This is a genomic window from Mesorhizobium neociceri (assembly GCF_013520985.1).
Taxonomy (GTDB): Bacteria; Pseudomonadota; Alphaproteobacteria; order Rhizobiales; family Rhizobiaceae; genus Mesorhizobium; species Mesorhizobium neociceri.
In genome coordinates this window covers 218405-321732 of the sequence record NZ_JACDTY010000007.1, presented here as the reverse complement: position 1 = coordinate 321732, position 103328 = coordinate 218405, and the positions used below count along the sequence as shown (strand labels likewise).

The following is a 103328-nucleotide window of genomic DNA, read 5'->3' as shown; positions in this document are numbered from 1 at the left end:
GCTCGCGAAGATCATTGGAAAGAGGTCGGGTCATCAGATGCTGGCCTCCACTCCAGCCAGCATCTTGAATCACAAAACCGACAAATCGGGAATCCCCTTCGATTCCATCAAGTCGTGAACCGCTCTAATGCCTAAAATGCCTCACGCCGGTAAACACCATGGCGATGCCATGCGCGTCAGCGGCGGCGATGACGTCGTCGTCGCGCATCGATCCGCCGGGCTGGATGACGGCGGTGGCGCCGGCTTCGATGGCCGATAGAAGCCCGTCGGCGAAGGGGAAGAAGGCGTCGGAGGCAACGACCGAGCCTTTGGTCAGAGGCTCGGCGAGACCGGCAGCCTCGGCGGCGTCGAGCGCCTTGCGGGCGGCGATGCGCGAGGAATCGACGCGGCTCATCTGGCCTGCGCCGATGCCTACCGTGGCGCCGTCCTTGGCGTAGACGATGGCATTCGACTTGACGTGCTTGGCGATGCGGAAGGCGAATTTGAGGTCGGCCATCTCGGTTGCCGTCGGCGCGCGCCTGGTCACCACCTTGAGTTCGAGATCGTCGATCACCGCATTGTCGCGACCCTGGACGAGCATGCCGCCGGCGACAGATTTCACCGTGGTGCCGGTAGAACGCGGATCGGGCAGGCCGCCGGTGACCAGCAGGCGCAGGTTCTTCTTGGCGGCAACGATGCGGACGGCGTCTTCCGAGGCGTTCGGCGCGATGATCACTTCGGTGAAAGTCTTCACGATCTCCTCGGCCGCCTCGGCGTCGAGGATGCGGTTCATGGCGACGATGCCGCCGAAGGCGGAGACCGGATCGCAGGCCAGCGCCCTGGCATAGGCCTCTGTCAGCGAAGCGCCTTCGGCGACGCCGCACGGATTGGCGTGCTTGATGATGGCGACGGCGGCGCAGCGGTTGGGGTCGAACTCGCCGACCAGCTCGAAGGCGGCGTCGGTGTCGTTGATGTTGTTGTAGGACAGCTGCTTGCCCTGCAGCTGCCGCGCCGTTGCGACGCCCGGACGCTTGTCGCCATCGACATAGAAGCCGGCGCGCTGGTGCGGGTTCTCGCCATAGCGCATGACGCTTTCCAGCCGGCCGCCGAAAGCGCGCCAGGTCGGGTGCTCAATCTCCAGCGTCTCGGCGAACCAGCCGGAGATAGCCGCATCATAGCTGGCGGTGCGGGCAAAGGCCTTGGCCGCCAGCTTCTTGCGGAAATCCAGCGACAGCGAGCCGATGTTCATCTCCAGCGCATTCAGCACCGAGGCGTAGTCGCCGGGATCGGTGACGATGGCGACATAGGCATGGTTCTTGGCCGAAGCGCGGATCATCGCCGGGCCGCCAATGTCGATGTTCTCGACGATCGCGGCGTAGTCGGCGCCGGAACGGCGGACCTCCTCGAACGGGTAGAGGTTGGAGACGAGAAGATCGATCGGCTCGATGTGGTGATCATGCATCGCCTTGGCGTGCTCAGGATCATCGCGCACACCGAGCAGCGCGCCGTGCACCGACGGATGCAGCGTCTTGACACGGCCGTCCATGATCTCGGGAAAGCCGGTCAGCTCGGAGACGTCGCGCACCGCGAGGCCCGCCTCGGCGATCGCCTTTGCCGTACCGCCGGTCGAGACCAGCTCGACGCCGGCCGCGGCCAAGCCTTTGGCGAAGTCGATCAGACCGGTCTTGTCGAAAACCGAAAGCAGGGCGCGGCGGACGGGAACGAGGTCGGGTGCCGGAATGTTCTTGGCGGCGACGGCCATGGGCTGGCGGCCTTTCAGGGCTGATTGGCGAGCGTTGCCGGGCCGTAGCACATGAGGTCAGGAAATCAAGCCGGAAGCTCGATCAAGCCGGCGCCGGCAACGACGCTCAGTTGTTGTCGGGGTAGCCGGCGATGCCGGTGCGCGTCAGCTGCCAATGGACCTCGGCAATTTCCGAGGCCTTGAAGGCGAGCACGATCTGGCGGCTGCGGCGTGGGCCGCCAAGGCCGGCGAAATAGATCGATTCCTCGACCTCCGGCACCACCTCTGAGCAGGTGAACACCCAGGTGTCGGCCTGGTCGGCGGCCAGAACCAGGCGGTCATGCTCATCCTGGAGAAGATTGATGTCGGGGTGGATGTGGAAGCGCACCACGACGAAATCGCGGCCATTGTTGCGGATAGCCGTGCCGCCGGGGCGCAGAAAGCGATCCCGGCCGGCAAGCACATTGCCTTCGCTGGACAGTTTCATCTCGCGCTCATGCAGGAAGCCGAAGCGCTGGATATAGCCGTCATGGCGAGCAATGAAGCCTTGCGTGCCCTTCTGGTCGATGCGCTTGCACGGCACCTGCTGCGGGCCGCCGAGCAATGGCGTGCCGAGCAGGTCGTTGACGCGCAGCGAATGGGAAAACCGCGCCGACGAGGTGTCGTTGAGGGTGGCGGTCGAATGCGCTGCCGTGGCGCGGGCCAGCGGCCGAAATTCTGCGGCACCGTAGGTGTCGATGCCGGCATTGACGACATAGTGCTGACGGCCGGAGGAGAGCTCGAAGGCGAGGCACCCGGCATGGGCGGCGTTGGACACGTCGACAGGTGGCGATGCGCCGGTATCGGCAATGACCGTCACGCCGCCCATCGACAGCCGTTCATAGCCGGAATGCGGCGCGTGCAGCAGCGGCGCGCCGGCGGTGTCGTCATGGCGCAATATGGTGGCGATGCGGTCGTGGATGGTCGCGCCCATGCCGTTGAAGCGGGCGAGGCTGCCGTCCTGGTGGCGGAAGAAACGCAGCGCCGGCAGCATGCGATCAATGGCGCCCATCAAAGCGGACGGCGGCGTTTCGGCCTGGTTGGCATAGGTCTGGCGCAGCGGCAGAAGATCTGCAAGCAGTTCGAGCACCGCCATCGGATTGCGCGAAATATGGCCGCCGTCTGGAAGGATCTGGCGGTCGAGTTCCTCGGCGAGGTGGCGGGTGGCGCCGCGCAGTGCCGAGGCCGGCGCCGGCAGCGACAGCGCGGCGAAAGCCAGCGCGATGCGGGCGCGCAGCCTGTCCTTGCCATCCGGCATTTCGCGCGCCATCGAGCGCAGATAGCGGATCTGCACCGCAAGCGATTTCAGGAAGGCGCGATAGAACGGAAATTCGGCCCCTTGTAGGACAACCGAGGAATGTTGCAGCCAGGCGATGACGCGTTTGGCCGTGGTGCCGGGCTCCCAGGCAATGCCGGAAATCTGGTTGCCATGCATGGCGATCCAGTCGGAAACCAGCGCGCGGGCATTGGCGGCGGCAAGCTCGGTGCCGGCGGCGCGCATGTGGCGCAGCCAGCGAAAGCCGTGCAACGTTTTCACCCAGCCGCGATTGGCGACGTCGATCTGGAACGGCGACTTGCCGCCGGTCTCGACCAGATGGCCCGACAGCGGATAGCGGCCATAATAGATTTCGAGCGCGATCTGCGGGTCGGCAAGCCTGAGGTCCGGCGGTGCAATCAGGACGCGCTCCGGCGTGCGTCCGGAATAGCGCCAGCGATAGACTGGCCCTGCCCGCAGGCGCCGGCGCGTCTTGCGCCAAAACTCCTTAGCGACAAGCGTCCACAGACGTGTCGTGCTGCCGGCAGCCAGTGCCAAAACCCCTCCTCGTCACCTAGTGATAGAGCATGATGTTGTCCGAAAACCGCGTCACCCTTTTCGGCATCATGCTCCTGTACCCCAGCACAAGCTTATATGATTCAAGAACTTATGCGAAGTCGAATTCCGCCGACGTGAAGGGCTTCACGCTGCCGGCGGCCGACCCATCCCGAAAAAAGTCAAACGATTTCCGAGGCTAAGCCCGACAATCCGGCACTCACTTGTGGTTGTGACGCGATCGGAACTCGCTCGGCGAGCAGTTTTCGCGATCGCGAAACAGGCGGAAGAAATAGAAGGCGTCGTGGATGCCGACGGCGACGGCGATGGATTCAACCGATGAATCGGAAGCTGCCAGCATCTGCTTGGCGCGGTCGAGCCGAATGCGCAATTGAAAGGCCTTGGGCGACATGCCGGTGGCCAGCGCGAACCTGCGGCGCATGGTTGCCGGCGACATCCCGAATTTCGCGGCAAAGGCGTCGAGGTCGACCGAATCGCAGGCGCAGCGGCGCAACTCGTCGATCATGGGCTGGATGTCGGCGGCAAGGCCCGGATCTCGTTCGCGGTTGATCCGATCCGCCGCTTGGCGGGCGGCCCGCACGACGATGCCATGCATCGTGGCAGCGGCTTCCGCCTGGCTCAGCACCGTGTCGAGCGAAAGTTCGCTGCGCAGTCTGTCAAACAGACGCTGCATATCGCTGAGATCGCTCAGCCGGACGACAGGGGCGGCCTCGGCGATGAGCCGCAGCCGGGCGAAATCGCGCGTCAGGGCGCCGTCGAACAGCGCCCAGCGTTCCAGCCATCCCGATGCGTTCGGTCCATAGGAATGCGTTTTGCCGGGAAACAGCCAGAACAGGGCGGGTGCCGCGACCGCCTGCCTGCCGCCGGCTTTGGTTTCGAGCCAGCCTTGCCCGTCCTCGACCAGCACCACGGCGAAATCCGGCAGTTTGCGCGCTGTGATTGCCTGCGTAACCCGATGTCGGCCAATCCCGGTTACCGACAGGCCGCCGGCGGCGGAAGGCGCGGACCTGTAGAGCGCGAAATGGCGATCGAGCATGAGCGAAAAGTCCAGTTCTTCGTTCTATCCATGGCCGGAGCGATGACAGACATGGCACTGTTTGCTGAGATGACAAATCATGGGTGACTGAAATGTCAAGATCGGCAAGCGGTGCGCAGCTTGAGGACACTGTTCCTGCGATCACTTTGATCGCCAACGGCAAGACATTGTCGACGGCGCGGAACCGGCTGGGCTATCTCTCGCCGACCGACCCCAAGGTCGCCATCGAGACCATCCGCAAGCTCTTTGCCGAGCAGGGCTATGTCTGGCTGAAAGGCGTGCTGCCGCGCAGCGACGTCATCGATTTTCGCGGCTGGGTGTTTTCGCATCTGGCCGATACCGGGATGCTGAAGTCTGGGTCCGATCCTGCGCTTGGGTTGGCGGCGGCCGGCGCGTTCGACCGCCAGCTCGCCGATCGCCGGCTGATGGCGCTGGTTCGCTCCACCGCCTATGAAGGGTTTTGCGCGCAACCACTGCTGTCGCGGCTGATGGATGCGTTTGTCGGCGGGTTGTCCTACTTGCACAAGCGCAAGCTCATGCGCTTCACCATGCCCGGCACATCAATGGCGACGCCGGCGCATTACGATCTCGTCTATCTGCGCGGCGGCACCAGCCGCATCGTCACAGCCTGGATTCCGATCGGCGACGTTTCCGTCGACATGGGCGGCCTGGTCTATCTCCAGGGCTCGCACGCAATCGGCCTCGACATGGAAGCGCGCTTCGCCAGGGACAATGCCGACCTCCGCCCCGAAGAGCGCATCAGCGCCTTCAACAGGAACATGAGTGACGGCGGCTGGGTGTCGAAGGACCTGCCCGACATGGCCGAACGGTTCGACACGCGCTGGCTGATCGCGGATTTCGAGGCGGGCGATGTCGTCCTGCACTCGCCCTACATGATCCATGCCTCGACCACCAACCACAGCGCGGAGGGGCGTATCCGGCTGTCCACCGATATCCGATACCAGAATGTCGACGATGAAATCGACGCCCGCTGGGCCAACCACTGGTCCTTAGACGACATGCTCTAAAGGCAGACTGATATTCAGCTGAGGCCTGCCTGCAAATGGTGGTCTCCTGCGCTTCCGGTGCTCATATGTGGACGGCCCCCCGCTTGCAAGGATGGTTGAGATAGTTTGATCGGGTCTCTTGCGCTCATATGTCCGGCCTTTTGCGCGCGGATCTGAGAGCGCTGGCCAAGATGGGCTACGCGGATAGCGAGTTCCAAACACGTACACGACATTGGCTGCCGGTGAGCACCTCGGAATGCCTCGCTGGTCCCGGTTCGACCGGTCACACCATCTTCTCCTCTGCTTGCAAGTTCCGGCCTTCAGCGTCGAGTGTGGGCTCGGCGCCGAATTCTGAATGCTCTACGGCTGCACAGGTGCCGGACAGGTGGCGTCGACGGGGCGATATTGCTCGCCGCTGATCATCAGTTTCCAGGCGATACGGGCCAGCTTGTTGGCCAGCGCCACCGCAGCAAGCTTGGGAGCTTTGCGCGCTATCAGCGCCGACAGCCATGGCCAGACCCGTTTGCTGCCGCGCCGCATGTGCTGGATGAGAGCGGTGGCGCCCACCACCAGTACGCTTCGCAGCATCTCATCGCCAGCACGGGTAATCACCCCAAGCCTGTTTTTGCCTGCTGTTGAATGGTTCTTCGGCGTCAGTCCGAGCCAGGCGGCAAAGTCCCGTCCCGACTTGAAGCCGTGTGCATCGGTAACCTTGATGGCCAGCAGCGTCGCTCCGACAGGACCGATCGCCGGTATGGCGGCCAGTCGCCGGCTCATTTCGCTCTGTCTGTGAAGCTCAAGCAGCTTCTCATCGAGCGTGGCGACTTCGGTGCCGATGTGCGCATAGTCGCGCGCCAGGGTCTCGAACATGTCCCTGGCCGTGTCCGGGATTGTCGCGTCAGCGCGAATGTCGGCCAGCAGATCGCCGAGCCGGGAAAGTCCCTTGGGCGCGACAAGGCCGAACTCCGCCGCAAAGCCTCGCATCGAATTGGCCAGCTGCGTGCGCCGGCCGATGAACTGCGCGCGCAGTTTCGCCAGCATTTGCGATCCCTGCTGAGCGGCGCTCTTGGTGGGAACGAAACGCATATCTGGCCGGCTCATGGCCTCGCAGATTGCCTGCGCATCGGCTGCATCCGATTTGGAGCGTTTGACATAGGGCTTCACATACTGCGGCGGCAGCAACACCACTTCATGGCCCAGCGCGCGCAATTCCCGCGCCCAGTAATGGGCCGAGCCGCAAGCCTCCATGCCAATCTTCAGCGGTGGAAGCCCGGCAAAGAAGGCGAGCACCTGATTGCGCCGCAGTTTCTTGCGCAACACAGGCTGCTCGGCTTCATTCACGCCATGGAGCTGGAAAACGCTCTTTGACGTATCCATGCCAATGCGAATAATCTTATCCACGGACGGTCTCCTTGATTGAGATTTGCAACGACCTCATTCTGGCACATTGCGATGCCGTCGGGGGCCGTCCACCCCAACACGTACTTAAGTACGCTCCGCTCCGGTTCTCGGAAGCCGACATTTTCGACTCGGCCTGACCTGAATCTCAACACACCTAGACTGCCAAGCTAATAAAATAAAAAAGGGCGCCGAGAGGCGCCCGTTTGCTTTTGTGGAGGCGGGTGTGTCACACGGCCGTCACTGCCGCTGGCGATCCTGTGGTGCCCTCATCAAAGGATCGCACCCATGAAAAGATACGCATCGCTTGCGGCAGGACTGCTGCTGTTCATCGCCGGCTCGGCCGCCCAGGCCGAAGACGCAAAACCCTTCGTCACCAACAAGGACGTCGACCTGACGATGATCCTGCCGCCGCCACCGGCCAATGATTCGGCCGAGACCAAGGCCGAGCTCGGCGCCGTGCTGACGCTGCAGGTGACGCGCACGCCCGAAATGGAGGCCAGCGCCATAGCCGACGCCGAAGAAGACGTCTGGCGCTTCACCAATGTCATGGGGCCGAACTTCAACAAGGAAAAGCTGCCGAAATTCGCAGCCTTCTTCGATCGCGTCGTGGCCACCGAAGGCGCGGTCGTCGACCCGGCCAAGGATGTCTGGAAGCGTCCGCGCCCGCACCAGCTCAGCGACCTCGTCAAGCCGGTGGTCAAACTGTCGAGCTCAGGGTCCTGGCCCTCGGGTCACGCCACGGTCGGCACCATGATGGGCATCATCCTGGCCGACATGGTTCCGGAAAAGCGCGCCGAGATCATGGCGCGTGCGGCCGAATATGCCCACAACCGCGTGGTCGGCGGCATCCACTATCCGTCCGATGTCGAGATGGGCAAGATCTCGGGCAGCGTCATTGCCGTCGTCCTGCTCAACCGCGACGACTTCAAGGCCGAGTACGACGTCGCCAAGGCCGAGTTGCGTTCCGATCTCGGCATGTAAGCTATACCCGACAGTCGGTTTTTCGACGGGAAGGGGCGCCAGAGGCGTCCCTTTTTCGTTCATGGCCGTGATCCAAGAGGCAGTTCGGCAATTCGCCCGTTGGCACGGCGGCATCGGATTGATATTCGACGCAGCGAGCTTCTTTCGCCACGGCATTTGGAAATCGATGATGCGGCTACGCGACTGTCACAACTTTTCCGACTTCCGACGCATGGCGCAGCAGCGGCTGCCGGGACCGATCTTCAATTATATCGACGGCGCCGCCGACGATGAGGTCACCTATCGCCGCAACACCGAGAGTTTCGAGCGCTGCGACCTCGTCCCCAACGTGCTGCGCGGTGTGAGCGAGATCGACATGTCGGTGACGGTGATGGGCCAGAAGCTGGCAATGCCCGTCTATTGCTCGCCGACCGCCTTGCAGCGGCTGTTCCATCATCAGGGCGAGCGTGCGGTGGCCAAGGCTTCGGCCAAATTCGGCACCATGTTCGGCGTTTCCTCCCTCGGCACGGTCAGTCTCGAGGAAGCGCGCAAGATCAGCAGCAGCCCGCAGGTCTACCAGTTCTATTTCCACAAGGACCGCGGCCTCAACCGGGCGATGATGCAGCGGGCAAAGGCGGTTGGCGTCGAGGTGATGATGTTGACCGTCGACAGCATCACCGGCGGAAACCGAGAGCGCGACAAGCGCACCGGCTTTGCCATTCCCTTCAAGCTCAGCCTTGCCGGAATGCTGCAATTCGCGCTGAAGCCGGGCTGGGCGATCAACTATTTCACCCATGAGGGGTTCGAGCTGCCGCAGCTCGACGAGCATGTCGACATGGGCGGCGGCACGATGTCGATCAGCCGCTACTTCACCGAGATGCTCGATCCGTCGATGACATGGGACGACGTCGCCGAGATGGTCAAGCTGTGGGGAGGTCCGTTCTGCCTCAAGGGCGTCATGTCGGTGGAGGATGCCAAACGTGCCGTCGAGATCGGCTGCAGCGGCATTGTGCTGTCGAACCATGGTGGCCGACAGCTGGACGGCTCGAGGGCTGCTTTCGACCAGCTGGCCGAGATCGTCGATGCCGTCGGCGACCGAATAGACGTCATCATGGATGGCGGCGTGCAGCGCGGCACGCATGTGCTCAAGGCGCTGTCGCTGGGCGCCAAGGCTGTTGGCGTCGGGCGCTACTATCTTTTCCCGCTGGCGGCGGCCGGCCAACCAGGCGTCGAGCGGGCGCTCGAGCAGATGCGGGTCGAGATCGAGCGCGGCATGAAGCTGATGGGCTGCAGTTCCATCGAACAATTGTCGCGCACGAATCTCCGATTCAGGTAAGTTCAAGCCATGAAATCGTCACTCGAAGACACGCTGCTCGCCGCGATCCGCACCATTCCGGATTATCCCAAGCCTGGCATTCTGTTTCGCGACATCACCACTCTGCTCGGCAATGCGCGCGCCTTCCGCCGCGCCATCGATGAGCTGGTGCATCCCTATGCCGGGCAGAAGATCGACAAGATCGCCGGCATCGAGGCGCGGGGCTTCATCCTCGGCGGCGCTGTGGCGCATCAGCTTTCAGCCGGCTTCGTGCCGATCCGCAAGAAGGGCAAGCTGCCTTACGAGACGGTGCGCGTCGCCTACAGCCTGGAATACGGGCTGGACGAGATGGAGATGCACAAGGACGGCGTTGCGCCGGGCGAGAAGGTGATCCTGGTCGATGATCTGATCGCCACTGGCGGCACGGCGGAAGCTGCGGTGAAACTGCTCAGGCAGATCGGCGCCGATATCCTTGCCGCCTGCTTTGTCATCGACCTGCCGGATCTCGGCGGGCGCGCCAAGCTTGAGGCGCTGGGGGTTCCGGTGCGGACGTTGATTGGGTTCGAGGGGCATTAGGCGCTTCTTCCTTCTCCCCTTGTGGGAGAAGGTGTCGCCGAAGGCGACGGATGAGGGGTGTTCCAGGGAACGCCAACGTCTCACTCCGCTGGAACACCCCTCATCCGTCTTGCCGCTTCGCGGCAATCCACCTTCTCCCACAGGGGGAGAAGGAAGAAACTACTCAGCCTTCACCAGCACGGCGCTGTCGAACTCCAGCACCTTGTCGCCTGTCGAATCGATCCCCTCCGAGCGCAGCGCCAGCAGCCGCCAGCCGGGGCGGGTGGCGAGCGGGCGGTGGGACAGTGCGGTGCGCATGAAGGTGACGGTCTCTCCGGCATAGACGGGCTTTGGCCATTTCAGATTCTTGAAACCGGGCGAGGGACCGAATTCGGGCACCAGGCCTGGGCCGGTCCACCCGGCATCCATGCGGGCCTCGACACTAAGTTTCATCCAGGTTGCCGCGGTGTGCCAGCCTGAGGCGCAGAGGCTGCCGAACACGCTTTTCTTCGCCGCCTCCTCGTCGACGTGAAAGGGCTGCGGATCGTATTTGCGGGCGAACGCCTTGATCGCCTCGGCGTCGAATGTGTGCGAACCGAGGTTGATGGTTTCGCCAATGCGGAAGAACTCGTCGAGGCTCATGCGCCGGTCTCCCGGGTCAGGAACATGACGGTGTTTTCGAGTTCAAAGACGCTTTCGCCACGGTGGTTGAGCAACTCGCTGCGAAACGTGACCAGGCCAAGCTGAGGGCGTGACTTCGACAGGCGCTTGGCCAGCACACCGGTCCTGCCGGAAAGCGTATCGCCTTCCAGCACCGGCTTCTTCCATTTGACCTGGTCGATGCCGGGCGCACCTTGGGCGGTCGAGTCGAGCAGGAAGGCGTCGCACAACATGCGCATGAAGATCGCACAGGTGTGCCAGCCGGAGGCAGCGAGCCCGCCAAGGATGCTGGCCCTGCCGGCTTCCTCGTCGAGATGCATCGGCTGCGGATCGAATTCGGCGGCGAATTCGACGATCTCCGCCGCACTCACCTTTTTGGCGCCGAGGTCGATCGACGCGCCCTCGGCGAAATCCTCATAGGCCCAGGTCTTTCCGGTCATGGGTCCTGATCCAGTTCAAAATTGTACGATCACCGGGCATCCGGATGCCGTCCGGGCGGCGTTTGGTCAAGCGAATTCTGTTGGGCCTAAAGCGGCTCGCGTTTGAACGGATTCAGGCGACGCGCTTTAGGTTTTTGTTTTTATGCATGTCGTTCTCTCAAAACCGGGGCCACTTTTGAGCGACATGCATTAGAGCCAGCCGCGGCGGCGGAAATACCAGAAGGGCAGGATCGCCGACAGGATCATCAGGCCGATAGCGAAGGGATAGCCGAGCTCCCATTTCAGCTCCGGGATGACGTCGAAATTCATGCCGTAGATCGAGGCCACCAGCGTCGGCGGCAGGAAGATGACGGCAGCAACCGAGAAGATCTTGATGATGGCGTTCTGCTCGATCGAGATCATGCCCAGCGTGGCATCGAGCAGGAACGAGATCTTCTGCGACAGGAAGGTGGCGTGGTCGGCGAGCGACAGCACGTCGCGCGACACGGTCTTGATGCGGGCGCGGATGTCCTTGCTCATCTTGGTCTGCGTCGCGACATGGGCGAGGAAGCCGGTGAGGCGCTGCAGCGAGATCAGGCTGTCGCGGATCGAGGAGGCGATGTCTTCCTTGCGCCCGATGGCCTTGAGCAGCTCCTGGAAATCGCGGTTGCGTTTGTTCACCTTGGTCGAGCGCGCCTCGAAAATGTCACGCGAGATCGTCTCGATGTCGCGGCCGGCGCGTTCGAGAATGTCGGCGAGGCGATCGACGATCGCCTCCAGCAGGCCGATCAGGATGGTGTTGCCCGTGGTGCAGCCGGTCGCCACCTTCTCGGCGCGCAGCGGAAAGGTCTTGAACGCTTTCGGCTCATGATAACGGATGGTGACCAGTCTCGGGCCGGCAAGCACGAAGGTGACCGGCGACATCAGCGGATCGTCGACCTCGGTCTGCGCCGGCAGAGTGGCGGTCATGAAATAGGCGCCGTCCTCGATATAGAGGCGGCTCGAAATCTCGATCTCCTCCATCTCCTCGCGCGTCGGAATGGCAACGCCGAGCCAGGTCTCGATCGTCGTCTCTTCTTCCTTGGTCGGGTTGAGAAGGTCGGCCCAGACGACCTGATCGCCATTGGCCACGAGATCATCGGCGATGCGCAGGCGGTCATTGTCGACGACGAAGGCCTTGATCATCGCCGGGTCTCCGTTTGTTGAGCCCAAGAGGTTTCGTTCGATAGCGATGGGTCTTGCACGCGCAGCCGTTCCCCACGGGGACAGCCAAGTCGCATGCAGACGGGCCTTAGACCCGGTGTCAAGGGCAGTCAAGCGAAGCAGCATGCTGGTCCGCCCACTTGACGAAGCCGTGATCTCGGCCGCCGTCAGCGCGCCAGCCGCGAGATGCCTCGGCGCCTCAAGTATTGAACTTGAACAGCAGCACGTCGCCGTCCTGGACGACATATTCCTTGCCTTCGTCACGCGCCTTGCCGGCTTCCTTGGCCGCCACTTCGCCGCCCAGCGTGATGTAGTCGTTATAGGCGATGGTCTGGGCGCGGATGAAGCCGCGTTCGAAATCGGTGTGGATGACGCCGGCCGCCTGCGGGGCCTTGTCGCCTTTGTGGATGGTCCAGGCGCGGGTTTCCTTCGGCCCGGCGGTGAAATAGGTGATCAGATGCAACAGATCGTAGCCGGCGCGGATAACCTTGTTCAGGCCGGGTTCGTCGAGCCCGAGCGAGGACAGGAACTCCATCTCCTCTTCGTCGGAGAGCTGGGCGACTTCTGCCTCGATCGCGGCTGAGATCACCACGGTGCCGGCGCCCTGTGCGGTGGCCATCTTTTCCACGGCCTTGGTGTGCTCGTTGCCGGTGGCGGCGTCGGCTTCGGCTACGTTGCAGACATAGAGCACGGGGTGCGAGGTCAACAGGTTCAGCCCCTGCAGGATGCGCAGATCCTCCGCTGAAATGCCCTTGAGCAGGATGCGGGTCGGCTTGCCGGCCTGGAGGAGCTCGAGTGCAGCCTCCATCATCGGCAGCACGGTGGTTGCTTCCTTGTCCTTGCTGCCGGCGCGCTTGCGGAACTGCACGATGCGGCGCTCGAGACTGTCGAGGTCGGCGAGCATCAGCTCGGTCTCGACTGTATCGGCGTCGGCGACAGGGTCGATCTTGCCCTCGACATGGGTGATGTCGTCATCCTCGAAGCAGCGCAGCACATGCACGATGGCGTCGACCTCGCGGATGTTGGCGAGGAACTGGTTGCCCAGACCTTCGCCCTTGGAAGCGCCGCGCACCAGGCCGGCAATGTCGACGAAGGAGATGCGGGTCGGGATGATCTCCTTCGACTTTGCGACCGAAGCGATCTTCTGCAGCCGCGGATCCGGCACCGCGACCTCGCCGGTATTCGGTTCGATGGTGCAGAACGGATAGTTGGCGGCCTGCGCCGCCGCAGTCCTGGTCAACGCATTGAAAAGCGTCGACTTGCCGACGTTGGGCAAGCCAACGATGCCGCATTTGAAACCCATTTTGTCCGGTCCTATCGGGAAATCGAAATTTGATGAGGGCTATGGGCGATAGGGGTGAGCAACGTCAAGCCCTGCGGTCCCGATAGCGTCGACGCTCAGTCCTTCTTGCCGAACAGCTTCTTCAGCATGGCGGCCATCGGGCCGCTTTCCGGCAGCTTGGCCGGCGCCTGCTGCGGCCGTGCCTGGCGGATGTGGCTCTGGGCTTTCGGGCTCTGCGTGTTCGGCGCCTTGGGCGGCGGCCGGTCGTCATCGCCGGTCGGCACGAGCTTGTCGCGCAAGGCCAGCGTCACCCGGTTCATGAAGGAACTGTCGTCGCCCTTGGCCAGCAGCCCGGCATCGTCGGCGATGGTGCCGAGCAGCACGTCCAGCCATTCGCGGTCGGCCTTGGCGAAATCGCCGAGCACATGGCCGTGCACCATTTCCCTCACACCGGGGTGGCCGACGCCGATGCGCACGCGGCGAAAATTCTTGCCGACATGCTGGTCGAGCGAGCGGATGCCGTTATGGCCGCCGGCGCCGCCGCCGACCTTGACCCGCAATTTGCCGGCCGGCAGGTCGATCTCGTCATAAAAGACGGTCAGCGCCTCGGGGCCGAGCTTGTAGAAGCGCAAGGCTTCGCCGATCGCCTGTCCCGACAGGTTCATGAAGGTCTGCGGCTTGATCAGGAGAATCTTGTCGCCGGCAATCGTGCCTTCGGCGATCAGGCCCTGGAACTTCTTCGACCAGGGCGAAAAGGAATGGCGGCGGGCGATTGCGTCCGCCGCCATGAAGCCGACATTGTGCCGGTTATCAGCGTATTTCGCGCCCGGATTGCCGAGGCCTGCAAAGACAAGCATCGTCTGCTCCGGGCCCGAAAACTACTTCTCTTCGGCAACAGGGGCCGCCACTTCGGCGGCTGCTGCTTCCGCCGTCTCTTCCGTCTCCGGCTTCATCGCCGAGGAGCCGGCAATGGTCGCGATGGTGAAGTCGCGGTCGGAGATCACCGGCTTGACGCCGGCCGGCAGGGTCACCGCCGAGATGTGGATCGAATCGCCAATGTCGGCGCCGGTGAGATCGACGGTGATGAATTCCGGGATCGCATTGGCCGGGCAGTGGAACTCGACTTCGTGACGCACGATGTTGAGCACGCCGCCGCGCTTGATGCCGGGCGACTTGTCTTCATTGATGAAGTGGACAGGCACGTCGACATTGACCTGGGTGTCCTTGCCGATGCGCAGGAAGTCGACATGGACAGGGAAATCCTTGACCGGGTCGAGCTGGAAATCCTTGGGCAGAACCTGGATCTTGTTGCCGTCGACATCGATCGTGGCGATCGTGGTCAGGAACCCGCCGCCATGGATCTTGTAGTAGACGTCCTTGTAGTTCAGCGCGATAGCCAGGGGAGGCTGTCTGTCGCCGTAGATTACTGCAGGCACTTTACCGTTACGGCGAACTGCACGGGCGGACCCCTTACCGACCTGTTCGCGCGCTTCGGCCTTGAGCTCGTAAGTATCGTGGCTCATGGCATTTCCTTTCGCGTGTTATGGAGCGTTTGCGGCGGGCAATGTGCCTGGACCGTAAACGTCGAAAGCCGCCAGGCCTGGATGTCCGAATGCGAGAAGCCGCATACGCGGACCTTTGTTCGGGATCACAAGGGAAGGCAGCCTTCCGCCGCGTTGCCTCCAAGGGTGTCTACGCGGGTGGCGGCTCTATAGCGGAAGGCGGGAAAGGGTGCAAGTCATGAGCCTGACGGCATTCTGATGGATCCGCTGCGTGAAGATACAGCATTTGACCGGCGAAGTGCATGCGTCTTGCAAAGAGCGGAGGCGACTGGCTAGGTTCCGGTTCCGCGACTGCGAGGAACCAAGATTTCGAAGCCCACATTCCTTGAGATCGCTCGCCGCGCCGGGGTCGGTACCGCGACGGTTGAGCGCGTGCTGAACGGCAGGGGCGGGGTCAGGCCCGCAACCGTCGAAAAGGTCGTCGCCGCGGCGCGTTCGCTCGACTATCCGCGCCGCCTGCCGGACGCGCATCGCGGGGTGATCAGGATCGAGGTCATCCTTGTTCGTCCGGATGCGACCTTCTTTGCCCGGCTGTCGCGCGCCTTCGAGCGCATCGCCGCTATGCTGGACCGGACGATCGCCGTACACCGCACTTTTCTCGACGAAGCGGATCCGGCGGCCATCGCTCGACGGATTCTCGATCCCGAAATGCGCCGCGCAGCCCTGATCCTGGCTGTTCCGGACCATCCGCTGGTCGGCGCGGCACTGAGGCAACTGGAGGCCGACGGCATTCCGACGGTGCAGATCGTCACGCAGATCTCCGCAACGTCCGGATCCTATGTCGGCATCGACAATTACGCGGCGGGGCGCATGGCCGGCCTGCTGATGGTGCGCATGCAAAGGCGGCCGGGCAAGGTGGTGGCGATCTGCCACAGCCAGATCTACCGCGTGCACCGCGAGCGTGTGCGCGGCTTCTTCGACTATCTGACCGAGAACGGCGGCGACTTCGAGCCGGCCGCCACGCTCTTCGGTCACGATGAGGGTGACCGCAATGCTGAACAGCTGCACGAGGCGCTGAAGCGCTGGCCAGACCTGACCGGTCTCTACAATGCCGGCGGCGCCAATGCGGCTCTGAACGAGGTCATGCGCCGACATCCAAGCGGGCGCGACATCTTCTTCGTCGGCCATGAACTGACCGAGCGCAGCACGCGGGCGCTGCGCGACGGCACGATGGATGTCGTGCTCGACCAGGCGCCGGAGGCGCAGGCCAGGCGCGCCATGGATCTGGTGCTTGCCGCGCTCAATTTGCACGACCTTTCGGTCGAGAACCCGCCGATCCGTTTCATCACCTTCACCGCCGAGAACCTTTGATCTGATTTGATCAACGAACAAGCGGTCTTTCGTCGGTCGCGGTGCTACGCCTCTCGCAAATGGGAGGGATCGCTGGTGACGAGGCGGCTGACGGTACACGATCTGCAGAGCGCAAAAGGCAGCCGCAAATGGCTGCAGCTGCATGTAGACACGCCAGCCGAGGCAGCCGCAGCCGTGGCCTGCGACATCACCGTCCTGTCCTGCGAGCCTGACCACAATCTCGAACCGATCCGGCGAGCGGCACCGCTCGCCTTCCTCTCGGCCGGCATGCCGCATGGCGCTGTCGCTTCACCCGAGGAGGCCGTGCGGCTTGGCTTTGCAATGATCAATCGTGGCGCCGATGCGGTTTACTGCTCGCATTCGCCGCGTTTCATCGAGGCGATGGCAGCGGAAGGCATTCCGGTTACCGGTCATGTCGGGCTGGTGCCCAACCGCGCCACCTGGACCAACTTTCGCGCCATCGGCAAGACCGCGGAAGAGGCCATCAAAGTGCTGCGGGCGGTAAGGGATCTGGAGAATGCAGGCGCCGCCTGTATCGAGGTCGAAGTGGTGCCGGTGCGGCTCGCCGACCACATCACCCGCTCGACGCCGCTGATCACCATGGGCATGGGCTGCGGCTCGGCCTGCGACACGCAATATCTGTTTTCCAGCGACGTGCTTGGCACCCATTCGGGCCATTACCCGCGCCATGCGCGCCGCTATGCCGACTTCGTCACGCTGGAATCCGAATTGCAGGAAAAGCGCATCGCCGCTTTCCGCGCCTTCGGCCGCGACGTGACGGAAGGGCTTTATCCAGAGGCGAGGCACCAGGTGGAGATGGACGATGCCGCCTATGACCGCCTCCTCACCCTCTCCCAGTCTTTGTGAGGCCGACATGGACGACCTGAAATACGGCAAGCGCAACAAGCGCGGCGACTGGGCGCCTGACGAGCCCGCCGGGACGGCGCCCCTCTTCACCTTCCCGCCCCGGCCTTTGGCGCTGCTGAAATGGCTGCCGCATTACTTCCTGCCCTACAATCTTTTGTTTGCCGTCTCTGCTGTGGCTTGGTGGCACTTCGTGCTGCCAGACACCGAGGTGATGAAGACGCTTTCCTGGGGCTGGATCGTCAGATTGTTCGTCGTGAATTGCGCAGCGCTGCTTCTGTTTTTCGGCGCCTTCGAGGTCCGGCTTTATCTCTTAAAAACGCAGGGCAACCGTTTCAAATACAACGGCAAATGGCCGTCGGAGCAGAAGAGCAAGGCGTTCTTCTTCGAGAACCAGAACCTCGACAACATGCTGCGCACCTTCGGCACCGGCATGCCAATCTGGACGGCGATCGAGGTGGCGATCCTCTATGCCTACGCCAATGGCTACGTGCCGTGGCTGACAGTCGCCGAGCACCCCGTCCACCTGTTCTGCCTGGCGCTGGTGGTGCCGATCATCCACGAGACGCATTTCTTCCTGCTGCACCGGGCGATCCACTGGCCGCCGCTCTACAAATGGGTGCATTCGGTCCACCACAATTCGGTGAACCCGTCGCCGTGGTCGTCGCTGTCGATGCACCCTGTCGAGCAGTTCGGCTATCTCGGCGTCGCGCTCTGGCACCTGATCATCCCGTCGAACCCGCTGCTCGCGTTATACCAGCTCCACTATGCCGGCTTTGGCGCCATTCCCGGCCATGTCGGCTTCGACAAGGTCGAGCTCGGCGAGGACACCAGCATCGATAGCCATGCCTACATCCACTACCTCCACCACAAATATTTCGAGGTGAACTACGGCGACGGTCTCATCCCGTTCGACCGATGGTTGGGCACTTTCCACGACGGCAGCAAGGAAGGCGAGGCCCGCATGCAGGCCCGCTACGAGAAGAAGAAGGCGCGCGCCAACGCCGACGCGGGGAGGTAGCGGCGCTGCCCATCAGGCATCCCGCAAGGGCCGGTATTCAAGAAAAGGGGTGAACCGGCACCCCTTCAGAGGGAGGAAACCCGTGAAGAAGCTTCTGTTTTCGACAGCGCTGGCAGCCTTGATATCGACGGCGTTTGCCGTGACGATGTCGACCAGCGCCTTTGCCGCCAAAATCGGTGTCAGCATCGTCAATTTCGACAACAATTTCCAGACGTTGCTGAGGGACGGCATGCAGGCCCGCGCCAAGGAAAAGGGCGCCGGCATCCAGGTCGAGGACGCCCAGAATGACGTCGCCAAGCAGCTCGACCAGGTAAAGAACTTCATCGCCAGCGGCGTCGACGCCATTATCGTCACGCTGGTCGACACCAGCGCGTCAAGGACGCTCAGCGAGGAAGCTGCCAAGGCCGGCATCCCACTGGTCTTCGTCAACCTCGAACCGAGCGACATGGCGAACCTGCCGGAGAAACAGGTCTATGTCGGCTCCAACGAGGTCGAGTCAGGCACGCTGGAAGCGTTCGAGGTATGCAAGATGCTGCGCGCCAAAGGCAAGTCGGCAGGCGCCAACGCCTACATTGTCATGGGCAGCCTGGTTCACCAGGCGGCCCTGCAGCGAACCAAGGATGTCGAGCAGATCTTCGGCACCGACATGTGCAATTTCATCAAGGTGATCGACAAGCAGTCGTCCGAATGGTCGCGCGACAATGCGCAGAATCTGATGACCAACTGGCTGACCGCCGGCGGCGCGCCGGACGCTGTCATTGCCAACAATGACGAATCCGCCATCGGCGCCATCCTGGCGCTGAAGGCTAATGGCATCGACATGAAGAACGTCGTCGTCGGCGGCATCGACGCCACGCAGGACGGGTTGCAATCGATGAAGGCGGGCGATCTTTCTGTAACGGTGTTCCAGAACGCCAAGGGGCAGGGCGGCGGCGGTGTCGACGCGGCTCTTGCACTGGCCAAGGGCGAGAAGGTCGACCGTGTCGTCTATGTCCCGTTCGAACTGGTGATGTCGGCCAACGCGGCCGACTACCTCAACAAGAATTAATCCCAGGACGGGGCCTCTGGGCGGCTGTCATTGCCGTTCCGGAGGCCGACCGCAACTCATAGAGGAAAAAATGTCCAGCTGGATCAGGGCCTGCGGTCTCGACGATATCGAACAGGAAGGCGCCCGCCGCTTCGACCATCAGGGGCGAACCTACGCCATCTTCCGCTCGCCCGATGACGAGGTGTTCTGTACCGACGGCCTGTGCACGCACGAGGCGGTCCACCTCGCCGATGGGCTGGTCATGGACTACGAGGTTGAATGCCCCAAGCATGCTGGCGCCTTCGATTATCGGACCGGCGCGGCAAAGCGGCTGCCGCCTTGCGTCAATCTCAGGATCTATCCTGCGAGGGTCGAGGCGGGTTCGGTGTTGGTTGCCATCAGCTAGTAGTGGGGCCGAGTCGGCGCGCAAGGCCCGCTTTACTGATTGCCGCTCAGTGCGTCGCGCAGGGTCTGGATCTGCCGGTTCAGCGCGTCCAGCTGAGGCAGCGTCATGCCCGAGCGCTCGATCAGGGTTTCGTTAAGGCAGTTGCACTGGACGAGCAGGGAGCGACCGGCCGTGGTCAGGTCGACCTGCACCTGGCGCTCGTCGGTCTGGCTGCGCTGGCGGGTGACCAGGCCGGCCTGTTCCATGCGCTTGACCAGCGGCGTAATCGTACTCGATTCTAGCGCAAGCCGGTGCGCAATGCTGCCGACCGACATGCCGTCGGCCTCGGCAAGCGCGTTCAGCACCAGGTACTGCGGATAGGTGATCCCCATCTCGTCCAGCATCGGCTTGTAGGTGCGGTTGATCGCCATGCTGGTGGCGTAGAGCGTGAAACAGAGCTGATTGTCCAACGGGAGAGGCACGACGCATTCCTTTGCCAACTGAGCGTTTCAGATATGTACCACGAAAAATGATATCGCGATACATATTTTCTGTAGACAAGGGTTTCGATCTGCGCTAGTCATATTGTTATCGCGATATTGATTATCGCGAAAGACAATAAATGGAGATTGAGATGACCAAGCCCGGCAGCAGCACGATCACCACCAAGGACGGCACCGAGATTTTCTACAAGGATTGGGGAACCGGCCAGCCCATCGTCTTCCATCATGGCTGGCCGCTGAGCAGCGACGACTGGGACGCCCAGATGCTGTTCTTTCTGTCGAAGGGTTACCGCGTCATTGCCCATGATCGCCGTGGCCACGGCCGCTCGACCCAGACCGATACCGGCAACGAGATGGACACTTATGCCGCTGACGTCGCGGAACTCGTGGCGCATCTCGACCTCAAGAACGCCATCCATGTCGGCCATTCCACCGGCGGCGGCGAGGTGGCGCGCTATGTCGGGCGGTATGGCTCGGGCGGCCGTGTCGCCAAAGCAGTGCTGATCGGCGCCGTGCCGCCGATCATGGTCAAGTCCGCGGCCAATCCTGGCGGCCTGCCGATCGAGGTGTTCGACGGTTTCCGCTCCGCCCAGGCTGCCAACCGCGCGCAGTTCTTCCACGATGTTGCGGCCGGCCCGTTCTACGGCTTCAACCGTCCCGGCGCCGTAGTTTCGCAGGCTGTCGTCGAGAATTGGTGGCGCCAGGGCATGATGGGTGGCACCAAGGCGCACTATGATTGCATCAAGGCGTTCTCGGAAACCGACTTCACCGACGATCTGAAGGCAATCGATGTGCCGGTGCTGGTCATGCATGGCGACGACGACCAGATCGTTCCGATCGCCGACTCGGCGCTGCTGTCGGTCAAGCTGCTCAAGAAGGGCGAGCTCAAGATCTACAAGGGCTTCCCGCATGGCATGGCGACGACCCATGCCGATGTCATCAATGCCGACCTGCTGGCCTTCTTCAAGGCATAGAATCGTCCACTTGGATAGACAAAGGCACCCGCCGTCAGGCGGGTGCTTTTGCTCTCATCGAAATGTCGGACAGTACCTACTTGACGAGAAAACCAGTGATCAGCTTGACGGTTGCGTCGGGGTTCTCCTCCATGATCCAGTGACCGGAGTCAGGCACGATGCCGCCTGTGACATCGGTCGCAACAAGCCGCAATGTATCGGCCTGCGTTGTGCCGGCGGATTTTTCCCCGCCAACAGCCAGCACCGGCATGGTCAGTTTGCCGCCGGCGGCGAGCATCGCCTGGTTGTCGATCGCGTCCTGGTCAAAGGCCTTGAACTGCTCGAAAGCGTCATGCATCGCATGCGGGCGGGCATAGAGTTTGGCGTAGTGCCTGCGCGTTGCCTCGTCGATCTTCTTGGGGTCGGCCGACAGCTCGTTGTAGAAGCGATCGAGATAGATGCGCTCGCGCCCCGCGACCAGCCGCTCCATATCCGGACCGCGGAAGTTGAAGTGCCAAAGCAGCGGGCTTTGTTTGATCTTTTCCCAGTCGCCTATGCCGGGCAGCGGCGCATCGATGATGACCCATTTGGTGATGCGCTTGGGATATTGCGCGGCAAGCGCATAGCCGACCATGTTGCCGATGTCGTGGGTGACCAGATCTGCCTTGTCGATCTTCAGGGCATCCAACACGCCGGCGATGTCGACGGCCTGGTTCTTCTTGGTGTAGCCCGCTTCCGGGTGGGCAGACAGACCCATGCCGCGCAGATCCGGCACGATGACGGTGTGGTCCTTCGCAAGTGCCACCGCCGCTGCGCCCCACATGTCTCCGGTATCGGCAAAGCCGTGCAGCAGCACGACGGCGGGACCTTTGCCGCCGACGCGCACATAGAGTTTGGTGCCGTTGGTTTCGACGGACTGCGTCTTGAAACCCGGTGGAAAAGGAACGATGCGCGCCGTAGCCGGCAAGGCAAAAAGAAGCACACCCAAAACGGCCAGCACGATCTTGCGCATATCTTTCTCCAGAGACGTCGGAGGCCCCAAGCCTTCGTTGATGACTATTTCCTAACAGGCTTTTCATCCGGCATGTGGTGAAAGAATCAAAGAGGGCGCGGCAAATGCCGCGCCCTCGGGTCAAATCCGGAAAATCGAACGGTTTTAGCTGGCTATCGCCTGCGCCTTCCTGGCTTCCTTCATGTTGGGCAGGAACACCGTCAGTAGGCCGAGCAGCGGTAGATACGAGCAGATCTGGAAGACGAAATCGATGCCCTTCATGTCGGCGACGACGCCAAGCACGGCAGCCGCAATGCCGCCCATGCCGAAGGCGAAACCGAAGAAGATGCCGGCGATGGTGCCGACACGTCCCGGCACCAGTTCCTGCGCAAACACCACGATGTTGGAGAAAGCCGAGGACAGGATCAGGCCGATCAGCACCGTCAGCACCATCGTCCATTCGAAATTGGCGTAGGGAAGGGCCAGCGTGAAAGGCAGCACGCCGACGATCGAGAACCAGATCATCGCCTTCTGACCGTAGCGGTCGCCGAACGGGCCGCCGAGCAGGATGCCCAGCGCCGAGGCGCCAAGGAACAGGAACAGCATGACCTGGCTCATCTGCACCGACACGCCGAACTTATGGATGGAGTAGAAGGTGTAGTAGCTGGAGAGCGAGGCGATGTAGGCGTTCTTGGTCAGCACCAGCAGCGTCAGGACGATGAGCGCACCCATGACCTTCTTGCGCGGGAAGGGCGAGACGAAGCTTGCCGCCTTGCGGTTGCCTTGCGCGGCGCGCATCCGGCTGTACCAGCCGCCGACCCGCGACAGAACGATGATGCCGATCAGCGAACCGACGGCGAACCAGGAAATGCTGGTCTGGCCGAAGGGCACGACGATGAAGGCGGCGAGCAGCGGCCCCATCGACTGGCCGAAATTGCCGCCGACCTGGAACAACGATTGCGCCAGGCCAAAGCGGCCGCCCGAGGCAAAGCGGGCAATGCGCGAGGATTCCGGATGGAAGATCGCCGAGCCGATACCTATCAGCGAGGCGCCGACCAGAAGCAGCGCATAGTGCCCGGCATACGCCAGCACGATCAGGCCGATCAGCGAGGACGCCATGCCATAGGGGAGGGAATAGGGCATTGGCCGCTTGTCGGTGATCATGCCGATGACCGGTTGCAGCAGCGATGCCGTGACCTGGAAGGTGAAGGTCAAAAGACCGATCTGCCAGAAATCGAGACCGTAATTCTCTTTCAGCAGCGGATAGATCGCCGGCAGCAGCGATTGCATGATGTCGTTGACACCGTGGCAAAAGCTCACCGCAAGAATGACGGTGAAGGCGGTCGCCTGGACTGAGGGGAGGCTGGCGCTTGGCTGCGGCGCAGTGCTGGTGGCTGTCGTATCGGTCAAGGCAGGCTCCGAGGTCTTTTTGGCGGGTGTTTGCCCGCAGGCAGGCTTGGCGGCCGCTCCTGCGGACCGCCTTAAGGACGCTCGTATGAAGCGCCTTGGGGGACGACTGCCTTATAAGCCGCTTGCGAGGCGACTTCTTTCGTGGTTTGGTCCAATAGTTTCGCAAGTGGGCCATAGCCGATGCCACATGGCAGGGACATCTTCCGCGCCGGCAATGCCGATCTCGGCCGATTGCACGAAAGCCGCTGGCAATGGCTGGAGGAGGTTTCCGGGCCGGCGGTGGCTTTGCCGACCGAATATCCGGACGGTTACCACGTGCCTCAACACCGCCACAGCCGCAGCCAGCTACTGCATGCGCTGGTCGGCGTCGTGCTGGTGACGACCAGGTACGGACGCTGGATGGTGCCGCCCGACCACGCAATGTGGATCCCGGCCGGCACCGAGCATTCCGTCGAAATGCTGGGCGATGTCTCGATGCGCTCGGTCTATGTCATGCCGGGCGCGATTCCCGGCCTGCCGGAAGGATTGCGCGTCGTTGGCGTCACCGAACTGATGCACAGCCTGATCGTCGAATCGGAAAAGCTGCCGCAAGGCGGTGAACTCGAAGGGCGCGGCGGGCTGATCATGAACCTGCTGTTGCACGAAATCCCGACACTGCCGGAACGGCCGCTCGGCCTGCCGTTTCCGTCCGATCCAAGGTTGGCGGCACTGTGCCGGCGTTTTGTCGCGGCACCGTCGCCGCATGCCACGATCGACGAGTGGGCCGATGCCGCGGGGATGAGCCGGCGCTCGTTCACCCGCGCCTTCCATCGCCAGACGGGGCTGTCCTTGTCGACATGGCGCCAGCAGGCCTGCCTGTTTGCAGCACTTCCCAGGCTCGCCGACGGCGAGCCGATCACCAGGGTAGCGCTCGATCTCGGCTATGACAGCGTGCCGGCCTTCATCACCATGTTCAAACGGATGCTGGGCGCCTCGCCGCGCGGCTATATGCGCGGCGCGCGCGACGAAGGCATGCGGCGGGCTCAGCCTCGACTTGAGGGCCCGGCGCCTTAACGGACGCCGGAGCGCGCGCTGACGCTGCCTAGTCCATCTGAACGCCGCTGGCCTTGACGATCGGCTCCCACTTGGCGAGCTCAGCCTTCACATGCGCTCCAAGCTCTTCCGGGGTGGAGGCCACGATCGAGGCGCTGAACTGGGCCATGCGGGCAATCACGTCCGGATCCTTCAGAGACCCAACTGCCGCTTTCTGAAGAACGGCGATCACCTCCGGCGGGGTGCCAGCGGGCGCGAACAGAGCGTTCCAGCTATAGGTTTCATAGCCGGGAATGGTTTCGGCGATAGCCGGTATGTCGGGGAAGGAGGGCACGCGTTCTTTGGTGGTAACGCCAAGCGCCCTCAGCGTCCCGCTCTTGATATGCCCCGACGAGGACGGCAGGTTGTCGAACATCATCGGCACCTGATTGCCGATAACGTCGTTCAGCGCTGGTCCGGCGCCCTTGTAAGGGATGTGCTGCATGCTCACACCGGCCATGGTTTTGAAAAGCTCGCCCGAGAGATGCAGCGGGGTGCCATTGCCTGATGAGGCGTAGGCGTATTTGTCCGGATCCTTCTTCAGCAGTTCGATCAGCTCCTTGACGTCCTTGGCGGGGAATTCAGGGTTCACGACCAGGACGTTCGGCACCAGGACAAGCAGCGATATCGGAGCGAAATCCTTTTCCGCATCGTAAGGCTTTGTCTTCAGGATCAGTGGGTTGAGCGCGTGTGTGGCAACCGTGCCCATGAGGATCGTGTAGCCATCGGGTTCAGCCCGGGCGACCTGGGCAGCACCAATGCTGCCACCGGCGCCGCCGACATTTTCGACGACAATCTGCTGGCCCAGCTTCTCGGACATCTTGTTGGCGACGAGGCGCGCGACGAGATCCGTTGAGCCGCCGGCGGAAAAGGGGACAACCATTGTGATGGTCCGGTCCGGAAAATCGGCGGCCCAGGCCGCCGGCGCCGAAAAGGCGGCCGCGATGGAAACCGCAAGCCCGAGCAAAGTCCTACGCCGCATTGGCATCTGCTACTCCTCCATTGTTTGGAGGGGCAGTATGCCATGCCAAGCGCGTCGGGAGAAATGTCTGCTTGCAACAACAACGCAGATTACGGGCCGCTAATGTAGGCGTCCGCTTTATCTGTTTGTTTGACGCAATTCCCCGAGGGAAAGCGCTACGCGCCTCTCCAGGGAAAACGCTTCACACTTTTCTTGGAATTGCTCTAGTCGAACAGGCTCGACACCGATTCCTCGGTTGCCGTGCGCGAAATCGCCTCGCCCATCAGGTCGGCGATGGAGATGACGCGGATGTTCGGCGCGTCGAGCACGCCCTGCGTCGGCTGGATGGAATCGGTGATCACCAGTTCCTGCAGCTTGGAGCCGCTGATGCGCGCGACAGCGCCGCCTGACAGCACGCCATGGGTGATGTAGGCGGTGACGCTGGTGGCGCCGTTGGCCAGCAGCGCATCGGCGGCGTTGCACAGCGTGCCTCCGGAATCGACGATGTCGTCGATCAGCAGGCAATCCTTGCCGGCGACCGCGCCGATGATGTTCATCACCTCGGATTCACCGGGCCGTTCGCGGCGCTTGTCGACGATGGCCAGCTGTGCGTCAAAGCGCTTGGCCAGCGCACGGGCGCGCACCACGCCACCGATGTCGGGAGAGACGACGACGACATTGCCGAGCTGCTTGTATTTCGCCTTCACGTCGCGGGCCATGACCGGCACCGAGAACAGATTGTCGGTCGGAATGTCGAAAAAGCCCTGGATCTGGCCGGCATGGAGATCGAGGGTCAAAACGCGGTCGACGCCGGCGCGGGTGATCATGTTGGCGACCAGCTTGGCCGAGATCGGGGTGCGGCCCGACGCCCGGCGATCCTGCCTGGCATAGCCGAAATAGGGAATGACCGCGGTGATGCGCTTGGCCGAGGAGCGCATGAAGGCATCGATCATGATGAGCAGTTCCATCAAATGATCGTTGGTCGGAAACGAGGTGGACTGCAGGATGAAGACATCCTCGCCGCGCACGTTTTCCTGGATTTCGACGAAGATTTCCTGATCGGCGAAACGTCTTACGCTGGCTTTACCCAGCGGGACGTTGAGATAGCGGGCGACCGCTTCGGCCAGCACCCGGTTGGAATTGCCCGCGAAAAGCTTCATGCACCGTTCCTGGCGAAGGATGGGGGAGGTCCTCTTAACCGGGCTTTTAGCGAGCCGTGCCGGTATTGCAAGCCTCGTTGGTCGGAATCCGCCGGCTAATCTCAAAAACGTCAACAGTGGCGAAAGCCGGCAACAGGCGGATCAGCCGGCGCTGCCGCCGAGCCAGGCCGCGAACTGGTCGATCGTCTGGTCGGCTATCGCCTGCATGGTGGCGGGCGCGACAGCGGGCCAGCCTTCGGCGGCATTGGCTGAGGGCGCCTTCTGCTGGCCGTTGATGCGGTGCAGCCGGTTGCCGGCGGGGTCATAGACATCCCAGACGTAGATGACGGTGGTGTCCGTGCCTTCCGTCATGGTCGAGAAGTAGCCCTTCAGCACATGCGTGGCGGCCTGGTCGGCGCTGCCGGCAAGCGTGATGCCGCGCTGCCTGGCGCGCGTCTGCAACTCGGCCGTCAGCGGCGTTGCTGCCTCCACCGAGGCGCCGACGATGGGCGCGATCTGCAGCCGCGTCTTCGACAGGGCGGCGGCGCTCTGCGCTGGGTTGGCGGGTGTGGTGGCGCCGACCGTCGGCGCTGGTGTGGTGACCGGCGCGGTGCCTGGGGCTGCCGATAGTGGCTGGGCCGGTTGGGCCGAGGCTGCCGGTGGCGTGATGGCGGACGGTTCGAGGACGTCCTTGGCGTTGGTGCAAGCGGCCAGCACAAGCGCTGCGAGCAATGACACGGTCGTCACATGCGATCGTCTCATCTGCCCGAAAACTCCTTAGCTGTGAACGCCCCCGCGTGGACCAACCATTATGGATTCACTGTACGATCAAGTCGAGATCATGGCGTGAAAGCGGCTTCGGCTGGGATTCGGTGGTCAGGTAGGTGCGGCCAAGCGTCATCGCGGTCTCGGTTTCGGAGTCCATGATGATCATATGCGCGAACAGCGTCATGTTGGGCGCGATCGGCTCGGGATTGCCCTGGTAGAACATCGGTAAGTCCATCCAGGACGGGGCGAAGCGGGCACCGACCGAATAGCCGCAGGCGTTCAGCCGATGCTTGGTCAGATTGTGCGCTTCCAGCGTGCGGGCATGGGCGTCGAAGACGTCGCCGAAGGTGTTGCCGGGCGTCATCGCCTTCTCGACCGCCAGCAGAGCGGCGCGGGCAGCGTCGAACAGCTCCTGATGGCGCTTCGACACCTTGCCGGTCAGCACCGTGCGCATCATCGGAGCATGATAGTGGTGGAAAACACCCGCCCATTCGAGCGTCAACTGGTCGTTCTTGGTCAGCTTGCGGCGTCCGGCCTTGTAGCGGCAGAGCAGCGCATCGATGCCCGAGCCGATGATGAATTCATTGGCCGGATAGTCGCCGCCGCCGGCAAAGACCGCGCCCTGCATCGCGGCAAGGATCAGCGCCTCGTCGCCGCCCTGCTTGATCAGCGGGAGCGCCGCGTCGAGCGCGTCGTCGGACAGGTTGGCGGCCTTTTCGGCCTTGGCGATTTCGGCCGGGCTCTTGAACAGGCGCAACCGGCCGACAATGCCGGAGGCATCGGCGATCTGGCCGAAGGTCTGCAACTGCTCGTCGACGCGGCGGCCGTTGAAGGCGGTCAGGCCATGGGTGTCGTATTCGACGCCAATGCGGGCGCCGAGCAAATTGAGGTCGTTGAGCAGGTTGCGCAGGTCGATCGCCGGGTTGGCGCCGTCGCGGTCGGTCCACAGGACGATCTTGTCGATGATCGAGGTGTGGCGCGCCTGGCGCAAATCGGCCGAGCGGGTGAGCAGCACCATCGAGCCGTCGGCCTTCACCACCAGGCACTGGAAGAAGCAGAAGCCGAACGTGTCGTAACCGGTCAGCCAGTACATGCTTTCCTGGGCGAAAAGGAGCACCGCATCGAGCTTCTTCTCGGTCATCTCGATCATCAGGCGGTCACGCCGAGCGTCAAACTCCGACCGTTCGAAATGCAGCGCCATTATTCATTCTCCAAAACAATTGCCGAAACCTGCCGACCGTAGTCCGGTTCCTTGCGATGCGTCGTGCGCCGGTAGGAAAAGAAGAGATCCTCCTCGGCATAGGTACAGCGGCCAAGCCCCTCGGCGGTCACGCCGGCCTTCTTGAGCCGGTCGATCGTATAGAGGTTGAGGTCGAACATCGCATGCCCCGGATTGGCCGAAGGCATGAAATAGCCGATGTTTTCGGCATCGGCCTCGACAAAGCGGGCGACGAATTCCGGCCCGACTTCGTAGTTTTCAGGGCCGATGGACGGGCCGAGAACCGCAACGATGCGATCGCGGCGGGCGCCGAGGCTTTCCATCGCGGCAATGGTGTTTTCAAGCACGCCGGTGAAAGCGCCCTTCCAGCCGGCATGCGCCGCGCCGATGACGCGCGCCTCTGCATCGGCAAACAGCACCGGGCCGCAATCGGCGGTCGAGGCGCCGATGGCGATGCCTGGCCGGTCGGTGACGACGGCGTCGGCCTTGGGCCGTGGACCGGGGAAGGGCTCGTTCACGATGACGACGTCGGGCGAGTGAACCTGATGTGCAGTCAACAGATGGCTGGCCGGCACACCCATCCAGGCGGCGACGCGGCGCCGGTTCTCGGCGACCAGCATCTGGTCATCATCCGAGCCGGTGCCGATGTTGAGCCCCTGGTAGATGCCGCTGGAGACACCGCCGATACGGGTGAAATAGCCATGGCGGATGCCTTGCGGCTTCGCCGCTTCCAGCAGCGGCGAGCGAACAGGATCCGGTTTGGTCTGATTCAGCATGGATGGGTTTGTTGTCCGCGCCAGCGCTTTCGTCAAGGCGAAGTTCGCCCAAGTATTTGCGGAAGCCGTGCCGCATTGGGCCCGAGTTGGCGAAAAGCAGGCATTCGACTATAGGCAATGCCAGACAATTTCCGGGGCGGGCGAAAGTTCATGGGCTGGAATCCAGTCAAAAGCCTGATCCGACAGATCCATCAGAACCGGCAGATCCGCAAGGCGAAGGATTTTCGCAACAGCCTGGTGAACGGCTATTTCCGCTCGCGCAATGCGGCTTCGGGGGCGGAGTTCGCTGAAGGTCTCAGGCGGACCGGGTCGCGGCGCTTCTGTTTTGCCATCGCCTACAACACGCCCTGGGTCATCGATGCGCTGACCAAGGCGTGGCAGATCTATTCGAGCGGGATGACACTGGTGGTCATCGACAATTCGTCCAAGCCTGCGGCGCGGCAGGCGATCGAGGCCATATGCCGGTCGCGCGGCATTGCTTATTTCGGCCTACCGCGAAATCCCGAATGGAATCCGAACCGGTCGCATGGCATTGCGATGAACTGGGTCTTCCATAACATCGTGCGTCCGCTGCGGCCCGAACTGTTCGGCTTTCTCGACCATGACTGCTTTCCGGTGGTGGCCCTCGATATAACCAGGCGCATGGAGGGCAAGGACGCCTACGGCACCAAATATCCCGCCAAAAGAGGCCATGACGGATGGTATTTCTGGGCGGGCCTCTGCTTCTTTCGCTTTTCCGTCGTCGAGGATCTCGAACTGGATTTCACGCCGCGCTTCGACACCGGGCTCGATACTGGCGGCGGCAATTGGCCAATGCTGCGCGACAGGCTGGATGACGACAACATCGTCGATGCCGCAAAGACCACGGTCAGCCTGAAGCTCGGCGGCATCGAGGCCGACCATCGCATGCTGGATAACTGCTTCTTTCATGTCGGCGGCGCTTCGTATCGCGGCCTGATCAGCACGCGGCACTATCGCCGGTTGATGTGCGATCATGTCTGGGAAACCTATCTTGGCGGCGTGGCGGGGCGGCTTGTAAACGATCTCTGACGGTCAGCCAGGCTGGTGCGGCTGGATTTTCAGGACCTTGAACAGCGTGCCCATGGCGTCGGGTCCGGCCAGGCGCTCTACCGCGTCGGCAATGGTTTGTCGTGCCTCTTCGCTTGCCTGGCTGCCCAGCAAGCCAGCCCGTTCGAGCAACCCCATGGAAAGCAGGAAGTCGCCCTGCGTCGTCAATTCCACATCGAGGCCATGCGCCCGCACGACCGCGGCCAGCGCTGCAAAGTCGACATGTGCGGTGAGATCTGCTTCGCCGGGATTGGCCAGCACATCTTCGGGAGCGTGCTTGCGCACGGCTTGCAATGTGTCGCCGAAACCGGGCTGGAGATGGCCGTAGTCGGGGAATAGGCCGGCGCCGCCATGGCTGGCTATCCGCTCGGCAATGGCTGCCATCAGCGCGGCGCGCGCCGGCGCCACCTCGACCACAGCGCCTTGCGGCGCCACTACGGCGTTGTCCGGCAGCAGAGTTGCCTCGACCGAGCCGGCGCCGGCGAAGAAGCTCAATTCATCTGCGTCGCCGAGGCCGATCATTCGTTCGCGCCATCCGGCGCCGGCGCGGATGAACTGGCGGATCGGCACGGCGTCGAACAATTCGTTGCCAACGATCAGCAGCGGCGCCTGCGGCAGGGTGGCGATGGTTTCGTGCCACCCGACCTCAGCTGAACTCCCGGCAAGCGTCTGCTTCTGGATTTCGGTCAGCCGCGGACTGGTCTCGATCAAGGCGAAGGACGCGCCTTCGGTGAGCGCTGGATCGAGCCGCGCCAGGGTGCGCAGCATGTCCTTCATCAGCGTGCCGCGGCCCGGGCCGATCTCGGCGACGGTGACCGGCAGCGGCCGGCCGATCGCCAGCCAGGCCTGGTACAGCCAGACCGCGACGAGTTCGCCGAACATCTGGCTGATCTCCGGCGCGGTGACGAAGTCGCCCTCGGTGCCGAATGGCTCGCGTGTGGTGTAGTAGCCATCGACCGGATCGAACAGGCAGAGCGCCATGTATTCGTTGACGGGGAGGGGGCCGAGCGCACCGATGAGGTCGACGATGCGGGTCTTAAGCCGTGTCATGCCGGCTGTGGCTGGGCGATCTGCTTGGCGGTAGCCATCGCCCAGATGCCGGCGAGCACCATCGGCAGCGACAGCACCATGCCCATGGTGAGCCAGCCGCCGAGGAGGTAGCCGAGCTGCTGGTCGGGTTCACGGAAGAATTCGACGAAGATGCGCGACAGGCCGTAGCCGCAGATGAAGGCGCCGCCAACAAAACGCGGCGTCTTCAGCTTCAGCCGCGAATGGGTGAGGAAGCGCAGGACCAGGAACAGCACCACGCCCTCCAGCAAGGCTTCGTAGAGCTGGCTCGGATGACGCGGAAGCGTGCCTGCCGGGCATTGCGTCTGTGCCTGCAGGATGCGCTCATTGCAGAAGACGACGCCCCATGACACATCGGTCACGCGGCCCCAGAGTTCGGCGTTGACGAAGTTGGCGACACGGACAAGGCCAAGGCCGACCGGCACGCCTGCTGCCACGACGTCGAACAGCGACCAGGTGCGGATGCCGCGCTTGAGGGAGAACAGCGTCATGGCGAGGATGACGCCGAGCAGGCCGCCATGGAACGACATGCCGCCCTGCCAGATGGCGAGGATGTCTGCGGGATGGTCGATATAGCGCTTCAAATCGTAGAACAGCACATAGCCGGTGCGCCCGCCAAGCACGACGCCGGCGGCGGCCCAGACGATGAAATCGTCAAGATCGATGGGCTTCATCGGTAAGACGCCGTCTGGCCATAGCCTGGTGTTGGTGACCAGCCGCTTGGCGTACCACCAGGCAAAGAGGATGCCGACGATGTAGCCGATGCCGTACCAGTGCACCGCCAGCGGACCGATCTGGACCAGGATCGGGTCGATGTTGGGAAAGGACAGCGAAGCCATCGGCAGCAGGAAATAGTCGTTCAACAGGGTCTCCCGGAAGGGCTCGCGTTCGGGCGCGGACCATGCGGCAGGGTTTTGGCGGGGTCAAGGCAAGGTGGCGGTTGCCTGATCGTCGCAGAGTTCGGCTCAATCCCGCGGCTTGCCGGCGACCATTTGCCTGAGCGCATCGTTGATCCTGTCCTGCCAGCCTGGACCGTCTTCCTGGAAATGGTCGAGCACGGCGCGATCGATCCTGATCGAAACAAGCTCCCGGACGTTCGGTGCGGCCGCAGCTTCGCGAATGGGAGGCGCGGGTTTCTTGATCGGCTTGAAGGCCGCTTCGGCGGCTGCCATCGGATTTGTCGGTCGGCGCGGAGGCGTTGCCATTGGTTGACCCTGAGTGAGAGCGGCTTGACGCAAGCCGACTAGGAAGCAGTACAATAGTCGACGTAGCGGCATGACGTATAGGCTGGCTGGCGAGGTGCGACGCCGCAGCCATCGCAACGTTCTTGCATTCCGCGCGCAGCGCCACTACGTCAATTCAGGCCAAGCGAGGATTTGCCATGTCGACCGGACCGAACCGCATTCTCGATGAATTCGCCAAGCTGATGACCGATGCCGCTGGAGCCGCGCAAGGCGTGCGCCGCGAAGTGGAGACTGCCTTCAAGGGGCAGGCCGAGCGCATCCTCAACACCATGGACGTGGTGCAGCGCGAGGAGTTCGAGGCAGCGCGCGACATGGCCGCTAAGGCCAGGGAAGAAAACACCAGACTGGCCGCCCGCATCGATGCGCTCGAAGCCAGGCTAGCCGAATTGACCGGACAGGCCGCACCTGCGGCTGCGGTAAAGCCCAAAGCAAAAAAATAATCCTTAAACTTTTCCACAAAGCACAATCCGAAAAAGTGCTTTGCCGTGAATCGTTTACCGGCAATGCATGAATCTTTGTGACAGCGCCTTTCCACATGCTGATGACGCAGTGCGAAAAATTAGGCTGTTCACGCGACTCCCGATCAATAGACTGAATTTGTTGCATGATTCGGAGCAGGGTCATGCGGCCGGGCGGTGGGGTCCGGTCCGGGGTCTTTGTGTCGTGAAGTCCTGGCCGTCCGAGTTCTAGACAAGATTGTTCGTCGTGTGTGCCCCGCGGAGCGTGTGGCGCTCCCCTGAACACAGGAAGCATTCCATGGAACTTCTCGAACTCGAATTCTCCCGCGAAATCCATCCGGTGGATGTCATCGAGCAGGTGGCCCATAACAATGACTGGTCCTTCGAACGGGCCGGCGATGACGAAATCTCGATCTCGGTTGCCGGCAGCTGGACCGATTATCACGTCTCCTTCTCCTGGATGGAGGATTTCGAGGCGCTGCATCTGGCCTGCGCGTTCGACATCAAGGTGCCGGAAGCGCGCGCGCTGGAAGTGATGCGGTTGTTGTCGCTGATCAACGAGCAGATGCTGTTTGGGCATTTCGACCTGTGGGAACAGGAAGGCGCGATCATGTTTCGCCAGTCGCTGCTGCTCGCCGGCGGGGTCGAGCCGTCGAGCCAGCAGGTCGAGGTGCTTTTGTCGTCGGCGCTGGAAGCTTGCGAATGCTATTTCCAGGCCTTCCAATTCGTCGTCTGGTCGGGGACCTCGGCCAAGGATGCGCTGGCCGGAGTCCTGTTCGAGACCTATGGCAACGCCTGAGCTTCCATGAGTTCGAGCAGCGCGCGCAAGCCCGAGATCAGTTTTGCCGATTTTGATCGTGTCGACATCCGTGTCGGCACCATCATTGAAGCCGAGCCGTTCCCGGAGGCGCGCAAGCCGGCATTCAAGCTGAAAATCGATTTCGGCCCCGATATTGGCGTGAAGAAATCTTCGGCGCAGATCACCAAATATTATGCGCTGGAGACGCTGATCGGCCGGCAGGTGTTTGCGGTCGTGAATTTCCCGCCGCGCCAGATCGGCCCGTTCATGTCCGAAGTGCTGACACTCGGCTTTCCCGACGAAGAGGGCGCCGTGGTGCTCGGCGCCATTGAGCGCAAAGTGCCGGATGGCGGGCGCTTGTTCTAAAAGCGCGTCGCGTCGAAACGGATTCAAGCGACGCGCTTTAGGCTTTTGTTTTTATGCATGTCGTTGTCCCAAAACCGAGGTCACTTTTGGGCGACATGCATTTAGGGCTGGCGAAGAGGTTGGGGCCGGAACGCGCCGAGAATGGTTCCGACCGTTGCGGCCGAGAGCACAAGATGCAGGACGTCGAACGGCCAGGCGAGGCCGAAATGCATCAGCATGAGGTTCAAGAAGGAAGGCGGCGCGGCATCCGCGGGAATCAGGATCAAGCCTGCGGCCAGGACCAGCCCATATTTGAATATGGCAACTATTGCGAGAACGATGAACATTATGGCGACGAAACGCAGACGATTGCCGTCGAGCGCACGCCAGCAGCCGATTGGATCAAACGATCCCGTCCAGAGAAAATCGCCGACGAAGAGATACGTCCAGGCAAGTACGAAGCCACCCGCGACCACGTTGAAGGCACCCATCGCCGACGCCCAGGGCGCGACGTCCTCAGTGCTGAGCGGCAGGTCACGCGTGGCCAGCAGGCCGGCAACAAGCAGTCTGTGCTCGCCGGCGACCGCGAAGCCGCAAAGAAGCTGAATGGCCGCGAGAAGCAACGCTGCCAGAACAATCCGCCGGCCGAGCTCAAAGCGCATGCCCGGGATAGCGAAGCGTTTAACACCTTCAATGCCGCGCCGAACAACGACACGGCCATGCTCGGGCGCGTTTGCCATGCGGTCCAGAACGAACGCAAGGACCATCGCCGAGAACGGCGCGGCAACAATCGGAGAAAGCCACTTCCTGGGGTCAAAGCCTCGCGATAGAAGCCAGAGAAGCCAGGCGGGCGCCTGCCCTCGGCAAAAAGAACGAGGGCAAGCGCCGTCAGACAAAGCGTCGACAGAAAGCAGGGAAACCAGGCGGCTATGAAGAGTGGCCAGGCATTCGCCCGGCAATAGCCGAACACCCTCGCAACGGTCTTGCCGATGCGCAGGAGGCGACGTTTTGGCGATACGGCAGGCAACCCGTCCAGCGTTGAAATCGGCGTCAATCCCACAGGGAACTACACTCGCAGAATAATGCACCGCAAGGAACCGCCGCACAAGCTCTCGCAAGGAGCGCGCTCGCAGGGATCAAAGCTTGGCCGTCGCATGATCTCCGATGCATCAACAACTTCACGCGGAAGACTTTTCCAAGGCATTGGCAAGGTGTCGAAGTTCCAGATCTCCTGAGGGAAATTCATGGGTGGGCGGCATTGAGGTGGCCACACAACTGCCACCGATCGGCATCGCCGAGGCACCATTCCCGGCTCGGCCTGACCTGGAACTCACTACATCCTGCGCCGGGTCTGTCAGGCGGCCAGCTTCCGCGGCGTCCCAAGCGCCTCTTCGACTGTATCCATGAACATCTCGGCGCAGGCTTTCCAGCTGTAGCGCATGGCGCGCTCGCGGGCTTCGGCACGGTCGACATTGAGGGCGGCGAGCGAGGCCTCGCGCAGATCGGTCGACACCGCGCCCCCGATGCCGTCGCCGACAATATCGATCGGTCCGGTGACGGGATAGGCGGCGACCGGCGTGCCGCTGGCCAGCGCCTCGATGATGACGTTGCCGAAGGTGTCGGTGCGGCTTGGGAAGACGAAGACGTCGGCCGAGGCGTAGATTTCGGCCAGTTCATCGTTCGGGCGGTGGCCGAGAAAATGCGCCTGCGGATATTTCGCCTTGAGCTTGGCCAGTTCCGGGCCCTCGCCGACGATCACCTTGCTGCCGGGCAGGTCGAGATCGAGGAAAGCGGACAAGTTCTTTTCGATGGCGACACGGCCGACGCACAGGAACACCGGGCCGGGAAAGCCGAGGTCCTTCTTCTTGTCCGGGCGGAAATGATCGGTGTCGACGCCGCGCGTCCACGGCCTGAGCTTGTTGAAGCCGCGTGCGGCAAGATCATCGGCCAGCGACTGGGTGGCAACCAGCGTGCCTTGGCCCGAATTGTGGAAATCGCGCAGCCAGCGATAGGCCCAGCTTTCCGGCACCGGCAGGCGGGCGCTGAGATATTCGGGGAAGCGGGTGTGGTAGCTGGTGGTGAAGGGACGGCCGGCATTGCGGCAATAGCGCCGCGCCATGATGCCGAGCGGTCCCTCGGTGACGATATGGACATGGTCGGCCTTGCGAGCCTCGATCAGCCGCGCGACATGGCCGGGCGTGGTCAGCGCCAGCCTGATGTCGGGGTAGGTCGGCAAGGGCAAGGTGCGAAAAATGTTCGGGGTCAGGAAGTCGACCGTAACGTCGAAGGATTTCAGCGTTTCGGTGAGCCGCTCCAGCGTGTGGACGACGCCGTTGACTTGTGGGCGCCAGGCGTCGGTGACCATCAGGATGCGCATGGCGGCCCTTTGCTCGGATCGTCGGTTGCCTTGATGCGATAGCGGAACGGCACCCATGCGGTTGCCCTCGCTTCGCTCCAGCGTACCCGGGCAGGCACGAGGTCGAAGTGAGGCGGCTGAGCCGAATCAACTGAGGTCGCGCGCTTCATGCGCGCTCTTGATCATGATTTCATGACGGGCGGATGAAAGTGGTTTTTGGCCGAGCCCGCCTTCGAGATCATGCTCTGATCAGGCAGGCACCTTGATAACGGCCCGCAAGCCACCGAGCGGGCTGTCGTCCAGCATGATGTCGCCGCCATGACTGCGGGCAATGTCGCGGGCGATGGAGAGACCAAGGCCGGTGCCACTGGCGTCGAGGTTGCGGGCCTCGTCGAGCCGCACGAACGGTTTGAACACGTCCTCGCGTTTTTCCAGCGGAATGCCCGGACCGTCATCATCGATGGTGACGACGAGCGAGCCACGGCCATGATTGGCGCTGATCTCCACCGTCTTGGCATAGCGCAAGGCATTGCCGGCAACGTTGGACAACAGCCGGGCGAAAGCGTGCGGGCGCACATGCACGTCCGGATCGCCGGCGAGCACGGTCGACAGCTTGCGCTTGTGCAGCGACGCCTCCTCGCCGAGCTTCTGGAAATAGGCCTCAAGATCGAAATGGCCGGCATCTTCCGATGCTTCGCCGCGGGCAAAGGCGATATAGCCTTCCAGCATCGACTGCATGTCGTCGATGTCCTGGTTGAGCGCCGCCTTGGTCTCGGGCTTGCCGCCGGCCAGCGCCAGCTGCAGCTTGAAACGGGTGAGGATGGTTCTGAGGTCGTGGCTGACGCCGGTCAGCATGGCGGTGCGCTGTTCGAGCTGGCGTTCGATGCGCTCGCGCATCTGGATGAAGGCAAAGCCGGCGCGCCGAACCTCCTCGGCGCCGCGTGGCCGAAAATCGCGCGGCATCGGCCGGCCCTTGCCGAAGCTTTCGGCGGCCTCGGCCAGCATCAGGATCGGCCGGATCTGGTTGCGCAGGAAGGGAATGGCGATGGTCAGCAGCACCAGCGAGGTGCCGACCATCCAGATCAGGAAGATGTGGGTGTTGGAGGCATAGGCCTGGCTGCGGCGCACGAAGACGCGCAGCACCTTGCCCTCGAGCTGGATGCGCACCTCGACGATGTTGGAATTGCCGACGGTGTCGATCCAGAACGGGCGGTTGATCTGGCGCGTGATCTCGGTGGAAAGGACATCGTCCAGGATCGAGAAGAACGGCTTCGGCCCGGGCGCTGGCAGCGGGTCGGGCGGCAAGAGGTCGACCTTCAGCTGCATGCGGTCTTGCGCGATGCGGATGATGTTGGCGTAGTCGCCGTCGTGCGGATAGGTCTCGATCATGTCGATGATGGCGGCAATGTCGCGCACGGTGGCCTGCGACAGGCGCTGCGTCACGGTTGCCCAGTGCCGTTCCATGAAGTCAAAGGCGACGACCGATTGCAGAAGGATCATCGGCGCGATGACGATGATCAGCGAGCGGGCATAGAGCCGCTTCGGCATATAGAGCGCGACCAGCCGCCAGAACCGGTTCCAGGCGCGCGGCATGGCTTTCAGCGCGCGTGATAGGCGCGCGCCGAAGCCGTCCGTCCGTTCCAGTTGCGTGGTCGCCATGTGTCCTTCCGCTCGTCGCTCGTCGATGGCACTCGTCTGTGGCCAAAGGGCGGCCGTCGGTGGCATTCTATTCCACGCCGAGCCGTTCTGGAACAGCCGTGGCAGGGCGGCCAATGACCAGCACGCACGGAATCGCAACTATCGTGATCAAGTGTTCACCAGTGCGTTAGGTTGGAACCACTTCGCGGATTGGGCGTTTCGAGCGGATGATCAGACGATTTGCTTACGCCCTTATCTTCGTCCAGGTATCCATGGCGACTGCGCTGGCTACACAGGTATTCCTGTCGACCGCCGAGCAAGCCCGTAGCTCAGAACGCTCGCTGGCGCTGGCGCCACGCGAAGACGAGGGATGCGCCAAGGCGATGTGGCCCAATATTCCGGAACGATGTCTGCAACGAGTCGAGCCGAAGGTGGTGACGCTCGTGCTCAGCCAAAACAACTGATGGCTGCGCCATCCACGAATGGCTCTTGCTGACTTGCAGGCTGCCATGTGCCGCTGGCCGCGCCGCCGCAGGACCAGCACCGCTCCGTTAAGCCTCGGTCAATCTCTGCAATCTATCTTGAAGGCCAGATTGTTGAGGGTGACATGAAGCGCAAGTCGACAATGCTCTTTGCCTTCCCAGCTCTGATCCTGCTGATTTTGGCAGGGGAGCGCATGGCGACCTTCCTGCTGGGATCCTATCCGGCCAGTCCCACGATGTGGCGGATCTGGCTTGAACTAAGGCCGCTGTCGACGATGTTCTGGCAACAGATCGATCTCTTTCTGGGGGCGTCGATGGTCCTTGATGCCTCCATCCTCGCCGCCGCGTCGATCGTCTGCTGGATGGCGTTCCGCACAAGAAAGTCGGTTGCCTTCTTCTTCCTTGCAAATCACGTCGCCCTGCTTTTTGCCGGGTTGATGATCGCCGTCACCAGCCATTCCGAAACAGCGAGCACGATCGCTTCATTCACGGTACCCGGGGGCCTTCCATTCTCACTAATGGTCGATTTCACCTTGAAGAACAGCCTTGTGCTGCTTCTGGGTCTGACAGCATGCGCCTACTGTCATGTTGTCTTCCTCAGCGAAACCCGGCAACGGTCCGAAGTGCTTGCCGCGAGGCTTGTTGCCCTGCAGCGAGATCTCTAGAGCTTTTCACCGTTTCACGGAAACGGCGAACCGCTCTATCTCTTTGATTTAATGCAATTCCGGACGGAAAACCGTTCACACTTTTCCTGGAAGTTGCTCTAGGGCAGCCCGCTTTTCCAGCGCTAGTTGATCTTTTTGTAGTAAACCTTGCCGTCGGCCTGTTGTATGCGCTGGTAGTTGGGGCTTGGGGCAGGCGCTGCGGCCGCGACCCTGTTTTTCGGCGGACGCGGCGCATCGACAGCGCTGGGCTCGGTCGCGCCTTCACCATCGAGAACGGCGGGTGCCTCCGCCATGCTGCTGGTCGTGTCGACGGAAGGCTCCGCTGCGCTCGACATGACCTCATCACGGGCAAGAGGCTGGTTCTGCTCCAGTCGGGCTATGCTCCGGTTGATTTCACCAAAGCTGCTTTGCAGTTGACTGTCGAGTTTTTCAAATCGGCTCTGAAAACCGTTGTTGACGGTATCCAGCCGGCCCCCGATTCGTTGTTCGAACGTCCCGAGTTGTTCCAGGCGCCCTTCCAAAAAGCGCATATCGCTGATGCCGCGGTAGAGATAAACTGCGGCTATTATATTCACCAAGGTGATCAGGGACGTGCCGATGATGACCGCGCCGATAATGCTTTTGTCGCTCGGTTTCCCAACGACAGCCTGCTCTCCAATGCGGGTTTCTGTCCCAATCTCGATTGCCGGCATGTCCGGTTCGCTGATCATCGTCATTGAACCACCACCTTTGCGCCGATCGCGACGCGCTTGAAGAGATCGATCACATCGGTGTTGGTGAGGCGAAAACACCCCGATGTTCCGTCGAAGCCAACCCCCGACGGATCGTTGGTTCCGTGTATCCGATAGAGCGTGTCACGCCCGTCCCGAAGCAGATAGAGCGCCCTGGCGCCGAGTGGATTGTAGGGACCGGCGGGCACCATTTGCGGCAGCTCCGGCTGGCGGTCGCGCATTTCGCGGGGTGGGCGCCATTCCGGCCATTCGGTCTTGGCCCCCACCTTGACGACCCCGGTCCAGCCAAATCCGTCGCGGCCGACGCTGATCTGATAGCGAAGCGCCTGGCCTTGTCGGGTCACCAGATAAAGCGCTTTCTCGCCCTTGCGGATAACGATCGTTCCAGGTTGTTCCGCCGTCTCGAAGGCGACAGTCTTGCGCAGGCTGGGTCCCATTGCCGGCAGCGGCGGCCGATCCGAAAGTGCCGATCGCGCGCTGGCGAAGTCCTGGACCGACATCGCCAGCGCCATACCCATGACGCAGGCCAATCCCGGGCCAATCCGATACCTACCTGGCCGATACCTATTTGGCAGCGTCATCAAGCCGCTCTTTGAACATCCGCTTCAGGTCTTTGTTGAAGCGCGCACGCCCATCCACCTCGGCAGGCAGAATAGCACGGTTCAACGCATCGGCCAGAAGCGCATTGTCCAGCGCAACCGATTTGATGTGCGGCGCCTTGAAAATCTTTTCCAGCTCGCTGCGCGAAAAGTGGTTCCCGAACCATTTGCGCTTGTGCTTGTTGGCGACCAGCGTGATGCTGACCGCATTGCCACGCAACTCACGGATCTTCTTGTAGAGCCGCTTGCCTTGCCGCAGCGACGCGACGTTGAGTTCGAAGACGATGAAGATCTCATCGCTCGTCGACAGCACGGAATTGTGCCAGCGGGTTTCGATATTCGGCAAATCGATGACGATGTCGTCGAACCGGTAGGCGACGAGGTCAAGCAGGCGAAACACGAAATCGGCGCCCTGAGGCTCGAAAGGCAATTGCGGCCTCTCGAAGGAATAGAGCGTCAGCCCGGACGGACGCGAGAGCTTGATGACATCCATCAACTCGACGTCGAGCCTCTCCGGCTGGCCGATGATGCCGCCGAGGTCGAACTGGTTGAACTGGTTGAGATAGGCGCCGCAATTGGCGCTCTGGAAATCGAGGTCGACCAGGCAGGTGGAAGCTCCGCGTTCTGTCGATTTCGACGCCAGGTGCTCCGCCGCCGACAAAGCGAGGGTCGTCGCGCCGGCGCCGCCGCTGGCGCTGATGAAGGTGATGATGCGGCTTTTCGTTCCCTGGTTGCCGGTGTCGTGGAAGGTCACCGCGTTCAGCAGTTCCTTGCCGTCGAGCGGCTTGTGCAGCCAGTCCGAAGCGTTCATGCGCACCAGCACGCGCGTCTGCTCCGACGACAGTTCGTCGGAGACCGCGATCAGCGGCACGGTTGCCCAAAGGGCGCGCGCCTCAACGATGCCCGGCCTGCCGAGCAACTCGCCATTGCCGAGGTCGAGGATGACGATGCCAGGGCGCGTGTCCGCGGGCGGACCCTTGAGGAATTCGCCGGTCTCGGAAACCCTGACGTCGTAGATCGCCAGTGCATCGAGGCGCGTTGCTACATCGCGCTTGAAATTCGCATCCGACGAGAACAGCGCCACCTGCTTTCGCTTGGTCGGCGTAACCTTGGTGTTGATGGCATTCATGACGCGGTACTCTTCAAATCTTCGCCCGTAACCGTGCTCAGCATGGAGGGCACTGTGATGTCTCCGAACCCGAGCAGTCCGCCCAGGAAGAAAAACTGGAAATTGATGTTCTGCAGACTGACGGTGATGGTCGGCACCGGGCCGCCCAGCCGTGTTTGATAGCCGAGGCCGGTTGCGGTGTAGGTCACGACGACGTTGCTGCGCTGCAAGCCTGGGAAAAAGTGGCATATGCCAGGCCGCTGGTTGGCTGCCAGAGGCGGACAGGCATCGTCATTGGTGTTTGCGGTGTCGCCGCGAAAGATACGGCTGAAATTGGCTGCGCTGAACGCGCCGCTATTGGTGCACGAGCCACTGCCCGCGGCATAAGTACAAACAAAAGGCCCATAGGCTCCAGCCGCCACCGGCGCGCCTGGATTCGAGATTGGCGCGGCGGTTGGGAGCGCGGTTGCAACCGGGTCCGAGATGGACGCCAGTCGGGCGCCGATCTGCACTGCCTTGGTCGCCGCATTCCATTGATAGAAGGCATATCCGAAATCAACGAAGCCAAGGGTCAGGGTCAGCAGCAGCGTCATGGCGATGGCCATTTCGACCATCGTTGCCCCGTCCTCTGATCTTGCGAACTGCCTCAGCATCATCAAAATCGGATCAACCGCTCCTGATGGCTGGCGGAGAGCGTGACCGTGCTTATGTTGATCAATGACAGCAATCCGACGCTATCGCGGCTTGCATAAGGGTAAGCACCCGAAGCCGTGACGATACAGACCTGCGAGGTCGTCGAGAGATAGAGCACGTTGCCACTGCCGTCGACCGCGTTTTTGCAAGTCGCGGGGTCGGCGATGTTGATCGTCACGTCGGTCGTCTTCCAATCTTTGATACGTGCGGGAGCCGTCCCCGCCACGTTGCCGAAGACGGTGATGTTCTTGGCGAGAGCGGCGCAGTCGATCGCGGCAAGCCCCGCATCGGTGTACAGCTTGCTGTTGCAGCGTGCGGCGAACCGCGCTCCGTCGGAGACGCCGGCTTCCATAAGCAGCTTGTCGTGGATCAGATTGCCGAATTCAAAGACCCCCGCCGATAACAACAGCATCATCGGCACAACCAGACTCATCTCGACAAGCACCGTGCCGTGATGGTCGGAGCGAAAGCGGTTCAGGACGCGGGACAGCCTTCTCAACATCGCGGTCACCGGTAGAGCTGCGCTTCGTCGCGCAGGAAATTGTCCAGCGTTCCTTGTCCGCCACGGCCGGTAATGTCGACAAGCTCGACCATTACGGACGCATCGTCTGACGGCGAGGATACCGGCTCAGTAAGGAAGAAGCTGGCGAAGGATTCGACCGGCAGGTTCGTGCTGTGGCCTGATAGATCGTTGGTTGGCTCGAGCGCGTTGCAATTCAGGATGGCGCCGTAGATCAGGCGACGGTCCACCGACGTGACCGGCGGCTGGCAAGAGTTCGGGGGTGTTCCCACCTCGCCACCTGTCGAAGCCGTTCCCACCAGCCCAGCCGATATCTCGTACTTGTAGACTTCGTAACGGGTCGGCTTTGTCGTGTCCCACGAGGATGGATGGCTGGCGGAACCGAAGTTGGTGCTCCAATAGCCGGAGAGGTTCCAATTTCCATCGCCCATTCGCCCGCCCATGTATGGCGTGGTGGCATCCCTGGGCAGGCCCATGTTACCCGTTCCGTTGAAGGTCAACTGGTTATATTGAGGGCATTGGCCGCCGCCATTTCCATTTCCATTTCCATTTCCGTTTCCGTTTCCGTTTCCATTTCCAGACGAAGCACCCTTTCGGACGTTGGCGGCTGGGCCGTATTCCGGGCTATTGAAGTGGCCGTTGGCAGCAATCCCGAACCGAACGTTGAAGGCGTCTTGCACTGGCCCAGCGTTCTGTCCAGTCTTGGTATCGACCCCCTCCGCGGAGTAGCAACCGATTGGTCTGGATGTGGCAATGGTCTGTGCGAGCGCCTGCGCCCCATTGCCAACGCCTGCCGGCGGCTCAAGAAAACCAAAATTGCCAGGACCAGCGGCCGCACCGTTGCCTACCTTGCGCAGTTCCATAAGTCTCCGGTGTAGGTCAGGATTGGCAGCGGCCTGTTCGAGGGTGTGCCCGTCGGGATCGTCCTCATACGGATTGCAGATGAAGACAGGAGTGAAGTCGCAGACGCCGGAGGTGAAACCGGCCACCGACACGGCGCTCAGATTGTAACTCGTGTCGGTTGCACTTCCCGATGACGAGACCGAGACCGGGAACATCGACGTGAAGCTTTCCGGCAGCGCCTTTACCCGGATGAAACGGGTCACGATCGGCGAGGCTGCATAGTTGGCCGGTATGATCGGGTCGGAGTCGTTTGTCGGGATACTTGCCAGGAAGCACCACGATATCTGTCCTTTCGACCGGCAGGCGGGGTATGTAGAGTCTACCGTCGCAGTTCCGGACCCTGTGGTGAGGGGGACGATCCCCCCAGCGGAAAACATGGTCTCGTTGGAAACCAGATTTGTGAGGGCATTGTCGGCACGCGTCCACGCATCAGATCTGCCGTTCAACTCGGCGGCCGCGGCGAGCGCGAGCGCATCGGTGCCCTTCTGCAGGTCGTTGTCCAGATTGTTCATCCGGCTCATGTCGACCGCCAGCAGCGACAAGCCGATGATCGCCGGCAGCATGATGCTGACGAGGATGAGCGCTATGCCGCGTTGATCGTTCCAGAACGCCCTAATGGTCCCCAACATGACCTTACTCTCTCGCTTCCTTGCACCAGGCCCCTCGCTCACCCGGCGCATCGCGACCGCATCCTTCTGTTCAATTCGCTCCGTTGTTCACTGCCCCGCCTACATTGACCGTAATCGCAGGCGGTGGCGGCGGTGGCGGTGGAAATTTGTAGCTCTGGGCAACAGCGGCTGCCCGCGTGCCGTCGCCTTCGATATGTGTGTTCTTCGAGTTCGGATTGAACGGATCGACCGTTTGCAGCAGCGAATTGTATTTTTGCGTGTCGCCGGCGGCGAGCGTCACCGTGTCGTAGCGGTTCAGATAATCGGCGGCGCAGCCCGATAGTGCACCGGCGCACAGAATGAGGATCAAGGCGCTATTTCTTGACATAGAGCATCTTGTCCTTCGATTTGAAGTCCAGCATGTGGCCGTAGGGGCCAGTCACGCCGTCGCCCGTTTCGTATTTGCGGATCATATCCTTGTTCACCTCAAGCTGACCGAGCACGAAGAATTCCGGATCGTTGGCCGGCCGTGTCTTGTCGAAAGGCGTCGCCAGTTGTTCGCCGGGCTTGACCGGCCGCACGACGTGCGGCGTGACGATGACGACCAGTTCGGTCTCTTCCTTCTGGTTGCTCGAATTGCGGAACAGCGTGCCGATGACCGGCACCTGGCCGAGCCATGGCACCTGATTCTGCAGCTTGGTGGTCTTGCTCGACAGCAGCCCTCCGACCGCGAAGCTCTGGCCATCGCGCAGTTCGACGACGGTATCAAGCTTGCGGTTGGTGAAGATCGGGTCGCCGGCGGTGGTGAAACCGGTGAGGTCACTCACTTCCGGCGCCAGCTTCATGTGGATCTTACCGTCGTCAAGTACGACCGGCGTGAACAGCAGATTGACACCGAATTGCTTGTACGTGACGGTTACCTGGCCATCATTGCCGACGACACGGATAGGGACCTCGCCGCCAGCGTTGAAGCTGGCTGGCTCACCGGAAAGCGTTGTTAGATTGGGATTGGCAAGCGTGCGCACAACCCCCTTGGCCTCGAGCGCTTCAATGATCAGGTCGACCTTGATGTTGCTGTCAATGACTCGGGTGATCAGCGCCGCGAATGGATTGGTGTTCGACAGCAGGCCGGTGAGCAGGTTCCCAGGTCCCAGCACCACATCATCTTCGTCGACGGCCGCAATGCCTGTCCCTGTGCGGGTTGTGCCGCTGCCATTTGTGCTCTTGATCGAAACGCCGAGATCGCGGCCGGCATTGCGCTTGGCCTCCAGCACGCGCACTTCGAGATTGACCTGCTGGCTATCATCCACGATGACTGAGTTGATGATGGCGTCGGGACCGTACTGCTGTGCCACTTCCATGATGGACGCCAGCGTCGCGCCATCCTTGACGTGACCGCCGAGCCTGACCTTGCCGTTGATCGAACCGATTTCGATGCGCGCCCGAGGCGCCACCTGCCGGATCGCCTGCGCCATGTCGCTGACGTCGACGCCGACCTCGATCTGGATCACGCCCAGCGAGCGCTTTTCCGGGGAGAAGAGATTGACCGTGGTGGTGCCGGCGCTCTTGCCGATGACATAGAGCGTCCGGTCGGTCATCGGCTGGGCATCGGCGATCTTCTCGTCGCCGACAACGATGTCACCGAGATTGGCGCTCACCTGGAGGGTCACAGATTGTGACATCGGCAGGAAAACACGATGGACGCTGGGGTTGGACACATCGATGAAGCGGTCGGCAGCTTCGGCGGCAAGACTCCACGTCAGCAGCGCCGCCATACAGGGCAGCGCTGCCGCCGCCATCCGCACCCAAAACCCCCGCATTCTCGTCTCCCCAACTGCTGCCTTGGCAGCCCTCAATTTACCGCGCCTTCTGGTTTTTGTCGCGGCACTTCATAGGATTCGAGCTTCACACCCCGAAAGACGCCCACTGTAACATTCTTCGGCGGTTCCGGCTGCACGTATTTGACCACTTCCTTAACGACTTCCGGGACTTCCGGCGCCACGGCCGGCTTCACTTTGCCCAACTCGTCGAGGCGGCTTCCCACTCTCTCCACCGCCTGGGTCAATCCGGCAAGCTTGTCGTCGGCGCGCTTGCGCTCTGCTGCGGCCTCCGCTTCGGCGGCTGCCTGCTTATCCAGTTCGGCCTGCCTGGCGGCAACGTCGGCTGGCGTTTCGCCGTTAAGGTCCGAGGTTGTGATGCGCTCGGTGGTTTCGCCTTTGCTGGCGGCAGCCTGGCGAAGCGCCAGCGACAATTGGCCAGCACCGGCAGCCAGCGTAAGCTTCTGCGCATCCTTGGTGCTGACTTCGACCGTCACCGCTTTCACCACGGTAGGGCTTTCTTTGCTCTCGTCGGCGACCTGGTCGACGGCGAGCACCTTGATGCTCTGCAGCAGCACGTCGACAAAGCTCTTGTCGGTGCCATCATCGCCGCGCACCGTGCGCGTCAGCAAGACATCGACCCGGTCACCCGGGAAGACGAAGCCGGCGACGCCAAGCACGTCGTTGACGCGAATGGAGACTGCCTTCATCCCTTCGCCAAGCACTGCCGAAAGTGTGGCGCGCTGGCCGGGACCTGTGATCTTGGTGGCGAGGACAGGCTCATTGGTGCCGATTGATTGCAGCGCCTGCTTCGAGCCATCGCCCGCGAGAAGATCTTTGGTTGTCTTGAAAGCGCCCGCCGGGACTGCGCCCGCGGGCCACGCGATTTCCTGTAGCTTGTCGGCGCTCAGCGTGTCGCCGAATTTCAACGGCACTGCCGCCACGACGACCGTATCCCGCGGAACACCTTCGGACGAAGCCATGGCGTTGCGCTGATTGGCAAGCCAGATATTGACAAGCACCACGGCGAGCACACCGAACACGCCGGCTAGCACGATCATGATAAATGTATTTGCGCGCATTTGACCCAAGCCCCCAGGCCATACTGCGGGAACTCGCCCGCCTCGATTTAGGATCAAGCCCGGATTTGCGATCCGGGCTTGATTTCTTGTCGCTTAGCTGCCTGTTCCGGCAGCGGAATCGCACACACCGCCGGCTTTGCCGTTGAGTGTCGTGCAAAGGCCAGTAAACCGACCCGTCACCCAGCCGCCGATCGCCAGAATGGCGAGGATGGCTGCACCGGCGATAATGCCGACCAGGATGGAATACTCGACCATGGCAGCGCCGTTTTCATCATCACGGAACTGTCGGCCCATCGTCATGAGCTTTGTCATTTGCGTCGTCCGATCAGCTGCCGGTGCCAGCAGCAGCGTCGCAAACGCCACCGGCCTTGCCATTGAGCTTGGTGCAGAGACCGGTGAAGCGTCCGGTCACCCAGCCGCCGATGGCGAGGATCGCCAAGATTGCTGCGCCGGCAATGATGCCAACGAGGATGGAATATTCGACCATTGCAGCGCCGTTTTCATCGTCGCGGAACTGCCGGGTCATCGTCATGAGCTTCTTCATGTCAATTTCTCCCTTTGGAGGTTGAACCCGACGAGACAGAGCCAAGGATGAACCCCATACCCAAGCATCCCCCGTCACCTCAATCCTAGGTCGCACGAAAAAGCAGAGTCAAACGGATTAACAGTTCCTTAACCTTCCAATACCTGAACTCGCCCGTTCAAGAGCGATTTGAATTCTCACAAGAGCTTGATTCGGCTGAATTTTCAACCGTCCTTAACCATTCATTCACAATTTGGCCACAGCTAAGGCAAAACGATAATCGTATTAGCAAGATAGCATATTCCTTTATATCTAACGGCTTACGGACATTTTTCACCCGAATTCCGTTTGTTGCGATATGAAAGGTCCCGTGAGGTGGGAAGTTGGGGAGAGGGCAAAGCGCGGCGTCGAAATAAAAACGATATTTTTCGGGTGTCCTTCTTAACTATGTTGAAAGCATTGGCCTCACGTGAGGTCCTTCGGCGCTTGTGCCTCGCTTGGTTAACGTTTAGTTTCCGCTGATAAGGCTAACGGGGTATAGGGGATTATGCTGGGGCGGTTTATCAAGGGACCAAGCGAGCAGCAGGCCGCGATAAGGGCCGAGCAGCCGACTGTGCTGCCTGCCGCTCCGGCCCTTTCGCCGGCCGCTGATATTGAATCGCGCGGCGACGATTTTCTGACACTCAAGGTCGAACTTCATCGGCACCTTATCGATCGGTTCAATCTGACGGCTCTTGAAAATGCCACCAAGGACGAGATTCTGAATGAGATCCGTCCGATCGTTCGCGAGTTCGTTCGAAATCGAAGTGTGCCGCTGAACGCCCGCGAACTCGATCAACTGACCAGTGACACGGCTGACGAAATGCTCGGGCTCGGGCCGATCGAGCCGCTGCTCAAGGACGACTCCATTACCGATATCCTGATCAACACCCACAAGCGTGTCTTCATTGAACGGCGTGGCCTGGTTGAAGAGACGGCCATCCGGTTTCGCGACGAGGCGCACCTGCTGCGCATCATCAACAAGATCGTTGCGGCGATTGGCAGGCGCGTCGACGAATCGTCGCCGATGGTCGATGCGCGGCTGGAGGACGGCTCCCGCGTCAACATCGCGGTTCGGCCGATATCGGTGGACGGCCCTCTGGTCTCGATCCGCAAATTCTCGAAGAATCCCTATTCGCTCGAACGACTGATGGCGCTCAATTCAATCAAGCAGCCGATGATCGATCTGCTGCGGATTGCCGTTCAGGCGCGCAAGTCGATCCTGGTTTCGGGTGGCACCGGCAGCGGCAAGACGACCTTGCTCAATGCGCTGTCGAGCTACATCCCGTCCAGGGAACGCCTGATCACAATCGAGGACGCGGCGGAACTGCAATTGCAGCAGCCGCATGTCGGTCGGCTCGAGACACGCCCGCCCAATGTCGAGGGCAAGGGCGAGGTCCGTCAGCGTGAGTTGGTCAAGAACGCGCTGCGCATGCGGCCCGACCGCATCATCGTCGGTGAGGTGCGTGGCGAGGAAGCCTTCGACATGCTGCAGGCCATGAACACCGGCCATGAAGGCTCGATGACCACCATCCATGCCAACACACCGCGAGACGCCATCTCGCGCCTGGAGCAGATGGTCGGCATGGCCGGCATGCCGATGACACACGAATCCATCAGAGCTCAGATTGCCTCGGCCATCGACATCATTGTGCAGACGCAGCGTCTTTCGGATGGGGGCAGGCGGGTCATTTCGATATCGGAACTGACCGGCATGGAAGGCAATGTCGTTCAGCTTCAGGAAATCTATCACTTCGTCCGACGCGACGTCACCGCGGAAGGTGCGATCATCGGCGATTTTCGAGCAACTGGTGTCCGTCCGCGCTTCTCAGCGGAGGCGGCGACGCTCGGACATCATTTTGGCAAGGACGCCTTCAATCCGCAGGTTCCGCTCTGATGCTGTCCGGCCAGTCCTTGCTCTATTTCATCTATACGGTGGCGGCAGCGTCAGTCATTCTCGCCGCCGAGGCCCTGTATCTTTCTTATGCCAGTCGCCGCTCGCGCGCCGGAGCGGTCAATCGCCGGTTGAAGCGCCTTGCTGACGAAGTTCCGGCCGAGCAGACCCTGCAACGACTGCTGCGCGAGCGTGGGCTGACAAACTCCGGTGACTTCCTTTTTGGTCTGGTGGGTCTGAACAGGCTCTACACGCAATCCGGTATTACAGGGAATCCCGTGACTTTCGCGGCGACATTTCTTGTCGTTGGGCTTGCCCTGGCAATGGTTCTCTCATTCTTCCTGGGTGTCTCGAGCTTGGCATCGTTCATCATTTTCCTGGTGACTGGGCTTCTGCTGCCACTCCTTGTTCTGCGACGCGCCCGCAACAAGCGTATCCGGAAGTTCGCCAAACAACTTCCGGATGCGTTGGACATGATCGTGCGCTCGCTGCGGGCTGGACATCCGGCCACAGTGGCAGTTGGTCTCGTGGCTCGGGAGATGCCCGATCCACTAGGCACCGAGTTCGGCATCGTGTCCGACGAAATCACCTTCGGTCTCAGCATGGAGCAAGCGGTGCGGAAACTGTCACAGCGTGTCGGCTTCGAAGGCCTTCATCTGCTGTCGGTGTCACTGTCGATTCAGGCCAAAACAGGCGGCAATCTGACCAGTATCTTGCACAATCTCTCATCGGTGCTGCGTGAAAGGCATAAGCTTGGGATGAAAATCAGAGCGCTTTCAGCGGAAGGTAGAGTGTCAGCATGGATCATCTCGCTATTTCCAATCGTGATGTTCTTCGTTCTACTGGGGCTCGCGCCGGCGTACTATGGCGCTGTTTGGGACAATCCCCTCATCTTCCCCGTGTTCTTGATTTTCGGAATATGGGCGCTTTTGGGTGATTTCATCATGTACAAAATGGTCAATTTTGATTTCTGATAGGAGAGAACAATAAATCTTCTTTCAAATATCCAGGATTTAGGCTTTCTGGTTTCTATTGCTGTCTTTGTCGCAGCGGTGGCGCTTTTTCTGTTCGGTGGTCTTGTTTTCTTGCCCGCGTTCCAGACACGAAAGCTGGTCGCGCAAAGCCTGATAGCGGAGGGCATTACCGATCGCCGGTCAATGCTCGGCCTTGAGCAACAGGCTAAAGTCTTGGCTCAGCGGCCGATCGAGGCGTATTTCCGGTCGGTAGAGAAAGAGCGGGACGAGCCCAACGCCCTTGAGGCGAAGCTTTTCCGCGCCGGCTTTTATCAAGCAAGCGCTCCCTTCTTATACACCTTGTCACGATTTGGAGCGGTTTGTGCCGGCTTCTCGTTGATGTATGCGCTTCTATCTCAAGTGCTGCCACCTGATTTGCCCGCGTTTGCGACCCTTGCCGGGTCCGCCTTGTTCGGGCTTGCTTGCATCGTCATTCCGAGCATCATGCTCGATCGTTTCGAAAATTCGCAGAAGCGAATCTATCGGCGCGGCTTCCCCGATTTCATGGACATGATGATCACCTGTGCCGATGCCGGCATGAGCCTGGAGGCCGCTGTCGAACGGGTGAGCCAGGAACTGGTCGCGACCCACAAATGGCTGGGGATACAGCTTTCGATCATGACCTTGCAGCTGCGCGCGGGTAAACCGTTGCGAGAGGCTTTGCGTGAACTGGCGGACCGCATCGGCCTGGACGAGGCGCGGGCGTTGGCTGTGTTGTTCCGGCAATCGGAAGAACTCGGCACCAGCCTGACAGATGCGCTGCGCGTCTACAGCGATGAAATGCGGTCCCAGAGAATCCTTCAGGCCGAGGAGCGCGCTAATGCGCTTCCGGTCAAGATGATGATCCCTTTGGGTATCTGTATCTTCCCGGTGGTGCTAATGATCGTCCTTCTGCCGGTTGTTATTCGGATGCAGGCCATTTTCAATCATTAACCAATATGCTTTGGTTCTAATGAACCGAGTCGAAGGAACCTTGGGCACGAAATGACAGGGTCAATACGCCTCACCGCCGCAGCCAGCATGCTGCTTCTCGTGCTTGCCGGTTGCCAGTCGACCGATAGCAGCATGGGTGTCGTTCGCACAAACGAGCCGTCGAACGGCGACGTAACGTCGTTTGGCGATGCTTTCGACGGACTGAAGACGGTCAGCGATGTCGAATATTACGCGTCGGATCAGGCCGTCGCCGAGGCCAAAAATCAGTTCCGCGCGGAAAATTACGGCAATGCCGGCGCCCTGTTCTTCAAGGCGACGCAGCTTGCCCCCAACGATGGTGGCGCCTGGATGGGACTGGCCGCCTCATGCGATCGCATCCACCGCTTCGACCTCGCCGACCGGGCCTATGGCCGAGCCTTCAAGCTGATGGGGGCGTCGCCCGAATATTACAACAATGTCGGCTATTCCTATCTGCTGCGCGGCAAGCTGCAGGACGCACGCGCGAATTTCCTCAAGGCCTACGAACTGGCGCCCAACGATCCGACCGTGGTCAACAATCTGAAGCTCCTGTCATCCAGCGTGCAGAACATCGAGCGGTAGAGCCCAGCATGTTGCTTGCCGCGTCGCTGCTGCTGAAGATCCTTGCCATCCCACTTTTCGCGAGAATTGCATGGCTGGACTTCGTGACACAGAAAATATCCAATCGTGACGTGCTGCTGCTGTTGTGCCTGGGTATCGGATCGATGCAGTTTATGTCGATTCAGGCCGGGTCATGGTGGGACATGGGTCTGAGCGTCATTGTCGGCTTTGCCCTGTTTGTCGTGCTCTTTCCCTTCTGGGTCTTGCGCAAGGTTGGCGCCGGAGACGTCAAGCTTATAGCGGTGGTGCCGTTTCTGGCCGGCGGGACCGATCTCGTGGTGTTTACTTTGCTGTTGCTGGTGTTTGCGCTCATGACGGCAGCGGTCGTGAAGAATCCGTTCATGCTGCCCGCCGGTGCTTTTCGTCTTTACGCCGAGCATCTCGATCGCAAGGGAGTCGTGCCGTTCGGCGTGCCGATCTCAATCGCGGCGATCTGCTCGATCGTATTCCACATCGTCAGCCGACTAACGGGCTATGGCGGTATTGAGAATTTCCTCTGATGCGCAAACGGCTAGAGTGGTTCATCGTTTCACGGAAACGCCGAACCGCTCTATCTCTTTGTTTTGACGCAATTCCCAAGGGAAAGCGCTCCGCGCTTTTCCCGGGAAAACCGTTTCACACTTTTCCTGGAATTGCTCTGGCAGCTATTCCACGCTGAGCCGATAGCCGATGCCGCGCACTGTCTGCAGCCAGACCGGGTTGGACGGGTCGCGCTCGATCTTGCGGCGCAGGCGGTTGATCTGGACGTCGATGGTGCGCTCGCCGACTTCGGAATCGTCTCCGACCAGCTCATGGCGCGGTATGGTTTCGCCGGCGCGTGCGGCGAAGATCGCCAGGATCTCCTGCTCGCGGTCGGTCAGCTTCAGCGCCTCGCCGCCACGCTTCAGCTCGCGCCTGGCGATCTGGAAGGTGTAGGGGCCGAAGACCAGCTGCTCGACCTTGGGGGTGGTCGCCGGGCCGCCGCGGCGCAGGATGTTGTTGATGCGCAGGATCAGCTCGCGCGGGTCGAACGGCTTGGGCAGATAGTCGTCGGCGCCGGCCTCCAGCCCGGTGATGCGGCTGTCGGTTTCCGACAGCGCGGTCAGCATCAGGATCGGCACGTTCTTCTCCGCCCGCAGCGCCTTGGTGAGGTCGACGCCGGTTTCACCCGGCATCATGACGTCGAGGACGAGGAGGTCGAAGTCGAGACCGGCGAGCTTGCGCCTGGCCTCGCCAGCATTTCCCGCGACTGTGACGCGAAAACCGTTTTCGGTCAAATACTGCTTCAGCAAATTGCGGATGCGGGTGTCGTCGTCGACCACAAGCAGATGCGGCGCGTCATCGTCCGGCGCCGTCGGCTGGTCCACCCTCTCAATGGTCTCCATGGCTTTTCCCTGACATGTTTGCAGGCACAATGTCGATCTGCGCCCTTAGTTCCGGATTGACCATCGCTTCCAGGAATCGTTCGATCAAGGGGCGCTCGCTGGCTCCGGAATCTTCCAATGCAGCACGGATGCGGCGTGACTGTGGCCGCGCCAGCGCCAGCGCCAGGGCGCGGCCCTTGGCCGTCGGGTAGAGTTCGCGCTGGCGGCGGTCGCGCGGCCCCTGCAATTGCACGATATGGTCGGTGTCGATCAGCTGCTTGAGCACCCGCGCCAGGCTCTGCTTGGTGATCTTGAGCACGTCGAGCAGTTCGGCGACCGTCAGCCCCGGCCGGCGGTTGACGAAATGCAGCACCCGGTGATGGGCGCGGCCGAAGCCGTAATCGGCCAGGATCTGGTCGGGATCGGAGGTGAAATCGCGATAGGCGAAGAAGAACAGTTCGATGATGGCGAAGTCGATGCCGTCCTCGTCGGTGATCGCCGTCTTGATCGGTTTTCCGGCAGCTGGGCTTCGATCCGTCATCATTTCTCCGTCCATAGAGGGAAATTATGTCAGTACTATTGACGTAATTTCCCCGCAATGGTAATTTTTGACAAGCTTTTGGGCGGATTGCGAACGAAAAGGCAAGGGAGCGCGGTTTTTCCGGAACTTCCTGAGTTTGCCAGAGTTCGATTATCCGCTTACGCTTCAGGGGCCGCCCGATGCGGCTGTCGCGAAACAAACAACAACACCAATGATGTGCGGGCCGCCGCCCGCGGGAGGTTTCCATGGCATCCGTTCCCTTCGACCAGCTGGAAGGCTTCATCTGGATGAACGGCGAGTTCGTCAAATGGGCCGACGCCAAGATCCACGTGCTGACCCACGGCCTGCACTATGCCAGCGCCGTGTTCGAGGGCGAGCGCGCCTATGGCGGCGCCATTTTCAAGCTGAACGAGCATACCGAGCGCCTGCATGAATCGGCGCGCCTGCTCGGCTTCAAGATCCCCTATTCGGTGGCAGAGCTCAACGACGCCTCGACCACGCTGTTGAAGAAGCAGGGTTTCCAGGACGCCTATGTCAGGCCGATCGCCTGGCGCGGCAGCGAACAGATGGGCGTGTCGGCGCAGAACAGCCGCATCAACTGCGCCATCGCCATCTGGCAATGGCCGAGCTATTTCGATCCGGCGCAGAAGCTCAAGGGCATCCGCCTCGATCTGGCGGAATGGCGCCGGCCCGATCCGCGCACCGCGCCGTCGAAGTCGAAGGCCGCCGGCCTCTATATGATCTGCACCATGTCCAAGCACGCCGCCGAGGCCAAGGGCTATGCCGACGCCATGATGCTCGACTGGCGCGGCCAGGTCGCCGAAGCAACCGGCGCCAACATCTTCTTCGTCAAGGACGGCAAGATCCATACGCCAAAGCCCGATTGCTTCCTCGACGGCATCACTCGGCGCACCGTCATCGGCCTCGCCAAGGACCGCGGCCTTGAGGTGATCGAGCGCGCCATCATGCCTGAGGAACTCGAAGGCTTCGAACAGTGCTTCCTCACCGGAACGGCGGCGGAAGTGACGCCGGTTTCCGAGATCGGCCCCTACCGATTCGAGGTCGGCGAGATCGCCAAGACTTTGATGAACGACTATTCTGCCGCAGTGCAGCCTAAGCATGCGATAGCCGCAGAATAACGAAAATCACAGCTTTTTTCGCAAGCAGGGGCGGTTTTAGGGCCGCCCCTTTTATTTCAGCATTTGCGCATTTGACTTTCGTCTAATTCGGCGTCTCATGATGGCGTCGGCCCGGGAGGCTGGCAGCTATGGAGGGACTAGATACATGGATACGAACACGCTCATTGCGCTCGTTGTACAGGTAATTGCGGGTGTTGTCGGTGGTCAGGCGATCGGCGCTGCGCTGAAGCAGGCGGCGATGGGCCAGTTGACCAAAATCCTGGGCGGCGCCATTGGCGGCGTCGGCGGCGCGGCGATCCTCGGCAGCCTGCTCGGCGGCGGCACGGTCGATCCGGCAGCGGCTGCCGCGGCAACCGGCGGGTTGGGCAGCGCTTTGAACCTCGACAACCTCGTCGGCGGCGCCGGCGGCGGCGCCATCCTGACCGGCATCATCGGTGCGGTCATGGGCGCGATGAAGAAATAAGCCTCGAAATCTCAGGCTTCGTCATATGGGCGGCCGTTGGGCCGCCCATTTCTGTTTTGGGGTCTGTCAAGATTGTCGTGGAGCTGTGGACGTTGCCTGCCCGTGCCTCTACATCACGGGAGACACAGCGAAAGGACAATCATGGGTCAGCTCAACGCCGGCATCGTGCCGGTCACGCCCTTCCAGCAGAACTGCACCATCCTGTTCGACATGGATGACAAGCATGGCGTCGTCGTCGATCCGGGTGGCGACATCGACAAGGTGCTGGCGGTGCTGAAGGACAATGCGATCACCGCCGGTGCGATCTGGATTACGCACGGCCATATCGATCATGCCGGTGGCGCCATGGAATTGAAAGATGCGCTCGGCGTCGAGATCATCGGCCCGCATGAGGCCGACAAGCTATTGCTCGACAATCTCGAGAACCAGGGCCAGCGGTATGGCATTGTCGGGGTGCGCAACTGCGTGCCCGACCGGTTCCTCAGCGAAGGCGAAACCGTGTCGTTCGGCACCCATATGTTCGAGGTGCTGCATTGCCCCGGCCATGCGCCGGGCCATGTCGTCTATTACAGCCGGGCGGCGAAGTTTGCCCATGTCGGCGACGTGCTGTTTCGCGGCTCGGTGGGGCGCACCGACCTGCCGGGTGGCGATCATGCGACGCTGATCGCCTCGATCAAGAACAAGCTTTTGCCGCTCGGCGACGACATCGGCTTCATCTGCGGCCATGGCCCCGGCGGCCGTTTTGGCGAGGAGCGGCGGACCAATCCGTTCCTGACTTAGCGATGTCTTTTACCAACAAAAAAGCGCTGACCTTGCGGTCAGCGCTTTTTGTTTGGGGCAGGGAAGCCTCAGTTGGCGGTGCAGAAATGCTGCTCACCGTCATTGCCGGTGAACGTGCCGCTGCGGGCATTGAAGGTCCGGTAGCGGTCCGAGCAATATTCGTACCAGTCGCGGGTCCACGGCTCGGCATAGCGGTCGGCATAGACGACCCTCGGCTCGGCATAGTAGCGGCGAACCGGCCGCACTTCGCGATAGTCGTAGTCGTCGTCATAGCTGCTGTAGCGCGGCTGCGGATTGCTCAGCGCTCCGGCGATCAGGGCGCCGGCCGCAAGGCCGACGACACCGGCGGCAATGGCGTCGCCATTGTGGTGACGGCCATGATGGCGATGGCGCCATTCGTCGGCGTTGGCGGCGGGCAGAGTGGCGAGCGTGGTCGCGGCGAGAGCGGCGCCCAGGATAGCGGTCTTGAAAATGCGATTCATTTTGGTCTCCTTCGTGCCGGCCCGGGTAGTTTTGGGGATGCGGTCCGGCCTTGGGGACGATTAATAGAAGACCATGGCTGAACGGGGGCTGAACGGAATTTGCACCTCGGGTTCAGGTCATGCGGCAAAAACCAAGCGCGTGCGGAAGGCGCTCCGCCTCGTCAGTCTCCGTCCAGACTGTCTTGAGCCGGCTTAGCCGACCGACAGATTGACGGCCTTCGGACCCTTGCCGCGCTTGTCCGGCTCGGTGTCGAATGTCACTTTCTGCCCATCCTCCAGACCGGGAAGACCCGACGCCTGCACGGCGGAAATATGGACGAAGACATCCTTCTGCCCGTCGTCCGGCGTAATGAAGCCGAAGCCTTTGGCATGATTGAAGAATTTGACGGTGCCGGTCTGCGGCATGGGAAGCTCCCTTTGATCCCATAAAGTCCAGTTTTCGGGCCGGCAAATGCCCGAAGGGAAATTTGTCCTTTATTTTAGCGCTATCGGCAAGAGAAAGTTTTGCTGGGGTCGGCAACGGTCAAGGGGGCTCAAATAGATCATTGCAGCGAAGACAATTCGGACCAGACGATCGCACTGGCGATCAGCCCTTCCATGAACGGGTCGAGCGTCCTTTGCCCCCGGCAGCGGCGGACATGAAAAAGGCGCGACGGGAAACGTCGCGCCTTCGAAATCTCTGGGACGGCTGACAAAGCCGGTTCAAGCACGCTTGAAGTGCTTTTTTCGCGCGTCCTGGCGGGCGCGCGGGCACCGCCGGTTCAGGCCGCGCGGAGATTGACCGCCTTCGGACCCTTGCCCATGCGGTCGGGTTCAACGTCGAAGGTGACCTTCTGGCCGTCGACGAGGGTACGCAGGCCCGAAGCCTCGATCGCGGAAATGTGGACGAACACATCCTTGGCGCCGCCGTCGGGCGTGATGAAGCCGAAGCCTTTGGTCGCGTTGAAGAATTTAACGGTGCCGGTCTGGGCCATTGGGGAAACTCCTTCACCCGTGTCAGTCTTGTGGTTTGCCCGCCGCCTGGCATCGTGGGCAAGTCCCGGTGGTTGCTTCGGCAGTCCTGCATTCGCGCATGGTAAAACCCCCCGCCGAAAACGGGGCCGTCAGAGATTCACAGTATCGGGGAAAGGTCGTCCAAAACGTTCCGCTCTCCGGGTCGCAAATGCCCGAACACAAAATTTATCGCACGGAAACGTGATAGTTGCAAGATAGCGCCGCGGGCCGCGACCATCGACGCATCCCAACGCAGGCGCCTCGATAGACCCGGCCCTGTTGGCGGTCATCAGCCAGAGCCCGGCCACGCATGGTCCAGCTGCGATAGTCCAGCACCGAAGGGATGTGTGGCGAGGGTATCGCATGGCTCCGGCGCGCCGCAAACAGGGGTTGCATTTGGCAAGGGAATGACGAGGATCGACAGGCGCGTTTTGCGCCGGGACGAGGGGGCTCGAGGAGGCATATTCATGAGATTTCTTGCGACGATCTTCTCGCGCCAGGGTTTTACCATTCTCTTCCTGTCGGGTCTTCTTGCGGCCTGCACAGTCGTCGTCGATGACGGGCCGGGACCACGCCCGCGGCCGCCACGGCCGGAACCGGAATTCTGCACCAGGGAATATGAGCCGGTCTGCGCGCGGCGCGGCGGCGACCGCCAGACCTTCGCCAATGCCTGCCTCGCGGAGCGCTCGGGCTACCGCATCGTGCGCGACGGCCCTTGCCGTGACGGCGGCGGTGGCGGCAGCGAAGAGCCGACGTTCTGCACCCGCGAATACGCGCCCGTCTGCGCCCGCCGTCAAGGCGAGCTGCGCACCTTCCCCAATGCCTGCGAGGCTCGTGCCGCCGATTATCGGGTGGTCGACAACGGTCCGTGCTGAGAAGGTTACGGTTGCGCGGGATCATATCTGAGTGGCTGCCTACGCCGGGTACGCCCCGTCGGCGGGGCCGGCATAAAGCTCAATGCCGTCCTCGTCGCGGATGCGCAACCGGTCGGGGATCTGCGGCATGGCCAGGCTATGGAACAGCGCGATGGCGCCCTGCAGGGCGGCGCGCAGGTTCGGCGCGTCGAGCGATACTTTGTCGAGCGTGGCTTTGTCGGTGTCGCGTGAGCGGTAGAACTCGATGAAGAACGTCAAGCAAGCCTCCGTTGCAGAGCTTTGCGCGGGATCGTCGGTCCATCGTCTTGTACAGCGGGCGACGACAGGCACACGAGGTGCCCCGGGCTGGTCAGCCCTTCGACTTCGGCTTCAGGCTGCTCTCGGCCTGCTTGACCGCGGAACCGAACGGGGAGGCGGCCTTGGCCACCACCTTGTCTTTCTTGGGCTTGCGCGTTTCGCGGTTGCTGCGCTGCTGACCCTTGGCCATCTTATCTGCTCCTCGTATGTGTTGGGTGGGCGGTGTCAGATGGCCGGCTTGTCGGTGACAACCGGATCGTCGGCCACTTCAAGATTGTCTTCCGTGGTGACCCGCTCATAGGTCTCCTGCTCGCTGCGGATACGGTATTGCGGCGAGCCGTCCTTGACCGGCAATCTGCTCTTGATCTGAAACAGCTCCGCGGTCTTCTGGGCAAGACCGCTGTGGCTTTTCATGCGCACGGTCTGGCCAATGGCGAACAGGTGCGAGGGCGTGTCGGTGCGCGGACGCGCATTCTGCTGGAAGCGGATCATGCTGCGTTCTCCTGGTCGCGCCTCAGCGCTGTTTCGAGTTCAAGGTAGTCGATGGCGACGAGCTGGCTGGTGGTCGGGCTCTTCACCGCCCTTGCCGGCAAATGGATGAAGGTGGCGACGCGACGCCAGGCAAGCCGCGACATGCCCTCGATCAGCTCTTCATCGTGATCAATGTCATAGTCGCCGGCCGGCAGTTGCCCTTCCAACCCGCCGAGCGCGAAGGGTGCCGCGAAACAGGCGATGGAATGGGTGGTGCGCTCCGACATTGGCTTGGCTCTGGTTCCGCCCGGACGCGGGGCAAATGCGCTGTACGCCACTGTGCCGGCAATTCAGATATTGGCGATTTGGAATGAGTTTGGCGGGCCGAGAACCTCTGACGCCGCGATATGCCAAGCTTGGCCCAAAAACGATCATATAACTCATAGCCTTAAGCTGCGGCTTGTTCAAGATAATTTCTGTCTCGATTCGGAAGAATTGAAAATTTGTCGGATACAAATCTTGGATAAAACTGCTATGACGTAATCATATCCACAAATTCTTTATCGATGGCGCGCCGGAATAATTGTCCCGCCGCCTGCTTTTATTTTTCTTGAAAGGGTGAAAACTATGAGATTCATGAAAACGCCGAACGACCCTGTCATAACCATCGCGCCAATCGTCGCGTTCCCGAAAGCCCTCTCTGTGCGCCTGACGATAAGGAGCGATGAAGCGGCGCGGCGCAAGATCGCCGACACTGACGGGACATTGCGGCGGGAGCGCCAGCTTGCCGAAAGCAACCGGCTGATTTGACCGGGCGAGTTTTGTCATGACCTGCAGCGCCGTGCGCTCGCTGGACACCGACGCAGCACTTTGATTTTACGCACGGTTCTTATCCGAGCCGAAGCCGATAGCCGGCCGCGATCTGCCCTTGAATCTGTCTCGTCCATGCCTTAGGTCCGGCAAGCGGACAAACACGGCAGGTTTCCCATCAACAGAGATCAGAGAAGAGCGGCGGGTGCTGGAGCAGGCGGACAGCCGCCGCTGGGCCTCGACCAGTATGTGCAGCAGGCGCTGCAGCTGCACCAGGCTGGGCGCCGGCAGGAGGCCGAGACGCTGTACCGGCAGGTGCTGGCGCGCAAGGCCAATCATGCGGCGGCGGCGCACTTCCTGGGCTTGCTGCTGCACCAGACCGGGCGCAGCGCCGAAGGGCTGGAGCTGGTCGAGCAGTCGGTGCGTCTGCAGCCGAAGAATCCCGATTTCCTCAACAATCTCGGCACGGTGATGCGCGATCTCGGCCGCGTTGCAGCGGCCGCCGATTTTTTCCAGGGTGCGGTCGATCTGAAGCCCGACCAGCTTGCGGCACGCGATAATCTGGGTTCGGCATTGAAACAACTCGGCCAGTTCGAGGCGGCCGAAACGATGTATCGCGGCACGGTCGGACGCAATCCCTTCCATGTTCGCGCGCGCATCGGGCTTGCCGAAACGCTGCAGGAAGCCGGGCGTCTGGACGAGGCGCTGGCGACCTTCCGAGAGGCGCTGACGATCCGGCCCAAGGATGCCGACCTGTTGCACGGGCTCGGCGTCGGACTGATGGAAAAAGGCAAGCTCGATGAGGCGGCCGACCTGTTCCGGCAGGCGCTGGCGATCACTCCCGGCATGGCCAAAGCCTGGCTGATGCTGACGCAGGTCAAGCGCCAGAAGGAGCGCGACGCCGAACTCGCCGGCATGGAGGCACAGCATGCCAAGGCGCCGGCCGACAGCCTGGCGCGCATGCAGCTCTCCTTCGGTCTCGGCAAGGCCAATGACGATTTGAAGGACTATAACAGGGCCTTCGACTATTTCGCCGAAGGCAATGCCATCCGCCGCAAGGGCATCGACTATGATCCCGTCAGGACGCGCGCCGAATTCGACGCGATGAAGACGGTGTTCGACGCCGGCTTTTTCGAAAAGCACAAGCCGAGCCCGATTTCCAATGACACGCCGATCTTCGTTGTCGGCATGCCGCGCTCCGGCACCACGCTGGTCGAGCAGATCATCGCCAGCCACAGCCAAGTCTACGGTGCGGGCGAGCTCAGCATTTTGAAGACCGCAGTCGGCAAGCAGTTCCCGACAAATATGCCCGGCGGCTTCCCCTGGGGACTGGTGGATGCGCCTGACGCGGATTTTGCCGAGGCGGGCCAAGCCTATCTCGACATGCTGCATGCCCGCTATCCCAACTTCAGGCATGTCACCGACAAGATGCCCGGCAACTTCCTGCTCATCGGCTTCATCCACATGATGCTGCCGAAGGCGAAAATCATCCATTGCGCACGCGATGCGGCGGCGACCTGCCTTTCGATCTACAAGGTGCATTTCCGCGGCGACAGCCACCGCTACGGCTATGATCTCGGCGAACTCGCCGACTTCCACAATCTCTACGCCGACATCATGGCGCATTGGCGCAGCGTGCTGCCCGGCGTCGTCCACGATGTGCGCTACGAGGATTTCGTCGCCGACCAGGAGGGACAAACGCGGGCGCTGATCGCCCATCTTGGCCTGCCCTGGGATGACAAGGTGCTATCGTTCCACGAGACCGATCGCCCGGTGCGCACGGCTTCGGCCGCGCAGGTGCGCCAGCCGATGTATCAGGGTTCGGTCGATCTCTGGAAGCGCTATGGAGACAGGCTGAAGCCGCTGTTGGACAAGTTGGCCTGAGGCGGGGGCTACAGCTCCATGAAGGGCTGGAAGCCGCCGAAGATCATGCGCTTCATATCGAAGGGCATGGGGCCCCAATCGGGTGTCAAACGCGGGTCGGCCATCACTTTGGCCATGACGGCATCACGGCTCTCCCGCGATTCATAGACGGCCCAGGAGAAGACCACGATCTCGTCCTCCTTGGCCTGAACGGCACGCGGAAATGACGTCACCTTGCCATAGGGTACGTCGTCGCCGATACATTCGACATAGGCGAGCGCGCCGTGTTCCATCCATATCGGGCCCGCGAGGTTGGCCAGTCTCTTGTAGTCATCGAGATTTGCCTTGGGCACGGCGAGCACGAAACCATCGACATAGGACATGGGGTTCTCCTTGGTTGGCGGCGCTCTTCCTTCTCCCCTTGTGGGGTGAGAAACGGTCCGCGTAGCGGGCGAAAAGCCAATTGCTTGGCTTTTCGAGTTTCGAACGCCCTGAGCCTGCGAAGGGCCGGGGGCCGATCCATCCGGCCGGGTCCCCGCTGCTTCGCAGCGTCCCGGCGTTCGCCGGCCTTTCATCGTGCCACTGGCACGATGAATTCGCCTTCGGCGAACCGGCTGCTCACCCCACAGGGGAGAGGTAAGAAGCGTCAGCCTTTCTTCGCCGGCGCGTTCATCGCCCATTCGACACCGAAGGGGTCGCGCATATTGCCCCACTGATCGCCCCAGAACATCAGCTGGAGCGGCACGGCGACTTCGCAGCCGGCATCGACGGCGCGCTTCCACCAGCCATCGATCTCGTCGGCGCCGAGATGTAGCTGCATGGTGTAGCCCTGCGGCTTGACGGCGGGCATGCCGTTTTCCGGGTAGAAATCGGAAATCATCAAGGTCGAGCCGTTGATGTGGAGATGGATGTGCATGGTGCGGCCCTGGTCATCGGGCGGATAGAAGAACACCTGCTCGGCGCCGAAGGCTTTCTTGTAGAATTCGGCGGCCTTGAAGGCGCCGTCCAGTTGCAGATAGGGGGTCAATCCACCGAGAACTTTCGCGGCCGGCTGAACGGGGGTCTGGTCGGTCATGTCTTGCTCCTCTTTGGGTTTGGTCTGGGCGCTTGATCTGGTCTTGCGAACCCTAGGACGAACGAGGCAGCGGCAATCCTACATGGCCGATGCGATTTTTTTGGCGTGAAATGAAGTTGCGTCGGCGGCCCTCAATCAGAGCGCAATTCTCGCAGCCCGCGGGCTAGAAAAGGGGACTGCCTTTTCAACCCTTCGAGACGACCATGATCCTTTACTACCAGACCCACTCGCCCTTCGCGCGCAAGGCGCTCGTCTTCGCCCATGAGGTCGGCCTTGCCGATCGGCTCGAGGTCATTCATCACGAGACCAGCCCGACCTTGCACAATGCCCGTGTCTACGCCGAAAACCCGCTCGGCAAGGTGCCGGTGCTGCTGCGGCCGGATGCGTCGCCGCTCTTCGATTCCGATGTCATCTGCGCCTATCTCGACACGCTGCATGACGGCCGTAAATTGCTGCCGCAGGATGGCGAGGCGCGCTGGCAGGCGTTGCGGCTGCAAGCAGTCGCTCAAGGGTTGGCGCAGACGGGCATCGCCTTGCGCTGGGAGACGGAAAGACGGCCCGAACAGCTGCGTTACGGTGCTCTTGCCGAAGGCTACCGGGAAAAAATCGAGGCGAGCTACGACTGGATCGAAAGCACGCTGGACGACGAGGCGCCGCTGCATGTCGGCCATATAGCGCTTGCCACCACGCTGTCCTGGATGGCGTTCCGCCAGCTTCCGTCGTTTGGCGCGCGGGCGCGGCTGACGCGCTGGTTCGAGGCGTTTGAAAAGCGCGGATCGATGCAGGCGACGCCGCTGTCGGGCGACACGCACGACTGAGCAAGGGTCGCCCTGCGACGGCCTGCATCGATATTTCCCGACCGCATGGTCAGGGCGCCCTGCAGATCCGCGGACCGTTTTGCGCGTCGATGACGATTTCCGGCCAGCCGATATCCTTGCGCAGTTCGATCGGCAGGGCCAGCAACTCCCGCTCGCTGCGATAGCGGGCGCGGTTCTGTGCGTAACGGGTGGCGACGCGGCCTATGGATGACAAAATGGACATGATGCTTTCTCCTCAGATGAAGCCGGCATCATCGTGTCGGCATCCCAAGGACGCAGCAGATTCAGGCGATCCGACAGAGCGCTGAAATTATTTTAGAGTACCGATGCCGCGAGGGCAGTGTCGTAGTACTCCACCATCTCGACCACCTTGCCGTCGCGTACCGTCCAGAAATCAGCGGTACGCATAACAAGCTCCTGGCCGTTGGTTCTGCGCGTCAGATGGATTTCGACCTGCGCGGCAATTCTGTCGCCGCTATGGATGAAGTCAACCGGACGGAAGCTCCGGTATTCGAAATCATTGTCCAGCGACATCAGGCGAGCAAGGAACTCCTCCTTGCCGCTGCCTGCCCTGATATACGGAGCCCCCGGTTCGGCGACCCAGCGGAAGACGACATCGTCGGCGCAGTGATCCAGCGCACCTTTGATGTCGCGTTTTGCATATGCATCATAAAGGCTCTTGACGACGTCCACCCCACCCATGACCGTTTCCTCCCTCGGTTTGCGGAAGCTTCAGAATGCGCCTTTTCCGACCGATGGGGAAGTATGGTTATCTCACCAATACTTTTGACGGGCCGGCAGTACTTCCAGATGCCGGCCCGGGCTTATGTAATCGCCACTCAATTGGTGTCTCGGCCACCGAGCGGAAGAAATCTTCGGGGTCTTCGACTTCCGTCAGCCGCCGCTTGTCGATCAGCCAGAAGCGGTTGCCTATGGCGCGGATGAAGGAGCGATCGTGCGAGGCGAGCACGCTGCTTGCCTGGTGCTTGAGCAGCTCATCCTCCAGCGCTTCCTGGCCATCGATGTCGAGGTGGTTCGTCGGCTCGTCGAGCAGGTAGAAATTGGGATTGGCGAGCCTCAGCGCCAGCATCATCAGCCGCGCCTTCTGGCCGCCGGACAGCGCGCCGATCTTCTTCCCCTGCATCTCGATGACCACGCCGGCGCCGGCAAGCAGTGAGCGCGCGCGCTGCTCGCCGACATCGTAGCGGCGCGAGACCATGGCCAGCGGCGTGTCGTCGCCGCTGATGCCGGCCAACGCCTGGTCGCTGTAACCGAGCACCGTCGACGGCGTCACCTTCACGTTCGGGACCGTGTCCGGCTCGGCGATGGCGTTGCGGATCAGATTGACGAAAAGTGACTTGCCGACACCGTTGCGGCCGAGCAGCACGATGCGGTCGCCCTGGCAGATGTGGCGCTTGCCGGTCTTGAACAGCAGCGTACCGTCGGGCGTTTCCACCGCCGCATCGTCGAGCGTGATCAGCACCTTGGCGTGCGTGCCGCGGTTGGCCAGCCTGATCGCGCCGGCCGATTTCTCGCGATGCGCTGATACCGCCGCGTCTTCCAGCTTCTCCGCCCGTTCTCTCAACTGCTTGGTCTTCACCGTCAGGAGGTCGCTGCCGGAGTTGATGCCGATGTTGTTGAGCTTGGCGGCCTGTTTGCGCAGCTGCTGAGCCACCTTCATGTCGCGCTCGAACCTGCGCGCCATCGAAGCGTCCAGTTCGTCGAGAGCCCGCCTTGCCCGCGAATAGGGCAGCGCAAACACCGGCGATTCCTCCGGGCGCAGGAACAGCGTGCGGTTGGTGGTGGCGTCGAGGAAGGCGCGGTCATGGCTGGCGATCACCACCGGCACGTCGCGCGGCAGCGCGTTCAGCCAGGTCTCCAGCTGGCTGATCTTGGCGAGATCGAGATGGTTGGTCGGCTCGTCGAGCAGCAGCACGTCGGGGTCGGTAACCCAGACACGGGCGATCAACGCCAGCCTCTGCCAGCCGCCGCTCAGCGCCCGCATTTCCCGCTCGCGCATCGGCTCGGGCACGTCGAGCGAGTCCAGCACCACATCGACCCGCCACATCTCGCTGTCGGCCTGCTCGGCCGGCAAGGCGTCGGCCACCACCTGATGAAAGGTGCGGCCGAGAAGGGCAGGAGGGACGGACTGTTCGACATGGCCGACGCGCAGCCCGCGCGTGCGGGTAATGTCGCCGGAGGTCGGCTCCATCCCGCCGGTCAGGCATTTCAGCAAAGTCGACTTGCCGCGGCCATTGGCGGCAACGATGCCGAGCCGGTCGCCAGTGCCGATGGTGAGGTCGAGGTTGGAAAACAACGGCGCACTCATGATGACGCCGAGGGATTTGAGGCTGATCAGGGCCATTGTGATTTCTCTGGTCTTGCCGGAGACAACTCCGGATGCACTTTGACGGTGTGCGTGCAGGCCATCAGGCTCAGCGTTGCACACCACGAAGGGCAGACCAAAAAATCGAAGCGGGAAAAACCCCGTGATGTCCCTGGTCAGCCCTGCAAGCGAACTCGCAGGGCAGAAATCGGGCCACGCTGACGATGGTGACGATGAAACGTGAACACGTGAGCCCTCCTTTCAAGACAAGACGATTGAGTGTGCGGAGCGATTACACCAAAGGCGGGGTTGGTGGCAAGTGGGCGGCGCAACGGTGGAGCGCTCCCTTCTCCCCTTGTGGGAGAAGGTGGATCGGCGCGCAGCGCCGAGACGGATGAGGGGTGTTCCAGCGGAGTGAGGCGTCTGCGTTCCCTGGAACACCCCTCATCCGACCGAGCTTCGCTCGGCCACCTTCTCCCACAAGGGGAGAAGGAAAGCGCTACTTCCCCGGCCGACCCGTCTTCCCCGGCCGGCGCTTCTCCCGACGTGCATCGCCCGGATCCTCATAAGAGCCGATGCCGGAGCGCTGGCGAACGATGGGCTTAGCGGAATCGTCGCGATCCTTCGCGCCCCCCTCTGTCCTGCCGGACATCTCCCCCACTTGGGGGGAGATTGGCTGGGGCTTTGCCGGCACTTTTCCTTCGACGGGCTTTTCGGTTCGCCGCACCGTCATCTCGTCGAGCGAGTTCTTCTTGAACAGCGGTTTCGTCGGGTCGCCCGGAATGCCGAAGTCGGAACCATGCGCTTCCTGCGCCGACTGCTTCTTGAACAGCGAGCGTGACACCGCACCCGACGGTGTCGTCATGTCGGTGCCTGGCCCCATATCGTCGATCGAAGGCTTGGCGAACAGCGGCTTCTTCACCGGCACCGCGCCGTCGGCGCCCATCTCGTCGAGCGCCGGTTTGCGGAAGAGGTTGGACCGGGCAGCCCTGGCCGCCTCTTCGGCGGCACGGGCCGCGTCGAACTTGCGGAAACGCTCCTGTTCCTCCGCTGTACGATGCTTGGCCACGCCCTTGTTGTGCTTGCCCTTTTCGCGGCCCGAAACCGGGCTTTCCATATCGGCATATTTGGCCAGCGGGTCTTCCGAGATCGACAGTTCCATCTCGCGCAGCCGCTTGATTTCGTCGCGGAGGCGGGCGGCCTTCTCGAAGTCGAGATTGGCGGCGGCGTCGCGCATCTGCTTTTCCATGGCGTCGAGATGGGCCTTGAGATTGTTGCCCATCATCGCGCCGGCGCTGTCGGTGAACTGCGAGATATCGGCGCGGACATGGTCCTTCTCGTAGACCGAATCCAGAATGTCGGAGATGCGCGACTTCACTGATTCCGGCGTGATGCCGTTGGCGGCGTTCCACTCCATCTGCTTTTCGCGACGGCGGTTGGTCTCGGCCATCGCCCGCTCCATCGAGCCGGTGATCTGGTCGGCATAGAGGATGACCTTGCCATCGACGTTTCTGGCGGCGCGGCCGATGGTCTGGATCAGCGATGTCTCGGAGCGCAAGAAACCTTCCTTGTCGGCGTCGAGGATGGCGACGAAGCCGCATTCGGGAATGTCGAGACCTTCACGCAACAGGTTGATGCCGACCAGTACGTCGAAGGCGCCGAGGCGCAAATCCCTAAGGATCTCGATGCGCTCCAGCGTGTCGATGTCGGAGTGCATGTAGCGGACGCGGATGCCTTGCTCGTGCAGATATTCGGTCAGGTCCTCGGCCATGCGCTTGGTCAGCACCGTCACCAGCGTGCGGTAGCCGGCGGCCGTGGTGTCGCGGATTTCGCCGACGACATCGTCGACCTGGCTCTTGGCCGGACGCACTTCGACCGGCGGATCGATCAGGCCGGTCGGGCGGATGACCTGCTCGGCGAAGACGCCGCCGGACTGCTCCATCTCCCAGCCGCCGGGCGTCGCCGAAACCGCGACCGAAAGCGGTCGCATGGCGTCCCATTCCTCGAAGCGCAGCGGACGGTTGTCCATGCAGGACGGCAGGCGGAATCCATACTCGGCCAGCGTCGCCTTGCGGCGAAAGTCGCCGCGGTACATGCCGCCGATCTGCGGCACGGTGACGTGGCTTTCGTCGACGAAGACCAGAGCGTTGTCAGGGATATATTCGAACAGGGTCGGCGGCGGATCGCCCGGCTGGCGGCCGGTGAGATAGCGCGAATAATTCTCGATGCCGGCGCAGGAACCGGTGGCTTCCAGCATCTCGAGGTCGAAGCGGGTGCGCTGCTCAAGCCGCTGCGCCTCCAGAAGACGCCCAGCTTTTTCAAGCTCTTGCAGGCGCTGCTTGAGCTCTTCCTTGATCGACTTGATGGCTTGATTCAAGGTCGGGCGCGGCGTCACATAGTGCGAGTTGGCGTAGATCTTGACGCTTTTCAGCTCGCCGGTCTTCTGGCCGGTGAGCGGATCGAATTCGGTGATCGCCTCGATCTCGTCGCCGAACATCGAGATGCGCCAGGCGCGATCTTCAAGGTGGGCCGGGAAGATCTCGATCGTGTCGCCGCGCACGCGAAACGAGCCGCGGACGAAGTTGATGTCCTGGCGCTTGTATTGCTGCGCGACGAGGTCGGCGAGCAGCGCGCGCTGGTCGAGCCGGTCGCCGATCTGCATCTGGAAGGTCATCGCCGTATAGGTCTCGACCGAGCCGATACCGTAGATGCAGGACACTGAGGCGACGATGATGACGTCGTCGCGCTCGAGCAGAGAACGTGTCGCCGAATGGCGCATGCGGTCGATCTGCTCGTTGATCGAGGATTCCTTCTCGATGAAGGTATCGGTGCGCGGAACGTATGCCTCAGGCTGGTAATAATCGTAGTAGGAGACGAAATACTCGACCGCATTGTCGGGGAAGAATTTCTTGAACTCGGAATAGAGCTGCGCGGCCAGCGTCTTGTTGGGCGCCAGGATCAGAGCAGGGCGCTGCGTCTCCTCGATCACCTTGGCCATGGTGAAGGTTTTGCCGGAGCCGGTGACGCCGAGCAGGACCTGGGTGCGATCGTTGTTGTCGACGCCTTCGACGAGGTCCTTGATTGCTGTCGGCTGGTCGCCGGCCGGCTCGAAATCCGACACCATCTTGATGGCGATGCCACCTTCGGACTTTTCCGGCCGGGCAGGGCGGTGCGGCGTCCACAGCACGCCGTCCTTGTGCAGCGGATTGCCGGATTCGATCAGCGCCGACAGCGCCGCGACCGTGGCGGTGACGCTGCCCGAGGCCATCGTCTCGGCATCTTCCAGCGAGATGTCGAGGCCGGCGACCGGATTGAGGCCGGCGGCGGTGCGTTCGCGGGCCGTTGCCGCGCCGCCCATCGAGGTGCCACGCGAACTGCGGCCGGGCGCGGCGGAACGCTCCGGGATCTTTTTCGCTGCTTTCGGCGATTTGCCGCCGTCGCCCTTGCCGGCGAGACGCCCTTCCTTCTCGGCTTCCTGCTCGATCTGCTCGGCCCAGTCCGCAATCGAGCCGGTCAGCGGCGTGCCGGTGAAATCGGCCTGCGGCGCTTCGGCGAAGCCGCCCTTGTGCAGCGGCTCCGAGGCATCGAGGAAATCGGTCAGCGGACTGCGCCGCTTGGGCGGCGAAGCGCTGTTGTCACCCGCCGTCGAGGGCGTCTTTTTACCGGGGAGTTTGGCCATGCCCCGAATATGGGCAGAGTCCGGCAAAATGGAAAGGGTGCAGTGGCGAGCGGCCGGACGCGCCCCGAGGCTGCTGACATAAGGGTGTCAGGAGCGTTGGCGCGCCGAACAGCCTTCTCCTCAGTTGAACCATAGCGCAAAGGTCAAAAACCCGGCGCCGCCGAACTGGCGCTGGATCTGGTCGAACTCGTCGCTGGTCAGGATCTTGCCGCTCTCGAGATAGGGCGCGATGGAAGGGCCGGTAATCGACAGAACCAGGTCGAAATTTTTCGGCTCCTCGAAGAAGCGCTTCATGTTGATGCCCTTGTCGGCGATGCGGAAATGCGGCAGCAGCACGCGGCCCTCGAGCAGGTCCTCGGCCATGGTCAAGGCAGCGAGCCAGGCTTGCACCTGCTCCTCGCCGACTTCGAGGCCGGTCAGCGGGTTGGCGCCCTTCTGCTGTGGGCCTGGCAGCCATTCGTGGTCATTGTCGGTCTCAGTGCGGATCGCCTTCCAGTCCTCGCGTGACAGCCGGATCATCTCCAGCAGATGGCGGCGCGCCGCCTGCCGGCGCTCGGGCTCGATCACCGGCCAGTTGACGAGGTGGACCAGCGAGATGAAGTCGGCAATACGCCATTCGGAGGCGAGCATGCCGCCGGTGCCGCCGTCCAATGGGACGAGAATATCCTGCAGCGGCAGCTTGGCGTGCGGGAACAGCATGTGGAACGAGCCGTCGAACATGGTCCTGAAATCATGCGCCAGCCAGAAATCGGCTTGCGCCATCAGGAACTCGGCATAGCCCTGCAGCCAGTAACCGTCGGCACGGTCGAAGCGGAAGGCGAGCGCCGGCGCGGTATCGTCGGGGGCGATGCCGCCGCGCGACAGCGAAGCCATGATGGCGGCCATGCTTTCGTCCGGTGCGATGGCGCCGTCCTCGTTGAGATCGATGCCGACATGGGTGAGGTCGATGACCATGCCGATATCGGCGTCGGCCGGCACCGAGCCCAGCGTGGCGGCGGATTTCTCCAGCCGGTCGCGGAAGGCGACCAGAATGGCGCGGAACTGCTCGTAGGTCAGTGGTTCGGGACTGGGATTGTCGGGGACCGGAAGCCGCATCAGCGGCAGCATGAAGGATTGCGGGCTTTCGAAACCGTGGCGATGCAGGCCGCCGGCGAGGATTTCCAGCGCGGTGAAGAATTCACCGGCGCCGGCGGCATAGGCCGATGCCGGATCGCCTGGTGCCGCAGCCTCGAGTGTTGTGAGAGCGGCGTTGCGGTTGGTCACGGTCTTGGCCTCGAACAGCGCGGTTGCCGCTTCGGGCGCGGCGGCCGACGCCGAAGATAGTGGCAGTAACAAAAGCAGGGCGGATGCCAACAGGCTTGCTACGCGTGTCATCTCATTCCTCCACTATGCGACTACGCGGAGATTACACGCATTTGGCGCCGTGTCTGCCTACGGCAGTGTTTCAAGGACGGACGGTCGACACTTCCCAGGCAGACCGTCTACACAAGGCAAACGATTGGGCGTCGCGTGTCGAACTATCCGCTTTCCTACAAACTGTCATGGCTGCCGCGCTTCCTGAAGCCGTCGCTCGGTGGCGATGTCAGGGATTTTGCACCGATTGCCGCCACAACCATCATCGATCCGCCGCCGGCGCGGAAGGTGCGGCTGGCTTTCGTCGGCGACATTTCGGCTGTGGCCAACCGCAGCGCGCCGGAGTGCGATCCAATGATCGCAAAGCTGCTGGGATCGGCCGATCTGGTGATCGGCAATTGCGAAAGCCCGATCGTCGAGCAGCCAAGCGTGGCGCTCGGCACGCGGTTCGGCACGCATCATGCGATGAGCGAACGGTTTCTCGCCGAGGCGCTGACTGCGCTCGGCATTGCGCGTGAAAGGCTGGTGCTGTCGCTGGCCAACAACCATGTGCTCGACCAGGGCGTCGCCGGTTTCAACGAGACCGTTGCGTCGCTAAAGCGGCTCGGCATCCGCACCATCGGCACCGCAAAAAAGGGACCGGTCGAGCAGGTCAAGGTCGGGCCGCTGACGATCGGCTTTGCCGCCTTCACGCTGTGGCGCAATGCCGACGCCGGGCCATTCACTAAGCTTGTGTCGATGCAAAGTGATCCCTCAGCATGGCCAAAAGGCGCGGCCGACAAGAGCATCGATCTCACCTGCGCCATCCCGCACTGGGACTGGGAGTTCCGGCATTTTCCGCAGCCGCAGACGCAGGCGCTGGCCAGGCTGCTTGCCGGATATGGCGTCGGGCTGATCGCCGGACACCATGCCCATGTGGTGCAACCGGTGCAGTGGGTCGGCAAGACGCTTGTCGCCTATGGGCTCGGCGACTTCCTCGGCACGGCGCTGGCGCGCCAGCCATGGCCTGGCCGCATCGGCGGCATTTTCGTCGTCGATGTCAGCGCCGATCTCGGCAGGCGCGGCGCGATCGCCGGCTACCGGATGCATCCCTTCATGCGGTTGCGCGCCGGCGGGCATGAACGGTTGGTGCCGGTGGAGGCGCTGGCAGGCCGGATGAAGAGCAAGGTCGAGGTGCGGCTGAAGGCGATTTTCGGCGACTGACGGCTTTCCGCAAAAACGGTATGATAGGCGAAATGGGCTTGCGAGGGGGCGATGGAAACAGCGGATTTCATGCCTGATGAAGCGGTCATCGCCGGCATCAGGAAGAACATCGAAACCTATGAGGCCGGACGGGCTTCGGCCTACCGTCAGGTGCGCTGGCGGGTGCTGGTGTTTTTGGGGCTGCTGCTGGTTTTTGTGGTGCTGGTGGCCTGGCTGTTCAACAAGGTCGCCGACTTGAACGAGCAGTGGTTCTCGACGCCGCATGTGTTCCTCTATGTCGGCGGTTTCTTCGCGGCGCTGCTGCTCTATTTCCAGGCGATGAGGCCGGCGACGCGGCTGCAGCAATCGTTTCGCGATACGCTGCTGCCGATCATCTTCAGCTTCATCAGGGATGTGCGTTATCAGCACAGCGTGACGCCGAATTCCTTCGACCGGCTGCCGCGCGCGGTGGTCGGCGCCTTCAACCGGCAGAGCTTCGATGACATCGTGTCAGGCCGCTACGAGCAGTTTCCGTTCGAGCTTTACGAGGCGGAGTTACGCCAAGGCTCGGGCAAAGGCTCGTCGACGGTCTTCAAGGGCGTCATCGTCGCCTTCGAGACGATCGCGCCATTCCCCGGCACATTGGTGGCGACGCGCCGCAGCAATGCGGTCGTCGGTTTCTTTCGCGGCATCTTCGCCGGCAAGATGCAGGAATTGTCGAGCGGCGATCCGCTGCTTGATGGCGACTATGAGTTCCGCACCGACAATGTCGCCGCCGCCCAACCGCTGGTGAGCGGCCGGCTGGCGCAGGCGCTGAAATGGCTGAATGAGACATGGCGCGATGATCCGGCGCGGGTGGCGCTCAACGGCAGCGACGGTTTCCTGCTTTTGCCGCAGCCGAAGAACTTCTTCGAACTGCCGGCCATTTCCGTGCCGCTCGATTACACCAGCCACATTGCGCCGATGATCGCCGATATGGGCGCGATCCTGGCGACGGCGGCGCTGGTGCGCAAGATCGGCGCGACGGATGGCGAGGTTCAGCCAGGCTGACGTTAGTCAGCAGTCGAAACCGTAGTTCTGGCGATAATAGTCGGCTTCTTCCTTCGATATCGTCTTGAACAGCACGCAGACGGTGAAGCTGCCGACCTGGCGGCCGTTCCTGGTGTAGCCCCAGTCGGAGATATCGTCTCGGGTGAATTCGAGTTCCTGGCCGGCAGTCACATTGTGCACGGCCTGCGGCTCATTGGCCAATGTTCCGGCAAAGCCGCTTGCGGTCTTGTGGAAGGGGATGATCCAGAAATGCTCCGAAGTGTCCCCGTCCTTGACCTCGACCTTCAATTTGTAGCCGGTAGTTCCGGCAGGCGGTGCATCCGACAAGGACAGGAATTGATCGAGGCTGGCGCGCGCCTGCGCAATGGCGGCCGCCATATCCGGATCGTCCCTGGCGACGTTGACGACCTTGTCGTCGCCCTGGCTGGAGTTTTGCGCTCCGGCGGCTATCGGAGAAGACACCAATATCAGGGACAGCATAACGCGAATTGCATGCTTCATGGGATGGCGATCCTCCACCTTGATGGCAGATACCATCAAGCATCTAGCAAGGATTTTCAACCGCAGTGCGACACGGGCAGCGAGGCCGTTCAGAGCCCGCTCGGCACGAGCCCTGCCAGCCAGTTCGCGGATCGCTTGGCTATGCCGACCGTTGCCGATGCGGCACGGCCGAGGTCGGTCTTGACCACGGCATAGCCGTTCCTGGTGCGGTAGAGCACGCCGGTTCCGCCATCGACCACTTGCTCGTAGGCGACGGGCCGGGCTGCTGCTGCTTCCATGGCCGTCGTCGGCGAGCCGACGGGAACGCTCGGCCGATGGCTCAGTTCCGGCGGCAATGGGCTTTCAGATTGAACACTCCGGCTGGCTGGCTTCAGTTCCGGGCGGGATGCGGTCGCCGCCAGTTGCGAAGAGGGCGCCGAACCCTTGGTGCGGCAGATGCCGGAGACCAGCGGATAGTCGAAGTTCTTCTGGTGCAGCATCTGACTTTTCATCGCCGCTTCGCAGTCGGCGATGGTCGTCCACTTCGCCGGCGTCTCGCCGATATATTCGCAAAGCTTGGCGTCGCAGTCGCAGCCGACGATGGTCATGGCGACAAGGGCGGTCTTGATCACGGTCTTGTCCTTCGGATTGCCCCCCCGGCAGCCACCCCTTCCATCGCGCGCGAACAAGGCGGGATTTTGGCCATGATTGCGAAACGACCACGGCGGCAGGTTTTCGGAAATGGCTCACTATAGGTGGATTCGAAACGCCCGGGATTAGATAGGGCGTCGGCCATGGTGTATTTTCTGTAAGAAGTCTAAAATAATCTTACCGGCTACGGCTACGACAACTGTTTCTTGGCGCGGTTTTCTACTACAATACTGATGGGGTGATACAACAGTATCGGAGGGGGTTATCATGGGAAGAGTTGTCCGATCCGCGGTGGTGTCGAAAGGCAATCTTGAGGGCGTTGCAGACGACGAAGGCGGGCAGAACGGTCAGGGCGAAACAGACTCGAAAGACGGCGATGGTTATCTCGACCGGGTGGCGAAATATGTGCCCGCCGAGGTCGTGGCGTTCTTCATCTTCGTCAATTCGATCCTCGTCAATGCGGTCGAGAAGCCAGCCGCCAAGGCGTTGACCGATGCGGTGGCCGCAGAATCCACGGATATTCCGGGCCAGGTGCAGGCAGCCATCTACAAGATTGAAATGGCCGGCATCAGCGTCTGGACCATTTCATGGGCCGTGCTGTTCATCGCGCTGGCAATGACGCCGGTGTACCTGAAATCGGTGAGCGATGCCGCCGACAATGCGGAGGCTCCCGGCGCCAACATCGTCATGTCGATGCTCGCTTTCCCCTTCTGGGCTTATGCCGTCGACGCGCTGGCCTTCAGGCCTTGGCATGACGGAGCCCTGGCCAGCATCATGCTCGCCACCTTCACGCTCATCAGCGGCGCTGTACGGCCGGAATACATAAACTCCGTCCTTAATTTGATCCCGGGCATCGGGCCAAAGCAGTAGGCCGGCGTGGAGGCCGGCCTCGTCGCAGTGCGGCCGTCGCGGCTTCAGTAGTCGTAGACGTGCTCCAGCCTGGCGCCGGCCTTCAGCAACGCCGGCAGCACAAGGTGCAGCTTGCGCACGGCGACGATCAGCCCGCTGCGGCGGTTGGCCGGATCGACCGGGATCGGCTGGCTGAACAGCGCGCGGGCGCCTTCGGGCGGCGCAAGCTCGGCCGCCGACAGAATGGTGATCATGATTTGGTCATTGCCGCCGATCTCGACAAAGGACACGCCTTTGTCGATCAGCCGGGGGATCATGTCGGTGAACGGCTGACCGCGCCTGGTGATGAAGATGGTACCGTCAGCGGCGAAGTCGCGCTCCAGCAAAGTATCGGCTTCTTCACGCGTCGCTTCGCCGACCGGACCCTTGGCCCAGACATGGATGTCGAGCGAGGCCGGGTCGGAGGGCGTGCCGAGTTCGCCGACCAGCCACGCGGAGCCCTGCTTGACCGTGTCGGCGAAGCCGAAGGCGAGCTTGCGCTCGCCGCTACGCACCGCTCCATCGCCGGGTGAGGGCTGTACGGCAAACAGTTCGGCGCGCTTTTCGGCGTAATGGAATTGGTACCATGATGACTGACCGAGAAAGCCGGCATAGTCGGCCGCCGCTTTGGCCTGGTAGATGTCGGTGGCAGTGCGCTTGCCAGCGGTGGCCTCGGTGATGCGGCCGACCGTGTTCTCATAGGCCCACTGCAGCGCGTAGCCGAGCGTGTAGCCGGTGCCCATAACCATCGGCATCTGCTGGTCGGTATAGTCAAATTTCTTGGCAGAGCTGGCGCGCAGGATCGTGGCATAGTCCTGCCAAAACTGGCCGATGTAGGACCAGTAGGGGAAGCCGCTCGGCTGATCCTTGGCGACAAAGCCGGCATAGTCTCGCGCGGCATGGACGGTCGCCCATTCGGGGTAGGCGAGGAAGGTCGATGTTTCCGGCCGCTGGTAGCCCGCAATCTCGGCGCGGACTTTGTCAGCCAGCGCCTTTGGTGGAGCGCTGTCGCCGGTGCCGGCAAGCGGTTCCGGCGACGATGTGGTCAGGAAGCCGTAGGCGAGGCCGGCGATCGGGACCAGCACGACAATGACGACCAGCCAGAGGATCGTCTTGACGATGCGCTTCAGCCAGCGGAGCAGGGTCATGGCCGGTCAGGCCGTGGCAGGACAGCAGCGTCGGTGCGGAATGCAGGTGGCGGCCGGCTTCCGGATCAGCGTCATGAAGTATCCCCCTTCAAACGACACTGGACGTTAGCCGATTTTACCGAGGGTTGCAGCCCCGGCTGGTGTGTGTGGCGGAGGCCCAAAGACAGTCGGCGCCGGGATTTCTCCCAGCGCCTCCCTGTCAGATCAGGACACGGTCGCGGCAGCAACTTCCGTAAAGTCGTCGCGCCATGCCGGCCTTGATTTTGACGGTCCTGCCAGTCACCACCCGAGGGCAGTGCCCGTTCCAGACCACGCCGTTCTCCACCCTTGCGAGCTTCGCTCAGCGCGCCATCGAAGGTTTTTGCCGTCCTTCATGGCAGCATCGGTCCGCCGTTGGCGTTCGCACGCTTTCCGCGGCCCCGTAGGTCTCGGCATCCGTCCCTCGAACAGGCAAGCCTGCTCTCGCTTCGGGCCGTACGGGCCTCAGGAAATCCGCCTTTTCGCTTTGCCTTTCGGCGTGGCGATCGGTAGCCGCCTGAGATGGGTTAAACTTACGCCGGGTAAGGGTTTTGGGGAATGGGCGCGAGCCTGTGGATAACGGGATTATCGGGGATCGTTTGCCGCGAACCTCTGAATTCTTGCGGCTGCTGCTTTAGACAGCCTTCCCGCTTTTTGACACTTCAATCGGCTGCGCCCCTTGCTCCGGCGGTCTGCACGGGTTTCAATGCCGGCAAAGGACTTGCGGCCACCACGTCCCGCCGTCCTTTTGGGGAGGCGTCGTTGAAAGTCGGGGTGGTGCTCAATCCGATTGCCGGCGGCGGCCGGCTGAAACGGCATTGGCCGGAGGTCGCCGCATCGCTGAAAACGCATTTCGGCGACTTCGAGCTGCGCGAGACGCAGGCCGAGGGCGACGCCGAAAGGCTGGCGCTCGACCTCGCGGCCAGCGGTTTCGATCTGGTGATCGCGGCCGGCGGCGACGGCACCGCCAGCGAGGTGGCGGACGGCTTGTTGCAGGCATTCGACGAGAGTGGCCGGACAACCGAGCTTGGCTTGCTGCCTTGCGGCACCGGCATCGATTTCGCGCGCGGGCTCGGCCTGCCGAAAGAGGTGGATGCGGTGCTGAAGCGGATCGCCGAGGCGAAGGCGCGCAATGTCGATGCGGGGCGCATCTGCTACATCGACGATCATGGTGCGCTGGCCAGCCGCCACTTCATCAACATCGCCAGCCTCGGCCTGTCCGGCGCCACCGACCGCGCGGTCAATGCCGACAAGCGCAAGGGCAAGATGTCAGCCAAGGCGCTGTTCCTGTGGCGCACCGTGGTCGAGTTCATCCGCTACCGTTTCCAGGACGTCCGGATCACCGTCGATGACGGCGCACCGGTCGAGGCGCGCATGGCGCTGGTGGCGGTGGCCAACGGCAAATTCTTCGGCGGCGGCATGATGATCGCGCCGGATGCCGAGCTCGCCGACGGCCAGTTCGACATCGTCATCCTGCGCGCGGCAGGCAAGCTCAAGCTGATCTGGGACATCCGCCTGCTCTACGGCGGACGGCATCGCAATCATCCGGCCATCACCATATTGCGCGGCAGGAAAGTGGTGGTCGAACCGCTCGGCGATGCCGAGAAGAACTGCGCGCTGGTCGACATAGATGGCGAGTCGCCGGGGCGTATTCCCGCGACCTTCGAGATCCTGCCGGGCGCGCTGACGCTCAGATATTGAATCAAGGCGTTGAGCGATTAGGGTTCGGTCTTGGCGGCCAGCAAATCGACGATTTGCCTATCAGCCTTTGATCTAATGGCTATATCAACCGGCTTCAGCCCATCTCTGTCGGGAATGTTAGCGTCCGCTCCTTTGCCGAGCAACCATTTTACATAGCCAAATTGCTGGTCGCCGCCTGCCTGTCCCGGTCCATTGTAAACAGCGTGGGACAGCAGCGTTCTACCGTTTTCCGTCTTGTTGACGTTCAAGCCATGATCCAGCAGCAACTGCGTGATAGCTATGTTCCGGCTGTACCCGGCACCCGATACCGGGCCCCAACCTTGCTTGCCGTCGAATTCTAAATCGGCTCCCTGTATTAGGGCCTGCCTGACACCTTCGAGATTCCCCAAAAGGCGTAAATTCCAAGCATAGCCTTGGCGTTGGACCACTCAGGGGAAATTCCGCGCGCCTTGGCAAGTTTCAGTCTGTCGTAATCCACCACAGCTTCTTGATACTGGGTGGAGTTTTTCAATTTGGCCATGTAGGTGATTTTCTTCTTATGCTTCGGCGAGAACTGCTCGTAGCCGTAAAGGCCTCTGGCTCCGCAACTCATTGCCCGGCACTGGCTCGTCGGGTCGTCCAAAGTCACGCTCGTCGACGTCGGGACGACATGCAAAACGCACCCATTTCCGTAGGTCGTATCATAGTAGGTAAGCCGTCCCTGATCTCGTTCCGCTATTCCGGAAATCGAGCAAGAATGACCATTGGAAAATTGCAGCGACGCCCGGAAATACATTGAGTCCATGTCGTATGGGACCAATTCCAAGACGTCGGTAGCGTCGTGCTTTTCCGTCTTCCCGTTGTTAAAGAAGTCGGTCTTGGTATTATACCAGTACATCCCCTCCAGTTTGCTCAAATCCTTCGGAAGGACGGATGAAGGTGCGTGCCTTTCCGCAGCCGCGGAAGCGTTGCCAAATCCACACAAGACCAGAAATGCGAACAAGGTCAGCTTCTTCATATCTGTTTCCCAGGCTATCACGCGTGAAGGTATCTGAGCGGAGCTGACCTTTTGAATCAAGCGGCTGCGAGATTGATTCAGCTTGTTTCGATCGAGAATCCGCAGATCCGTTTAGCAGTCTGAAATCGCAGGACAAATTACCCGGCTAGGTCTCCAGTTTGGCCGGGAAACCGGGCGCGCGAAGGTCGGTGCCGACGGCTTCCTCGAGCAATTTGACGATCTGGGTCGACCAGGCGCCGCCGCCATAGGCCGCTTTGCCCTGTTCGAAAATTGCGTTGACGCGCGTGGCGAGATCGAGCGGCACGCCGGATTGCTCGGCCATGGTGAGCGCGAACCCGAGGTCCTTCAACGCCAGGTCCATGGTGAAGCCGATGTCGTAGGAGCCGTTGAGGATGAGTTGGCTTTCGGTCTCGTGGACGAAGCTGTTGCCGGAAGAGGCGACGATGGCGTGGTAGGACTGGGCGAGATCCAGCCCGCCCTGTTTGGCCAGCATCAGCGCCTCGCCGGCGGCGACGAGATGGATGAAGGCCAGCATGTTGGTGATCACCTTGATCACCGCCGCCGAGCCGAGCGGTCCCATCAGAAATGACTTTGCGCACATCGCTTCGATGGCCGGACGGTGCCGCTCATAGAGAGCTGCATCGCCGCCGACCAGCGCGGTGATTTTTCCGACCGCCGCCAGGTGCACACCACCGGTGACAGGGCACTCAAGCGTTTCGATGCCCTTGGCCGAGGCGAGGGCGGCAAGGCGCAGAATCTCGTCGCGGCCATTCGTCGACATCTCGATCCAGGTGCCGCCCTTGGGTAGCCCTTCCAGCAATCCATGGGGGGCGGCCAGCACCGCCTCGCTGACCTTTGGCGAGAGCAGACACGTGATGGCGTTGCCGGCCTTTGCCACCGCTTCAGCCGGGCTGTTCGCGGCGGTGGCGCCGAGCGCCACGAGGCGCTCGACGGCCGTGGGGTTACGGTCGAATACGGTAACGGCAAAACCGTTGCGCAGAAGGCTGGCGGCAAGGTTGCCGCCGAGATGGCCGAGGCCGATGAAGGCGTAGCGCTCGCTCACGGCATCAGCGGCGTCTGCATCATCTGCAGATGCAAATCCTTGCCGGTGTAGGGGTGCGCGTCGCAGACCGCCTCGTTGAGCTCGACGCCGAGGCCGGGCTCCTTCGACGGGATGACGTCGCCGTCCTGCCACTCGATCTTCTTCTTCAACAGCGTGGCGTGGAAGCCGTCCCACTGCTTCAGCGATTCCAGGATGAGGAAGTTGGGCAGCGTCACCGCCAGCTGGATGTTGGCGGCGCCGACGATCGGGCCGCAATAGCAATGCGGCGCGATCTGGATGTGATAGGCCTCGGCCATCGCCGCGATCTTCTTGGTTTCCAGAATGCCGCCGGAGCGGCCGAGGTCCGGCTGCAGGATGGTCGCGGCGCGGTTCTCGATGACGCGGGCGAATTCGGATTTCGTCGTCAACCGCTCGCCGGTAGCGATCGGTATCGACGTGCCACGCGCCACCTGCGCCATCACTTCCGGCATATCAGGCGGCACTGGTTCTTCGAACCACAGCGGATCATAGGGCTCGATGGCGCGCGCCATGCGCAGCGCACCGGAAGCGGTGAACTGGCCATGCGTGCCGAACAGGATGTCGGCGCGGGTGCCGACAGCTTCGCGGATCGCCTTGATCATGCGGGTGGAGACATCGATGTCGACGAGGCGCGGCTGGTGACCGTCAAAGGCCGTGTAAGGGCCGGCCGGGTCGAGCTTGACGGCGGTAAACCCCTGCTCGACATATTCGAGCGCGCAGGCGGCTGCCAGCTCGGGGTCGTTGTAGACGTTCCGGCCGTCCGGCGCGTCCTCGGAATGGACGCTGCCGGTGTGCGGATAGAGATAGGTGTAGGAGCGCAGCGTTTCGTGCACCTGGCCGCCGAGCAGTTTGTAGACCGGCTTGTCGGCTTCCTTGCCGATAATGTCCCAGCAGGCCATTTCCAGCGCCGAGAAGCAGCCCATGCCGGATACGTCGGGGCGCTGGGTAAAGCCTGAGGAATAGGCGCGGCGGAAGAAGTTTTCGATGTCGTGCGGGTCGCGGCCGATCAGGTAGCGCTCGGCCATGTCCTCGACCATCTTCGCGGTCGTGTGCGCCGAGAAGGTGGCGTTGTAGGCCTCGCCGTAACCGACGACGCCGCCATCGGTGATCAGCTTGACGAAGATGAAATATTTGCCGCCGATGCCGGGCGGCGGATTGCCGACAACCCAGGTCTTGACGTCGGTGATCTTCATTTTTGGTCCTCCAGAACCAGTTCGGCGCCCTTCCATCCGGTCATGACGGAGGCGGCGTTGGTGTTGCCGGTGATGTTGGCGGGAAAGATCGAGGCGTCGATGACGCGCAAGCCTTCGAGCCCGTGCACTTTCAGGCGCGGGTCGACGACCGCGCTCCTGGCATCGGGCCCCATGCGGCAGGTCGAGACCGGGTGATAGACGGTGCCCGAGCGTTTCCTGAAATCCGTGATCAGGTCGGCATCCGATTGGATCGATGGGCCGGGCAGGACTTCTTCGGCGATGATCTCGGCCATGGCAGGCATAGAGGCGATCTTGCGCACGAATTTTACCGCCGCCAGCATCTCGTCGACATCGGCATTGGTGGAATAGGCGTTGGCGACGATCTTGGGATAGTCCAGCGGATTGCTGGAGCGGATCATGATTTCGCCGCGGCTCGATGGGCGGCAATTGGACAGGCCGATCGAAAAGCCCGGCCACGGATCCGGCGTCAGGATCGGCCTCTCGCCACTCTTCGGGATGACAGTCGAGAAGGCCTGGAAATAAAGCTGCATGTTGGGGCGCGAGAACGCCGGGTCGGTGCGGAAGAAACCGCCGCCATGGTTCATCGACAGCGACAGCGGCCCGGAGCGGGTCAGGATGTACTGCATGCCGACCAAGAGCTTGCCCCACCAGGGCCGCAGGATCTGGTTGAGCGTCGGCACCTTGCCCTTGAACGTGTAGTTGATACCGACATGGTCCTGCAGATGCGCGCCGACATTTTCATTGGCATGGACGACCGGAATCCCAAGCCCCTTGAGCAGTGTTGCGGGGCCGACGCCGGACAGCTGCAGCAGCTGCGGCGAGTTGATCGAGCCGGCGGACAGGATGATTTCGCGGCCGGCGCGCGCCGTCTTCGTCTCGCCGTTCTGCAAATACTCGATGCCAACGGCGCGCTTGCCTTCGAATAGAATTTTGCTCGCCAGCGCATTCGTCTCGACGCGGACATTGCCTCGCTTCATCGCCGGGCGCAGGAACGCGCGCGCTGCCGACATGCGGCGTCCACCCTTGGTCGAGATCTGATAGACGCCGACACCCTCTTGGGCAGCGCCATTGAAGTCCGGGTTGAGCGGCAGGCCGGCCTGCTGCCCGGCGGCGAGATAGCGCTTGGTCAGCGGATGAACGGCGTTCGTCGTGTCGGTGATGTGCATCGGCCCGCCGGTGCCGCGCCATCTGTCGGCGCCGGCCTCATTGTCCTCGAGCGCCTTGAAGCCCGGCAACAGTTCGTCATAGCCCCAGCCGGGATTGCCGGCATCGCGCCAGTCGTCAAAGTCTTCGCGCGCGCCCCGGATCCAGACCATGGCGTTGATCGAGCTGGAGCCGCCGAGCAGCTTGCCGCGCGGCCAGTGGTCGACGTTGCCGGCGAGGCCTGGATCCGGCTCGGGCTTGTAGTTCCAGTTGACCGCCGGATCGAAGAAGGTCTTGCCGTAACCGAGCGGCATCTGCACGTAAAAGCGACGGTCGGTGCCGCCGGCCTCCAGCACCAGCACGGAGTGACGGCCGGAAGCCGACAGCTTGTCGGCCAGAACCGAGCCGGCCGAGCCGGAGCCGACGATGATGAAGTCATAGGTCTGCATGTGAATTTGGACGGCTCCGGAAAACTGGCCGCAGCCTAGACGCGGCAGGCTCGCCGCGTCGCCGTGCCTTCCGGCATGCGTTGTGAAAAAAGCGACTGGAAGGCGCATGGTTCTGAAATGTCATCAAGGAAACGACATCGCGCGCAGCCGGCCTCGCGCATCGCGTTGACCTGTCAGCGCCATGACGCTACGGGATCGAGGGTAATCGATCTCAAGGGGACACGGCATGGTGCACTACGCGGACGGCCGGCCGATTGGCGATCTGACGCTGCGCACGCTGGCCATGCCATCGGACGCCAATGCGGCCGGCGATATCTTTGGCGGCTGGGTGATGGCGCAGATGGATCTTGCTTGCGGTATCCGCGCTGCCGAGCGCGCAAAGGGCCGCGTGGTGACGGCGGCGGTCAAGGAAATGTCCTTCGCCAAGGCGATGAAGATCGGCGACACGCTATGCATCTACACCCATGTCGAGCGCGTCGGCCGCACCTCGATGACGCTCAAGGTCGAAGCCTGGGCGCAGCGCTACCTCTCCGATCTGATGGAGAAGGTCACGCATGCCGATTTCGTCATGGTGGCGCTGGATAGCGAGGGCAAGCCAAAGCCGGTTCCAGCGGAAAGCTGACGCAAGTCGATTCTGCCAAGCTTACGAGTTTGTAACATCTCCCGCGCGGGCGATGCGCTGCGCGACATCCAATGGTTGCCTTCGTCTCCGATTCTGCGGACGGCGGAGGAAGACAATGCGTCAACATATGCTGAACGGCTGGCTCGTGGCGGCCCTTGTCGCGGTGATCTGCCTGCTTGGCACGACCGCCTATACCGAGATCAGGAAAGAGCTTCCGAGCGTCGCCTGCAAGCACGACCGGACAGTCGGCGACCAGCGGACCGCGAGGGCCGAGACCTGCGGTACGATGTGTTGCGGCAACCCTGCGTCAAAGGCCTGAAGGCCTCCCAACAGAACACGCTTATTGAACTCAAATTGATGATGCGCCGGCAAACGAGACCCGGCTGCTGGATCGCGACGACGTGGCCGAGGATGCAAGGCGGCTCGGTTGAACCAGAACCGTGCGTCTTCGAGGGAAAAACCCTTCCACCGCAAGGGTTTCAGGCGTGCGCGCCATCGAATTTTTCGCGCGCCGCCTGGACGCGTACGGTGTTCCTGCGCGCCCATTCGCCGAGCGCGCCGACCGGAATCAGCAGCTCATGGCCGAGCTCTGTCAGCTCATAATCGACGCGCGGCGGGATGGTCGGGAACACGGTCCGGGTGACGAAACCATCGCGCTCCAGACCGCGCAAAGTGGTGGTCAGCATCTTCTGTGAAATGCCGCCGACCGCGGCGCGCAATTCATTGAAACGGAGCGGTCCGCCGCCCAGCTTGCCGACGACCAGGACGGTCCATTTGTCGCCGACGCGCTGCAGGATTTCCGAGACGGCGCGGCAGTCTTCGGTGTTGTGCGGGTGCCTCAGTAACAAAACGGTGCCTCCTTGCGCAGTGGTTTGACAGTATCTCATATAGCGCCGGTATCCAAACGATACCAGCTTTTACATATATGGAGAGCCCCATGTCCAAGCCCAAAATCGCCATTGTCGTCGGTTCGACACGCGCCGCGCGTTTCGCCGATGTGCCCGCCCAGTGGATCGCCAAGATCGCCAAGACGCATGCCGACATCGATGTCGAGATCGTCGACCTGCGCGACTGGCCGCTGCCCTTCTTCGACGAGGTTGCTTCGTCTGCCTGGGCGCCGTCGCAGAATGAAGTTGCGAAGCGCTGGCAGAAGAAGGTCGCCGAATTCGACGGCTTCATCTTCACCGCCGCCGAATACAACCATGGCCCGACGGCCGTGCTGAAGAACGCCATCGATTACGCCGCCAATGAGTGGAACAAGAAGCCGGCCGGTTTCGTCGGCTATGGCAGCGTCGGTGGCTCGCGTGCGGTCGAGCACCTGCGCCTTGCCGCGGTCGAATTGCAGATGGCGCCGGTCAAGTCCGCCGTCCACATTGCCTGGGGCGATTTCCTGGCGGTACGCCAGGGCGAGAAGAAGCTCGAGGAGATCGAACATCTGAACCAGGCAGCCGCAGCCCTGGTCAACGACGTTGCCTGGTGGGCCCGGGTGCTTAAAGCGGCGCGTCAGGCCGACGCGATTGCCGGCGAAGCCCAGGCAGCCTGAGCCTTATCCTCCCAGGATCAATCCAAGGGGCGGCGCTTGCGCCGCCCTTTTTCATGATGCCGTCGGATCGACGAGGTCGTGCTGATGCCTTGACGGCAATGCGCGTTGGATCGCTGCCCGTCACAGCCAACCGCCGGAAAACCCGGCTCGGCGGAGACCTGTAGCGATGGCCGGCACGCGGCGCATCAGCCGCCACAGGAAGTCCGACCGGTAATTCTCGATCATCAGGGCGATCGGCCCTTGATTGATGCCGACATGGTCCGGCGACACCCAACCGCAGGCGCGGCCGTCAGCGGCGGCGATCGTCGGGTTGAAGCTTGCGGTGAAGCCGTAAGGATTGCCCACATGCAAGTCCATCTCGTGAAAATGGCGCAGCGCCGGCAGCACGATCTCCGGCGCAAAGGGCAGGGAGGCGATCGCCGCCCATGGCGACAGCGTGCCGTCATCCGGGCCGAAGGGCGCGCCGCGGGCGAGATAGCCGAAGAAGCGGCGGCCATCGAGCCTCATTTCGCGCTTGGTAGGGCCAGGTCCGTCGCTGGCGGTGACACCCCAGCAATTTTCGCCGTAGCCGCTGAATCCCTTCGGATTGCGGATGGCGTAGTCGCGCTGCAGGTAGGTCGCCTGGCGGCTGTTCTGGAAATAGTCGCTATCGTGGTCATGCATGAAGGCATCGCGGATGCCGCGAAAGTCGATCCAGATATGCGAGAACTGGTGGATGAAGAGCGGGCCGGCATAGACCAGCGCGCGGCCGTAGATTGTCTTCCATTTGTAGGTGGACAGCCAGGCCGCGTAGCTCTCGGGCGGCAGCGAGTGGGTCGGCGATCCCAAACCAAGCACGTACAGGATCAGCGCCTCGTCGAATCCTTCCCAGCGGTAACGCAGGAAGCCTTTTTCAGGCCGCCAGCCATGGGTGACGGTGGCGCCGCCATTCTGCGCCCAGCGCCAGTCGGCGCGGCGGTAGAGTGCATCGGCGAGCCGGCGGATTTCCAGTTCGGATTCGGCGTCCTGGTCGAAATAGGCGCCGGCGGCCAGACCGCCGGCCAGCAGAAGCGCGGTATCGACCGTGGATAGCTCGCAGTTCCAGACGCGTCGGCCGGTCTTCATGTCGAGGAAATGATAGTAGAAGCCTTTGTAGCCGGTGGCATCGGGCTCCGGCCCGTGCGGTGCGTTCCAGAAGAAGCGAAGGGTAGCGAGCGTCCGCTCGATCGCGGCGGCGCGCGTCATGAAACCGCGCTCGACACCGACGGGATAAGACGACAAAGCGAGCCCGGCGGCGGCTATGCTGGCAGGCGACGTTGGCGTGTTGCGGTCGGCGACCAGGCCATTTGATGGGTTGGCTTCGTTGAGAAAATACTCAAAGGACAGGCGCTGGATGTCTTGGAGGAGCTCGTCGTTCAGCGCGTGTTCGTTCGATGCATCCATGGCTATCGATATAGCGGCTTTCGCTGCGCTTCCCACCTTTTTGGCCGGTCAATCATAAGTGAGGAAGGCGGAGGCGGATAGCGACAGACGCCCCGGCCGAAGATGTGCCGGCGGCCCGCGCGATCCTACTCCATCTCATCGAGCCGCTCTTGCCGCACGAGAATGGGGTATTGTGCCGGTTGACGGCCTTGGCCGCCGGTTTCACGAGAGCGATGAGCTGCCAAGGCGCTCTTTCGCCATTTCTCGATGAATCTAAGAAAGACCTGAAGCGGCATGGGCGTTTGACGACGGCTGGGATGATAAAGGAAAACGCCAGGCAGCGTGTGACTCCAGCCCTCCAGCAAGGTCACCAGCCGGCCTCGCGCAAGATGCCTCGCGACGATCGGCTCCGGGAGGTAGCCGATACCGACTCCTTCGAGAGTAGTGCTCAGCAGCATGTCAAGATCATTGACGATGAGCGAGCCTTCGACTGCAATCTCGGTATGCCGATCGCCCTGTGTGAAGACCCAGGGATGTATGGAGCCATCTAAGGGCGACCGGAATTGGATGCAGTCGTGGGCATGCAGATCTTTTGGAAGGGACGGTCTCGAATGCCGCGCCAAATAACTCGGAGCGGCGACCGCAAGCATCCTGAACTCGTCCGCGATGCGCAAGATCGTCATGTCGCGCTCGATCTTGTGCCCGACACGAATCCCGGCATCGAACCTGCCGCTGACAATGTCGTTGTTCGTGTCATCGACATGGATTTCAAGGTGAATGGCAGGGTATTCCGCGAGAAATGGCTGGATGAGCGGCGGGAGCACCATGGGGGCCAGTATCGCGGCGGTCGGCCGCGAGACAGCCAGGCGCAATGCCCCAATTGGTTTGTCGCGGAACGAATTGACGCTCTCGAGAGCGTGATCGATGCCTTGGAGGATCGGCTGTACTTCAGCCAGAAGGCGAACCCCGGCCTCCGTCATGGCGACGCTACGCGTTGTGCGATTGAACAGCCGAACGCCGAGCCGATCCTCGAGCGACCGGATGGTCTGGCTCATGGTGGGCAGGGCTATCCCGACCTCAGCCGCCGCTTTGGTGAAGCTGAGATGTTCCGCGACTGCCACGAAGGCGGTCAGTTCAGTGAGCTGGAAAGGAGCCACTCCGAATACTCGCGATAGTCAAAACGCCGGCCAATCTCCAACTTCATGGTCAGGCTGTTCGGCCTGATGCGGAAGGCCAACCCCTTGCACATATGTGCCGAAAGCCAGGCAATCAATAAACGCACGCCGGGCGAGAAGGCCTTGTCGCGACATCGTGATGGTCAGCGCCCGAAGGGCGCAGCACCCCGCGACGCGGCCTGAGCAGCGACCGAAGGACATTGAGCGGCGGGACAGTCTTCGTAAAATCCAAATACCTTCTTCCAGGCATCGCCAATTATCATTTGCCGGCCAAATGCCCATCTCGAATCCAGGCGGATCGAGAACCGTCGGGGGTAGCCCCATCGCGACCCGACATGACGGCAAGATCCCGAAACGCCAGCTCTGCGATGCTGAAGGGTCGCGTCTCCAAGTCCGACCGCACCCCCATCGCTACGGTGAGCAGCCGTCTGCTCGAAGGAGTGCGTGCTATGAAAAACTCAACGACAATGCTTGCGACGATCGCCCTGGGCGCCGTGCTGGCGACCGGCTCGGCAACGGCGTCGATCGCTGGCGGTGGCGATGACGGCGCCATATTCATCAGGAGCCATGGCGACTTCAGGAATCATGGCGGCTTCGGTGGCGGCCGCAGCTTCGGCGGCCATTCTTTCAACAGGAGCCATGGCAACTTCGCCATGCATCGCGGCTTCGGTATGCGTCACCGCTTCAATGGCGATCATCGCTTCTACGGAAGGCGCCATTTTGGTCGCTTCCATGGCGGTGACGACTTGGACGACTTCTTTGTCCCATTCTTTGGACTTGGCCAATATGGACCGTATTGCGGGGACTACCGTTCGTACGGGTGGGGCGTGCATCGCTATTACTGCCCGTAGCCAAGCCGCCGCCAACTCCATTCATCGATAGACCTGAGGCGTCCGGGCCCGCGGCGGTAACGCACGTCCTAGTGCCAGCGTCGATCCAGCCAGCCTCCACTGCCAACAGATTACCACCGCGGTCGTCGATGGGACGATCGCTCAATCCAGGAAGGAGACCATATCATGAACATCAAAGCTATCTATATGGGCACAGCGCTTGCTCTTTGCGCCGGCGGCGTTGCCTATGCCGGTGCGCTCGATGCCGCCGACACTGTCAACGACCGGGCGTTCCACACGGATCCACTCGTGACCGGCTCGATCGGTCAAGCACAAGGCGTGGACTACGGCATCACCGGCGGCCGCGTGACAGCCTTGATCAATCAGATACAGGGCGTGGACAAAGGCATCGAGGACGCGATGCAAGTGAAAAAGATCGAGCCGGCCGAGGCGCATAGGCTGCATATGCGGGCCGCTCACATCAGCCAGGCTGCCCAAAGAGCCGCGGGACATGGCGCGATACCGGTTGGACAGTATCAGCAGTTGTTGCACCAACTCGATGGTTTGAGCCAGCAGCTCCGGGTTGACACCGGCAGCGCCTTCTTGATGGGCAATGGCGGCGATGGCGGATATTATCCAAACGGCTACGGCCCGAACGACTGAAATCATCCACCGAACGGACTGTCTGACGCCCCTGAGTTCCGCTCGCGGGCGTCACCTTTTTTCGCCGGTGCCATCACGCGCCGATAGAGTTGCAGGTGGACGAGCAGGAGACCGGCTGCGTGCCGGCCCCTCCACTCACGCCGCCGCTTGAGCCTTGCGCGGTTCGGCGAGCATGCCGAGGCCGAGGCCTTCGACCAGCCGGGGCTGGATCGGCGCCGTCTGGGCATTGATGTCGTCGGCGCCGAAGGATTGGCCGACGACCACGCGCGCCGGGCGCGTGCATGCTTCCATGATCACATCTGAGTGACTTGCATAATGCAATTAACTTGGCTATGAGTCACTTTCATTTTGAAAGAGACCTTCGTCATGGTTGCCAAAACAAGCTTCGAAACCCGCCCGTGCCCGATCGCGCGCAGCCTCGACGCTGTCGGGGAGTGGTGGAGTATTCTTTTGCTCAGGGACGCGTTCCAGGGCCTGACGCGCTTCGACCAGTTTCAGAAGAGCCTGGACATTGCGCCCAACATTCTGACGCGGCGGTTGAACAGCCTGGTCGAGCGTGGCCTGTTCGAGAAGCGCGTCTACTGCGAGCGCCCGCTTCGCCATGAATATGTGCTGACCGCCAAGGCGCGCGATTTCCGGCCGGTGCTTATCTCCCTGCTTGCCTGGGGCAACAAGCACTTGGCGCCCGAAGGCCCGAGCCTGGTGGTGGTGGACAGAGCGGACGGACGCTGGGCCGAGCCGGTTCTGGTCGACCGTGAGAGCGGCAGGACGCTCGACAGCGAGGAGTTCACCATGGCGACCGGACCCACGGCCACCGATCGCATGCGGCGGCGCTATCGCTTCAGCAGCGAAGGCTCAGGCCTTCCGCTGGTGGAGAACACAGTGATCGAGCATAGGTCGGACGAGGCGCGGGGCAAATGAACAAGGTTCTCTCCGCCGCCGAACTGCAGCCGGCGCAGCCACCAGTCGTGCAGATCGCCGCGCCCGCCAAAAAGCGCCGCAAGCCGTGGCTGACGCTGGCAGCGGTGATCGCCATCGGTGCCGCCGGATGGTACGGCGTCGAGTGGTGGCAGGCCGGCCGCTTCCTCGTCTCTACCGACGATGCCTATGTCGGCGGCAATGTCACGCCGCTGGCGCCGCGGGTTGCCGGCCATATCGACCAGATCCTGGTCGAAGACAATCAGCATGTTGCCGCCGGACAGCTCATCATCCGCATTGATGACCGGCCGTTCAAGGCAGCGCTGGAGCATGCGCAGGCTTCCGTTCAGCAGCAGCAATCGGCGCTCGACAATCTGCGCGCCCAAATCTCGCTGCAGAATTCGGTGATCGAACAGGCCGTGGCCGATCTCGAGGCGAAGAGCGCTGCCGCTACCTTCACCGCCCAGGATGCCAAGCGCTATGAAGTGCTGGCCACCACCAGGGCCGGGACGCAGCAGGATGCGCAGAGAAGCCTTGCCGCCGACGGTCAGGCCAAGGCTACCGTTGCCGCCTCGCGTGCCGGGCTGGCGGCGGCCAAGCAGCAACTCGACGTGCTCAACACCCAGATCGCGGAAGCCACCGCCGCAGTCGCGGCCGCCAAGGCGGATGTCGATACGGCAGAGCTCGATCTCGGCTTCACTGAGATACGCTCACCCATCGAAGGCGTCGTCGGCAACAGGCTGGCGCAGGTCGGCACCTATGTTTCGCCGGGCAGCTATCTGCTGACCATCGTGCCGGCATCTGGGCTGTGGGTCGACGCCAATTTCAAGGAAGACCAGCTGCGCAACATGACCGACGGCCAGGCTGCCACGGTCTATACCGACATTGCGCCCGATGCGCCGCTCAAAGGCCATGTCACCAGCCTGGGGCCGGCAACCGGGGCGATCTTCAGCGTGATCCCGCCGCAGAACGCGACCGGCAATTTCACCAAGATCGTCCAGCGCGTTCCCGTCCGGATCGCAATCGACCAGGATCAGACCCAGAAGGTCGCACTGCGGCCAGGTCTGTCCACCGTGGTCACGGTCGATACCGCGTCGCACTGAGGACGCCATGTCAGAGCGCGCTGCCCCGCAGTCCTTCTTCGTCAGTATCCTGCCTTTCATGGTGATGTGCGTCGGGATGTTCATCGCGCTGCTCGACATCCAGATCGTGGCGTCCTCGCTGCAGGATATTGGCGGCGGCCTGTCGGCGGCGCAGGACCAGATCGGCTGGGTGCAGACCTCCTATCTGGTGGCGGAGATCATCGTCATTCCGCTGTCGGGCTGGCTCACCCGAGTGTTTTCGACACGCTGGCTTTTCACCTTCTCGGCGGCCGGCTTCACGCTGGCCAGCATGCTGTGCGGCTTCGCCTGGAGCATCGAAAGCATGATCGTGTTCCGCGCGCTGCAGGGGCTGCTCGGCGCGTCGATGATCCCGACGGTGTTCACCTCGTCATTCCACTATTTCCAGGGACCGAAGCGGGTCTATGCGGCGGCGGTGGTCGGCAGCATCGCGTCGATCGCGCCGACGCTCGGCCCCGTCATCGGCGGCTGGATCACCGATACGCTGAACTGGCACTGGCTGTTCTATGTCAACGTCATTCCCGGCACCATCATCACCATCCTCGTCGCGCTGCTGGTCAAGATCGACAAGGCCGATCCGTCGCTGCTGAAAGGCGCCGACTATATCGGCATGGTGCTGATGGCGGTCAGCCTCGGCACGGCCGAATATGTGCTGGAGGAGGGCACGCGCTGGAACTGGTTCGACGATGCCACGATCCGCAACGGCGCCATCGTTGCCAGCGTTACCATGGTTCTGTTCGTCATCCGCAGCCTGACTTATGCGCAGCCGGTGGTGGACTTTCGCGCCTTCGGCAACCGCAACTTCGCCATTGGCTGCTTCCTGTCCTTCGTCACCGGCATCGGCATCTTCGCCACAATCTATCTGACGCCGCTGTTCCTTGGTTATGTCAGGGGCTACGACGCCTTCCAGACCGGCGTGGCGGTGTTTTCCACCGGCGTCGCCTCGATGGTCGGCGTGCCCGTCTACATCTTCCTTGCCAAGCGCTTCGACACGCGCTGGCTGATGATGTTCGGGCTGGCATCCTTCGGTGCGTCGATGTGGAGCTTTAGCGCCATCACCAGCCAGTGGAGCGCGGCCGAGCTGCTTCTGCCGCAGATCTTTCGTGGCTTCCCGCAGGTCTTCGCGGTGGCGCCGAGCGTCAATCTTGGCCTCGGCAGCCTGCCGCCGGAGCGGCTGAAATATGCCAGCGGCCTGTTCAACACGATGCGCAATCTCGGCGGCGCGGTCGGCATCGCCATTTGCGGCGCGATCCTGAACGACCGCACCAACTTCCATTTCCTGACCATCGCTTCGCATCTGACGCCGCAAAACGAAGCGGCGATGCGGCTCCTCGACAATGTCGGGCAGCGTTATGGCCAGTTGCCGGGTGCTGTCGCCGATGGTCATGCCGCGGCGCTGAAGCAGCTCTGGGCACTGGCCTATCGCGAAGCCTCTACCATGGCCTACGCCGATGCGTTCCTGGTCATCATGGTCGCCTTCGTCATCGCCACCGCGCTGGTTCCATTCCTGCGCAACGTCACACCAAAAGCGCCGCCGCCCGACGCACACTGAAGCTGGACCGCCGTTGGACCGCCATATGGACAGGGCTGCCATCTGGCCCTGTCGTTTTGCTCTGATATAGCCGGCTGCGATCCATCACATGAGCATGTCCCGTGAAGTCACCCAGCCTGACAGGCATCGTTTCCCCCATGATCCCGGTGCTGGTCTGTGCGGTCGCGATCTTCCTTTTGTCAGCCATGGATGCGGCGATGAAGATCCTGGTCATCGCCGTAGGCGTCTACAACACAGTGCTGTGGCGCAGCATGCTCGCGACCGTGGTCGCGGGCACGGCCTGGGCGGCGGGGCCGCGGACGCTTCCCACGCCTTCCGTAGTGCGGCTGCATGCGCTGCGCGCCGTGGTCGTCGGCATCGTCCTGCTGTCGTTCTTCTGGGGGCTTGCCAGGCTGCCGCTGGCGGATGGGATCGGGCTTAGTTTCGTCGCGCCGCTGTTTGCTCTTCTGCTGGCCGCGCTGCTCTTGGGCGAACGCATACAGCGTCAGGCGATCTGGGCGTCGGTGGCGGGCATCGCCGGTGTCGTCATCATCATGGCCGGACAGTTCGGGCAAGGGAACTATACCGGGGATGCTCTGCTTGGCACGGTGGCTGTGCTCGCATCGACGGTGTTCTACGCCTACAATCTGATCCTCTCGCGGCGGCAGGCGCTGGTGGCAATGCCAGTCGAGATCATGCTGTTCCAGAACCTGTGCGTTGCCGCCGTCCTTCTCCCCGCCGCGCCCTGGTTGGCCGTTGCCCTGCCGGGCAATCTCTGGCTTTCCCTGGCCGGCGTGACGGCGTTGTCTCTCTCCGGCCAATTCCTGATGAGCTGGTCCTATGCGCGGGCCGAAGCGCAATATCTGATCCCGACGGAATACTCGGCCTTCATCTGGGCGATCGTGTTTGGCTGGCTGTTCTTCGACGAGGCCGCGACCTGGACCACGCTGGCGGGTGCCGCCCTGATCGTCGCCAGTTGCCTGATCGCCTCGCGCTCCAGTCCGAAGCTTGCCGAACCGATCGAAGCTGCAGTTTGAGGATAGCTGTTGTCAGCGCACCACTTCGCGATGACCGCTGGGCAGGCGGGTGGCGATCAGCTTGTCGATGCGGCGGCCGTCGAGGTCGACCACCTCGAAGCGCCATCCCTGGGCGTCGACGCATTCGCCGGTCGCCGGCAAATGGTGCATGTGTGACAGCACATAGCCGGCGACGGTCTCGTAGTCGCGGTTCTCCGGCAGGTCGATGCCGAGAACTTCCGCCATCTCGTCGGCCTGCATGTAGCCCGCGAGCAGCCATGAGCCGTCCTCGCGCTTGACGGCGTTTTCTTCCTCGCCGGCATCGAGGTCGGCGCGGAAGACGCCGGTGATGGCCTCCAGAATGTCGGCCGGGGTGACGATGCCTTCGAAATGGCCGTATTCGTCATGGACCAGTGCCATCGGCACGTCGGAATCCTTCAGCTTCTGCAGAACGTCCAGCGCATCGGCCTGGTCATAGACGATGGGGGCAGTGCGCACATGCTTGCGCGGGTCGAGCGCGCGGCCGGCAAGGATCGCCGCCAGCACGTCGCGGGTCTGGACGACGCCGACCATGACGTCGACACCGCCATCGCCCGCCGGCAGGCGCGAATGCTGGGTGTCCATCAACAGCTTGCGGATGGCGCTCTCATCCGCCTGCAGATTGATCCAGTCGACCTCGGTCCGCGGCGTCATCACCGCGCGCACGGCGCGGTCGCCGAGCCGCATGACGCCGGCAATCATGCGCCGCTCGTCGGATTCGATGGTGCCGTGATGCTCGGCCTCTGCGACCAGCATCTTGATCTCCTCGTCGGTGACCTTCTCGTCGCTCTCGCCGCGCTGGCCGAGCAGCCACAATATGGCGCGGCCGGAAATGTCGAGCAGGAAGACCAACGGCGCCGCGACAGTGGCGAGGATTGTCATCGCCGGGGCGGCGCGGGCGGCGACGCGTTCGGGATCGCGCAGGGCGATCTGCTTGGGCACCAGTTCGCCGACGATCAGCGAGAAATAGGTGATGATAGCAACGACGATGCCGACACCGAGCGGATCGGCGACGCTCTCGCGGATGCCGGTCGAGGCCAGGTACACCGACAGCCTGCCGCCCAGCGTGGCGCCGGAAAAGGCGCCCGAAAGCACGCCGACCAAGGTGATGCCGATCTGCACCGATGACAGGAATTTGCCGGGGTTGGAGCCGAGCGCCAGCGCGCGCCCGGCGCCATTGACGCCGCGGTCGATCATCGCCTTGAGCCGTGCCGGGCGCGACGAAACGATGGCGAGCTCGGACATCGACAGAAGGCCGTTCACACAGATGAGGACGACCACGGTAGCGATTTCGACGTATAGCATCAGGGGTCAATAGCATTGCCGCAGGCCGCTGGAAAATAGTCCGCGATGATTTTTGAAAAATGACAATGGTTCAGGGGATTTGCCTGAGCACGCCGACAATGGCCCTGCCGTCGGTGAAATAGGGATCGCCGCCGCCATTGCGTCCGGTCCTGGTTGCGCCGATGCCGGGGATATCGCTCACCGAGATCACCATGCCTGCAGCCGACAGGTCATGGATCACGAGGTCGCGCTCGGCGTCGATGTCGGGACCGATATGGTGGGTGATGGCGCCGGTGTCGTGGCTCAACCCAACGCCGCGGTCGAAGCTGGCCGAGCCCAGCCATAGCGGGCGGCCATCGTCGCCGGTCGCATCGGTGCGCCAGAAGCGGACATGATTGTGCCGGTCGGCGCTGCCGCCGACCGGTTTTTCGAAGGCGAGGTCCTGGGCGCGGCCTTCGAACAGCAGCCGGCTGACCGGGGCGTCGGGATAGGGACGATCGAGCAGCACACTTTCACCGATTTCGATCGCTGTCTTCAGCGTCACGCCATCGGCCGTATCCCATCTGGCCACGGCGAAGGCATGCACAAGCTCCTTTTCGCTGCCGACAAGGCCGACATTGATCGGGTCGCCCGGAATACCTTGCGGCGTGTGCGTCACCATCTCGAAGGTCTGCTTGCGAAAGCCGCGGTCGTGAAACGTCCAGAATTCCGGCGCGGCGACATAGGCAAGCCCCAGCCAGGCCGCGCAGAACGCCGCCAGCCAGGTCAATGCGCGTCGTCGCAGGCTTCGTTGGCTCATGAATGCGGCTCGATCCGTGCGGTATCTGTCGCCTGACGGACCCTGGAAATCAATGGTCAGGAGCGCGCAGCCGTTCTATCGTCGGCCATCGTTTTTGCGTGGGGTGAGCAGGAATGGATAGGAAGCAGGTGGGGCGCCGCTCGATGGCATTGACCGCCGACCTTGTCGCAAGGGTCGAGCGTATCGAACCGGATCCGGGTCCCGAGCCCGGAACAACCGAGCATACAGACGCGGAGTTCGATAGTCTTGTCGAGCAACTCCTGTCGGAACATCGGCCTGAAGCGCTGTGGGTTTTTGCCTATGGGTCGTTGATCTGGAACCCCGAATTCGCCCATGTCGAGCAGCGCCCGGCCACGGCGCCGGGATGGCACCGCTCGTTCTGCCTGAAGCTGACCCGCTGGCGCGGAACCCGCGATTTGCCGGCCTTGATGCTGGCCCTCGATCGAGGCGGCAGCTGCAACGGCATCGTCTATCGGCTGCCCGCGGAAGACCATTTCGGGCAACTTGGCCAATTGATGCGCCGCGAGATCGATGCCAACCCGCCAACCAACGTGCCATGCTGGATCAAGGTCAAGACCAAGGACGGGCCGCTGCGTGCCTTGGCCTTCGTCGCCGCGCCAGACGGCAGGGCCTATGCCGGCCGGTTGCCATTGGAGCAGGTTGCCAACACGCTGGCGCAGGCTGCCGGTCATTGGGGCTCGTCGGCGCAGTACCTATTCCGAACCGTCAGCAAACTGGAGGAGAGCGGGATTCGCGACCGGAATCTCTGGCGCATCCAGGATCTGGTGGCACGACACATCATCGCTTCCACTGGTGACGCCCAGTGCGCCTGATCTTTCCTAGCGGCAGGCGCGATAGCCGCTCTTGCGGTTCTTGATGTCGAAATGGAAATGGTTGCGGTGGTCGTAATTGTAGCCGGGGCCGAGCACCGTGGTGAAATACTGGCAGCCGTCGGCGCGCACATTGTTAAGGAAGCCGCGGGTGCGGAAGGCGAACAGGCCAGGCTTGCGCACGTCGATGTCGTCGCCATTGTTGAGCTCGATGCTCATGACGTCGAGCGCGTTGCCCTTGCCGTGCTCGGACAAAACACCTTCGCCGGCGATGTTGCGGCAGGAATAGCTCGAGCCCTGGTGGATGGTCTTGACGCCGGAGAAATAACGCCAGCGGGCGGAGGGAACGAGCTCGTTCCTCGTCCAGGCGGCGAAGCTGGCGGCCATGTCGCAGGTCAATGTCGCCGCCGGCTTCATCTGGATGCCGCCGATGGCCGAGACCTTGACCGGCCAGTCGATGCCGCACTGGCCCTCATGGATCGGCTGGACATCGGTGTAGACGACGCCGAGGCGCCTCAATTCGCCGCGGCAGTCGGTTTCGCTGGCAGGCATCTGTTCGGGCTCGGACATCGGCTCGTCCATGCGCGGATAGGCGGCGGTCATGTAGGGGTTGGACGGGACGAGCTTCTGCATGCCTTCATACTGCGGCACGGCCGCGGTCTGCGAGCCGACGTCGACGGCCGGCTGCAGCGACAGCACGCTGCCGGTGTTGCAGGCTGAAACGGCGGCCATCGCAAGACCGGCGGCCAGCATCGCTGCGCGTTTTGATTGGCGCGCGACCATCGCGGCGGCGCGAAATAGTCCGGCCATGGGCGGAATTCCTGTCCCTGATCGGTGGGATTTTAACGATCAAGGGTAAAGGAAAACTCAGCGCTCGCGTTCATGCCTGCGGCCGAAATGCGGCACGTGGGTCAGCCTGCCAGCCTACTGGCAGAAGGTGCCGCCGTGCCGGCGCGGTTCGAGATCGAGATGGAAATGCAGGGCGTGGTCAGGGTCGGCGCCAGGTCCAAGCACGGTCTTGAACGGTCCGCAGGCGGCCTTGCGCACGGCGTTGAGGAATTTCGCGTCCTTCTCAGGCGGCGTTGGACCGACTTCGATCTTCCTGCCGTCAGACAGGGTGAAGCTGGCGATGTCGAGGGCGTTGCCGAACGCGTGCTCCGACAGTTTGCGCGTGCCATTGCGCGGCCGGCAGACAAAGGCCGATGCCTGGTTGATCGATTTCAGGTCGGCGCCGAATTCGGCTTTCGCAGCCGGCTGGATGACATTGGCGGCAAAGCGGGCGGCCGCTTCGGCCATCGGACAGTTGAGCTCGGTCGCGGGGCCGATGGCGATGGATTTTCCAAGGGACTTCAGCACCAGGGGATAAGGGATCGAGCAGCCGATGTCGGGATTGCTTTCCGCCTTGTGCTCCTCGAATTCGACGCCAAGCGCCGTCAGCCGCTCGCGACAGGCAACTTCCTCCGCCGGCATTTTTGCGTCGGGCAAATCGGCCGAGCGGGGGTCGGGCAGCATCTTCTTGTCGTCGGCATCCGCGGGTTTTTCAGGCGGCTGCGGGGCGACGACCGGCGGCTCGACCTCAGGCTTTGTGACGTCGGGCCTCTGTGTCGGAACCGGCACCACTGCCGGCGGCTCAGGCTCACTTTCCGTATTGGTTGACGGCTCCGGGGCTGACGGTTCGGGCCGCGCCTGCTTTTTCTGACGGGACTTTTCTTCGTTGAACCGATTGTCATTGGACCGGTTGGGCGCACCGCTGGTCTTGGGACCTTCGGTCTTTTGCTCTTCAATCGGAACGTCGGCCTTCTGCGCCTTCGCGGGGCGCGCCTCGGGCACCGGAACGCCGGCAACCGGGGGCTGCGGATCCGGCGTTTTCGGCTCTGCCTGCTTCGGCACTGTATGCCGCTTGCCCCGCGCTTTCAGGCGGTGCTTGTTGCGCGGCTTTAGCGGCTGGTCGGCTCGCTGTGTCAGCGGCTGCTCTATCCGTGGTGACAGCGGTGTGTGATGCCATCGATGTTTGGCGTCAGCAGGAGTCGCGAGCAATCCGGCCACCACCATGGCCAGCGCCAACCCGCATATTCTGGAAAAGACAAGCGCCGCCATTGGCCCTAAACGGCGCGGGCTTACGGAGGTTGCCGGGAAAAGCGCAGGCGCCCGATCACGATCGGTTACCCCGGCGTTACGCGCCAATCGCCTCCAGCCCTTCCTCCAGCCAGTCGGCCAGCAGCGGCATGCCGAGCAGATATTTTGCCGTGCGCTTGTTGGCGCGCTCGCGCGCGGCGGCAACCGCATCGGCCCATTCCGCCGCGTCATAGTCGCCACGGCCGACCCAGGCCAGCGCGATGAGCTCGGCCGCCTCGTCGACATTGAGGTCGTTGATCAGTTCGCGCAGCTCTTCTTCGCTGAGGTTTTCCGCGCTTTCCTCGGCAAGGCCGTCATGGTGGTGATTGTCGTGCGTGTCGCCGTCGAACTCGACCTCATGCTCGGCGCCGTCGGTATAGTCTTCGTTGACGGCAGCGCTCAGACCCTTTGCCTTGAGAATGAACAGCCGCACGGTGTCCGGGCCGATCGATAGCTCCCATTCCCGTTCACGGCGCTGTTGCACTCTCGCGCACTCCGCTGGTCATTTCCAGGATGATAGCGGATTTGCAGCGCGCGTCACGTCACCTTCGGCCGGCTGGCCTCATCGCCGGCGGAATTTTGACTCGCACGCCTGTCTTTTGAAGAGGGTTTTGGGAAATAGTTTTGACGGCGGCGGCTTTTCCGGGATGAAATGGTGTCCGCCCGGCGTTAGCATTTCATCATTATCCCTCAAGGAGGCTTCGATGCGCAGACGTTTGCTGATTCAAGTTCTAGCTGTTGTCGCTCTGCCGCTGTTTGCGGCGCCAGCATTTACCGCCGGCGAGGGCGGCGGAGGCGGCGACGGCGGGAGCACGAAATGCAAGAAGGGCGAGGTCTGGGACAAGAAGCTGAAGAAGTGCGTCGCGCCGAAATACGGCATGCTCGACGACAACAACATCTATGAGGCCGGCCACGATCTGGCGATGGCAGGGCGCTATGATGAGGCGATCGCCGTGCTCAGCCTGGCCGAGAACAAGCAGGATCCGCGCATCCTCAACTATCTCGGCTATTCGCACCGCCATTCCGGCCGCGTCACGGTCGGCCTCGGCTATTACGAGGAAGCGCTGCGCATCAATCCCGATTATACGCTGGTGCGCGAATATCTCGGCGAGGCGCATCTGCAGATTGGCGACCTGGCCGGCGCCCAGGAGCAGCTGGCCGAAATCGAGAAGCGCACCGGCAAAGGTTCGCGCGAATACGGCATGCTGGCCGAGCAGATCTACCATTTCATGAGAAGCTGACCCCACCCCAACGGCTTCTTTGGGCCGGCTGCGAGCAATCGCAGCCGGCTTTTTGTTGTCGCAGCCGCAACACAGCGCGCATGCCGTGGCGGCAACTGCACAATCGGACCATGATTTTTCAAAAGCCCGCTTTTTCAGCGTGAAAAGCGCGCGAAGATCGCTATATTGGGGGAAATTGCGGTGAAACGGTTCCGTTAGCCCGAGGCTTCCGGACCCGTTTTCTTTTTGTACCCATCGACAAGGCTTTCCCCGAAATGCGGGGGTGGCGGCAGGAAAGGTCAGGCATCATGAACAAGGTCCCGATGACAGGCGAGGGGTTCGCGTCATTGAAGGAAGAACTGCGTTGGCGTCAGCAGGAAGAGCGGCCGCGCATCATCGAGGCGATCTCCGAAGCGCGCTCGCATGGCGACCTGTCCGAAAATGCCGAATATCATGCCGCCAAGGAGTCGCAGAGCCTCAATGAGGGCCGCGTCAACGAGCTCGAAGACTATATCGCGCGCGCCGAGGTGATCGATGTCACCAAGCTCAGCGGCGACAAGGTCAAGTTCGGCGCGACCGTCGTGCTGGTCGACGAGGACACCGAGGAGAAGAAGACCTACCAGATCGTCGGCGACCAGGAAGCGGACGTGAAATCGGGCCGTATCTCGATCTCGTCGCCGATTGCGCGCGCACTCATCGGCAAGGAAGTAGGCGACGCCATCGAGGTCAATGCGCCCGGCGGCGCACGGGGTTATGAGATCGTCCAGGTGCAGTTTATTTAGGGCAAGTTCACGCCTGACCTGCGCTTTTTGAGCTGAGGTTGGCGCCGCCCCTCATCTGGCTGCCGCCATCTTCTCCCCGTGAACGGGGAGAAGGACGCAGTCATCGATGGTTTCGCCCGTTTTCGACGTTGCAAGGACGGCGCCAGCGTTGCGGCCAGCCTCTTTCTCCCCGTTCACGGGGAGAAATGCCTGGCAGGGCAATGAGGGGCAGCGCTGACTGATCGAAATAACTAAATCAGGCCTTGTCGGCATTGACCTGACAGAGCTTCAGCAGCCTTTCCGCCTCGGCTACGACCTCCGCAGGTGCCATTCGCCCACCAGCCGCCGCCATCAACGTTGACGCATACGCTCCGCGTGGGCCGGTCAAACTCGGCTCCGTCGCCAGGAACACTGCGACCGTTGGCAGGCCGAAGGCGGCGGCGAGGTGGGTTAGGCCAGTGTCGGCGCCGATGACCAGCGTCGAGCGGCCGAGGATGGCGGCGATGTCTGCCAGCGGTGATTTGGGCATCACGATTGTTGACGGCACGGTCCTGGCGATCGCCTCGGCGACGGCCTTCTCGCGCTCGTTCGACCATGTGGTGACTGGCGTCATTCCCCGTTCAGCCAGCAGGCGGGCGGCTCCGATCCAGTCTTCGGCCGGCCATTTCTTGTCCTCGCGGCTGGTGCCGTGCAGCAGGAAGGCCGTCTTGCCGTCAATGCCGGCTAAGCCGCCCAGCGGCGGCACGATGCCTGACGCCAGCGTTGAAAGATCGGGCTCGTAGCCCAGCGCCAGCCCGAACAGCCTCCGTGTGCGCTCGATGGCGTGCAGGTCACGAGGCATGGGGTATTTGCGCTGGTAAAACAGCGTCGCCGAGGGCTCACGAGCGCTTGCGCGGTCGAAGCCGGCGATTGGTGCCGCTGCCTGTTTCGCCACCAGGGCCGATTTCAGCAGCCCCTGCGCATCGATGACGAGGTCGTACCCGCCTGCTTGCAGAGCGCGGCGCAAGCTTGTCGCCTCTCGCCATGTGCCGGCGTTGAACAGATGCTTGCGCCAGCGCCGGATGGCGACGGTATGGATCTTTGCTATCGCCGGATGCAGCGCGACGATGCCGGCAAAAGCCTCTTCGACGCACCAGTCGAAGGAGATATCAGGGCGCTTGCGGCGCGCATCCTCGACAGCGGGGAAGGTGTGGATGACGTCGCCCATCGACGATGTCTTGAAGATCAGCACCTTCATGCGACGGCCGGAAGTTCCAGCAAACGGTCCGCCGCCGCTGCAACCTTCGCGACATCCAGCGTCTTCAGGCAGTTGAGATGGCCGAGTGGGCAGGTCTTCTGGTGGCAAGGCGAGCAGGACAAATGCAGCCAGATCAGTTCGCGCTGCTCGGCGAGCGGCGGCGTGTTTTCCGGCGAGGTCGAGCCGTAGACGGCAACGATCGGCGTGCCGACGGCGGCCGCGACATGCATCAGCCCGCTGTCGTTGGACACCGCCAGCCGCGCTGCGGCGATAAGGTCGATGGCGTCTTCCAGCCGCGT

At 62.2% G+C, this 103328-nt stretch carries 115 protein-coding genes (1 of these 115 cut by a window edge); 44 read left to right on the top strand and 71 right to left on the bottom strand.

The window, feature by feature from the left end; all coding sequences use genetic code 11:
• Positions 1–124 precede the first annotated feature (124 nt).
• The 3 genes from purH to H0241_RS17195 form a co-directional block, all read right to left on the bottom strand.
• Positions 125–1741 carry a bifunctional phosphoribosylaminoimidazolecarboxamide formyltransferase/IMP cyclohydrolase gene (gene purH, locus H0241_RS17205; RefSeq protein ID WP_181058835.1) on the bottom strand — a complete coding sequence of 539 codons (1617 nt, stop codon included), beginning with the start codon at positions 1739–1741 and terminating at the stop codon, positions 125–127.
• Between the two features lie 106 nt (positions 1742–1847).
• Positions 1848–3572, bottom strand: coding sequence for a heparinase II/III family protein (locus H0241_RS17200; protein ID WP_181058834.1), 1725 nt, complete (start codon positions 3570–3572; stop codon positions 1848–1850).
• Positions 3573–3789: 217 nt separating this feature from the next.
• Positions 3790–4626: a helix-turn-helix transcriptional regulator gene (locus H0241_RS17195; RefSeq protein ID WP_181058833.1), complete on the bottom strand. Its 837-nt coding sequence runs from the start codon at positions 4624–4626 to the stop codon at positions 3790–3792.
• A 92-nt stretch (positions 4627–4718) separates the two neighbouring features.
• Here H0241_RS17195 and H0241_RS17190 point away from each other — a divergent pair, with 92 nt between their 5' ends.
• Positions 4719–5654 carry a phytanoyl-CoA dioxygenase family protein gene (locus H0241_RS17190; protein WP_181058832.1) on the top strand — a complete coding sequence of 312 codons (936 nt, stop codon included), beginning with the start codon at positions 4719–4721 and terminating at the stop codon, positions 5652–5654.
• Between the two features lie 339 nt (positions 5655–5993).
• Here the strand turns inward: H0241_RS17190 and H0241_RS17185 are convergent, their stop codons facing one another.
• On the bottom strand, positions 5994–7034 hold the full coding sequence (locus H0241_RS17185) for an IS110 family RNA-guided transposase (RefSeq protein WP_328824721.1): 1041 nt from the start codon (positions 7032–7034) through the stop codon (positions 5994–5996).
• A 285-nt stretch (positions 7035–7319) separates the two neighbouring features.
• Here H0241_RS17185 and H0241_RS17180 point away from each other — a divergent pair, with 285 nt between their 5' ends.
• From H0241_RS17180 to H0241_RS17170, 3 genes are all read left to right on the top strand, one after another.
• A complete protein-coding gene (locus tag H0241_RS17180; protein ID WP_181058831.1) occupies positions 7320–8015 on the top strand; it encodes an acid phosphatase in 696 nt (231 codons plus the stop codon).
• Positions 8016–8184: 169 nt separating this feature from the next.
• The gene (locus tag H0241_RS17175) at positions 8185–9330 is read left to right on the top strand and encodes an alpha-hydroxy acid oxidase (protein WP_181058830.1); all 1146 of its coding nucleotides are present in this window, start codon (positions 8185–8187) and stop codon (positions 9328–9330) included.
• A gap of 9 nt (positions 9331–9339) precedes the next feature.
• Complete coding sequence (locus H0241_RS17170; RefSeq protein ID WP_013529989.1) at positions 9340–9885, top strand: adenine phosphoribosyltransferase; 546 nt, start codon at positions 9340–9342, stop codon at positions 9883–9885.
• 159 nt (positions 9886–10044) lie between these two features.
• On the opposite strand, the gene H0241_RS17165 is transcribed toward H0241_RS17170, so the two are convergent.
• The 6 genes from H0241_RS17165 to H0241_RS17140 all read right to left on the bottom strand — a co-directional run bounded on the left by H0241_RS17165 (position 10045) and on the right by H0241_RS17140 (position 14951).
• Positions 10045–10506 carry a MaoC family dehydratase gene (locus H0241_RS17165; protein WP_181058829.1) on the bottom strand — a complete coding sequence of 154 codons (462 nt, stop codon included), beginning with the start codon at positions 10504–10506 and terminating at the stop codon, positions 10045–10047.
• Positions 10503–10964, bottom strand: a complete 462-nt coding sequence (locus H0241_RS17160) for a MaoC family dehydratase (RefSeq protein ID WP_181058828.1) — start codon at positions 10962–10964, stop codon at positions 10503–10505. The genes H0241_RS17165 and H0241_RS17160 overlap by 4 nt, the downstream gene beginning before the upstream one ends.
• A gap of 189 nt (positions 10965–11153) precedes the next feature.
• On the bottom strand, positions 11154–12128 hold the full coding sequence (corA, locus tag H0241_RS17155) for a magnesium/cobalt transporter CorA (RefSeq protein ID WP_181058827.1): 975 nt from the start codon (positions 12126–12128) through the stop codon (positions 11154–11156).
• A gap of 217 nt (positions 12129–12345) precedes the next feature.
• A complete protein-coding gene (gene ychF / locus H0241_RS17150) occupies positions 12346–13449 on the bottom strand; it encodes a redox-regulated ATPase YchF (protein WP_181058826.1) in 1104 nt (367 codons plus the stop codon).
• A gap of 95 nt (positions 13450–13544) precedes the next feature.
• Complete coding sequence (gene pth / locus H0241_RS17145; RefSeq protein WP_181058825.1) at positions 13545–14285, bottom strand: aminoacyl-tRNA hydrolase; 741 nt, start codon at positions 14283–14285, stop codon at positions 13545–13547.
• A gap of 21 nt (positions 14286–14306) precedes the next feature.
• On the bottom strand, positions 14307–14951 hold the full coding sequence (locus H0241_RS17140; protein WP_181058824.1) for a 50S ribosomal protein L25/general stress protein Ctc: 645 nt from the start codon (positions 14949–14951) through the stop codon (positions 14307–14309).
• Between the two features lie 345 nt (positions 14952–15296).
• Here H0241_RS17140 and H0241_RS17135 point away from each other — a divergent pair, with 345 nt between their 5' ends.
• The 5 genes from H0241_RS17135 (at position 15297) to H0241_RS17115 (ending at position 19619) form a co-directional block, all read left to right on the top strand.
• Positions 15297–16301 carry a LacI family DNA-binding transcriptional regulator gene (locus tag H0241_RS17135; protein ID WP_181058856.1) on the top strand — a complete coding sequence of 335 codons (1005 nt, stop codon included), beginning with the start codon at positions 15297–15299 and terminating at the stop codon, positions 16299–16301.
• A gap of 75 nt (positions 16302–16376) precedes the next feature.
• A complete protein-coding gene (locus H0241_RS17130) occupies positions 16377–17168 on the top strand; it encodes a 3-methyl-2-oxobutanoate hydroxymethyltransferase (RefSeq protein ID WP_181058823.1) in 792 nt (263 codons plus the stop codon).
• A 7-nt stretch (positions 17169–17175) separates the two neighbouring features.
• A complete protein-coding gene (locus H0241_RS17125; protein WP_181058822.1) occupies positions 17176–18186 on the top strand; it encodes a sterol desaturase family protein in 1011 nt (336 codons plus the stop codon).
• A gap of 82 nt (positions 18187–18268) precedes the next feature.
• Positions 18269–19234 (top strand): substrate-binding domain-containing protein, encoded by a 966-nt coding sequence (locus H0241_RS17120; protein ID WP_181058821.1) that lies wholly within the window; start codon positions 18269–18271, stop codon positions 19232–19234.
• 70 nt (positions 19235–19304) lie between these two features.
• A complete protein-coding gene (locus H0241_RS17115) occupies positions 19305–19619 on the top strand; it encodes a MocE family 2Fe-2S type ferredoxin (protein WP_181058820.1) in 315 nt (104 codons plus the stop codon).
• Positions 19620–19651: 32 nt separating this feature from the next.
• Here the strand turns inward: H0241_RS17115 and H0241_RS17110 are convergent, their stop codons facing one another.
• Positions 19652–20080: a MarR family winged helix-turn-helix transcriptional regulator gene (locus H0241_RS17110; protein ID WP_181058819.1), complete on the bottom strand. Its 429-nt coding sequence runs from the start codon at positions 20078–20080 to the stop codon at positions 19652–19654.
• Positions 20081–20232: 152 nt separating this feature from the next.
• Here H0241_RS17110 and H0241_RS17105 point away from each other — a divergent pair, with 152 nt between their 5' ends.
• A complete protein-coding gene (locus H0241_RS17105; RefSeq protein ID WP_181058818.1) occupies positions 20233–21075 on the top strand; it encodes an alpha/beta fold hydrolase in 843 nt (280 codons plus the stop codon).
• 76 nt (positions 21076–21151) lie between these two features.
• On the opposite strand, the gene H0241_RS17100 is transcribed toward H0241_RS17105, so the two are convergent.
• Together H0241_RS17100 and H0241_RS17095 are read right to left on the bottom strand one after the other, a co-directional pair.
• Positions 21152–22066 (bottom strand): alpha/beta fold hydrolase, encoded by a 915-nt coding sequence (locus tag H0241_RS17100; RefSeq protein ID WP_181058817.1) that lies wholly within the window; start codon positions 22064–22066, stop codon positions 21152–21154.
• A gap of 144 nt (positions 22067–22210) precedes the next feature.
• Positions 22211–23455, bottom strand: coding sequence for an MFS transporter (locus H0241_RS17095; protein WP_181058816.1), 1245 nt, complete (start codon positions 23453–23455; stop codon positions 22211–22213).
• 180 nt (positions 23456–23635) lie between these two features.
• Here H0241_RS17095 and H0241_RS17090 point away from each other — a divergent pair, with 180 nt between their 5' ends.
• Positions 23636–24508, top strand: a complete 873-nt coding sequence (locus tag H0241_RS17090) for an AraC family transcriptional regulator (RefSeq protein ID WP_181058815.1) — start codon at positions 23636–23638, stop codon at positions 24506–24508.
• A gap of 28 nt (positions 24509–24536) precedes the next feature.
• Here the strand turns inward: H0241_RS17090 and H0241_RS17085 are convergent, their stop codons facing one another.
• The 5 genes from H0241_RS17085 to pgeF form a co-directional block, all read right to left on the bottom strand.
• Positions 24537–25514 carry a Bug family tripartite tricarboxylate transporter substrate binding protein gene (locus H0241_RS17085; RefSeq protein WP_181058814.1) on the bottom strand — a complete coding sequence of 326 codons (978 nt, stop codon included), beginning with the start codon at positions 25512–25514 and terminating at the stop codon, positions 24537–24539.
• A 197-nt stretch (positions 25515–25711) separates the two neighbouring features.
• Complete coding sequence (locus H0241_RS17080) at positions 25712–26647, bottom strand: ribose-phosphate pyrophosphokinase (RefSeq protein WP_015316090.1); 936 nt, start codon at positions 26645–26647, stop codon at positions 25712–25714.
• Positions 26648–26788: 141 nt separating this feature from the next.
• Complete coding sequence (locus tag H0241_RS17075) at positions 26789–27388, bottom strand: hypothetical protein (protein ID WP_181058813.1); 600 nt, start codon at positions 27386–27388, stop codon at positions 26789–26791.
• 55 nt (positions 27389–27443) lie between these two features.
• Positions 27444–28595 (bottom strand): M24 family metallopeptidase, encoded by a 1152-nt coding sequence (locus tag H0241_RS17070; protein WP_181058812.1) that lies wholly within the window; start codon positions 28593–28595, stop codon positions 27444–27446.
• Positions 28595–29389 (bottom strand): peptidoglycan editing factor PgeF, encoded by a 795-nt coding sequence (gene pgeF / locus H0241_RS17065; protein WP_181058811.1) that lies wholly within the window; start codon positions 29387–29389, stop codon positions 28595–28597. The genes H0241_RS17070 and pgeF overlap by 1 nt, the downstream gene beginning before the upstream one ends.
• 150 nt (positions 29390–29539) lie before the next feature.
• Here pgeF and H0241_RS17060 point away from each other — a divergent pair, with 150 nt between their 5' ends.
• Entirely contained in the window at positions 29540–30439 is a 900-nt protein-coding gene (locus H0241_RS17060; protein WP_181058810.1) for a hypothetical protein, read from the top strand.
• Between the two features lie 3 nt (positions 30440–30442).
• Here H0241_RS17060 and H0241_RS17055 read toward each other — a convergent pair whose 3' ends face one another.
• The 3 genes from H0241_RS17055 to H0241_RS17045 all read right to left on the bottom strand — a co-directional run bounded on the left by H0241_RS17055 (position 30443) and on the right by H0241_RS17045 (position 32730).
• Positions 30443–31507, bottom strand: a complete 1065-nt coding sequence (locus tag H0241_RS17055) for a class I SAM-dependent methyltransferase (protein ID WP_181058809.1) — start codon at positions 31505–31507, stop codon at positions 30443–30445.
• Complete coding sequence (lgt, locus tag H0241_RS17050) at positions 31504–32388, bottom strand: prolipoprotein diacylglyceryl transferase (protein WP_181058808.1); 885 nt, start codon at positions 32386–32388, stop codon at positions 31504–31506. The genes H0241_RS17055 and lgt overlap by 4 nt, the downstream gene beginning before the upstream one ends.
• A gap of 102 nt (positions 32389–32490) precedes the next feature.
• Entirely contained in the window at positions 32491–32730 is a 240-nt protein-coding gene (locus tag H0241_RS17045; RefSeq protein ID WP_181058807.1) for a BrnA antitoxin family protein, read from the bottom strand.
• Between the two features lie 176 nt (positions 32731–32906).
• Between H0241_RS17045 and H0241_RS17040 the strand changes: the two genes are divergently transcribed.
• From H0241_RS17040 to H0241_RS17030, 3 genes are all read left to right on the top strand, one after another.
• Positions 32907–33209 (top strand): accessory factor UbiK family protein, encoded by a 303-nt coding sequence (locus H0241_RS17040; RefSeq protein ID WP_181058806.1) that lies wholly within the window; start codon positions 32907–32909, stop codon positions 33207–33209.
• Between the two features lie 316 nt (positions 33210–33525).
• Positions 33526–34026 (top strand): type III secretion system chaperone family protein, encoded by a 501-nt coding sequence (locus H0241_RS17035; protein WP_006202532.1) that lies wholly within the window; start codon positions 33526–33528, stop codon positions 34024–34026.
• Between the two features lie 6 nt (positions 34027–34032).
• Positions 34033–34392, top strand: a complete 360-nt coding sequence (locus H0241_RS17030) for a tRNA-binding protein (RefSeq protein WP_181058805.1) — start codon at positions 34033–34035, stop codon at positions 34390–34392.
• A gap of 101 nt (positions 34393–34493) precedes the next feature.
• Here the strand turns inward: H0241_RS17030 and H0241_RS17025 are convergent, their stop codons facing one another.
• From H0241_RS17025 to H0241_RS17015, 3 genes are all read right to left on the bottom strand, one after another.
• Positions 34494–35138, bottom strand: a complete 645-nt coding sequence (locus tag H0241_RS17025; RefSeq protein WP_235984316.1) for a hypothetical protein — start codon at positions 35136–35138, stop codon at positions 34494–34496.
• A gap of 587 nt (positions 35139–35725) precedes the next feature.
• The gene (locus H0241_RS17020; protein WP_181058804.1) at positions 35726–36748 is read right to left on the bottom strand and encodes a glycosyltransferase family 4 protein; all 1023 of its coding nucleotides are present in this window, start codon (positions 36746–36748) and stop codon (positions 35726–35728) included.
• A 228-nt stretch (positions 36749–36976) separates the two neighbouring features.
• On the bottom strand, positions 36977–38386 hold the full coding sequence (locus H0241_RS17015) for an ATP-binding protein (protein ID WP_181058803.1): 1410 nt from the start codon (positions 38384–38386) through the stop codon (positions 36977–36979).
• Positions 38387–38592: 206 nt separating this feature from the next.
• On the opposite strand from H0241_RS17015, the gene H0241_RS17010 reads away from it, so the two are divergent.
• Positions 38593–38829: a hypothetical protein gene (locus H0241_RS17010; RefSeq protein ID WP_181058802.1), complete on the top strand. Its 237-nt coding sequence runs from the start codon at positions 38593–38595 to the stop codon at positions 38827–38829.
• 143 nt (positions 38830–38972) lie between these two features.
• Positions 38973–39512, top strand: coding sequence for a hypothetical protein (locus H0241_RS17005; RefSeq protein WP_181058801.1), 540 nt, complete (start codon positions 38973–38975; stop codon positions 39510–39512).
• 122 nt (positions 39513–39634) lie between these two features.
• On the opposite strand, the gene H0241_RS17000 is transcribed toward H0241_RS17005, so the two are convergent.
• The 11 genes from H0241_RS17000 to H0241_RS16950 form a co-directional block, all read right to left on the bottom strand.
• A complete protein-coding gene (locus tag H0241_RS17000) occupies positions 39635–40228 on the bottom strand; it encodes a hypothetical protein (protein ID WP_181058800.1) in 594 nt (197 codons plus the stop codon).
• The gene (locus H0241_RS16995) at positions 40225–40761 is read right to left on the bottom strand and encodes a L,D-transpeptidase (protein WP_407941749.1); all 537 of its coding nucleotides are present in this window, start codon (positions 40759–40761) and stop codon (positions 40225–40227) included. The genes H0241_RS17000 and H0241_RS16995 overlap by 4 nt, the downstream gene beginning before the upstream one ends.
• Positions 40762–40807: 46 nt before the next feature.
• Positions 40808–41971 (bottom strand): AAA family ATPase, encoded by a 1164-nt coding sequence (locus tag H0241_RS16990; protein WP_181058798.1) that lies wholly within the window; start codon positions 41969–41971, stop codon positions 40808–40810.
• A complete protein-coding gene (locus tag H0241_RS16985; protein ID WP_235984315.1) occupies positions 41968–42564 on the bottom strand; it encodes a TadE/TadG family type IV pilus assembly protein in 597 nt (198 codons plus the stop codon). Before H0241_RS16985 ends, H0241_RS16990 begins: the two co-directional genes overlap by 4 nt.
• 41 nt (positions 42565–42605) lie before the next feature.
• On the bottom strand, positions 42606–43145 hold the full coding sequence (locus H0241_RS16980; protein ID WP_210284966.1) for a TadE/TadG family type IV pilus assembly protein: 540 nt from the start codon (positions 43143–43145) through the stop codon (positions 42606–42608).
• A gap of 5 nt (positions 43146–43150) precedes the next feature.
• Complete coding sequence (locus H0241_RS16975) at positions 43151–44695, bottom strand: TadE/TadG family type IV pilus assembly protein (protein ID WP_181058796.1); 1545 nt, start codon at positions 44693–44695, stop codon at positions 43151–43153.
• Positions 44696–44765: 70 nt separating this feature from the next.
• A complete protein-coding gene (locus H0241_RS16970) occupies positions 44766–45044 on the bottom strand; it encodes a hypothetical protein (protein ID WP_235984314.1) in 279 nt (92 codons plus the stop codon).
• Positions 45045–45048: 4 nt separating this feature from the next.
• Positions 45049–46494 carry a type II and III secretion system protein family protein gene (locus H0241_RS16965; protein WP_181058794.1) on the bottom strand — a complete coding sequence of 482 codons (1446 nt, stop codon included), beginning with the start codon at positions 46492–46494 and terminating at the stop codon, positions 45049–45051.
• A gap of 32 nt (positions 46495–46526) precedes the next feature.
• Entirely contained in the window at positions 46527–47573 is a 1047-nt protein-coding gene (gene cpaB / locus H0241_RS16960) for a Flp pilus assembly protein CpaB (RefSeq protein ID WP_181058793.1), read from the bottom strand.
• A 93-nt stretch (positions 47574–47666) separates the two neighbouring features.
• Positions 47667–47885 carry a Flp family type IVb pilin gene (locus tag H0241_RS16955; protein WP_181058792.1) on the bottom strand — a complete coding sequence of 73 codons (219 nt, stop codon included), beginning with the start codon at positions 47883–47885 and terminating at the stop codon, positions 47667–47669.
• A 13-nt stretch (positions 47886–47898) separates the two neighbouring features.
• Entirely contained in the window at positions 47899–48117 is a 219-nt protein-coding gene (locus H0241_RS16950) for a Flp family type IVb pilin (RefSeq protein ID WP_023753012.1), read from the bottom strand.
• 526 nt (positions 48118–48643) lie between these two features.
• On the opposite strand from H0241_RS16950, the gene H0241_RS16945 reads away from it, so the two are divergent.
• The 5 genes from H0241_RS16945 (at position 48644) to H0241_RS16925 (ending at position 53114) form a co-directional block, all read left to right on the top strand.
• Complete coding sequence (locus H0241_RS16945) at positions 48644–50032, top strand: CpaF family protein (protein WP_181058791.1); 1389 nt, start codon at positions 48644–48646, stop codon at positions 50030–50032.
• The gene (locus tag H0241_RS16940; RefSeq protein ID WP_181058790.1) at positions 50032–51003 is read left to right on the top strand and encodes a type II secretion system F family protein; all 972 of its coding nucleotides are present in this window, start codon (positions 50032–50034) and stop codon (positions 51001–51003) included. Before H0241_RS16945 ends, H0241_RS16940 begins: the two co-directional genes overlap by 1 nt.
• Before the next feature lie 78 nt (positions 51004–51081).
• Complete coding sequence (locus H0241_RS16935; protein ID WP_407941748.1) at positions 51082–51975, top strand: type II secretion system F family protein; 894 nt, start codon at positions 51082–51084, stop codon at positions 51973–51975.
• A 51-nt stretch (positions 51976–52026) separates the two neighbouring features.
• Complete coding sequence (locus H0241_RS16930; protein WP_181058789.1) at positions 52027–52575, top strand: tetratricopeptide repeat protein; 549 nt, start codon at positions 52027–52029, stop codon at positions 52573–52575.
• Positions 52576–52583: 8 nt separating this feature from the next.
• Positions 52584–53114, top strand: a complete 531-nt coding sequence (locus H0241_RS16925; RefSeq protein ID WP_181058788.1) for a prepilin peptidase — start codon at positions 52584–52586, stop codon at positions 53112–53114.
• Positions 53115–53258: 144 nt separating this feature from the next.
• Here H0241_RS16925 and H0241_RS16920 read toward each other — a convergent pair whose 3' ends face one another.
• Positions 53259–53978, bottom strand: a complete 720-nt coding sequence (locus tag H0241_RS16920; protein ID WP_023672025.1) for a response regulator — start codon at positions 53976–53978, stop codon at positions 53259–53261.
• Positions 53965–54498 (bottom strand): MarR family winged helix-turn-helix transcriptional regulator, encoded by a 534-nt coding sequence (locus H0241_RS16915; RefSeq protein ID WP_112561176.1) that lies wholly within the window; start codon positions 54496–54498, stop codon positions 53965–53967. The genes H0241_RS16920 and H0241_RS16915 overlap by 14 nt, the downstream gene beginning before the upstream one ends.
• Before the next feature lie 245 nt (positions 54499–54743).
• Between H0241_RS16915 and H0241_RS16910 the strand changes: the two genes are divergently transcribed.
• The 3 genes from H0241_RS16910 (at position 54744) to H0241_RS16900 (ending at position 56880) form a co-directional block, all read left to right on the top strand.
• A complete protein-coding gene (locus H0241_RS16910; protein ID WP_112561042.1) occupies positions 54744–55637 on the top strand; it encodes a branched-chain amino acid aminotransferase in 894 nt (297 codons plus the stop codon).
• Between the two features lie 145 nt (positions 55638–55782).
• Entirely contained in the window at positions 55783–56100 is a 318-nt protein-coding gene (locus H0241_RS16905) for a hypothetical protein (protein WP_181058787.1), read from the top strand.
• 141 nt (positions 56101–56241) lie between these two features.
• Positions 56242–56880, top strand: coding sequence for an MBL fold metallo-hydrolase (locus tag H0241_RS16900; RefSeq protein ID WP_181058786.1), 639 nt, complete (start codon positions 56242–56244; stop codon positions 56878–56880).
• A gap of 68 nt (positions 56881–56948) precedes the next feature.
• Here H0241_RS16900 and H0241_RS16895 read toward each other — a convergent pair whose 3' ends face one another.
• The 3 genes from H0241_RS16895 to H0241_RS16885 all read right to left on the bottom strand — a co-directional run bounded on the left by H0241_RS16895 (position 56949) and on the right by H0241_RS16885 (position 58336).
• Positions 56949–57362, bottom strand: coding sequence for a BA14K family protein (locus H0241_RS16895; RefSeq protein ID WP_142869212.1), 414 nt, complete (start codon positions 57360–57362; stop codon positions 56949–56951).
• Positions 57363–57554: 192 nt separating this feature from the next.
• The gene (locus tag H0241_RS16890) at positions 57555–57767 is read right to left on the bottom strand and encodes a cold-shock protein (RefSeq protein ID WP_112561038.1); all 213 of its coding nucleotides are present in this window, start codon (positions 57765–57767) and stop codon (positions 57555–57557) included.
• Between the two features lie 356 nt (positions 57768–58123).
• On the bottom strand, positions 58124–58336 hold the full coding sequence (locus H0241_RS16885; protein WP_006202520.1) for a cold-shock protein: 213 nt from the start codon (positions 58334–58336) through the stop codon (positions 58124–58126).
• 486 nt (positions 58337–58822) lie between these two features.
• Here H0241_RS16885 and H0241_RS16880 point away from each other — a divergent pair, with 486 nt between their 5' ends.
• Positions 58823–59230: a Kazal-type serine protease inhibitor domain-containing protein gene (locus H0241_RS16880; protein ID WP_181058785.1), complete on the top strand. Its 408-nt coding sequence runs from the start codon at positions 58823–58825 to the stop codon at positions 59228–59230.
• A gap of 39 nt (positions 59231–59269) precedes the next feature.
• On the opposite strand, the gene H0241_RS16875 is transcribed toward H0241_RS16880, so the two are convergent.
• From H0241_RS16875 to H0241_RS16860, 4 genes are all read right to left on the bottom strand, one after another.
• Positions 59270–59488, bottom strand: coding sequence for a hypothetical protein (locus tag H0241_RS16875; protein ID WP_181058784.1), 219 nt, complete (start codon positions 59486–59488; stop codon positions 59270–59272).
• A 91-nt stretch (positions 59489–59579) separates the two neighbouring features.
• Positions 59580–59717, bottom strand: a complete 138-nt coding sequence (locus H0241_RS16870) for a hypothetical protein (protein ID WP_181058783.1) — start codon at positions 59715–59717, stop codon at positions 59580–59582.
• A gap of 35 nt (positions 59718–59752) precedes the next feature.
• Entirely contained in the window at positions 59753–60019 is a 267-nt protein-coding gene (locus H0241_RS16865; RefSeq protein WP_181058782.1) for a hypothetical protein, read from the bottom strand.
• Positions 60016–60285 (bottom strand): hypothetical protein, encoded by a 270-nt coding sequence (locus tag H0241_RS16860; RefSeq protein WP_181058781.1) that lies wholly within the window; start codon positions 60283–60285, stop codon positions 60016–60018. The genes H0241_RS16865 and H0241_RS16860 overlap by 4 nt, the downstream gene beginning before the upstream one ends.
• A 349-nt stretch (positions 60286–60634) precedes the next feature.
• Here H0241_RS16860 and H0241_RS16855 point away from each other — a divergent pair, with 349 nt between their 5' ends.
• Together H0241_RS16855 and H0241_RS16850 are read left to right on the top strand one after the other, a co-directional pair.
• Positions 60635–60808: a hypothetical protein gene (locus tag H0241_RS16855; protein WP_235984313.1), complete on the top strand. Its 174-nt coding sequence runs from the start codon at positions 60635–60637 to the stop codon at positions 60806–60808.
• Between the two features lie 249 nt (positions 60809–61057).
• Positions 61058–62692 carry a sulfotransferase gene (locus H0241_RS16850; protein ID WP_181058779.1) on the top strand — a complete coding sequence of 545 codons (1635 nt, stop codon included), beginning with the start codon at positions 61058–61060 and terminating at the stop codon, positions 62690–62692.
• Positions 62693–62700: 8 nt separating this feature from the next.
• Here H0241_RS16850 and H0241_RS16845 read toward each other — a convergent pair whose 3' ends face one another.
• Both H0241_RS16845 and H0241_RS16840 read right to left on the bottom strand, forming a co-directional pair.
• Positions 62701–63054 carry a DUF1428 domain-containing protein gene (locus H0241_RS16845; protein ID WP_181058778.1) on the bottom strand — a complete coding sequence of 118 codons (354 nt, stop codon included), beginning with the start codon at positions 63052–63054 and terminating at the stop codon, positions 62701–62703.
• A 263-nt stretch (positions 63055–63317) separates the two neighbouring features.
• Entirely contained in the window at positions 63318–63746 is a 429-nt protein-coding gene (locus H0241_RS16840; RefSeq protein WP_181058777.1) for a VOC family protein, read from the bottom strand.
• A 203-nt stretch (positions 63747–63949) separates the two neighbouring features.
• Here H0241_RS16840 and H0241_RS16835 point away from each other — a divergent pair, with 203 nt between their 5' ends.
• Positions 63950–64564 carry a glutathione S-transferase family protein gene (locus H0241_RS16835; RefSeq protein ID WP_181058776.1) on the top strand — a complete coding sequence of 205 codons (615 nt, stop codon included), beginning with the start codon at positions 63950–63952 and terminating at the stop codon, positions 64562–64564.
• Between the two features lie 49 nt (positions 64565–64613).
• On the opposite strand, the gene H0241_RS16830 is transcribed toward H0241_RS16835, so the two are convergent.
• The 5 genes from H0241_RS16830 to H0241_RS16810 all read right to left on the bottom strand — a co-directional run bounded on the left by H0241_RS16830 (position 64614) and on the right by H0241_RS16810 (position 71943).
• On the bottom strand, positions 64614–64787 hold the full coding sequence (locus H0241_RS16830; protein WP_181058775.1) for a hypothetical protein: 174 nt from the start codon (positions 64785–64787) through the stop codon (positions 64614–64616).
• A 92-nt stretch (positions 64788–64879) separates the two neighbouring features.
• Positions 64880–65266 (bottom strand): nuclear transport factor 2 family protein, encoded by a 387-nt coding sequence (locus tag H0241_RS16825; protein WP_181058774.1) that lies wholly within the window; start codon positions 65264–65266, stop codon positions 64880–64882.
• A 67-nt stretch (positions 65267–65333) separates the two neighbouring features.
• A complete protein-coding gene (locus H0241_RS16820; protein WP_235984312.1) occupies positions 65334–66929 on the bottom strand; it encodes an ABC-F family ATP-binding cassette domain-containing protein in 1596 nt (531 codons plus the stop codon).
• A gap of 460 nt (positions 66930–67389) precedes the next feature.
• Positions 67390–70569 carry an excinuclease ABC subunit UvrB gene (gene uvrB, locus H0241_RS16815; protein ID WP_328824712.1) on the bottom strand — a complete coding sequence of 1060 codons (3180 nt, stop codon included), beginning with the start codon at positions 70567–70569 and terminating at the stop codon, positions 67390–67392.
• A 120-nt stretch (positions 70570–70689) separates the two neighbouring features.
• Positions 70690–71943, bottom strand: coding sequence for a hypothetical protein (locus tag H0241_RS16810; protein WP_181058773.1), 1254 nt, complete (start codon positions 71941–71943; stop codon positions 70690–70692).
• A 135-nt stretch (positions 71944–72078) separates the two neighbouring features.
• Here H0241_RS16810 and H0241_RS16805 point away from each other — a divergent pair, with 135 nt between their 5' ends.
• Both H0241_RS16805 and H0241_RS16800 read left to right on the top strand, forming a co-directional pair.
• Positions 72079–73125, top strand: a complete 1047-nt coding sequence (locus H0241_RS16805; RefSeq protein ID WP_181058772.1) for a CapA family protein — start codon at positions 72079–72081, stop codon at positions 73123–73125.
• Positions 73126–73176: 51 nt separating this feature from the next.
• A complete protein-coding gene (locus H0241_RS16800; RefSeq protein WP_181058771.1) occupies positions 73177–74154 on the top strand; it encodes a DUF3137 domain-containing protein in 978 nt (325 codons plus the stop codon).
• A 6-nt stretch (positions 74155–74160) separates the two neighbouring features.
• On the opposite strand, the gene H0241_RS16795 is transcribed toward H0241_RS16800, so the two are convergent.
• Positions 74161–74655 (bottom strand): YegJ family protein, encoded by a 495-nt coding sequence (locus H0241_RS16795; protein WP_181058770.1) that lies wholly within the window; start codon positions 74653–74655, stop codon positions 74161–74163.
• Between the two features lie 89 nt (positions 74656–74744).
• The gene (locus H0241_RS16790; RefSeq protein WP_181058769.1) at positions 74745–75266 is read right to left on the bottom strand and encodes a hypothetical protein; all 522 of its coding nucleotides are present in this window, start codon (positions 75264–75266) and stop codon (positions 74745–74747) included.
• A 286-nt stretch (positions 75267–75552) separates the two neighbouring features.
• Here H0241_RS16790 and H0241_RS16785 point away from each other — a divergent pair, with 286 nt between their 5' ends.
• A complete protein-coding gene (locus H0241_RS16785; RefSeq protein ID WP_181058768.1) occupies positions 75553–76155 on the top strand; it encodes a hypothetical protein in 603 nt (200 codons plus the stop codon).
• 44 nt (positions 76156–76199) lie between these two features.
• Here the strand turns inward: H0241_RS16785 and H0241_RS16780 are convergent, their stop codons facing one another.
• Positions 76200–77321 (bottom strand): hypothetical protein, encoded by a 1122-nt coding sequence (locus tag H0241_RS16780; protein WP_181058767.1) that lies wholly within the window; start codon positions 77319–77321, stop codon positions 76200–76202.
• A 780-nt stretch (positions 77322–78101) separates the two neighbouring features.
• On the opposite strand from H0241_RS16780, the gene H0241_RS16775 reads away from it, so the two are divergent.
• Positions 78102–79040 carry a diacylglycerol/lipid kinase family protein gene (locus H0241_RS16775; RefSeq protein WP_181058766.1) on the top strand — a complete coding sequence of 313 codons (939 nt, stop codon included), beginning with the start codon at positions 78102–78104 and terminating at the stop codon, positions 79038–79040.
• Between the two features lie 17 nt (positions 79041–79057).
• On the opposite strand, the gene H0241_RS16770 is transcribed toward H0241_RS16775, so the two are convergent.
• From H0241_RS16770 to H0241_RS16750, 5 genes are all read right to left on the bottom strand, one after another.
• A complete protein-coding gene (locus H0241_RS16770) occupies positions 79058–79468 on the bottom strand; it encodes an ankyrin repeat domain-containing protein (protein WP_328824710.1) in 411 nt (136 codons plus the stop codon).
• Positions 79396–80037: a hypothetical protein gene (locus tag H0241_RS16765; protein ID WP_181058764.1), complete on the bottom strand. Its 642-nt coding sequence runs from the start codon at positions 80035–80037 to the stop codon at positions 79396–79398. Before H0241_RS16765 ends, H0241_RS16770 begins: the two co-directional genes overlap by 73 nt.
• Positions 80038–80182: 145 nt before the next feature.
• The gene (locus H0241_RS16760) at positions 80183–81100 is read right to left on the bottom strand and encodes an NAD(P)-dependent oxidoreductase (RefSeq protein ID WP_181058763.1); all 918 of its coding nucleotides are present in this window, start codon (positions 81098–81100) and stop codon (positions 80183–80185) included.
• Entirely contained in the window at positions 81097–82311 is a 1215-nt protein-coding gene (locus tag H0241_RS16755) for a mandelate racemase/muconate lactonizing enzyme family protein (RefSeq protein ID WP_181058762.1), read from the bottom strand. Before H0241_RS16755 ends, H0241_RS16760 begins: the two co-directional genes overlap by 4 nt.
• Entirely contained in the window at positions 82308–83924 is a 1617-nt protein-coding gene (locus H0241_RS16750; protein ID WP_181058761.1) for a GMC family oxidoreductase, read from the bottom strand. Before H0241_RS16750 ends, H0241_RS16755 begins: the two co-directional genes overlap by 4 nt.
• A gap of 226 nt (positions 83925–84150) precedes the next feature.
• On the opposite strand from H0241_RS16750, the gene H0241_RS16745 reads away from it, so the two are divergent.
• Positions 84151–84546: an acyl-CoA thioesterase gene (locus H0241_RS16745; protein WP_181058760.1), complete on the top strand. Its 396-nt coding sequence runs from the start codon at positions 84151–84153 to the stop codon at positions 84544–84546.
• A gap of 115 nt (positions 84547–84661) precedes the next feature.
• Positions 84662–84865 carry a hypothetical protein gene (locus H0241_RS16740; RefSeq protein WP_181058759.1) on the top strand — a complete coding sequence of 68 codons (204 nt, stop codon included), beginning with the start codon at positions 84662–84664 and terminating at the stop codon, positions 84863–84865.
• A 160-nt stretch (positions 84866–85025) separates the two neighbouring features.
• Here the strand turns inward: H0241_RS16740 and H0241_RS16735 are convergent, their stop codons facing one another.
• Positions 85026–85394 carry a winged helix-turn-helix transcriptional regulator gene (locus H0241_RS16735; protein WP_181058758.1) on the bottom strand — a complete coding sequence of 123 codons (369 nt, stop codon included), beginning with the start codon at positions 85392–85394 and terminating at the stop codon, positions 85026–85028.
• A gap of 89 nt (positions 85395–85483) precedes the next feature.
• On the opposite strand from H0241_RS16735, the gene H0241_RS16730 reads away from it, so the two are divergent.
• A complete protein-coding gene (locus tag H0241_RS16730; protein WP_181058757.1) occupies positions 85484–86089 on the top strand; it encodes an NADPH-dependent FMN reductase in 606 nt (201 codons plus the stop codon).
• Between the two features lie 120 nt (positions 86090–86209).
• Here the strand turns inward: H0241_RS16730 and H0241_RS16725 are convergent, their stop codons facing one another.
• From H0241_RS16725 to H0241_RS16715, 3 genes are all read right to left on the bottom strand, one after another.
• Complete coding sequence (locus H0241_RS16725; RefSeq protein ID WP_181058756.1) at positions 86210–87511, bottom strand: glucoamylase family protein; 1302 nt, start codon at positions 87509–87511, stop codon at positions 86210–86212.
• A gap of 125 nt (positions 87512–87636) precedes the next feature.
• Positions 87637–88647 carry a LysR substrate-binding domain-containing protein gene (locus H0241_RS16720; RefSeq protein ID WP_181058755.1) on the bottom strand — a complete coding sequence of 337 codons (1011 nt, stop codon included), beginning with the start codon at positions 88645–88647 and terminating at the stop codon, positions 87637–87639.
• Between the two features lie 476 nt (positions 88648–89123).
• Positions 89124–89450, bottom strand: coding sequence for a hypothetical protein (locus tag H0241_RS16715; protein ID WP_181058754.1), 327 nt, complete (start codon positions 89448–89450; stop codon positions 89124–89126).
• A gap of 231 nt (positions 89451–89681) precedes the next feature.
• On the opposite strand from H0241_RS16715, the gene H0241_RS16710 reads away from it, so the two are divergent.
• Positions 89682–90158 (top strand): hypothetical protein, encoded by a 477-nt coding sequence (locus tag H0241_RS16710; RefSeq protein WP_181058753.1) that lies wholly within the window; start codon positions 89682–89684, stop codon positions 90156–90158.
• 135 nt (positions 90159–90293) lie between these two features.
• Here the strand turns inward: H0241_RS16710 and H0241_RS16705 are convergent, their stop codons facing one another.
• A complete protein-coding gene (locus H0241_RS16705) occupies positions 90294–90449 on the bottom strand; it encodes a hypothetical protein (RefSeq protein ID WP_181058752.1) in 156 nt (51 codons plus the stop codon).
• A gap of 75 nt (positions 90450–90524) precedes the next feature.
• Between H0241_RS16705 and H0241_RS16700 the strand changes: the two genes are divergently transcribed.
• The 4 genes from H0241_RS16700 to H0241_RS16685 all read left to right on the top strand — a co-directional run bounded on the left by H0241_RS16700 (position 90525) and on the right by H0241_RS16685 (position 94765).
• Positions 90525–91079, top strand: coding sequence for a winged helix-turn-helix transcriptional regulator (locus H0241_RS16700; RefSeq protein WP_181058751.1), 555 nt, complete (start codon positions 90525–90527; stop codon positions 91077–91079).
• Positions 91076–92179 (top strand): HlyD family secretion protein, encoded by a 1104-nt coding sequence (locus H0241_RS16695; RefSeq protein WP_181058750.1) that lies wholly within the window; start codon positions 91076–91078, stop codon positions 92177–92179. Before H0241_RS16700 ends, H0241_RS16695 begins: the two co-directional genes overlap by 4 nt.
• Before the next feature lie 7 nt (positions 92180–92186).
• The gene (locus tag H0241_RS16690) at positions 92187–93749 is read left to right on the top strand and encodes a DHA2 family efflux MFS transporter permease subunit (protein ID WP_181058749.1); all 1563 of its coding nucleotides are present in this window, start codon (positions 92187–92189) and stop codon (positions 93747–93749) included.
• Between the two features lie 137 nt (positions 93750–93886).
• Positions 93887–94765 (top strand): DMT family transporter, encoded by an 879-nt coding sequence (locus tag H0241_RS16685; RefSeq protein ID WP_181058748.1) that lies wholly within the window; start codon positions 93887–93889, stop codon positions 94763–94765.
• 12 nt (positions 94766–94777) lie between these two features.
• Here the strand turns inward: H0241_RS16685 and H0241_RS16680 are convergent, their stop codons facing one another.
• Positions 94778–96088: a hemolysin family protein gene (locus H0241_RS16680; RefSeq protein ID WP_181058747.1), complete on the bottom strand. Its 1311-nt coding sequence runs from the start codon at positions 96086–96088 to the stop codon at positions 94778–94780.
• A gap of 70 nt (positions 96089–96158) precedes the next feature.
• Positions 96159–96866, bottom strand: a complete 708-nt coding sequence (locus tag H0241_RS16675; protein ID WP_181058746.1) for an LssY C-terminal domain-containing protein — start codon at positions 96864–96866, stop codon at positions 96159–96161.
• A 113-nt stretch (positions 96867–96979) separates the two neighbouring features.
• Here H0241_RS16675 and H0241_RS16670 point away from each other — a divergent pair, with 113 nt between their 5' ends.
• On the top strand, positions 96980–97699 hold the full coding sequence (locus tag H0241_RS16670; RefSeq protein ID WP_181058745.1) for a gamma-glutamylcyclotransferase: 720 nt from the start codon (positions 96980–96982) through the stop codon (positions 97697–97699).
• A 6-nt stretch (positions 97700–97705) separates the two neighbouring features.
• On the opposite strand, the gene H0241_RS16665 is transcribed toward H0241_RS16670, so the two are convergent.
• The 3 genes from H0241_RS16665 to H0241_RS16655 form a co-directional block, all read right to left on the bottom strand.
• On the bottom strand, positions 97706–98506 hold the full coding sequence (locus H0241_RS16665) for an extensin-like domain-containing protein (protein WP_181058744.1): 801 nt from the start codon (positions 98504–98506) through the stop codon (positions 97706–97708).
• A 114-nt stretch (positions 98507–98620) separates the two neighbouring features.
• The gene (locus tag H0241_RS16660) at positions 98621–99673 is read right to left on the bottom strand and encodes an extensin-like domain-containing protein (RefSeq protein WP_181058852.1); all 1053 of its coding nucleotides are present in this window, start codon (positions 99671–99673) and stop codon (positions 98621–98623) included.
• A 196-nt stretch (positions 99674–99869) separates the two neighbouring features.
• Positions 99870–100295 (bottom strand): DUF3775 domain-containing protein, encoded by a 426-nt coding sequence (locus tag H0241_RS16655; protein WP_181058743.1) that lies wholly within the window; start codon positions 100293–100295, stop codon positions 99870–99872.
• 220 nt (positions 100296–100515) lie between these two features.
• Here H0241_RS16655 and H0241_RS16650 point away from each other — a divergent pair, with 220 nt between their 5' ends.
• Positions 100516–101052, top strand: coding sequence for a tetratricopeptide repeat protein (locus H0241_RS16650; protein ID WP_181058742.1), 537 nt, complete (start codon positions 100516–100518; stop codon positions 101050–101052).
• 287 nt (positions 101053–101339) lie between these two features.
• Positions 101340–101813, top strand: coding sequence for a transcription elongation factor GreA (gene greA / locus H0241_RS16645; protein WP_181058741.1), 474 nt, complete (start codon positions 101340–101342; stop codon positions 101811–101813).
• A 235-nt stretch (positions 101814–102048) separates the two neighbouring features.
• Here greA and waaC read toward each other — a convergent pair whose 3' ends face one another.
• Together waaC and waaF are read right to left on the bottom strand one after the other, a co-directional pair.
• The gene (gene waaC, locus H0241_RS16640; RefSeq protein WP_181058740.1) at positions 102049–103029 is read right to left on the bottom strand and encodes a lipopolysaccharide heptosyltransferase I; all 981 of its coding nucleotides are present in this window, start codon (positions 103027–103029) and stop codon (positions 102049–102051) included.
• A protein-coding gene (waaF, locus tag H0241_RS16635; protein WP_181058739.1) for a lipopolysaccharide heptosyltransferase II crosses the window boundary here: on the bottom strand, positions 103026–103328 show its end. The gene runs 705 nt beyond the window's last position; the window shows 303 of its 1008 coding nt (coding positions 706–1008); the start codon falls outside the window, past its right edge; its stop codon occupies positions 103026–103028. Before waaF ends, waaC begins: the two co-directional genes overlap by 4 nt.

What these genes read in the sequence shown, in the direction of transcription:
- purH (WP_181058835.1), bottom strand. Translation starts at nt 1,741, where the DNA reads ATGGCCGTCGCCGCCAAGAACATTCCGGCACCCGACCTCGTTCCCGTC.
- H0241_RS17195 (WP_181058833.1), bottom strand. Translation starts at nt 4,626, where the DNA reads ATGCTCGATCGCCATTTCGCGCTCTACAGGTCCGCGCCTTCCGCCGCC.
- H0241_RS17190 (WP_181058832.1), top strand. Translation starts at nt 4,719, where the DNA reads ATGTCAAGATCGGCAAGCGGTGCGCAGCTTGAGGACACTGTTCCTGCG.
- H0241_RS17180 (WP_181058831.1), top strand. Translation starts at nt 7,320, where the DNA reads ATGAAAAGATACGCATCGCTTGCGGCAGGACTGCTGCTGTTCATCGCC.
- H0241_RS17175 (WP_181058830.1), top strand. Translation starts at nt 8,185, where the DNA reads ATGCGGCTACGCGACTGTCACAACTTTTCCGACTTCCGACGCATGGCG.
- H0241_RS17170 (WP_013529989.1), top strand. Translation starts at nt 9,340, where the DNA reads ATGAAATCGTCACTCGAAGACACGCTGCTCGCCGCGATCCGCACCATT.
- H0241_RS17165 (WP_181058829.1), bottom strand. Translation starts at nt 10,506, where the DNA reads ATGAGCCTCGACGAGTTCTTCCGCATTGGCGAAACCATCAACCTCGGT.
- H0241_RS17160 (WP_181058828.1), bottom strand. Translation starts at nt 10,964, where the DNA reads ATGACCGGAAAGACCTGGGCCTATGAGGATTTCGCCGAGGGCGCGTCG.
- corA (WP_181058827.1), bottom strand. Translation starts at nt 12,128, where the DNA reads ATGATCAAGGCCTTCGTCGTCGACAATGACCGCCTGCGCATCGCCGAT.
- ychF (WP_181058826.1), bottom strand. Translation starts at nt 13,449, where the DNA reads ATGGGTTTCAAATGCGGCATCGTTGGCTTGCCCAACGTCGGCAAGTCG.
- pth (WP_181058825.1), bottom strand. Translation starts at nt 14,285, where the DNA reads ATGCTTGTCTTTGCAGGCCTCGGCAATCCGGGCGCGAAATACGCTGAT.
- H0241_RS17140 (WP_181058824.1), bottom strand. Translation starts at nt 14,951, where the DNA reads ATGAGCCACGATACTTACGAGCTCAAGGCCGAAGCGCGCGAACAGGTC.
- H0241_RS17125 (WP_181058822.1), top strand. Translation starts at nt 17,176, where the DNA reads ATGGACGACCTGAAATACGGCAAGCGCAACAAGCGCGGCGACTGGGCG.
- H0241_RS17115 (WP_181058820.1), top strand. Translation starts at nt 19,305, where the DNA reads ATGTCCAGCTGGATCAGGGCCTGCGGTCTCGACGATATCGAACAGGAA.
- H0241_RS17105 (WP_181058818.1), top strand. Translation starts at nt 20,233, where the DNA reads ATGACCAAGCCCGGCAGCAGCACGATCACCACCAAGGACGGCACCGAG.
- H0241_RS17100 (WP_181058817.1), bottom strand. Translation starts at nt 22,066, where the DNA reads ATGCGCAAGATCGTGCTGGCCGTTTTGGGTGTGCTTCTTTTTGCCTTG.
- H0241_RS17090 (WP_181058815.1), top strand. Translation starts at nt 23,636, where the DNA reads ATGCCACATGGCAGGGACATCTTCCGCGCCGGCAATGCCGATCTCGGC.
- H0241_RS17085 (WP_181058814.1), bottom strand. Translation starts at nt 25,514, where the DNA reads ATGCCAATGCGGCGTAGGACTTTGCTCGGGCTTGCGGTTTCCATCGCG.
- H0241_RS17080 (WP_015316090.1), bottom strand. Translation starts at nt 26,647, where the DNA reads ATGAAGCTTTTCGCGGGCAATTCCAACCGGGTGCTGGCCGAAGCGGTC.
- H0241_RS17075 (WP_181058813.1), bottom strand. Translation starts at nt 27,388, where the DNA reads ATGAGACGATCGCATGTGACGACCGTGTCATTGCTCGCAGCGCTTGTG.
- H0241_RS17070 (WP_181058812.1), bottom strand. Translation starts at nt 28,595, where the DNA reads ATGGCGCTGCATTTCGAACGGTCGGAGTTTGACGCTCGGCGTGACCGC.
- pgeF (WP_181058811.1), bottom strand. Translation starts at nt 29,389, where the DNA reads ATGCTGAATCAGACCAAACCGGATCCTGTTCGCTCGCCGCTGCTGGAA.
- H0241_RS17060 (WP_181058810.1), top strand. Translation starts at nt 29,540, where the DNA reads ATGGGCTGGAATCCAGTCAAAAGCCTGATCCGACAGATCCATCAGAAC.
- H0241_RS17055 (WP_181058809.1), bottom strand. Translation starts at nt 31,507, where the DNA reads ATGACACGGCTTAAGACCCGCATCGTCGACCTCATCGGTGCGCTCGGC.
- H0241_RS17045 (WP_181058807.1), bottom strand. Translation starts at nt 32,730, where the DNA reads ATGGCAACGCCTCCGCGCCGACCGACAAATCCGATGGCAGCCGCCGAA.
- H0241_RS17040 (WP_181058806.1), top strand. Translation starts at nt 32,907, where the DNA reads ATGTCGACCGGACCGAACCGCATTCTCGATGAATTCGCCAAGCTGATG.
- H0241_RS17035 (WP_006202532.1), top strand. Translation starts at nt 33,526, where the DNA reads ATGGAACTTCTCGAACTCGAATTCTCCCGCGAAATCCATCCGGTGGAT.
- H0241_RS17030 (WP_181058805.1), top strand. Translation starts at nt 34,033, where the DNA reads ATGAGTTCGAGCAGCGCGCGCAAGCCCGAGATCAGTTTTGCCGATTTT.
- H0241_RS17025 (WP_235984316.1), bottom strand. Translation starts at nt 35,138, where the DNA reads ATGGTCCTTGCGTTCGTTCTGGACCGCATGGCAAACGCGCCCGAGCAT.
- H0241_RS17020 (WP_181058804.1), bottom strand. Translation starts at nt 36,748, where the DNA reads ATGCGCATCCTGATGGTCACCGACGCCTGGCGCCCACAAGTCAACGGC.
- H0241_RS17015 (WP_181058803.1), bottom strand. Translation starts at nt 38,386, where the DNA reads ATGGCGACCACGCAACTGGAACGGACGGACGGCTTCGGCGCGCGCCTA.
- H0241_RS17010 (WP_181058802.1), top strand. Translation starts at nt 38,593, where the DNA reads ATGATCAGACGATTTGCTTACGCCCTTATCTTCGTCCAGGTATCCATG.
- H0241_RS17005 (WP_181058801.1), top strand. Translation starts at nt 38,973, where the DNA reads ATGAAGCGCAAGTCGACAATGCTCTTTGCCTTCCCAGCTCTGATCCTG.
- H0241_RS17000 (WP_181058800.1), bottom strand. Translation starts at nt 40,228, where the DNA reads ATGACGATGATCAGCGAACCGGACATGCCGGCAATCGAGATTGGGACA.
- H0241_RS16995 (WP_407941749.1), bottom strand. Translation starts at nt 40,761, where the DNA reads ATGGGTATGGCGCTGGCGATGTCGGTCCAGGACTTCGCCAGCGCGCGA.
- H0241_RS16990 (WP_181058798.1), bottom strand. Translation starts at nt 41,971, where the DNA reads ATGAATGCCATCAACACCAAGGTTACGCCGACCAAGCGAAAGCAGGTG.
- H0241_RS16985 (WP_235984315.1), bottom strand. Translation starts at nt 42,564, where the DNA reads ATGGTCGAAATGGCCATCGCCATGACGCTGCTGCTGACCCTGACCCTT.
- H0241_RS16980 (WP_210284966.1), bottom strand. Translation starts at nt 43,145, where the DNA reads ATGTTGAGAAGGCTGTCCCGCGTCCTGAACCGCTTTCGCTCCGACCAT.
- H0241_RS16975 (WP_181058796.1), bottom strand. Translation starts at nt 44,695, where the DNA reads ATGTTGGGGACCATTAGGGCGTTCTGGAACGATCAACGCGGCATAGCG.
- H0241_RS16965 (WP_181058794.1), bottom strand. Translation starts at nt 46,494, where the DNA reads ATGCGGGGGTTTTGGGTGCGGATGGCGGCGGCAGCGCTGCCCTGTATG.
- cpaB (WP_181058793.1), bottom strand. Translation starts at nt 47,573, where the DNA reads ATGCGCGCAAATACATTTATCATGATCGTGCTAGCCGGCGTGTTCGGT.
- H0241_RS16955 (WP_181058792.1), bottom strand. Translation starts at nt 47,885, where the DNA reads ATGACAAAGCTCATGACGATGGGCCGACAGTTCCGTGATGATGAAAAC.
- H0241_RS16950 (WP_023753012.1), bottom strand. Translation starts at nt 48,117, where the DNA reads ATGAAGAAGCTCATGACGATGACCCGGCAGTTCCGCGACGATGAAAAC.
- H0241_RS16945 (WP_181058791.1), top strand. Translation starts at nt 48,644, where the DNA reads ATGCTGGGGCGGTTTATCAAGGGACCAAGCGAGCAGCAGGCCGCGATA.
- H0241_RS16940 (WP_181058790.1), top strand. Translation starts at nt 50,032, where the DNA reads ATGCTGTCCGGCCAGTCCTTGCTCTATTTCATCTATACGGTGGCGGCA.
- H0241_RS16930 (WP_181058789.1), top strand. Translation starts at nt 52,027, where the DNA reads ATGACAGGGTCAATACGCCTCACCGCCGCAGCCAGCATGCTGCTTCTC.
- H0241_RS16925 (WP_181058788.1), top strand. Translation starts at nt 52,584, where the DNA reads ATGTTGCTTGCCGCGTCGCTGCTGCTGAAGATCCTTGCCATCCCACTT.
- H0241_RS16920 (WP_023672025.1), bottom strand. Translation starts at nt 53,978, where the DNA reads ATGGAGACCATTGAGAGGGTGGACCAGCCGACGGCGCCGGACGATGAC.
- H0241_RS16915 (WP_112561176.1), bottom strand. Translation starts at nt 54,498, where the DNA reads ATGACGGATCGAAGCCCAGCTGCCGGAAAACCGATCAAGACGGCGATC.
- H0241_RS16910 (WP_112561042.1), top strand. Translation starts at nt 54,744, where the DNA reads ATGGCATCCGTTCCCTTCGACCAGCTGGAAGGCTTCATCTGGATGAAC.
- H0241_RS16905 (WP_181058787.1), top strand. Translation starts at nt 55,783, where the DNA reads ATGGATACGAACACGCTCATTGCGCTCGTTGTACAGGTAATTGCGGGT.
- H0241_RS16900 (WP_181058786.1), top strand. Translation starts at nt 56,242, where the DNA reads ATGGGTCAGCTCAACGCCGGCATCGTGCCGGTCACGCCCTTCCAGCAG.
- H0241_RS16895 (WP_142869212.1), bottom strand. Translation starts at nt 57,362, where the DNA reads ATGAATCGCATTTTCAAGACCGCTATCCTGGGCGCCGCTCTCGCCGCG.
- H0241_RS16890 (WP_112561038.1), bottom strand. Translation starts at nt 57,767, where the DNA reads ATGCCGCAGACCGGCACCGTCAAATTCTTCAATCATGCCAAAGGCTTC.
- H0241_RS16885 (WP_006202520.1), bottom strand. Translation starts at nt 58,336, where the DNA reads ATGGCCCAGACCGGCACCGTTAAATTCTTCAACGCGACCAAAGGCTTC.
- H0241_RS16880 (WP_181058785.1), top strand. Translation starts at nt 58,823, where the DNA reads ATGAGATTTCTTGCGACGATCTTCTCGCGCCAGGGTTTTACCATTCTC.
- H0241_RS16870 (WP_181058783.1), bottom strand. Translation starts at nt 59,717, where the DNA reads ATGGCCAAGGGTCAGCAGCGCAGCAACCGCGAAACGCGCAAGCCCAAG.
- H0241_RS16865 (WP_181058782.1), bottom strand. Translation starts at nt 60,019, where the DNA reads ATGATCCGCTTCCAGCAGAATGCGCGTCCGCGCACCGACACGCCCTCG.
- H0241_RS16860 (WP_181058781.1), bottom strand. Translation starts at nt 60,285, where the DNA reads ATGTCGGAGCGCACCACCCATTCCATCGCCTGTTTCGCGGCACCCTTC.
- H0241_RS16855 (WP_235984313.1), top strand. Translation starts at nt 60,635, where the DNA reads ATGAAAACGCCGAACGACCCTGTCATAACCATCGCGCCAATCGTCGCG.
- H0241_RS16845 (WP_181058778.1), bottom strand. Translation starts at nt 63,054, where the DNA reads ATGTCCTATGTCGATGGTTTCGTGCTCGCCGTGCCCAAGGCAAATCTC.
- H0241_RS16840 (WP_181058777.1), bottom strand. Translation starts at nt 63,746, where the DNA reads ATGACCGACCAGACCCCCGTTCAGCCGGCCGCGAAAGTTCTCGGTGGA.
- H0241_RS16835 (WP_181058776.1), top strand. Translation starts at nt 63,950, where the DNA reads ATGATCCTTTACTACCAGACCCACTCGCCCTTCGCGCGCAAGGCGCTC.
- H0241_RS16830 (WP_181058775.1), bottom strand. Translation starts at nt 64,787, where the DNA reads ATGTCCATTTTGTCATCCATAGGCCGCGTCGCCACCCGTTACGCACAG.
- H0241_RS16825 (WP_181058774.1), bottom strand. Translation starts at nt 65,266, where the DNA reads ATGGGTGGGGTGGACGTCGTCAAGAGCCTTTATGATGCATATGCAAAA.
- H0241_RS16820 (WP_235984312.1), bottom strand. Translation starts at nt 66,929, where the DNA reads ATGGCCCTGATCAGCCTCAAATCCCTCGGCGTCATCATGAGTGCGCCG.
- uvrB (WP_328824712.1), bottom strand. Translation starts at nt 70,569, where the DNA reads ATGGCCAAACTCCCCGGTAAAAAGACGCCCTCGACGGCGGGTGACAAC.
- H0241_RS16810 (WP_181058773.1), bottom strand. Translation starts at nt 71,943, where the DNA reads ATGACACGCGTAGCAAGCCTGTTGGCATCCGCCCTGCTTTTGTTACTG.
- H0241_RS16800 (WP_181058771.1), top strand. Translation starts at nt 73,177, where the DNA reads ATGGAAACAGCGGATTTCATGCCTGATGAAGCGGTCATCGCCGGCATC.
- H0241_RS16795 (WP_181058770.1), bottom strand. Translation starts at nt 74,655, where the DNA reads ATGAAGCATGCAATTCGCGTTATGCTGTCCCTGATATTGGTGTCTTCT.
- H0241_RS16785 (WP_181058768.1), top strand. Translation starts at nt 75,553, where the DNA reads ATGGGAAGAGTTGTCCGATCCGCGGTGGTGTCGAAAGGCAATCTTGAG.
- H0241_RS16780 (WP_181058767.1), bottom strand. Translation starts at nt 77,321, where the DNA reads ATGACCCTGCTCCGCTGGCTGAAGCGCATCGTCAAGACGATCCTCTGG.
- H0241_RS16765 (WP_181058764.1), bottom strand. Translation starts at nt 80,037, where the DNA reads ATGAAGAAGCTGACCTTGTTCGCATTTCTGGTCTTGTGTGGATTTGGC.
- H0241_RS16755 (WP_181058762.1), bottom strand. Translation starts at nt 82,311, where the DNA reads ATGAAGATCACCGACGTCAAGACCTGGGTTGTCGGCAATCCGCCGCCC.
- H0241_RS16750 (WP_181058761.1), bottom strand. Translation starts at nt 83,924, where the DNA reads ATGCAGACCTATGACTTCATCATCGTCGGCTCCGGCTCGGCCGGCTCG.
- H0241_RS16745 (WP_181058760.1), top strand. Translation starts at nt 84,151, where the DNA reads ATGGTGCACTACGCGGACGGCCGGCCGATTGGCGATCTGACGCTGCGC.
- H0241_RS16740 (WP_181058759.1), top strand. Translation starts at nt 84,662, where the DNA reads ATGCGTCAACATATGCTGAACGGCTGGCTCGTGGCGGCCCTTGTCGCG.
- H0241_RS16730 (WP_181058757.1), top strand. Translation starts at nt 85,484, where the DNA reads ATGTCCAAGCCCAAAATCGCCATTGTCGTCGGTTCGACACGCGCCGCG.
- H0241_RS16725 (WP_181058756.1), bottom strand. Translation starts at nt 87,511, where the DNA reads ATGGATGCATCGAACGAACACGCGCTGAACGACGAGCTCCTCCAAGAC.
- H0241_RS16710 (WP_181058753.1), top strand. Translation starts at nt 89,682, where the DNA reads ATGAACATCAAAGCTATCTATATGGGCACAGCGCTTGCTCTTTGCGCC.
- H0241_RS16705 (WP_181058752.1), bottom strand. Translation starts at nt 90,449, where the DNA reads ATGGAAGCATGCACGCGCCCGGCGCGCGTGGTCGTCGGCCAATCCTTC.
- H0241_RS16700 (WP_181058751.1), top strand. Translation starts at nt 90,525, where the DNA reads ATGGTTGCCAAAACAAGCTTCGAAACCCGCCCGTGCCCGATCGCGCGC.
- H0241_RS16695 (WP_181058750.1), top strand. Translation starts at nt 91,076, where the DNA reads ATGAACAAGGTTCTCTCCGCCGCCGAACTGCAGCCGGCGCAGCCACCA.
- H0241_RS16690 (WP_181058749.1), top strand. Translation starts at nt 92,187, where the DNA reads ATGTCAGAGCGCGCTGCCCCGCAGTCCTTCTTCGTCAGTATCCTGCCT.
- H0241_RS16685 (WP_181058748.1), top strand. Translation starts at nt 93,887, where the DNA reads ATGATCCCGGTGCTGGTCTGTGCGGTCGCGATCTTCCTTTTGTCAGCC.
- H0241_RS16680 (WP_181058747.1), bottom strand. Translation starts at nt 96,088, where the DNA reads ATGCTATACGTCGAAATCGCTACCGTGGTCGTCCTCATCTGTGTGAAC.
- H0241_RS16675 (WP_181058746.1), bottom strand. Translation starts at nt 96,866, where the DNA reads ATGAGCCAACGAAGCCTGCGACGACGCGCATTGACCTGGCTGGCGGCG.
- H0241_RS16670 (WP_181058745.1), top strand. Translation starts at nt 96,980, where the DNA reads ATGGATAGGAAGCAGGTGGGGCGCCGCTCGATGGCATTGACCGCCGAC.
- H0241_RS16665 (WP_181058744.1), bottom strand. Translation starts at nt 98,506, where the DNA reads ATGGCCGGACTATTTCGCGCCGCCGCGATGGTCGCGCGCCAATCAAAA.
- H0241_RS16650 (WP_181058742.1), top strand. Translation starts at nt 100,516, where the DNA reads ATGCGCAGACGTTTGCTGATTCAAGTTCTAGCTGTTGTCGCTCTGCCG.
- greA (WP_181058741.1), top strand. Translation starts at nt 101,340, where the DNA reads ATGAACAAGGTCCCGATGACAGGCGAGGGGTTCGCGTCATTGAAGGAA.
- waaC (WP_181058740.1), bottom strand. Translation starts at nt 103,029, where the DNA reads ATGAAGGTGCTGATCTTCAAGACATCGTCGATGGGCGACGTCATCCAC.